This is a genomic window from Pedobacter sp. Leaf194 (assembly GCF_001423945.1).
GTDB lineage: Bacteria > Bacteroidota > Bacteroidia > Sphingobacteriales > Sphingobacteriaceae > Pedobacter.
The window spans coordinates 1-115,343 of sequence record NZ_LMPU01000014.1 but is presented as its reverse complement, the minus strand read 5'-3'; the positions used below and the strand labels follow the sequence as shown (position 1 = coordinate 115,343).

Genomic DNA, 115,343 nt, shown 5'->3' with positions numbered 1-115,343 from the left:
TTTCAAAGATTTCTCCATTTGGTTATGTTAAGTCGAAATGGCTGTAAATTCTGCTAAAAAATATACTTTGTACTTAAAAAATTCGAATCATTGTCGCCAACAATTTCATTTAACAACTTTTTGTTGTTATCGGTAAGCTTGGTAGCAACCAGCGAACGTATGGAGAATGAACGCAATGCATCAACAACCGAGAGTGTGCCTTCTGCACTATCTTTTCTGCCTGTAAATGGAAAAACATCCGGGCCACGCTGGCATTGGCAATTAATATTAACGCGACTAACCTGATTAACCAAGGGATCAATTAGCGATGATATTACTGCAGCATTGTTACTAAAAATACTAACCTGCTGGCCGTGTGGCGAACCAATCAGGTACTCAATAGGTTCTTCGAGGTCATCAAATGGAACAACCGGAATAACAGGGCCGAATTGCTCTTCACGATATAACTTCATATTAGCATTTACCGGGTACATAATTGCTGGATAAACAAATGTTTCAAGCGTTTCGCCTCCGTTTTTATTCACCACTTTAGCCCCGTGAGCAATTGCATCGTCGATGCATTCTTTCAGATATTCGGGTTTATTTAGTTCAGGTAGCGGCGTTAAAGCCACACCTTTTTCCCAGGGCATACCAAATTTCAGTTTTTCCACTTCTGCCGACAAGCGTTTTAAAAATTCCTGCGCCAAACTACGGTGAACGTAAACGATCTTAATCGCGGTACAACGTTGCCCATTGAAAGAAAGCGAGCCTAAAACCGTTTCAGAAACTGCTAAATCTAAGTCTGCGTCTTTAGTTATAATGGCTGCATTTTTGGCGTCTAAACCCAAAATGGCTCGCAGGCGATTTACTTTCGGGTGCAATTTTTTAAGCTCATTAGCAACTTTACTCGAACCTATTAGCGTTAGCACATTAATTTTTCCCGATTTCATTAAACCCGGAACAATGATGTTTCCACGGCCGTAAATTGTATTTACAACCCCTTTCGGAAAGCTTGAACGAAATGCCTCTAAAAGCGGATAATGCAATAAAGTGCCGTGTTTAGGTGGTTTGAAAAGGAGCGTGTTGCCCATTATCAAAGCCGGAATTAACGTTGTAAATGTTTCGTTCAATGGATAGTTGAAAGGGCCCATGCAAAGTACCACGCCAAGCGGAGAACGGCGAACCTGAGCAACAATTCCCTGCTCAATTTCGAATCGTGATGATTGCCTGTCTATGTCTTTCAAAGCATCAATTGTTGCGTAAATGTATTCAACTGTGCGATCAAATTCTTTGATGGAATCGGTATAAGACTTACCTATTTCCCACATAATTAATTTAGCAACAATATCTTTTTGCGCTATCATTTTATGCGTAAAATTCTCCACGCAGCTAATGCGGTCGGCCACACTCATGGTTGGCCATTGTCCGCGGCCGTTATCATAAGCTTCAACGGCTGCATCGAGTGCTTCAGTAGATTCTTTTTCGGTGCACACCGGAAAACTCCCAATGCGTTTTCGTTTCAATCCATCAGCGGTTTTAACGCATACCGGAGAAAATACTTCATTAAAAGGACCGCTCCAGGTTTTCATTTCGCCGTTAGAAAGAAATTCTTTTTGATTAATTTCTTCCTTGAGCCTGAATTCATCCGGAATCTGGCTTTCATCAACGAAAATATTTTCGAGATTTAAAGTTTTGCTCAATTTGGTTTGTTTTTAGGGTTTATAATAATTTAATCTATAGTTTAAGTATAGATTTTAGTTGCTTCTTAAACGGAACCTTTGTGTTCCGTTTGGGTAATTATTTTAGTTCGATAACTTTATATTTGGGTACAAGTGTTTTCATCACGCTCCACCCAATGAGATAACAAACGGCACAAATCGAAAAGATGATGAAATAGCCCGCCTCTTCGCCTTTGAAACCCATGAAAACTATTTTGTTTTTACCGGTATAATCAAATAACAATCCTGAACCTTTGTTGATGATGAAAGAGCCTAAGCCGCCCGCCATACCGCCTATTCCGGTAATGGTGGCAATTGCCTTTTTAGGAAACATATCGCCAACCGTTGAAAATATATTTGCCGACCAGGCTTGGTGTGCTGCGCCGGCAATGCCGATGATAATCACAGGAATCCAATATGTTATGTGGCCCAGGGGTTGAGCCGCTAAAGCCAGCAGCGGGAAAAAAGCAAAAATAAGCATTGCCCGCATCCGGCCCTCATAAGGGTTCATGCCTCTCTTTTCAACAAAATATGTTGGTAGCCAGCCGCCTATAATGGATAACAAAGTAATCATGTAAAGCACAAACAGTGGGAATGCACTTTGGGTAGAATCCATCCCATAAACTGATTTTAGGTAAGCTGGTGTCCAAAATAAAAAGAACCACCAAACACCATCAGTCATAAATTTACCGAAAGCAAAAGCCCAGGTTTGTTTGTATTTAAAGCAATCGATAAACGATACTTTTTCTTTCGTTTCTTCTACATAGTCAACAAGTTTTCTGTCATTAATTACATCTTGCTGAATGTAAGCTAACTCTTCGGCGCTAACTCGTTTGTGTAACTCGGGCTTGTTGTAAACGAATATCCAAAGGCCCATCCAAACAAAACCTAATGCGCCAATAATTATGAAAGACATTTCCCAGCCATACGCTTTTGCGATAAATGGAATTGTGATGGGTGCCGCCAGTGCACCAACGGTTGCGCCGGCGTTGAAAATACTGGTGGCAAATGCCCTATCTTTTTTAGGGAAATATTCTGCAGTTGCTTTTATAGCTGCCGGGAAATTTCCTGCCTCGCCAACGGCTAAAACAAAACGTGCAAAGATGAATAAGGTTACACTTACCGAAACAACCATTCCGGTATCATTTATTCCGGCAATTATTTCTTTTGCGCCTTCGAAACTAACAAGCCAGTGGCCAGAGATTACACCAGATGTGGCAATGCCGCAAAATGCATGTAAACAAGCACCAACAGACCATACCCCAATTGCCCAAAGGAAACCTTTTTTTGTATCCAGCTTATCTACAAGTCTGCCGGCGAAAAGCATAGAAATCGCGTAGAAAATAGAAAATAAGGCTGTAATATTTCCGTAGTCGTTATTATCCCAGTGGAATTCAGGTTTGATAAAATCTGTCCAGGTTAATGAAAGAACTTGTCTGTCCAGGTAATTAATTGTGGTAGCAAGAAACAGCAGTAAACATATTGTCCATCTGTATTTGCCTATCTTTGGTTGGTTCATTTGGTTAGGTGTTTTTCTTTTACTTATTCTGCTGAATTAACTCAAGCGCCAGTTTTGTATTCTCGTGCAGTTCATCGTAAAGGCCTTTCGCCATAACATCTTTGCTGATGAGTTTGCTACCCATTCCAACCGCACAAACGCCCGCTTTAAACCAGGTTTTAAGGTTATCAGCATTTATTTCTACACCACCGGTCGGCATAAAAAGTTGTCCGGCAAACAAATCTTTAATAGAAGAAATAAATTCCGGACCTAAAATATTAGCCGGAAATATTTTAATCAGCATTGCTTTATGTTCCTGGGCAACACTAATTTCTGTTGGCGTCATACAGCCTGGAATCCACAGCATACCAATTTTATTGGCAATTTCTGCTACCGCAGGATTTACAATTGGCGCAACGATAAAATCTGTTCCGGCTTCGATAAATGCATTTGCATCTGCAGGCGTTTTTATCGTGCCAATGCCCAAGTATAAATCTGGCATTTCCGCATCGCGAATTTCTTTCAGCTTTTTAAAATTGGGCAAAGCAGATTTTCCTCTGTTTGTGTATTCGAAAACGCGAATGCCGGCCTTATACAACGTACGAAGAATTTCGACACTGCCTGCTTCGCTATCCTGATAGAAAAGAGGCAACATGCCCTGTTCCAAAATCGCGTCTAAAATTTTATGCTTATTGGTTATCATCTTATTATTCTATTTTCTATATCGGCAACTGTGCTTGTTGTTGCATCACTTGGAATATACAGTTTGTCGTAAGCGGCTGCGGTTGCAAAGTTCAAGGTATCTGCCTCACTTAAATCGTTATAAAAGCCATAAATTAAACCGGCCATAAAACAATCTCCGCTTCCAACTTTATCTAAAATCTCATCAGATACATATTCTGGCGAAACTGTTAATTGCTCACTTGTGTAAAGCGCCGTATAATATCTTATGCCTTTGCCATTGTCGAACCTGAATGTATTTGCAACAGCTTTGCAGGCGCTAAACAAACTTAATATTTCTTTGGATGTATCTTCTGCCTGTTGCAGTAACCTTTCCTTTGCATAACCTTCAGCAGGTTTTAAATCGTCGTGTAGTGCGGTTCCTAACATTTTGTTAGCTGCCCATACGTTACCCATAATCAGCGTACAATATTTGGCGAGTTCAGGCAAAATTTCATTCGGCTCTTTACCATATTTCCAAAGCTTTGCCCGATAATTTAAATCCAGGGAAATTGTAATGTTTTTTGCGCTCGCAACTTTTAATGCTTCCAAACAAACATCAGCAACCGCCTGGTTAATTGCAGGACAAATGGCGCTGAAATGAAACCAGCTTACACCTTCAAATAACTCATCCCAGTTTATCTGGCCAACTTTTAAACTGGCGAATGATGAATTTGCCCTATCGTAAATTACACCGGCGTTTTTTAAATCTTTTCCTTTCGGCAAATAGTATAGCCCCAAACGTTCGCCACCATAAACCATCGGTTTAGTGTCTACGTTTTTTTTATTCAGGTAGTCGGCAATTTCTTCGGTAACCGAATTTTGCGGCATGGCCGATAAATATGCAGAAGGAACGTTCCACAGCGCTAAAGCTGTAGCAACATTTAACTCGGCACCGCCAACATAAAATGGCAACTTATTTTCTTTTAACCAATGGCCATCCATATCCGGACAAATACGCAAAAGAATTTCTCCGAAGCTTAAAACTTTTTTTCCTTTTTTTAATGAAGATGATATTTGGTTGCTCATTTATTGTGATTACCCGGCCGGTTTTTAATGTTTTTTTAGCTTTCCCAAAATATTAAGGAAAACGATTGAAATGAATTGAATCCTCTTTTTTAAGCTGAAAAGCCTGTTTTCAGCTAGAATTTAAAGTAATTTTTTGCGTTAAAATACGAAATATCCTGCACTATTTTGCCAATCCACTCTAAGTCGTTTGGTAATTCGCCCCGCTCAACATCTTCGCCAAAAAGGTTACAAACTATTCTTCTGAAATACTCATGTCGCGGAAATGAAAGAAAACTTCTCGAATCGGTAAGCATGCCAACAAGTCGGCTCAAAAGTCCCATATTCGATAATGCGTTCAGTTGTTTTATCATGCCATCTTTTTGATCCAAAAACCACCAGGCAGAACCAAACTGAACTTTCCCTGCGATGGAACCATCGTTGAAGTTTCCAATCATGGTTGCAATTAATTCATTATCTGCCGGATTTAAATTGTAGATAATTGTTTTCGCAAGTTTATCCTGATTGTCCAACCTGTTCAAAAACTTAGAAAGCATTCTCGCCTGACTAAAATCGCCAATAGAATCCCAGCCTGTATCGGGGCCTAATTGCCTTAGCATGCGGGCGTTGTTATTGCGTAACGCACCTAAATGATATTGTTGTACCCAACCTTTTTCGTGGTCCCACTCGGCAAAATAGATTAGCATTGCCGATTTAAACTTTAAGTTCTCCTGGTAAGAAATACCTTTTTTACTACGAATTTTATCAAAGATTGAGGTAATTTCAGCATCTGTGTAATCTTCTGCATAGATTTGTTCCAAACCATGGTCGGATACTGAACATCCGTTTTCGGCAAAGTAATCGTGCCGGCTTTTCAGCGCATCAAGATAATCCTGAAAACCTGTGATCGTTTTATCAGCAACGGTTTCCAGTTTATCAATGTATTCATTTAAACCTTCAAGGTCATCGCTGTTCATTGCTTTATCAGGACGGAAGGCGGGCAACATTTTAAGGTTTGCACCTTCCCTTGCAAGTTGTTGATGGAAGTTTAAGCTATCCAACGGATCATCGGTCGTACAAACCGCCTCAACGTTCATTTTTGCCAGAAGGCCACGAACTGAATATTCTGCAGTTTGCAATTTTGAAGAACACTCATCATAAATCTTTTGCGCCGTTTTACCGGAAAGCAAATCAGTTATTCCGAAATATCTTTGTAACTCTAAATGTGTCCAATGGTATAAGGGGTTGCGTAAAGTGTAAGGAACCGTTTCAGCCCACTTTTCAAACTTTTCATAATCAGAACCAATTCCGGTAATAAATTTCTCGTCGACACCGTTTGCCCGCATTGCCCTCCATTTGTAATGGTCGCCGTATAACCAAACCTGACTGATGTTTGAAAACTGAACGTTGTTTGCAATTTGTTCAGGAATCAGATGATTATGGTAATCAATAATCGGCATCGACTTTGCAAAGTTATGGTAAAGCTTTTGCGCTGTTTTAGTTTCCAGAAGGAAGTTCTCGTCTAAAAAAGGTTTCATTTAAAGGAATGTTATTCAAGATATTGCGTCGTAATTGCAACCAATTATCTTTTTGCTCTGTTAAATATTATTTTATTTATTAACCATTTGTTTCATCATATTTAATAACGAAACGGCTATAAACTTACACCACGTTTCCATGGAATAAAGTCATCTTGATTTAGCAGTACTGCTTTCGGAATTACTTCTCCGCTCGCAGCTTTAATGCAATATTCAAGAATATCTTCACCCATTTGTTCAATCGTTTTTAAGCCTTCGATAACCGGTCCGCAGTTGATATCGATAATGTCGCCCATACGTTTTGTAAGCGCATTATTTGTTGATACCTTTATTGTTGGGCAAACCGGATTGCCGGTGGGGGTACCTAAACCGGTAGTGAATAAGATTAAAGTTGCTCCTGATGCTGCTTTCCCGGTTGTTGCTTCAACATCGTTTCCTGGTGTACAAACCAGGTTCAGGCCGGGTTTAGTTGCCGGTTCTGTATAGTCCAAAACATCTTCAACCGGCGATGTACCACCTTTTTTTGCCGCACCGGTACTTTTAATCGCATCGGTAATCAAGCCATCTTTTATGTTTCCCGGCGATGGATTCATGAAAAAACCAGAGCCGACATTTTCTGCAGCCTGATTATAAGCGGTCATGAGTTGAATAAACTTACGAGCCGCTGTTTCATCTTTGGTTCTGTCGATTAGCTGTTGCTCCGCTCCACAAAGTTCCGGGAATTCGGCAAGTAAAACCGTTCCGCCGAGGGCAACCAGTAAATCGGAAGTGTAACCAACAGCCGGATTTGCACTGATGCCACTAAAGCCATCGCTACCACCACATTTAACACCTAAAACCAGTTTGCTAAGTGGTGCAGGCTGGCGCTCAATCTCATTAATTTCGGTTAAACCGATAAAAGTTTTTCTTATCGCTTCCTTAACCAATTGTTCTTCGCTTTGCGACTGCTGTTGTTCGAAAATGAATAGTGGTTTATCGAAGTTCGGGCTGCGCTGTTTCAAGTCATTCACAAAATCCTGAACCTGTAAATTCTGGCAACCTAAACTTAAAACCGTAACGCCGGCAACATTTGGATGATCGGCATAAGCGGCCAGCAGTTTACTTAATACAGCCGCATCCTGACGTGTGCCACCGCAACCGCCCTGGTGATTCAAAAATTTTATGCCGTCTACATTTTTGAAAACGCGGTTTGCAGCAGGGTTTGGCAGGCCAAGAGAACCTGTATCTGCTTCCTGCAAGCTTTCGCCGTTCTTGTAAGCATCAACTAACTGATGCGTGTAAGATTTGTATTTATCGGTAACGGCGTAACCCAATTCGTTGTGTAAAGCCTCCCGAATTACATCAAGATTGCGGTTTTCGCAAAAAACAGTTGGGATAAATAACCAGTAATTAGCTGTTCCTACGCGGCCATCGCTGCGGTGGTAGCCATTAAAAGTCCGGCCCTCAAATTTTGAAACATCCGGAGCATGCCATTCGTAGTGATATGGGCGAAACTCAAAGGGATCTGAGGCATGTTTAGTATTTTCAGTGTCCATTAAACCACCTTTTAAGATGAAGTGCTGTGCTTTTCCAACCAAAACACCATACATCATAATCGGGTCACCAGGATTCATATCCTGCATAAAAAACTTATGCTTTGCGTGAATGTCATCCTGCAAGGTATATTCGTGTCCATCGTAAATCACCGTTTCGCCCTTTGCTAAATCTTGCAGGGCAACCAAAACGTTATCATTAGGATGAATTTTTAAGATTCTTGTTACCATTTTTAAATTGTTCTTTCTAAATGCAAGTTACTCAATGTTTCGATTGCACCTGTATTTTGTAATAAATCAACGTAATTTTTTATTGCTTGGTTAAAGCCGGGATAGTTGTTCAAGTTCTTATCCCATAAACGTCGGTCTCCTAAAATATTATCGATTGCAGTTTCCGGGTTTTGCCAGTAATTGTACAAAATCTCTGCAAATTCATCCTGAACGGGATAGGTTTTTCCACTTACATTGGCAACGTATTCTTCACCATCTTTTGTGGTATTCATAAAGATGATGTATGCTGCCAAACCTAATGCAATAAGTGGTGGTACCTCATTCTTCTGACTATAATATTTCCTGATTAAAGGCATATTACGCATTTGCATTTTCGAGGTGAAATTTAATGTTATAGCCTGCCACTGGTGCTCGAGGAAGGGATTACTGAAACGATCTATCACGCTAGAGGCAAACTCAACAGCATCCTGATAAGTGATGTCGTCGTTTTCTAACGAATGGGCAATCTCCTGGCGCATTAAGTTAGAAACATAGGTGGCAAAAACCTCGTTCGCCATGGCCTCTTTTACGGTATTAAACCCCGATAATATTGCCAAACCGCAACTTAAAGTATGCGTTCCATTAAGTAGACGAAGTTTAAGTTCTTTAAATTTATTTATCGAAGGCACAATGAAGATTCCTTTATCAGCCTGCTCAAAAGACAAAATATCTTTAACTTTCGGGTTAGCAGATTCAATTGCCCATAGCCTGAAAGGTTCGGCCATAATCATTAATTCATCTGTATAGCCCAAATCAGATTCTATTTTTTTCTGTTCATCAGCAGGAAGCTTTCCCGGAACAATTCTATCTACCAAGGTTTTACAGAAATGATTTGCGGTTTTTAGCCACTGCTCGAAATCCCAGCTTAGTTTGTTTTGTACAGAAAGCTTTAACAAAATTTCTTTTAATTTATCGGCATTGTCACTAATCAACTCTGTTGGCACGATAACCATTCCACTTTCTTCAGAACCATTAAAAGCCTGATATCTTTCGTGTAAAAAAGCAAGTAATTTACCCGGATAGGATTGAGGAGGTGCGTCAGTTATTTTGTCTTCGCTCATAACAATACCAACTTCAGTGGTATTGGAAATTACAACCTTCATCTCCGGGTTGTGCGCTGCCTTTAAAATTTCGTCCCAATCCTGCGAAGCAGATAAAACGCGGCTTATTGAGGAGTTAATTGTGTTTTCTTCTACGTTTGCGCCATCTTCTATTCCTTTTACGCAAAGGGTGTAAAGGTTGTCTTGTTTAGAAAAGGCATCTGCGCCACCTCTTGAAGTTGATTTTACCACCAAAACACGACCGTTGAAAATACCTTTTCTATTGGCTTTATCGATGAAATAATCTGGTAAACCCCGAAGTAAAACGCCTGTACCAAACTGAATTACTTTTTCTGGCAATTCTAAAAGGTCTGCCGAAGGAATATTTACATTTTTCCCGTTGATGTTTTTTAAATTTTCTTTGCTTAAAATCATGTTCTTAAGATTTCGCCGATGGCGAGTTAAACCTATTTCATTCCGTTGGATGCCAACCACTTCGGATAGTCTTTTTCTATTAATTTTTGTGCCCAGTTGCCGTACCAGCCATAACCATTTCTGCGTTCAGGGCTCAATTCTTCGAGTTTCAACTTTACTGTATTATCGCGGTCGCCGAAAATTGGTATGTTTTTATTTAGATCATAAAAACGGGACCAAACTACTGCACCATTATCCGCAATTAAGCCCGAGCCTGTTTTTTCTCTATCGAAACGATACCCAACAATTTTATATTCCGTAAACCATTTTAAAGCGCTGGTAATAGAATTTTGAATTTCCGTTGATGGGTTTTTGAATCGCATTAAGAAACGCACAATGCTTACCGATTCGCTGGTACTCAAAGATGCTGGTTCAAAGGCTCTTGCTTTTGCAGGTAACATAGTTTCTTTGTCATACTGGGCCGCCCAAATAGTTGGGTTTCCATTTTGCTTCACCTGCGTTTTTAAAATGCAACTCAGCCCTTTACTTACCGCAGTTTTAGCCTTTTCGATGTAAGCAGGGTTTACATTTTCAAAATCATTACTCTGCGTTACAATGTCTTGCAAAATGTTTAAAACGTTAATCATTGCATCATCGTTGTAGGTAATTTCCGAGCGATAAAGTGCTTTATCAGGATAATATTGTGGCCAGCCGCCATTCGCATATTGTGCCTCGAGAATAAAATCCAACCCTTTTTCGGCAGCCTTCAGATAATTTTTATTTTGTGTTTTTTTGTACGCTTTTACCAGGTAAACCACTTCTCTACTGGTTGCTTTATTATCAAAAGTGGCATGTAAAACTGTTGTGTTTTTTATCTTCTCTTTAAGTTCTGGCGTTAAAGGCGAATCGTAATTTACCACACTTTTATCTTCGAGCTGTTTAGGCCAGCCACCATTGTTTAACTGGTAAACCAGCATTTTATCGGCGGTAGAATCAGCAGGTAATTGCGCTCGGCAAGACATCAGCAACATGTGGCACGCCACGCATAAGAAAAGCTTTAAGTTCTTCATTCTATTTCTTTGTTGCCGGTACTTGTTTAACTAACCAGTTCACCAAATCGTTGGTAGCTTTAAAGTTTTCGAGGTCTTTTGGTAATTTTCTGCCATCGATGTACTCGTTGTAAAACCAAGGGTCGCCTACTGCGAAAACAGTTCCTTTTCCGTATTTTGCCGTCGCGATAATGACATCGCCTTTATCTGTCAGCGCAGAAACTGCCGGCGTTTTGGCTACGATTGTGGAAATCTCTTTGATGTATACTTTCCTGGCCGTTTTAAAAATTCCATTGCCCGAAGGAATATTAACAGCGCCCTGTTCGAAGTTTGAGCCCTGAACTTTATTGCGGCTATCTTCGTTAAAATGAATCCCAAAAGTTTCAGGCAGCACATTAAATTTTGCGATTTCACAGTTGCCAACATCATTCAGCAAAAGCACTAAAACGCCCCCGGCTTTTACCCATTCGCTAATTTGCTTTGCATGGGCAGCATCCATATAGTTCGGTTTTGCAGTCTCCTTTTCAGTATCCGGATCAACAATAATATAAATGTTTGTTCCCTTTAAATTCGCAGTTGTTGGTGCAGATGCAAGGGTTGTAGTTTTAACACCGGCATCATTAAATACCTTACCAAAAAGTGAAAATCCGTTGTTATCGTCCTCGTTCCACAGGTAGTGAAATGGAATTTTCTCGCCTGTTGGCCCGGTCATGTATTCGTTATTGAAAAAATTATCTACCGTTACGGTGTAACCTTTGCCGGGTTTAGGTAGTGCGGCGATTTCCATTTCGCTCGCAGCACAGATAAATGCTCCAACACCTTTTGGGTCGTTAGTAATCACTTTTTCGCTTATGTAATACTCAAAACTACCATCGCGATATTTCGGTTTACCGCCCAGGCCCGAAACTGATACTGTTTTCGTTAGGTTTACCCTATCAGCGCCTGCAGATTCTATAAACTCTTTTTTCAAACCCGCATAACCCTTATTCGCTGCGGTGGAGAAGGACTGTGGCAAATAGCCTTTGCGAACTCCTTTGGCAAAGCCATAAACAAACATGCTCGATGCAGAGGATTCAAGGTAGTTGCCTTTTCTGGCGGGCATGTCTAAAATGTCGTACCAAACACCGGATTTTGCATCCTGATACTTTAACGCCGCGGTAGCGGTACGGTTTAAAATGGCAACCAATTCTTTATATTTTGGGTGTGTCTTTGGAAAATTGTCGAGCACATCAACTAAAGCCATTATATACCAACCCATTGCCCTGCCCCAAAAATTAGGAGATTTTCCGCTTGTTTTATCAGCCCACTTTTCCAGTCTGCTTTCATCATATCCGTGATAAAGTAAACCTGTTTTCGCATCTCGCGAATTTTTTTCCATCAGGATAAACTGGTTTGCAATGTCAACAAATGAAGCGTCTTTTTTCATGAGTGCAGCATATTCCGCATAAAAGGGTTCGGCCATGTACAAGCCATCCAGCCACATCTGGTTTGGATAGATTTTCTTATGCCAGAAGCCGCCTTCTTTTGTTCGTGGCTGGTTTTGAAGCTGATTGTATAATGTTGTTGCCGCTGTTAAATATTTCTGTTGTCCGGTAACTTTATAGAGCAATAATAAAGAACGTCCGTTCTTAACATTGTCGATATTAAAATCTTCAGCCTTGTACGTTCTTATCGCTCCCGCCTTATCAACATAGGCATCCATCGAGCTTTGAATGTACTTAAAGTAATCACCATTACCGGTGTTGCGCCATACCTGTGCTGCGCCTTCCAGAACCACTCCCATATCGTAGCTCCATTTTGGCCCTTTAGCATCTTTTAGTACCGTGGTATCCTGAAACAAGGTTTCCATGGCAGTTAAAGTAAGCTGCTCTGATAATTTTTTTTGCGCAAAAGTGCTATTTGCTAATAACGCTAAAACCGCGATGATAAGTAAATTATTTAAGCTTAATTTTTTCATTTTATTTAGAAATTTCTAATGCTGTCTTATTTGCTTCTTCGCCAAAAGCTGATGTTTTTTTGGCCTTTGAAACATCGGTGCCGCTAACTTTTACACCCTTCGTTTTTTCTCCGGTGATGTTAAATAAAAGTTCAGTGCCATTTTTATATTGAAGCCCGTTAATATTAATATTTGCGCCGTTCTGTATCCGAACAATTGGATTAGTATTTTCGGTAATAACATTAACATTTTTAAGGAAAATATCAGATGCTTCAATAATTTCAATTCCCTTTTTAGCCTTGATGGTTACGTTTTCCAAATGAATGTTTTTGATGTTCATTTCCGGGAGCCCTCTTACAAAAATTGCTTTTTCAGCGCCGTTTGCTACCACATCTTTTATGTAGAAATTTTTAAATTGTGGCGTTGCTTCGGTAACAGGAACCATTACCGTTTTAATGGCTTCGCGTTTCTCACCTGCCAAAGGAACCGGATCTTGCGCCGCATAATACATGTCGAACAAGATTGCTTCACCAGGAATATCAATCATATTTATATTGTTTACATAAATATTTTCTACTACGCCACCCCGGCCGCGGGTTGTTTTAAAACGTAGGCCGATATCCGTTCCAATGAAAGAGCAATCGTAAACCCAGATATTTTTTGCGCCACCACTCATTTCGCTGCCAATTACAAAGCCCCCGTGTGCATGGTAAACTACGTTATTTCTTATGATCACGTTTTCAGTCGGCATTCCACGCTTTCTACCAGATTCATCTCTGCCCGACTTGATGCAAATGCCATCATCGCCAACATCAAAAGTACTGCCTTCAATTAGCACATTCCTGCAGGATTCAACATCAACTCCGTCGCCATTTTGGGCGAACCAGGGATTTTTTACCTGAAGGTTTCTCAGTGTTAAATCTTCGCACATTAATGGGTGCAGGTTCCAAGCGGGCGAATTTTGAAAAGTAACACCTTCCAGAAGAATTCTTTTGCAACTTGTTAGTACGAGCAGGTTGGGACGTAGAAAATCTTTAATATCTTCATAATCTGCAGCGGTTTTACCGGGAACAATTACACCTGCATTTTTTGTTTTAGAACCTTTAACAGTTTTTTGAGATGGGTACCAGAGCTTCCCATCCTCGCTAACCGAACCGCCAGAAGCAACTAATTTCTGCCACTGTGTTTCTGTTAGTTTATCTTTTTTAACCATGCGCCATGCGCCGCCATTACCATCAATTATGCCGGTGCCCGTAATTGCGATATTAACTAGATTTGTTCCTGATATAGGGCTTTGATTACGCCAGGCTGGCTGGCCTTCCCAATTGCCTTCAACCAATTTATATTGATTAAAATCATCAGTAAATTGGAGAATTGCATCGCGTTTTAAGTGCAGGTTTACATTACTTTTTAATTCGATTGGGCCCGTTAACCATAAACCTGAAGGAATTAAAACAACGCCGCCCCCTTTTTGGCTTACCGTAGCGATTGCCTTATTAATGTTTGTCGTATTTAACGTTAAGCCGTCGCCTTTGGCTCCGAATGCAGTAATGCTGGTTGTATCTTTTTTAAATTTAACTTGCTGAATAACCGGGATTGCTTGTTTCTGGGCAAAAACAACAGGCGTAGCCATTAAATTTAAGCCAACTAAAACTGAAAATACAAAATAGATTTTTTCTTTAAAAAGATTCATGTTTTGCTTCGTTAAATTATACTTGGTTATTATTAAAACAAGTGTACGGTCTTTAACCTGAAAACAGAAGAGAAATCTATGCAATCGTTGCCAAAGAAAATTGCAGGTATTTCAAGCTTAAAGCTGTTAAGTATTTTACTATCAAATATTTAACTTTTTATTTTACTTGCGGAACCCACCCTTGGAAAACGTTTTCCAAAGTGTAGGCTTTATATTCGCTTTCTGTTAACTGATGCGACCAGGGAACCCTTTGGTTAGCATTTGCGCCTTTGCCTGTATTTTTATATTCTGCGTAATAGGCCGTCTGTTCGTTCGTTTCCTTACCCCAGTTATTCCATCCCAAAGGGTTTATGAGCGCCGGTAACTCGCAATTTAAATAAACAACTTTTGCGAAAGGCCGCCAAGGTCTACCCAAATAAAAGCTGCTTTCGGCGGCGTCGCCGGTTATTTTGCAATTGTTAAAAACGTATCCGAATTTCGTTGTGTCTGCTGTGGAGGCGGCAGTAATGTAGCCCGCTTTTTTGCAAAAAACGGTACATTTTTCAAACCACGCGGTAGAGGCGCCGAAGATGAAATCAACCGTGCCTTCGATGTAGCAATTGTAATAGTATTGCCGGTTATTTGCGCCATAGGTGTAAAGCGTATCCTGAAAGCCGATGAATCTGCAGTTGTTGAAAATTAGCTTATCCCCGCCGGCCCAAACGGCTACAGCTTGCCCCACAGGGCCCGACGAGTTTTCGAACGTGATGTTTTCTGCACTGAATCCTTCGCCATAAATATAGAAACTTGATGAGCCAGACGTTCCTTTTTCTTCTCCGAAAATGTTTTTCTTCTGGTTATAATCATCATAGGTTAAAATGGTTTCTAGCAGACTTTCGCCGATAAATTTTACGTTTTTTTTAGATGCAGCTAAAACAAGTTTCTCTTTATACTTACCTTTTTTAATGAAGATTATGGTGGTTTTGTTCCTGAAATCGGGTACAGCGTTTATCGCTTCCTGCACTGTCCTGAAGTTTCCTGAGCCGTCAACCGCGACAACGAAATCGGGTTTAACCTCGGTTGCATTTCCGCAAAGCGAAAACGATAAAAGCATAAGAAAGACGAGATTTTTCATATGATAGATAGATAAAATTAAATCGGCCACGTTTGCGGTAAACCTTAAACGCGGCCGCAGATAATTAATATATGATGGACAATTTTACTCATTAAACTCATTTGCAGAGCAGGTTCGCCTAAAATAAACATCGCAAACGATAACGGGAACGATTGCACAATAAAGATTGGATTAAAATCAAAAATCACTTAATCTTGTTAAACCAAATATAACCAATCGGTTTTCAAAAATCATTGTATGAAACTGTTGTTAAGCATACCTTTTCTTTTATTAACCTATTTAACTTCTTTTGCACAACTCGGAAAAACAAATTACGTTTCTAAAGTTTGGGTGTCTGATTTAGGAAACGGCAGCTATAAAAATCCTGTGCTACATGCCGATTATTCGGATCCTGATGCTATTCGTGTTGGTGATGACTTTTATATGGTTTCTTCGAGTTTCGATGCGGTTCCGGGTTTGCCAATTCTTCACTCGAAAGATTTGGTAAACTGGAAAATTATAGGTCATGCGATGTTGCGCCAGCCACCCTTTGAACATTTTGAAAAAACACAGCACGGAAACGGTGTTTGGGCACCAGCAATACGTTACCGAAATGGCGAATTCTACATTTATTACCCCGACCCGGATTTCGGAATCTACCTTGTTAAAACAAAAAATATAAACAGTAGCTGGTCTGCACCTCAATTGGTGGTTGCCGGCAAAGGCCTTATAGATCCTTGCCCGCTTTGGGATGAAGATGGAAAAGTTTACCTCGCGTACGCCTATGCAGGCAGCCGTGCGGGTATAAAAAGTGTACTCGCTGTATTGCCGTTAAACGCCGGTGGAGATAAAGCAACAGCTGCCGGAACAATTGTATACGACGGACATGAGTTAGACCCAACCATAGAAGGGCCAAAGTTTTATAAAAGAAATGCTTATTACTATCTTTTTGCACCGGCTGGTGGTGTTTCTACTGGCTGGCAAGTTGTGCTGAGAAGTGAAAATATTTATGGGCCGTACGAGCGCAAAGTAGTTATGGACCAGGGTTCCTCTGGCATAAATGGTCCGCACCAGGGTGCCTGGGTAAATACCCAAACTGGCGAAGATTGGTTCCTTCATTTTCAGGATAAGGATGCTTATGGACGAGTAGTTCATCTGCAGCCTATGAAATGGATTAAAGACTGGCCGGTTATTGGATTCGATAAAGATTCTGATGGTAAGGGTGAGCCAGTTTCAATTTTCAAAAAGCCAAATGTGGGCACAGTTTATCTGCCGGAGACGCCGGCAGAGAGTGATGAATTTAACTCGCAAAAATTAGGTTTACAGTGGCAATGGCAGGCAAATCCTCAGGCTACCTGGGCCTTTAACGATGCTGCAGAAGGTGTGCTTAAATTGTATACCGCAAAAATTCCTGATGAAGCTAAAAATCTTTGGGATGTACCTAATTTATTACTGCAAAAGTTTCCGGCTGAAGCATTTATGGTAACCACAAAGCTTGAATTTAAACCAAATCCTAAGCTCGATAACGAGCAGACCGGGCTGGTAATTATCGGAAGAAATTATGCCACGCTCAAGCTAAAAAATAAAAAAGACGGCATCCATCTGGTTTACGGTAATTGCAATGATGCAGATAAAGGAAATATCGAAAACGAGAAAGAAATCGCCAAGCTTAAATTTTCAACCATTTATTTAAGGGTTGAAGTAAAGCCTGGCGCAAAATGCCAGTTTAGCTATAGCGAAGACGGGCTAGCATTTACGTCGGTTTCTGATGAATTTAAGGCGGTTGCGGGCCAGTGGATTGGCGCAAAAATTGGGTTGTATGCAATAAGAGCTTCCCAAACTAATGATTCTGGTGTAGCTGAATTTGACTGGTTTCGTGTTGATAAACTTAAATAGATATGAAAAACAGACTGCTTTTTGCCTCGTTATCTTTAGTTGCCTTTTCTTTTTCTTTTACAATAAAACCAGCGCCAGTTAAGGTTTTTTTAATTGGCGACTCTACAGTTGCAGATTATAGTCTTGAAAGTAATTATAAACAAAAAAAGTACCCTATAACTGGGTGGGGGCAGGTTTTTCAACGATTCTTAGTTAGGGACAGCCTAAAGAAAGTCAACCATTTAATTAAAAGCGACAGCGCTATAGTTGTTGATAAGGCGGTAGGCGGCAGAAGCACAAGAAGCTTTTTTGAAGAAGGTAGGTGGAAAGATGTTTTTCAGTCTTTGGAAAAAAACGATTTGGTTTTAATTCAATTCGGGCACAACGATGCTGCAAAAGATAAACCTGAAAGATATACACCAGTTGAAGCGTATAAAGATTTTTTAAGGATGTATGTAAACGAAACCAGGAAAAAGAAAGCCGTTCCAGTTTTGATTACGCCTGTTAGCAGAAATTACCCCTGGAAAGATGGCAAATTGGGCAACGCTCACGGTGATTATCCGCAGGCGGTTAGAGACGTTGCTGCGGAGCTAAAGGTGCCGCTGGTCGACTTAACCATCCGATCGGCAGAATATTTTACCAGCAAAGGGAAGGATTTTGTATCAGCGAAATATTTTATGAACCTGGATTCTGGTCGATATGAGGCTTATCCAAAAGGCCAGAAGGACAATACGCACTTTCAGCCAGCAGGTGCAGCCGAAGTAGCGCGGTTAGTCTTTAATGAGCTCAAAAGAATTAACATCAGGAAATAATTTTATCTGGCGGCTAGGCCAGACAAAATTTCCTTTTTAGCCAACCATCGTTCTGGAAGTTATCGCAATCCTGTTCCATGCATTAATGGTTGCAATTGCGATAATAATTTGGGCTAAATAATGCTCGTCGAAAAGGCTTGCTGCTTTGTTATAGGTTTTATCAGAAACATGACTGGTAATCAAAGTTACCTCTTCGGTTAGTGCTAAAATTGCCTGTTCTTCTTCTGTAAATAAATTTGTTTCTCTCCAGGCATTAAGCAGATAAATCCTTTGTTCCGTTTCCCCTAACTTTCTTGCATCGGTACTGTGCATGTTGATGCAAAATGCGCAGCCATTTATTTGCGACGCCCGCAGCTTAATCAATTCTTTGTGGGTGGGCGTTAAAGCACTTGATGCTAAATATTTTTCTAAAGCATACATAGCCTGATAGGCTGCCGGCTCTGTTTTCTGAATGTCTATTCTACTTTCCATTTTTATTTTGTTTAAATTAAGTTGTAAAAATCGGCATTGGTTTTCTCAGAAAACTTAATCTAGTTTAAGAAATAATCGAAGCCTCGGAAAATACTTATAGTTATAATTTATATATTTGATATTATAAATCAATTTTAGCTATATGACTTTAGTTCAGCTCGAATACATTGTTGCCGTTGATACTTACAGGAGTTTTGTAACTGCTGCTGATAAGTGTTTTGTTACACAACCTACATTAAGTATGCAGGTGCAAAAGCTTGAGGAGTTGCTGAGCGTAAAAATATTCGACAGAAGTAAGCAACCTGTAAGTCCGACGGAGATTGGATCCCAGATTGTTGCTCAGGCAAGAATTATTTTGCAGGAAAGTGGTAAGATAAAAGAACTAATCAGCAGTCAGCAACAGGATGTTTTGGGAGAGCTTCGAATCGGTGTTATTCCTACGGTTGCACCATATCTGCTACCTGAAGTTATATCATCAATGTTAGAAAAATATCCGGAATTAAAATTGATGATCTGGGAATATACAACTGAAGACATTATCCATCACTTAAAAACCGGCGTTTTGGATTGTGGTATTTTAGCAACACCTTTAACGGATGTAAACATTGTAGAAATGCCGCTTTACTATGAAAATTTTGTGAGTTACATTAGCAAAAACAGTAAACTTTATAAAAAGAAAGCGGTTGATGCTGAGGATTTAAACGATGAGAATATCTGGTTGTTAAATGAAGGTCATTGTATGCGAAATCAGGTCTTAAATATTTGCCGCTCTACAAAAAATAATCGTTTGCAAGGCTTAGAATATAATACGGGAAGCGTTGAAACCCTTGTGAGAATGGTCGACTTAAATGGTGGTGCTACCTTACTTCCCGAGCTTGCCATTGCGGAGTTAAACACCAAACAAATTAATAAAATAAGACATTTCAAGTCGCCGGAACCTGTAAGAGAAATCAGTTTGGTAACGCATAAAAATTTCATAAAAAAGCGCATGTTGAACGCGTTGAAAGATGAAATTTTAGAGATTATCCCTAAAGCAATGAAGCAGAAAAAGAAAAAGGATATTGTTGGAATTTAACGCCGTTCTAATAAATCAATACTGTTAAAATCTTTTTTATTGGAAACATGATCGGCCAGTTTGTAACCTTTAGTATGGGGGTTTTTATCATCCAGAAAAATTAAAATTATTAACGAGATTATCGGTATAATAAAGGATATGAAAAACCAGAACCAAAAGTTTCTACCGGTTCTCTTTGCCAGGAAACCGGCCAGAAGCTGAGGAGAAAGCAGCAGGCAAAGTACAAGAGACCCGACTAAGATTTCAGGCATTGTAATGTTAATGGATGTTAATTTACTTTTTCTGGTTTAAGTAAAAGGCCGTTTATATCACCTTCAACCTCTTCTTCTTCGCCTTTTTTCTTTTTCTTGTTGGCTTTACCACTCAAACGGTCTTCAATTATTTTATCGTATTTCGCTTGCTGTTCGCCTTTTAAAACATTTCGAATGCTTTTTGAAGTTTCATTTTGCATTTTGTAATACTTGTCAACATCGTCTTCTTTGGTATGGCCGGCCTGTTGTCTCTTAACTAAATCTGATTGTTCTTTAGCCTGATTATAGGTGAGGCTGTAGATTATACTTTTTTGGGTGTCGTTAAGTTTTAGCTTTTTATCCAAATCTTCCACATTTTTCTTCGCAATCTCAGTTGGCGTTGGCGCTTTCTGTTGCGCCATAGATAACATAGCAAAGCCAACAACCATTAAAAATAAAACTATAACGTTTTTCATTTTGGTAAAATATTATATGCGAAGGTATTAATTAATAAGAAAGCCTGCAAATTGTGTTTGCAGGCTTTTCAAAATCTATTTAGATAATGCTGGTTACAACGCTTTTTTATAAAGTTCTGCAACAGCATCCCAATTAACAACATTCCAGATAGCCGCTAAGTAATCCGGACGTTTGTTCTGATATTTTAAATAATAGGCATGTTCCCAAACATCAATACCCAAAATTGGCGTACCTTTTACTTCGGCAACATCCATCAAAGGATTATCTTGGTTAGGCGTAGAAGAAACCTGAAGTTTTTTATCAGCACCAACTGATAACCAAGCCCAGCCAGAACCGAAACGTGTAGCGCCAGCTTCCTGCATTTTAGTTTTTAAATCAGCAAAAGATCCAAAAGTATCTTTTATTGCTTTTGCTAAATCGCCGGTTGGTTCGCCACCTTTATTCGGACCTAAAATGTTCCAGAATAAAGAGTGATTATAATGTCCGCCACCGTTATTTCTAACTGCAGCAGGGTATTTAGAAATATTTTTTACGATATCCTCGATACTTGAGTTCGCTTCAGGCTTACCTTCTAACGCTTTATTAAGGTTAGTAACATAAGCTTGGTGATGTTTGTCATGGTGGATTTCCATGGTCATTTTATCAATATGCGGTTCTAATGCATCGGTTGCGTAGTGTAACGCAGGTAATTCAAAAGCCATAATATTTATATGTTTAAAGTTTAAAAAATGTTTCTTGAAGCAAATATAACATTCGAAGGTTAAGTTTTGTTCACGTTATTATCATCAATTGGTTTTGTAGCGATTACTTATCTCCTTTTGGCAAAGAAACTTTTCATTAACATGGCGCACTCTTCTGCCAATACGCCACCTTTTAGCACAGTTTTTGGATGTAGCAAATTTGTTCCTTTAGATAAAAATCCGCGTTTTTCTTCACGGGCGCCGTAAACTATCCTGCTTATCTGCGTCCAGTAGCTAGCGCCTGCACACATTACGCAAGGCTCTATGGTTACGTATAATGTACAATCGGTTAAATACTTTCCGCCGATGGTTTGGCTTGCCGACGTAAAAGCCTGCATTTCTGCATGGGCAGTAACATCATTAAAACGTTCGGTTAAATTGTATCCACGGCCAATTACACGGTTTTTGGCAACTACAATGGCTCCGATTGGAATTTCATCTTCTGCCAGGGCTTTCTGCGCTTCTGCCAACGCCAGCTTCATGTAATGAACATCTTCTGCTTCCAGATCGTTACCCTCGAAATTATAAAAACTCATGTTCAAATATACCTTATATCATTTTACTTCCGTTAGGAACTTTCCCATTGAGCGTTGTTAAAACGATATCGCCATTTTCATCGGCAAAACCTGTAACCAAAAACTCCGACATAAATTTTCCAATTTGTTTTTTTGGGAAATTAACCACACCGATAATCTGTTTGCCTGGCAACTCCTCTTTTTTGTAAAGTTTAGTTATCTGGGCACTACTCGTTTTGATTCCAAATTCACCAAAATCTACCTTGAGTTTGTACGCAGGTTTACGTGCTTCAGGAAAATCAAAAGCCTCCAGAATTGTTCCGGCCCGTAGTTCTACTTTTTCAAAATCGTTCCACGTTATTTCTTCCATAACTTTAATTTTCGCCTAAATTAATGATCTTGCATGTGATTAGGCGGCTTGATAAAATTTTAATTTAACACAGATTTTATTTTTTGAATTACTACATTTAAAATACAAAACCGAATTATATTTTAATTTAATGAAAAATTCCCTGCTCGATTCGAAAGATTACATTGTTTTTCTTGTCTACTTTGTTATTGTTTCAGCCTACGGCTTGTACATTTATAAAAGGAAAAAATCTGCAGAGGGTGGTTCTAAAGACTATTTTTTAGCCGAAGGTTCATTAACCTGGTGGGCAATTGGTGCATCGCTGATTGCATCAAACATCTCTGCAGAGCAGATGATTGGCATGAGCGGTTCGGGCTTTAAACTGGGCCTTGCAATATCCGCTTACGAATGGATGGCTGCCGCTACGCTGATTGTTGTAGCAGTGTTTTTTATGCCCGTTTATTTAAAGAACAAAATTTTTACAATGCCTCAGTTCCTGCATCAACGCTACAATTCTACCGTAGCTATGATTATGGCCGTATTCTGGTTGATGCTTTATATTGTGGTAAATTTAATGTCGATCCTATATCTTGGTGCGCTTGCCATTAGTGGGATTTCGGGTTTCGACATCTCCATTTGCATTTGGGCACTTGCAATTTTCGCTATTATAATTACACTTGGAGGCATGAAAGTGATTGGTTATACTGATGTAATCCAGGTGTTCTTCCTTGTACTTGGCGGATTGGTGGCAACCTACATTGCATTAAACTTAATTTCTGATGGAAAGGGAATTGGTGCCGGATTTACAATGCTGAAAGAAGGTGCTTCTGAACATTTTCACTTAATCTTTAAAAAAGATAATCCCAACTATATCGATTTGCCGGGCTTAAGCGTGCTGATTGGCGGTATGTGGATTGCAAATCTAAGCTACTGGGGTTGTAACCAATACATTACTCAAAGAGCTTTAGGTGCATCACTACCGACTGCAAGGGGTGGTTTGCTCTTTGCCGCATTCTTGAAAATGTTAATGCCGGTAATTGTTGTTGTTCCCGGAATTGCCGTTTATTACATCATAAAGAATAACGTTGGTGGTATAAATGCGTCGCAATTGTTAACTTCAACAGGAGTTTCCGACCCCAATAAGGCTTACCCGGCCTTGTTAACTTTACTTCCTGCCGGGTTAAAGGGACTATCTTTCGCGGCATTAACAGCGGCGATTGTCGCGTCTTTAGCGGGTAAAGCAAATAGTATTGCCACCATTTTTACGCTCGATATTTATAAAAAAGCCTTTAATACCGGAGCTTCTGAAACCAATCTTGTTAACGTTGGTAAAATCGCCGTAATTGTTTCAATGTTTTTGGCTGTAATTCTGTCATTCGGCTTTGGCGAAGGTTTAATGGGTGAAGGCAAGCAAGGTTTTCAATACATTCAGGAATATACAGGCTTTGTTTCTCCGGGTATTTTTGCCATGTTTATTTTTGGCTTTTTCTGGAAAAAGACCACTTCCAACGCAGCGCTTTTTGCCACGATAGGTGGATTTATCTTCTCTGTAATTTTAAAATTCCTGCCCAAATGGACAGACTTATCCGGCCTTCATCAGTTTGGCTGGTCGGTAGATAATGGTAAAGGTGTTTTTGAAATACCTTTTATGGATAGAATGCTTATCGTATTTGCCTGCTGCGCAATTGGTATGTACATTATTAGTATCGTAGAGAATAAGAAGGGCGTTGTTCCAAATGGCTTGGAGATTGATACAAAGATGTTCAAAACAACCACTGGGTTTGCAATTGGAGCACTCTTGATTATCGGTCTTATTGTTGCACTTTACACCATTTACTGGTAGAAAGCATTCTACAAAACGGCTTTTCCTGAAAAGAAATGCTTTTTATTTGTATGAGATGACCTAAACGAAAGTTAATGTTCGCAGCTACTGTGCGCAAGGTCCATCGGGTATCTCCTTACTAATTTTTACCACTTTGGTAACCACTAAAGTCGAATCAAAATCGGCGGCGACGGTAGCGGTGTCTGATTTCGCGAAATAACCTTCCAGTTCTACATAAACGGGCTCGTATGGCTTTTCAAAATTTAAGTTGCTATAAGAAAGTTCAAGATTTTTAACACTATCGGTAACCCAGTATTCGCGGCCGTCTTCGCAAAGCGTAAATGATTTCATTTCCGGACCAAAGCTATACAATCCCTTCACCGTTTTAATTTTACTCGCCTCTACTTGTTTCTCCGACCTGTTACAAGCGGTAAGGGCCACGCCGAAAAGCATAACAAATACTGTTGCTTGTTTAAATAAATTCATTTTTATAGTGCTTGATTAATTTGATCTATCTTCTTTACGCTAAATTTAGATGACAAAGCAGATGCCAAAAATGAGAAAATCCCGACGGTTACAAAAACTAATATGAAATCTTTCCACTTTAGCCCTATTGGATAGGAACTTATAACCGTTTTATTTTCTTCACCCATTTTAATTAGGCCATAATTATGTTGTAAGAAGTAAAAAATAAGGCCGATTATGAGTCCAAGGACACAGCCAGACATCGTAATCATCATCCCTTCCAACAAAAATATGCGTTTAATTAACTTTTTGCTAGCGCCCAAACTGCTTAAAATGGCAATGTCTTTCACCTTATCAATAACGAGCATTGTTAAAGAACCAATGATATTAAATATAGCGATTATCAGGATAAAAGTTAAAATGATGTAAACCGCCCACTTTTCGGTGTTAAGAAGGTGGTATATCGATTTGTTTTGTTCCATCCTGTTTTTAATCGAGTAACCCGGGCCAGCATGTTCCTCAAGTTCTTTCTTAAAATCATCAACATTTACGTTTGGTTGTAAATTAATTTCGATGGAGGAAACATTTTTTTCTTCGCCCAAAAGTTCTCTGGCAAAATCTAAAGGAACAACAATTCCATTATCAAACTCTTGCTGCACTTCAAAAACCCCGCTCACTCTTATGCTTTTATTCACAAAATCGTCAGCCGGATTTATATTGTTTACAGCAATGTTCTTCTTTGGTGAGAATATCTCAAGTTCTGTAAACGGATCGACGGTGTTTACTGTTAAATAACTTTGTAGTGCAGATCCTATTACTGCACTATAACCACTTTTGTTGTTTAAAACGAAGCGGCCCTCTCTAATGGTACTATCTAGCTTAGGGTTTTTCAAATAATCGTAGCTTACGCCCTTAACCATGCCAACCGCTTGCTTATTGTTGTACTTTAACAAGGCATTTTCTTGCAGCACCTCAGTGTAAGAGTAAACCTTAGTATTGTTTTTTAAGTCGTTAAAATACCTGGTGTCAGGATTAAAGGTTTTTCCTTTTGCAGGAAGAATTGCTAATTCCGGCGTCATGGTATTAAACATGTTTAGGATGGTAACCTCGAGGCCGTTGAATATAGAAAGGATAATAATTAAGGCTGCACTGCCAACCATAACGCCAACCATAGAAATGCCCGAAATAAGGTTAATGGCATTTGTAGATTTCTTAGCAAATAAATACCTTTTGGCAATATACAGAGGTGTGTTCACGGGTTAAAGATAAGGGAAAATATGAGATGGAAAACCGATGATTTAATAGCGCAACTAAGTTAAAAATGCCTCAGCTTGTTACCCACCTTATATTAACATTAAAAGAAGGGATTATGTTCTCGTTCAAAGCCGATTGTAGTTGCAGGGCCATGTCCGGGATAAACCTTTACGCCATCGGGCAATGGGAAAAGTTTGGTTTTAATGTTCTCAATTAACTGTTGATGATTGCCCCCCGGCAAATCTGTACGGCCAATACTTCCATAAAACAGCACGTCGCCGCCAATTAAAATACCATCTGCCTTGCTATAAAAACATAAATGAGCCGGAGAATGGCCTGGCGCAAAAATTAGTTCCAGCTCGCTGTTCCCAAATTGAATGGTGCCTGTTTCGGGCAAAAAGGTTTCCGGCTCCGGAGAAAGCTCGTAATGTGTCAAGCCCATTTGAGGCGCATAACCTGGCACAGCCTGAAGTACCTGTAATTCCCCCTGATGAAACTGAGGTTTTAAACCCCAGGTATCGAAAACAAATTTATTCCCAAAAACATGGTCGAGGTGACAGTGGGTATTTAAAAGTAAAACCGGTTTAAGTTCATTTTCCTTAACAAAAGCTACAATTTCGTTCTGTTCTGCTCCCTCATACATACCCGGATCTATGATTACACATTCTTTTGTTTCATCGGATAAAATGTAAGTGTTTTCGCTATAAGCGTTGAACGTAAATTTTTTTATGCTAATCATTTGTAGTTAAATTCAAGATATTATTTTTTCCATTTAAAAGTCGATATCATCCTGTCAATATCTTTTTTGATGAATTTTAGAACAGGCTCAATCGAATCGTATTGTGGCCGCTCGTTAAAGTAAAGTGCTCCTCTAAAGTAATGCTTCGTGCTGTCGGTTAAAAAAAACTGAACGGATGAGGCCGTATTACCTTCAATAGCATAATATATGCCATAAACTTTCCTATCAGGATAGTTAATTAATTTCTGGTCGATAGCACTTGCTTTTATAGTATGCTTAAATGCAAGTTTTCTGGCGTCTTCAACCATTTCATCGTAGGCCGCTTTATCGGCAACATCGTAATAAGTTAAATGCAAATATCCGTTAAACTGAGTAAAGTGCAGATTATACCAGTTTTCTTCAGCGTTTTTACTCTTATCGGCTTCCATTTTAGCATAAACCGGATATTGGAAACTAAATGGCGCTGAAGAGCTAAATTCCCGGTATTTCTTTTCAGGGTAAACAATGCGGAAATACCCTCGTGGTTTCGGACTATAATCGTTATTTTGGCAAGCAGCTACACACAAGAGAAGCAGCACAGGTAGAAAAAACAGATACTTCATTTTCATTTCGCTTCTTTGTTAGTTTTATAGTTAAACGCCGGTGAAACTTTTACGGCAATTAGCCGATATTATTCCAGATACACCATGCCTTTTCAGCTTGTTTGTAAAGCATTTCCAAGCCATTTTTAACATCAGCGCCCTGCAATTTCGCCTTGGTTAAGAAAGCTGTTTCCAATGGGTTATAAACCAAATCATACGCCAGATATTCATCATTTAAAATGGAATAATCTATTTCTGGGTGCGTATTCACATTCGGCAACATTCCAAGTGGCGTTGTATTAATCAGTAGCTTGTGGCGCTTTAATATTTCGCTCGAAATTTCGCTGTATAAAATGGCTTTTGGCGTTGGTTTACGTACCACAACCAAATATTCTATACCCAACTTTTCCAAAACATATTTCACAGCTTTCGCGGCACCACCATCACCAAAAACCAGCGCTTTAGTGTGTTGCGATTTAAGCAAAGGTTTCAAAGAAGCCTCAAACCCATAAGCATCCGTATTATATCCTTTCAAATAGGTTTCGCCATCGAAATTTTTAATTGATATGCAGTTTACGGCGCCAATCTTTTCTGCCGCTTCTTCAATTTCATTTAAATAGCACAGAACGTTTACTTTATGCGGAATGGTTACATTTAGTCCGCAAAGCGATGGAGTTGCCACTAATAAATCGGGCAGCGACTTAATATTTTCGATGGGGAAAAGCTCATATTGATGGTCTTTAATGCCTTCGCTTATAAACTTTTCGGTAAAATATTTTTTGGAAAAGGAGTGAGAAAGCGGATAACCAATTAAGCCGTAAGTTTTCATTTTGCTGTTTTACGATAAAACGAGGCACAAGGAAATCTTTTCAAAGAGATTTAGAGATTGCTTTGTGCTTCGCGATAACGAGTTTTTGATTATTTTGCTAAGTTCAGGAAATGATCAAATGTGTCTCCACGTAATCCTAAACGAATTGTTTCCAAAGGAATAACTTCTGCGGGGGCAATGTTACCCAGGTTAACATTTGTGCCGATTAATTTAATAAACCAAACCTGCTGTTCTTTTTGTGGCGCTTCCCAGATAATACTTTCTTCGGGAATTTGCGTTAAAATTTCATCAACCAAGCCTTCTCTAACTTCTCCGCTGCCTCGGTAAATTCCAACATTTCCACCCTCTCGAGCTTCGGCAATAACCTTCCACGAGCCAGCTTCCATTTCAGCTTTCATTAATTTAATCCATTTGTATGGGGCAAAAATTTTAGCTGCATCTTTACTTCCAACCTCCGAAATTACGGTTACCTGCTTCGAAAGTTTACTGATAAACTCGCATTTTAAATCGTGTTCAATTTCAATGGAGCCATCAGATACTTCTGCATACTCCATTCCATATTGGTCTAAAACACGCTGGTAATCGTCAAACTGATTGCGGATAATGAATGCTTCGAACAATGTTCCGCCAAAATATGTTGGAATGCCCGCACTTTTATATAAAGCTAATTTTTCTTTAAGGTTTGGTGTAACATGTGATGTTGCCCAACCTAATTTTACGATGTCTGTGTATACGCCGGCAACTTCAATAAAATCTTCCACCTGGCGAAGGCTTAATCCCTTATCCATAACCATTGTATAGCCTTTTTGGCGTGGTTTAGCCGGACGTTCGGGAACGTTTAATAATGGGTAATTCATATGGGTACAAAAGTGAAAAAAAATTTGAGATTTATTTGTTAAATTTTTCTCACAAGGCTTTTACCTGATATATCGGTTTATGACATTAATAATGGCGCTGTTATCCTGCAATTGTGGAAGGTATTCAAACAAGATATAATGTTTATCAGGGTCGGTTGTTAAAGCCGTTTCCAAATACCCAAGGGCATCTGCGTAGCTGCCAAGGGCAAATAAATAAGCAACCATTCTGTAATAAAGCTCTGCAGCTTCCGGATTATTTTTTATTGCTTCGGCCATCGTTTCCGATGCCTCCAAAAGTTTTCCTTGCTCGTAAAGAACAGTGCTAAAATCCAGCCAGGCTTCTATATCAAGCGGGTTATACTCCAAAACTTTCTCATAAGCAATTATAGATTCTTCTATTTGATTGAGCTTATAATGCGCATCGGCCATTGCAAACCAAAAATCAGGATTCTCTCCTTCTAAATCGATTGCCTTTTTATAAAAATGTAACGATTCGAAGTAACGTTCTTCATGGTTTAAGGTAACACCAATTCCGAACCAGGCATCGGCCATTTTCGGATCCATCTTTACCGATTTTTTGTAATAAGAACGGGCCTCATCCATTTTTTCTAACTTTTCGTAGCACTCGCCAATTGCACAATAAGTATCGGCATTAGGCTGTTCGTACTCAAAAGTCTGTTTATAAACCTCTATCGCCTCGTCATATTTATCTAACTGAACCAGGGCATTACCTTTGTTAAAATAGGCAGAGCTAAAATCTTCCTTAATTAAGATGGCGTAATCATAAGCATCAATTGCTTTTTCAAATAAATTAAGCTTATGGAAACTGTTGCCTAAGTTGTACCATGCAGCGTAAGAATATGGATCGGTATCAATGTATTGTTGATAAAATTTGATGCTTTCTTCCTGCTTATCTAAAACATCATAACAAAAAGCCAGTTCGTATAGCCCGTCCTGGTTTTCCATGTTTTGCTCCAAACTCATTTTTATATAAGTAATGGCACTTTCGTAGTCAGACATGCTTTGGTAAACGTATGCTATCTGCAAAAGAATTTCATCGGTACTCTCTGCCAGGCCCAGGGCTTTCTCATAATTCTCCAAAGCTTCACTAAACCGTTCGGTATTTTGATAAATGTTGCCACGAAGCAGGTAAATATCAGGCTCTGATGGTTCTAAAAGTTCGGCCTTTTGCAGCGCTAAAAATGCAAGCTCATTGTTATTTGTTAAAATAAATAAATGCGCTTGTTTAATTAAAAAAACGGTGGCATAAGGGTGTTGACTAACTGCATAATCAACTACCTGTAAGGCTTTTACCGGGTCATTTTTTTCGATGTAAAAATCAACAATGTATTCAAAAGCGCCTGCATCGAAAAAATACTGGTCCTTATTCCGGATCATTTCTTCGTAACGTTCTACTGAGCGTTGAGCATCTTCATTGGATTCAAAAAAGAATTCTTCTTCCATATCGTTATACTATTAAAGAACCGTGCCATTTAGCAGAAAAACACATTATAAGTTTACAATATTTACCAATGTGGTTAAAAAATAATTATTAACATTGATTGTTTATTTCGATGTAAATCGTTGAAAATAAACGCTATCGATTAAGTATCTATGTGTGAATAATCAAAAATATTACGCTTCGGCGCAGTTCCTTTTCCCTTCTTCTACAAAAATAACATAAATTTATATTAACAACCGTAATACATGAGTCATGAAAAAAGTAGTCATTTTGGCGCTGGTATGTGCATTTTTTAGTAAAACAGTTATGGCGCAAAACAGGGATGAAGATGCTGTTAAACAGGCTGTAAATAATCTTTTTCTGGGGATGAAAAATGGCGACAGCACATTAGCTGCTTCGGCATTTGCAACAAAAAGTATTTTGCAAACCATTGTTAGTAAAGAAGGTAAAAACTTAGTGAAAGCGGAGCCCGTTAGCGAATTTCTAAAGTTTATTGGTACGCCGCACAGCCAGAAATATGATGAAAGGATTGTTTTTACAAAGATATTGATAGATGGACCGCTGGCGAGCGTATGGACGGATTACAAATTTTATGTCGATGAAAAATTTAGTCACTGCGGCGTGAATTCTTTTCAGCTTGTTAAGGGCGATAAAGGTTGGCAAATCGTTTATATTATCGATACCAGAAGAAAAGACCAATGTAAATCATAGCTTTGAAATTAAAGTAGATGAAAATTTAACGTGTAAATAGAGTATGAAAACAGATATTCAATCGATATTAAATACATTAGGAATTGACCGTATTAACCCGGCTTTTAGCACCGGAAGTGAATGGGGTGGCACTGCAAATGGCGAGGTTATCGATAGCTTTTCTCCAGTTGATGGAAGCAAGATAGCAACGGTGAAAGTTACAACTGCGGCCGATTATAATTCTGTTGTTGAAAAAGCACATGACGCTTTTATTTTCTGGAGAACGGTACCATCACCGAAGAGAGGCGAAATTGTTAGGCAGCTGGGCGATGCGCTGCGTAGTGATAAGGAAGCATTGGGCACATTGGTTTCGTATGAAATGGGTAAGAGTCTGCAGGAAGGTTTTGGTGAAGTACAGGAGATGATCGACATCTGTGATTTCGCTGTTGGCTTATCCCGGCAACTGTACGGGCTAACCATGCACAGCGAGCGCCCAAGTCACCGCATGTACGAACAATGGCACCCGCTCGGAATTGTTGGCATTATATCGGCTTTCAATTTTCCCGTTGCCGTTTGGAGTTGGAATGCAGCATTGGCATTGGTTTGCGGAAATGTGTGCATCTGGAAACCATCAGAAAAAACGCCTTTAACCGGAATCGCCTGTCAAAAAATTATAGCCGGAGTTTTAGCAACAAATGATATCCCTGAGGGTGTATCTAACCTGATAATCGGAAACAGCACTATTGGCGAACTAATGACTAATGATAGCCGGATACCGCTAATATCTGCAACAGGATCTACGAGAATGGGCAAAGCTGTTGGTGCAGCTGTTGGTGCACGGTTAGGCAAAAGCTTACTGGAATTGGGAGGCAACAATGCAATCATAATCTCAGAACATGCAGATTTAGACATGAGCTTAATAGGCGCAGTTTTTGGCGCCGTTGGTACCGCCGGACAGCGATGTACTTCTACCCGCAGATTAATTATTCACGAAAGTGTATATGATTCTTTTCAGGCTAAACTGATTAAAGCTTACGGGCAGTTGAGAATCGGCGACCCGCTGGATCAGAATAATCATGTTGGTCCTTTGATAGACAAAGACGCAGTTGCTGCTTACCTTAGTTCGATTGAAAAGTGTAAAGCCGAAGGTGGAAATTTTGTTGTTGAGGGCGGTGTTTTACAAGGTGAAAATTATGAAAGTGGTTGCTATGTTAAACCGTGTATTGCCGAAGTAGAAAATAATTTCAAAATCGTTCAGCATGAAACATTTGCACCGATTTTATACTTGATAAAATATAAAACCCTTGATGAAGCAATCGCTTTACAAAACGGCGTTCCTCAAGGACTATCTTCCGCAATTATGACACTAAATCTGCGTGAGGCAGAACAGTTTTTATCAAATCAGGGTTCTGATTGCGGCATAGCAAACGTTAACATTGGCACGTCTGGTGCAGAAATTGGTGGCGCTTTTGGTGGTGAAAAGGAAACGGGTGGTGGCAGAGAAAGTGGTTCTGATGCCTGGAGAGCTTATATGCGCAGACAAACCAACACCATCAACTATTCGCATACATTGCCACTGGCTCAAGGTATAAAGTTCGATTTGTAGGTGCACCTGTAATTATTCTTGAACTAATAACGAATTGTTTACCATGCAAAAAACGGTGAAGGAATCGCTCCTTCACCGTCATCATTAACTAAAACTAAACTATGTATGTAGATTATTAGAAAAGTTTTTCTAATAAGTCGATTTTTAAATCTTCGTAGCGAGATAAGTTACGGGCATAATCTGCTGTTCTTGCAATGCTTATGTTCGCATTTTCTGAAGCAAACTCATCCATTTTCAACTTAGCTTCGTTACCCAAAACCGCAACATGGTTTTCTGTCGTTCCTTCTAAATTCAAATTTGTTCCATCGTTAATTGTTGTGATTAAATTAACTGTATTTGCATTAATACTTGCCGATGCGCTATCTCTTAAAACGACTTTAAGGTCTAATAAATTGAATTTTCCAGCGGTCGCAACTGACGATGTGTTCGAGGCTTCTATGGATGAAATATTGTTAACATGCGCAATTATAGTTAAAACATCTTTGCTGAAAGAACTGATGCGTAACTCTGTACCTTGTTGCTGTACCAATGCATTGTGCTCATAATATTTATCGAAAACTTCGATACTTTCTTTCTCATCCTGAATGAGAATCAATTTTACGTTTCCACTCACTGCAATTTTTGTGATGTTTTTTACTTGTGTCAAAGCGGTATAGCTTACATTATTTTCTGTAGCTGATGCTGATGTTGTTGCGCTGCTTAAAGCAACTATTGTTAAAGCGGCAACGAATAAGTTTTTGATAGAATTTTTCATGATTTTAATATTTTTATGTTGTGAATCTTTTTTCTTTAACCCTGCTAATTAGGTTGTTTTGAATATAAGACGACAACATTTACAAAACGTTTCAGCCAATACCGCTGTATTATACCATTAACCAGAAATTATAGACGAACGCCCGTAATATCTATACCAAACAGCACCTGTCTGCCTGGTTAATTAGCAAAGGGATTATGTAGATGTTAAACCAACATAACAAATCTGTTAAATTTTGTTAATGCGTGTTTAAACTAAAATATTAGTTTTATCTTAGTCAGATAAACTAACATCTATGAAACGATTATTACTCTCGATGTGCTTTCTGGTTTTTTATATTTTATCTGCTGAAGCACAAAGTTTACACACAATTAAAGGTCGCGTTATCGATACGGCCTCAACAACAATTTTAGGGAATACCTCTGTTTCCCTGCTAAACGCAAAAGACTCTACCATGGTAAAGTTTACAAGGGCGTTGGAAAATGGCTCATTCGAGCTGGGCAATATCCGAAACGGGAAATACATCTTGTTAGTGTCTTATCCGAAATACGCTGATTTCGTTGATCACTTTACGCTCGATTCATCTAAAAAAGACATCGATTATGGAAAAATCAACCTCACAGGAAAGGCCCAAATTTTAGCAGATGTGTTAATTAAAGGTAACCGCTCTGCAATAAAAATTAAAGGCGATACAACCGAATTCGATCCGCAGGCCTATAATATAGAACCGAACTCAAAGGTAGAAGATTTGATTAAGCAGTTTCCGGGGATAGAGGTTGATAAAGACGGAAAAATTACAGCCCAAGGCCAAAAAAATGTGAAGGTTTTGGTTGATGGCGAAGAGTTTTTTGGCGATGACCCAACCCTTGTTACGAAGAATATCAGGGCAGATATGGTAGATAAGGTTCAACTTTATGACAAAAAGAGCGACCAGGCGACTTTTACCGGAGTAGATGACGGAGAAAAAACCAAAACCCTGAACATAAAGCTGAAAGAAAATGCTAAAAATGGTTATTTCGGTAAGGTTCTGGCCGGCGTAGGTACCGACGATTTTTATCAGGGCCAGGTTATGTTTAATAAGTTTGCGGGTAAAAAGAAATTCTCTGCCTACGGCATTTTAGGCAACAACGGCCAGGTTGGTTTAGGTTGGGAAGATAGTCAGAAATATGGCTCATCTGGTGGCGCAACCGTTAGCGATGATGGGGGAATTTATTTCACCAGCGGTGGAGACGACTTCGATTCGTGGGGCGGGCAATACAGCGGACAGGGTATTCCGGTTGCCAGAACTGGTGGCCTACACTTCGATAATAAATGGAATAACGATAAGGAAACCTTAAATACGAATTATAAAATCGGCTCTTTAAGGGTATCTGGTGATAGAAATACCATTAGCCAAAATAACCTCTCTACTGGCATCATCAACAATACCTCCAATCAAAATTTTGACAATGACGCGTTCAGGCAGAAATTAGATGCCATGTATGAAATTAAACTTGATTCGACCTTAACTTTGAAGGTAAACGTTGATGGAACCTTAAAGCACAGTACAACTTTTCAGGATTATTCGACATTAAGCACCCGTGGAGATAACAGTTTACTAAACACCAGCGCCAGAACGTTGACAAATGATGGCGACGATAAGATTTTCAATATTAATGCTTTCTTAACCAAAAGGTTAAAGAAAAAAGGTCGCACATTGTCACTTAATTTAAGTCAATCGGTTACCGACAGCAAAACGGAAGGGTACCTTAATTCTAAGAATAGTTTTTTCAATACTACAGGAAGTGCCGATAGTACGGTAAATGTAGATCAGTATAAGGTTAACAACATTACCAATAATGTTTTTAAATCGAATCTGGCTTACACAGAACCTATTTCTAAAACGTTAACGCTTGTGTTAAATTACGGACTTAATTTAATTAATGGCCGGTCAGACAGACAATCTTTTAATCAATCGGTACCCGGCAGATACGATATTTTCGATACGCAGTTTAGTAATGACTATCAGTTAGATCAGGTTATTAACCAGGGAGGCGCAACTTTTAACTATAAAAAAGGTAAAACGGTTGTTAATATTGGCTCTAAATTTAGCGATGTAGACTTTAAGCAGGAAGATTTGTACAACAATAAAACCTACAACCGCAATTTTGTAAATTACATGCCACAAGCCATGTATCAGTATAATTTTTCTCAGCAAAAATCTTTTAGGTTTAATTATAACGGAAGTACAAACCAACCATCATTAGATCAGATTCAACCCATAAGAGTAAATACAGATCCTTTAAATATTACGCTTGGTAATCCGGATTTGAGACCATCGTTTAGAAGCAACTTTAATGCGAGTTATAATTCTTACAAAGTGCTAAGCAGTCAATCCATTTACGTTAGTGGCTTCTACAGTTTTACATCAAATCCAATAGTGAGCGATGTTAACACCGATGCTGCGGGTAAAAGCACTTACAGGGCTGTAAACTTGTCTGGCAAAACGCCGTCAAACTTCAGTGTTTATTCAAGCATCAGCAGAAAGATTAAAGGCATTGATTTACAAACCGGACTCGGCTTTAATATGAATGGCAACACTTCTTATAATTACATAAATAGTGTTTTAAATGAAACAAAAAATATGACTTATAACCCAACGTTGAACATCTCAAAATATAAAGAAAAGCAGTATAACTTTTACGCATACTTTGGGCCAAGTTATACCACTACAGAAGCATCTGTACAGCGGGCATTTAACAGCAACGGCTGGGGCGCTATGGGTTATTTTTCGGGCAATGTTCAATTACCAGGCAAGTTCGAAATATCTACAGACGGCCAGTATACTTACAGGGGCAAAACTCAGGCCTTTAATGAATCTTTTACCCAGTTTTTATGGAATGCAACGGTTAGTAAAAAGTTCTTCAAATCTCAAAATTTAAAAACATCCATTACAGGATTTGATTTACTTAATCAAAACCAGGGCTTCAATCGCTCAGCCTCTAACGGTAACATTACTCAAAGCACGTACACAACTATCAGACGATATTTTATGTTCTCAGTTAGCTGGGATTTCAGTAAAATGGGCGGCGGCGTTAAACCTCAAAACTAAAAACCATGAAAAAGACGTTAAAACTTATAATCATTTGTACAATAATTTTTATAACTAATCATTGTTTCGCACAAAATGTACATTTCGTAAAAAATGGCATTATCGAATTCGAAAAAAGATCGAACATGTATGCGCTTATCAAGAAGCGGATAAATACCCGCAACGAAACTTACATGCAGCAAGCTTTTGATGCTTATAAAAAAAATAACCCTCAGTTTAAATCTGCAAAAAGCACTTTAAAATTTAATAGCGATAAGGGCTTGTATAAATTCGAAGAAGAAGCTGTTCCTGCAAATAACAACTGGCTAAACAGCAATCCGATTGCCGATTTAAAAAACATTATCGCAACCGATTTTAAAACTGAAACGAGTACAACACAGAAAAGCGTTTATGAGGCAACTTATTTAGTTAAGGATAGTATCCGAAAAATTAACTGGAAAATTACCGATGAAACCAGAGATATTGCCGGCTACGAATGCCGCAGGGCAAATGCGATTATAATGGATTCTGTTTATGTTGTGGCTTATTATAGCAATCAAATCGCAGTTTCAGGCGGGCCAGAATCTTTTGCAGGTTTGCCGGGCATGATACTAGGTTTGGCTTTACCACATGAAAACATTACCTGGTTCGCTACAAAGGTAACAGAGGTAACCGTGCCTGAAAAGGAACTGCTGCCACCTACAAAAGGCAAACCTGTTGATAACGCTGGTTTGAAAAAGGTTTTAACTGCGGCCATGAAAGATTGGGGTGAATATGCTCAGCCAGATTTGAAAGCTTTTTCGCTCTAAATTGCCTTGTTGAAATTATGTTTAATTTCGCGTAATTTCACAGTGCAATGTATCAGCCACTTTTTAATCATATTGAAAGATTTATAGATTTAAGTAATGATGACCATGAAATACTGGAACCATTACTTAAATCTTTTTCAGTAAAAAAGAAGACTTTGCTATTAGAACAAGGGCAAATCTGCCGGGCAAATTACTTTGTTGTTAAAGGCTGTTTGAGGTTGTATTTTATTGATATCAAAGGTGTTGAGCAAACCACTCAGTTTGCTATCGAAAATTGGTGGATTACCGATTTGACCAGTTTTTTGTTTCAAAATGCCTCTGATTTTTTTATACAGGCGGCAGAAAATACCGAAATAATTGCGATTGAACAGCAAGATTATGAACGCATTTTTAGTCGGTTGCCGAAAATGGAAAGGTATTTCAGATTGGTCTTGCAGAAAAACCATCAGGCATCTCAAAGAAGGATAATGTTTTTGTACAGCTTTACAGCCGAAGAAAGATACCACCATTTTAATGGCTTGTTTCCTGAATTTGTACAAAGGATTCCACAATATATGCTTGCTTCTTATTTGGGCTTTACGCCAGAATTTTTAAGTAAAATACGAGCTAAGCGATAATTCCTGCCAAGAAAATTAACCGGAAGCCAATTAAATCTTACTTTTGCTGAAAAAAAACTTTTGGGTAAAGATAAACTTAGACGATTTGCAGAGATAGAAACATTTGCAAACGTGTATCAATTAGAAGAAGGAAAGCCATTGCAGGGTAAATGGGCTGAAGAAAACTTTAAAAACAACAATCCTGTTGTGCTCGAACTTGCTTGCGGAAAGGGCGAGTATTCGGTTAATTTAGCCAGCTTGTTTCCGGAAAAAAACTTTATTGGTGTAGATTATAAAGGCAATAGAATTTGGCGTGGTGCAAAAACGGCTATTGAAGATGGCATAAACAATGTTGCTTTTTTAAGAATTCAGATAGAGAATTTGCTGGATTATTTTGGGGAAGGTGAAATAGATGAAATCTGGATTACGTTTCCTGATCCGCAACCGCAAATTAGCAGGGAGAAAAAGCGCTTAACTTTTCCAGCTTTTTTAAATAAGTACAAACACATTTTAAAGCCGGGCGGATGCGTAAACTTAAAAACAGATAACGACCAGCTCTACAGTTACACCTGTGAAAAAGTGGAAGAATTAGGTTTAAAAGTTCATAAAAATACCGACCATTTATACACGTCGGCGCTTGTAGATGATGTCCTCTCTATAAAAACGTATTACGAAAAAAAATATTTACTCAACGATAAAAACATAAACTACATCCAATTTTCATTCGAGTAATGAATACCACTTTTTACGAACAGGTTTATGAAATTGCCAGGCTTATTCCATTAGGAAGGGTAACTTCTTATGGTGCTATTGCCAAAAGCTTAGGCGCAGCCAAATCATCACGCATGGTTGGTCATGCGATGCTTTATGCTGGTATGGCACACCCTAAGGTGCCTGCGCACCGGGTTGTAAATAGTAGCGGACTATTAACTGGCAAATTTCATTTTAATCCGCCAGAACGTATGGAAAACTTACTAGCTAAGGAAGGTGTGGAAGTAAAAAATGATAAGGTTGTAAATTTTAAGAAAGTATTCTGGAATCCGATGGAGCTTGAAATTTAAGTTGCAGCACTTTATATGCTGCCTTCACAAATCATTCGGAATCGTAAATTCATGCTTTCAAATTCAGTAAAAAAATCATTCAACAATTAGTATTATGGGCAAATTAGTAGAAGAATTTAATGGCTATCGCGAAAAAATGAACGATAGGATAATGGAAACCGCCAACACAAACATTAAGCGGTTTTTTGCTTTAGATACCACATCCTATGCAGACGGGGCTTTAAATGTTAAAACAAAAGAGATGCTTGGTCTTGTTGCATCAATGGTTTTGCGTTGCGATGATTGCATAAAATATCACCTCGGCAAATGCCATGAAGCTGGCGTTGACACAAACGAAATGAACGAAATTTTTATGATAGCCAACCTGGTTGGTGGCAGCATTGTAATTCCGCATTATCGCAGAGCGGTAGAATATTGGGATGAATTGAACGAAACGACCGGTCTGTAAATTTAAATTTTTAGCAGGTTGATGTTCGTGTCAATCTTGCTAAATCTAAAATAATGGCTTGTTGTAGGCGTCTACCAGCTCGGTTACTTCTTTTGTATTAAGCGAGGTAGTTGCTTCAACCTGTTCTTTTACACTTGGCTTATCTCCAAGTTTTTGTAATAATATCGTTTTAACCTCTGCTTTTTTAGATTCGTCGGTTATTGCTTTAATCGGAATTTCCTGCAGCGGACCAGCGCCTGGTTTCTCAATAAAATACCGGATAACCGGCGCACCCGCCGGGCGCTCGGGCATGTTGCGGCCGCCGCCAATGCTAACGCCGCCGCCTAAGCCCATACCGCTGTATCCGCCAGTGCCTGCGCCAATCCCTATTGATGGACTAAACCTTACTCGTTTTTGCTTTTGAACGGGCATAAGTTTTTCGCCACCAAATGCGTATAAATTCACCTTACCAAGCGCCAGAACTTTCACAAACCGGTACTCCAGATTTTTCCCTGTTGCGAAACCTTTGCTCAAATAGGTGTTGCCATTCCAGAAGAAATTTTTAATGTCTTTTGCCGGTAAAACCATGTCAGTTTCATCGTTTGCACTAATTAAGACGGAAAAATAATCTGTCCCTTTTATTGTGCCGCGAAGTACCTCATCGTTATTTTTTACAATAAAATCCTGACACGAAGCGGTTTCGATACCGAATATAATTGCAATGAAGACCAGCAGGTAAACTCTCATGATAAACTTAATATTTAGGATAACGCAATTTTAATGCTTTTGGCACATCATTCCTAAAATTTCATGCGTTTTAGTTTCTTCAGATTAGTAACTTTGGTAAATTACAATGCTAGCAAATCTATTTGCTGGCTTTATAAATTTGCGGAATCAAATGAATAACAATAATAAAAAACTCTTTCTTTTAGATGGAATGGCGCTGATGTACCGGGCGCATTTTGCGCTGAGCAAAAATCCTCGGTTTACTTCCTCAGGCATTAATACATCAGCTGTAATGGGCTTTACCAACACATTACTTGATGTTTTGAAGAAAGAAAAACCAACACATATTGCAGTAGTTTTTGATACTGAAGCACCGACGGAACGTCACACCTCTTTCGAAGCATACAAAGCGCACCGGCAGGCAATGCCCGAAGATTTAGCTGCAGCCATGCCTTATGTGATTAAGTTGATAACAGGCTTTAATATTCCCGTAATTACTTCTGATGGTTACGAAGCCGACGACATTATTGGAACGTTGGCCAAGAAAGCCGAAGCAAAAGGCTATCAGGTTTACTGCATGACGCCAGATAAAGATTTTGCCCAGCTGGTTTCTGAAAACATATTTATTTACAAACCTGCACGCATGGGTAACGACATGGAAATTCTGGGCGTGAAGGAAGTTTTAGCCAAATGGGAAATTGAAAATGTATTGCAGGTTATAGATATTTTAGGCTTATGGGGTGATGCTGTAGACAACATTCCCGGCATTCCCGGCATCGGCGAAAAAACTGCGAAGCTTTTAATAAAGCAGTATGGTTCGATGGAAAATATCATTGCGAATGCCCACGAGTTAAAAGGAAAGCAACGTGAAAACGTGGAAAACTTTGCCGAGCAAGGCTTGCTTTCTAAAAAACTGGCAACAATTCTTCTTGATGTTCCGGTTGAATTGGATGAAGCCAGCCTCGAACTTTGCGATCCAAGTAAAGATTTATTAGAACCGCTCTTTACGGAATTAGAGTTTAGAACATTAGGCAGGCGGGTTTTTGGCGACGAGTTTTCGGTTACCACGGCCAAATTCCAGGAAGGTACACAAACTGATCTATTTGGCAATCATCCTGGCGAAACCATTCAGTATACAAATACGCTGGAGGAAGAGGAGCCTGCGGAAAAACTACCGCCAAAAACAATCGAAAATACCGAACATAATTATCAACTGATAGAAACTGCTCCGCAACGTGCAGAACTTATTAAATTATTACTAACTCAGAAAAGAATTTCGTTCGATACGGAAACTACCGGCACGGACGCAAACATGGCCGACCTGGTCGGCTTGTCATTTTCGATAAAACCTGGCGAAGGCTATTACATTCCGGTTCCCGAAAATAGGGATGAGGCGCAGGCAATTGTTGATGAATTTAGGCCGGTACTTGAAAATGAAGAAATTGAGAAAATAGGGCAGAATACCAAATACGACATTTTAGTTTTTAAATGGTATGGTCTACAAGTTAAAGGTAAACTATTTGATACCATGCTGGCGCACTACCTTATCGACCCCGATACCCGCCATGGAATGGATATTTTATCAGAAAATTACCTCGGTTACTCGCCAATTTCTATCACAAAACTGATTGGTCCGAAAGGTAAAAACCAAGGCACCATGCGTGATGTTCCTGTTATTGACGTGGTTGATTATGCGGCCGAAGATGCGGATGTTACTTTGCAGTTGGCGCATATATTTGAGCCAAAACTGAAAGAATTGAACGCTGCTAAACTTGCTCAAGAAATTGAAAACCCGCTGGTTTATGTTTTGGCCGATATTGAAAAAGAAGGCGTACGCATTGATATCGAAACCTTGAAGGCTTACTCCAAAGAGCTTGAAACCGATATCATTAAGTTCGAACAAAACGTTTATGATAAAGCCGGAATCAAGTTTAACCTGGCCTCGCCGAAGCAGCTTGGAGAGGTTTTATTTGATAAGTTGCAATTAGACCCAAAAGCAAAAAAAACCAAAACCGGCCAATATCAAACCGGCGAAGATGTGCTCCTGGCTTTAGCCAGCAAAAGTGATATCGTCCAGGATATATTAGATTTCCGCCAGCTGCAAAAGCTAAAGTCTACCTATGTTGATGCACTCCCGTTGATGGTAAATCCTAAAACCGGAAGAGTACATACCTCTTACAATCAGGCAGTTGCCGCAACCGGAAGGTTAAGTTCCAATAATCCGAACCTGCAAAATATTCCGATAAGAACAGAAAGAGGACGGGAAGTGCGAAAAGCATTTATCGCCAGAGATGAAAATCATATTCTTCTATCGGCCGATTATTCGCAGATAGAACTCCGGATCATTGCAGAAATTAGCAAAGAAGAAAATATGCTTGATGCTTTTAGTAAGGGAATTGACATACACACCGCCACGGCAGCAAAAGTTTATGGAATTGGTATTGACGAGGTTGACGGTACGCAGCGGAGAAATGCCAAGGCAGTGAACTTTGGTATTATTTATGGGCAGTCTGCATTCGGGTTGTCGCAGAATTTAGGCATTCCGCGTAAAGAAGCTGCGGAAATTATCGAACAATATTTTGCGCAGTACCCGGGAATAAAACGATACATGAGCGACACTATGAATTTTGCCCGTGAAAACGGATTTGTAGAAACCATTATGGGTAGGCGAAGGTATTTGCGAGACATTAATTCTGCGAACCAGACCGTAAGGGGTTTTGCTGAACGAAATGCCATCAATGCGCCAATACAAGGTTCTGCTGCCGATATGATAAAAATTGCCATGATAAACATTCATCAGGAAATGAAAGCGCAGGGACTAAAATCTACCATGACCATGCAGGTGCATGATGAGTTGGTTTTTGATGTTTTAAAGCCGGAGAAAGACATTATGAAAGCTATTATTCAAGACAAAATGGCTAATGCTATTAAATTAACTGTGCCGATTGTAGTCGAAATTGGCGAAGGCGATAACTGGTTGGCGGCACATTAATATGAAAAGAATTCTGTTTTTAGTTTTGAATCTGATTTCGCTGGTGGCTTTAGCACAACAGAGTGATACCTTGTACAGTTACACTAATATTGGTGGTAAAGAAGTAAAAAAGGAAAAAGCGGTGAACGTTTATAAAGTTTTTCGCAGAGATAGTACAAGCTGGGTAAAAACCACTTCCGATCATAATTTAATTATGCTCAAAAAGGAAACGTTTAAAGATTCCACCCTCAGCGTTTTAAATGGAAGTTACACAGAATATGCCAGCGGAAAAGTTAAGTTAAAAGGTTATTACATTAAAGGGAATAAAACCGGAGCCTGGCTTAGCTACGATACCGCCGGACGGGCAACGGAATCTGAAGTTTACATTATGGGTAAGCTGAACGGGCCTTACACCTCATATTGGCCTGCGGGAAATACCAAAGAAGAAGGTCGCTATGAAAATAGTAAACGTGCTGGTAATTGGAAATTTTATTACAAAGATGGTTCTATTGCTTCTGATGAAACGTACAATGATAGTTATAACTTGGTTGATAGCAGTTATTTCGATCCGAATCATAACCCAACCAGTAAAATTAAAATCATCAATCCACCGATGTTTCCGGGAGGGATGCCTGCATTTTATCAATTTTTAGGACGATCAATCAGGTATCCTACAGAGGCTGTCAAAAATCAAATTTCTGGTACGGTGTATTGTTCATTTGTAGTAGACACGGCTGGCAAACTTCAGGAAATTAAGGTTATTTCTTCTCCTCACTATAGTTTATCCGATGAAGCAATGCGGATACTTCGGTATTCACCGAAATGGATTCCAGCCTCTGTATTGGGTGATCCGGTAAGGGTGAGGTATAATGTTGCTATAAATTTTAAACTTTAGCATACTCACACCAATTTTTCTTATCTTCATTAAATCTTCATCCCGATTAATCAATTTTATATCAAATAAACGAGTAAAACAAAAAATTAAAAACATGAAAAAATTATTGAGTTTAATCGCAATCGCAGCATTTGGTTTAACTACAGCATTTGCTCAAACACCTGCAACTATGGCTCCGGCTAAAAAAGTTGTTAAAAAAGAAGTAAAAACCACAACTGCTCCAGTAAAAGCTGGTGCTAAACAAGAGGCTAAAAAGGTTGCGACTAAAACAACTACTACGGCATCAAAGGTAAAAGCAGATGGAACGCCCGATATGCGTTTTAAGGATAATAAAATGAAGGCAGTTACTAAGGTTGCTGGTCCGACTAAGAAAGACGGAACTGCAGATATGAGGTACAAAGCAAATAAAGCTGCCGCTAAAAAGAACTAGGTTTAGGTTTAATAATTGAAAGGGTTCCAGATGAAAATCGGAACCCTTTTTTTATATACCTATCGTTTCGCCAATTTTTGGCAGTAATAGTGTTTTGTTTTCACGTTTAAACTTTGCAACGGCATCGTCTGAATCAATGCTTATTGGCGGGAAGGTGTTGTAGTGTACGCCAATAACCTTATTGCAATCGATATATTTGGCCGCAATAACGGCATCATCTACGCCCATTGTGTAATGGCCGCCGATTGGTAAGATTGCATAATCTAAGTTGTACAATTCGGCTAATAATTTCATTTCGAGTGTTAAGGCAGTATCTCCGGCAAAATAAACTTGCTTACCCGCCAATGTGAGCACAAAACCAGCTGGATTTCCTCCATAACTACCATCCGGATTTGAGCTGCTGTGTACGGCCCACACGGTACGTAATTTTCCAAACGAAAGTTCCTGGGTTCCAAAATTGATATCGGTAACTTTTTCTACACCCTGTTCCTTAATCCATTTTGCAACTTCTACCATCGCAATTACTTCGGCGTTTGTTTGCTTGGCCAGTTCAACCAGGTCCGCAACGTGGTCGCCATGGCCGTGACTAATTAAAATATAATCAGCTTCTATTTTAGAAGTATCGATGTCTTTGGCTAAAGGGTTTTGCTTTATAAAGGGGTCAAAAAGAAATTTCTTGCCATCAGCTTCAATTAAAAAGCACGATTGGCCGTAGTAGGTAAATTTCATATCCAGTTGATTTATTTTTATGAGTGATGATTCTTGATTAATTTTTTATGGTGAAAGTTGCCTTATTGGCCAAACATACCACCGAGCCCACCAAGCATATCTTTTGCTGAGGCCTGCATCTCTGTTGAACTAACTTCTTCAGCATTGGCAAGTGCCTTATTAATCGCTGTTAGCAGTAATTCTTCCAGTTCTTCTTTATCTGCATTTTTCAAGAAATCCTCATCAATTGCAACACCCGTAATGGCCTTGTTTGCCGTCGCAGTTATTTTAATGGCGCCGTTTTCTACCTCGCCAAAAACCGAAATGGTATCTAAACGTTTCTTAATCTCTTCGGCCTTCTGCTGTGCCGCGAATAATTTATCGAACATACTTTTGTATTTATTATAAAAACGAATTTAAGCTAAATTGTTTTTCAGAATGCCGTTTTTGTGTAAATGAAATGCAAGGAAAAAATAAAAAAAAAGCCTCGAGCATAGTTCGAGGCTTTCATTTAATCTTCGTCACTGCCAGGCAAGCTGCCATTTCCATGGTATGCGCCTTTTCTTATTATCGGCATATTTAAATGTTTGTACAAATCATCAAGATGCATCAAGCTTCCGTTTGTTAAATTTCCAAGGAAAATAACAACTATGTTTTTATCTAAATCCCGGACATAAATATGGCGAAAACCGTGCCACCAGCCTGTATGATAAACGACTTTGTCCATCTTTTCGCCGTCGAACATTCTCCAGCCATAACCATAGTTAAAGTGACCGTTAACGGGTTTGTTCCGGCCAACATAAGATGAATCGGTACTTTGTTTATTTATAAAACGATTGCTTTTGAGGTATTTGTCGTATAAAACCAAATCGTGTACGGTGCTATAAATTCCTTTGTCGCCAACCGGTCCATCCAAAAAGTTTTGCGCTACCGAGTATTTCCACGTCCGGTCATGACCAACAACATCAACCGGGACTTTTTCATATTCTGTAGTGCTGTAAACATGCGTATGTTTCATTCCTGCAGGTTTGAAAATGTGTTCCATCATGTATTGTGAGTAACGCTGGCCGGTAACTTTCTCAATGATTGCTCCCAATACCATAAAGTTAGAGTTATTGTAGTGAAAACGGTTATCTGGTTTTACATAAGGATTCGGCTTGCGCTCGGCGATTATATCCATTACCTCCTGGTTGGTAACTCCTTTTTTCATGTTGCGCTTTTCTTTGCGCCAAATATCATCTATAAAATAAACATAATTCATCATCCCGCTGCGGTGCGTTAAAAGCAATTTCACAGTAATTCCATCATAAGGAAAATTAGGGAAGAATTTTTTTACATCATCATTTAAAGATAGCTTTTTCGCTTCAACCAGTTGCATAATTGCTGTTCCGGTGAATGTTTTGGTGATAGAAGCAAGCTCAAATTCTGAATTAATTTTTAAGCTGTCGCGATGCAGATAATCTGCCCAACCAATTGCTTTTTCGTACAGAATTTTACCATCTTTCGCAACCAGCATATTGCCATTAAAGCCATATTTTTTGTGCAGATTATCTACAAAATCGGCTATCCATTTATCGCCCTTAGTCGGATTGTAAACCAGTAAAAGGCTGTCGGCTTTGTCATCATCTTTAGTTCTGATTTTTGCATCGGCGGCTTTTTTTTCTTCGGATTTTTTACTGTTACAAGCGGTTAAAAGAGTTAAGGAGATGGCAATTGCCGGAATTATATATTTAAAATTCATTTATTCAGGTAGACTAAATTTAAAACCTGAAAATTAAAGAATTTTGAAGCCAAAAAAACAAAGAGTTTTAAACATTCTTACAATTTTTGTTGTACCAGCACTCAAATAAGTGGCCGTCGTTTCCATAAACCGGGTCGTTATCGGGCCGCTCCACTTTTGCAATATCTTCATCAGCTTCAGGCCGCTCTTCAGGCTTTCCATACCTCATGTTGTAATCCGAACCTTTGGGGTAGGCACCTAACACGGTAAAATCATCGCTGGCTCTTAGTCTTTTATGAGCAACACCAGCCGGAATCACAACCACATCACCCTTATCTAATTCAATACAAACACCATGTTCGCCGCCAAACTGCACATCGGCAGTGCCACAAAAAACCCCCATAACTTCATGCGTATTGCTGTGGTAATGATGGTAGTCGAAAATCCCGTCTACCCAGGTGTTCGAGTAGCCATTCTGTGCAAAAACAGTTTTAATCACCTCGATTTTATCATCAGGATGCAGCCTGAACGCTCCTTTGTAAATCATTAACGGGTAAACCGGGTTGTTTGGAAAGTTTCCGTTTTCTTCGATTGTATGGGAAACCAGGTATGCTTCCTGAATTAGTTTTTCTTTATCCATGATTAATGTGTTTCCTAATTAACAAAGTTATAAAGAAACAGTTTAAATTTAGTTTGATACCAGGTACGCACACCCGAGCAGAATTTAGCATGGGGCCCGCCAGCTATTTTAACCGGCAGGCTTATACTTATTTTTGATATAACTTACTTTTGGGTATCTGCCCAAGCATTCATTTTGGCTTCAAAAACAGATAAAGGCAACGAGCCGTCTCTCAGTACTTCGGTATGAAAAGCAGCTAATTTAAATTTCTGGCCTAACGCTTTTTCATATTTTGCTCTTAGTTCCCGTATTTTCATAGCACCGGTTTTATAGCCTAAAGCCTGTGCTGGAATGCCCATGTAGCGTTCTATTTCGGCTGTGGCACCTTCGGTACTTATGGCTTCATTATCGGTCATATATTTTATTGCGTCTTCTCTTGTCATGTTTTTAGCATGGATGGCAACATCGACCACCAATCGAACTGCCCGGTGCATTTCATCTCCTAGAGCGCCCATGTGCTGATAGGGATCTTGGTAAAGACCTAATTCTTTACCTAAGGATTCGCAGTATAATGCCCAACCCTCTACATATGCATTATGGCCCCCAAAGCGGCGAAAGTTAGGAAGAGGGGTATTTTCCTGTGTCAGGGAGATTTGGTAATGATGTCCGGGAATGGCTTCATGCAAAAACAGGGATTCCATTCCTGATGTCGTGTTGAAAGTTTTTGCATCTAAAATCGGAACGTAGAAAATGCCTGGTCGCTTTCCATCTGCCGATCCCTGATTGTACTCTGCACTCGCCGACGCCGCCCGGAATGCTTCCGTTTGTCGGATTTCAAAAGGTGTTTTAGGCTCTTTTTCAAACATCTTTTTCAAATTTGGTTTCATTCGCTGATGAATATCTTCAAAGGCTGCCAATATCTCTTGAGGTGTTTTGTAAGGCATAAACTTTTTATCCGTTTTCATGTATTCGAAAAAAGCTTTCAAATCGCCTTTAAATCCGACCAGATTTTTAATGCTATCCATTTCGCCTTTTATCCTGGCAACCTCTTTCAAGCCTGTCTGGTAAATTTCTTCTGGGGTCTTGTTTGTTGTGGTTTGTTGCCTAACCAAATAAGCATACCATTCGGCGCCGCCTGGTAAAGCCGAATAACCAGATGTCGACCTTGCTTTTGGCAAATATTCATCTTTTAAGTAGTCGCCAAGTTTTTTATAAGTCGGAATAATTACCTCCATTATCGCTTTGCGGTAATCTGCTGTTATTTTCTGTTTCTCTGTTGGCGAGAATGAAGCGGGAATCAGTTTAACAGGGCCGTAGAAAAGGCTTTGCTCGGGCTTAGCAACAACCATGCTTTGCATTTGTGGAATCATTTTCGACACTAAAGCCTTTGGCAGTACATAGCCTGCACTGGCGCCTTTTTTAAAATTGCCGATGGCGGTATCCGCCCAAACAGCAAATGCGTTGGCACGTTTTAGCCAATCATCATAGTTTTTAATTGTTTTAAATGGCTGTGCACCAGTTCCGGAACCTAGCTGGCCAAAAGTTAAGGGCAAAGCAAACATCTGATTGAATGGGAAATATTCAGTATGATATTTGAATCCTTCGAGATTCATATCAATCTGGTCTTTCATGTAATCGAAAGAAAGTTTGTTGTTTCGGTCAAGACTTTCTCTGTCGTACAGCTTCAAGCTATCTAAATACCGCTCATTGAAGCTTTTATTGGAAGCGATATAAGCTTGGGAGCCATCATTCGGAAGCAAATCATTATAGCGTTCATCACCAATGTAGGTGGCAGAAATTGGACTCAGTTTTAATCCATCTTGGTAATAGGTTTCGCACATTGAAGCGAATTTTTTATCTGCATCTGTGCCATTAGCTTTATCGCTTTGTTTACAAGCTGCAAATGCAGTTGCGGCTATTGCCAAAAAAAATAGTTTCTTCATCTGGTTTGGTTTAGGTTCTAATCAAAAATAGTAAAATTTGATGGATTGCTGTTATCCCGGCAGATGAAGGAGATTCACACAGATTTTAAACAAAAATATACTCTTAGGATATCGGTTCAAATTTATCTGATATCTGCGTAAATCAGCGGGAATTTTAAGCTTAGTGTTACGCGAACAGTTTTTATTTTCCCGCAGATAAAAAAGATTCACGCGAATTTTTTGTTAATAATTTAGTTTAGGGATCTGGACATCAATTCTTATCTGCGATATCTGCGTAAATCAGCGGGAGTTTTTTAGGCTTAGTACGATGCGAACAGTTTTAATTTTTCCGCAGAAAAAAAAGATTCACGCGAATTTTTTGTTGATAATCTAGTTTATGGATTTGGGCATCAATTCTTGTCTGCAATATCTGCGTAAATCAGCGGGAGTTTTTTAGGCTTAGTACGATGCGAACAGTTTTTATTTTTCCGCAGATAACAAAGATTCACACGAATTTTTTGTTAATAATCTAGTTTAGGGATTTGGACCTCAATTCTTGTCTGCGATAGCTGCGTAAATCAGCGGGAGTTTTTTAGGCTTAGTGTATGCGAACAGTTTTTTATTTTCCCGCAGATCAATAAGATTCACTTGAACTTTAGATTATTAATGCCGAAACCAAAAGCTTTAAGCAACCAATTATTTGCTTATCTTAGAATATTCATCCCATTAACTTAAAGAAATTTAATATGGATGAAAACGATCTTTCTTATCAAATAAGAGGTGCAATATTTACAACATATAATGCACTTGGGCCAGGCCTTCTAGAATCTGCCTACGAAGTAGTGTTGGCTTATGTGTTAACGGAAAGCGGCTTGCATGTTAAACGGCAAGTCCAGATGCCAATACTGTTTGACGATAATGAATTAGATGCCGGATATAGAATTGACCTGTTGATAAACAGCCTGGTAATCGTTGAAATAAAATCTGTTGAAATTTTATCTCCGGTTCACCACAAGCAAGTTTTAACTTATTTAAAGCTATCCGGTCTAAAATTAGGGCTGCTCGTAAATTTCAATACAGTAGATATCAAAGGCTCGATTTTTCGCAAAGTTAATGGCCTCTAAACATCGGCAAGAGCTATTTAAACAAAAAAGCCACTCCTTAAACGGAATGGCTTTAGTATAACTGTAATCTTTCGCAAAGCGAAAATTAGAATCGATTAAGCTAACAATCGTATTGGCTCTTCTAGTAAACCTTTCAACGTTTGTAAGAATTGTGCTCCTGTTGCGCCATCAACCACACGGTGATCGCATCCTAAAGTTAATTTCATTACATTACCAGGAACAACAGCGCCATTTTTTACAACAGGCACTTGTTGAATGGCACCCACTGATAAAATTGCTCCATCAGGGGAGTTGATGATTGATGTAAACTCATCAATACCAAACATACCTAAGTTAGATACTGTGAAAGTGCTTCCTTCCCAATCAGATGGTTGTAGTTTTTTCGCTTTTGCTTTTCCTCCAAAATCCTTTACTTCCGCAGAAATGTGCGATAATGATTTGCCATCAGCAAAACGAACTACTGGCACTAATAAACCGTCTTCAACAGCCATAGCAACACCAATATTCGTATGCTCATTGAAACGGATTTTATCTCCACCCCATGATGAATTAACTGCCGGGTGTTTTTTCAACGCAACCGCAACAGCTTTGATAACGATATCATTGAAAGAAACTTTAACAGGCGCAACTGCATTAATTGCGGTACGGGCTGCCATTGCATTATCCATATCAATACTTACAGTTAAGTAGAAATGTGGGGCAGTGAACAAGCTTTCTGCTAAACGTTTAGCAATCACTTTACGCATTTGCGAAACCGGTTGCTCGGTAAATTTAACCTCACCAACAAAAGTTGGGATAACTGGTGCAGCAGCTGTAGCTTTTTCAGCAGCAGCCGGAGCTGATTCTGATTTCGCTGGAGCAGCAGCAGGTTTATAGTTTTCGATATCTTTTTTGATAATACGTCCGCCTTCTGCACTACCAGAAACCTGCGATAAATCAATCCCTTTATCTTTGGCGATTTTTTTAGCTAATGGAGAAGCTTTAACGCGACTATCAGACGATGAACTTTCTGCAACTGGAGTAGAAGAGTTTGCATCAGCAGTTGATGCTTGTTTTTCTTCTTTCGGAGCTTCTTCTTTGCTTTCAGCTTTTGCAGCCGGAGCAGAACCGCCCGCTAAAATTCCGCTAACATCTGTTCCTTCAGGCCCAACGATAGCGATAATTCCGTTTACTTTAGCCGCCTCACCTTTTTCTACACCAATGTGTAGTAAAGTTCCGGTTGCATAACCCATAACCTCCATAGTAGCCTTATCGGTTTCTACATCAGCTAAAACATCATCATCCTTAACCTGGTCGCCAACTTTTTTATGCCATTCGGCAATAACGCCTTCAGTCATGGTATCACTTAACAAAGGCATACGAATTACCGTAACACCTTTCGCTGCTAATTCTTCTTCAGTTAAACCACCACCCTGAGCAGGAGCCTCCTCATTTTCTGCTTTTGATTTTTCACTTTCTGCTGCCGGTGCCTTATCTTCAGTTTTGGCGCTTGTTGCCCCATCACTGCCAGATTCAGCATCCAAAGCTGCTTGAAAGTCTTCACCTTCTTTACCGATAACGGCCATAACAGCATCAACCGGAACAGCTTCACCCTCTTTTACACCAATGTATAAAAGTGTTCCATCCCAATAAGATTCCATGTCCATTGTTGCCTTGTCAGTTTCTACCTCTGCCAAAACATCGCCGCTTTTCACTTTATCGCCCACTTTTTTGTGCCACTTAGCCAAAACCCCTTCGGTCATGGTGTCGCTCATTTTGGGCATTTTAATTACATCAGCCATTATATCTAATTAATTGAAATCTTAATAATTTTAGTCCATTACGTAAGGGTAGTTCTCAGTCATGTATACATCTTTGTATAATTCAGATGCATCTGGCCAAGGAGACTCTTCTGCAAATTTCACAGCCTGGTCTACAGTAGCTTTAACTTTAGCTTCTACTTCTTCGATCCAGGCCTGGTCTGCATACTTTTCTTTAAGAATTGTTTCTCTTGCATGCTCCACCGGATCTTTCGCTTTATAATCCTCTAATTCTTCTTTAGTACGATATTTTGCAGGGTCAGACATGGAATGACCGCGGTAACGATAAGTTCTCATTTCTAAGAACGTTGGCCCCTCACCTTTACGGGCACGCTGAATCGCCTCATCCATTGCATTGTGTACAGCAACCGGATCCATTCCGTCAACCGGAGCGCATGGCATATCGAAACCCAAACCAATTTTGTAAATATCAGTCATGTTGGTGGTACGTTGTACCGAAGTACCCATTGCATAACCATTGTTTTCGCAAACAAAAATTACCGGCAATTTCCACAACATGGCCATGTTAAACGTTTCGTTTAATGCACCCTGGCGTACAGCGCCATCGCCCATATAACAAATGTTAACATTATCTGTTCCTTTATATTTTTCTGCAAAAGCAACACCAGCACCTAGCGGAATCTGACCTCCAACAATTGCATGGCCACCATAAAAGTTGTGTTCTTTGCTAAACATGTGCATAGAACCACCTTTACCCTTCGAGCAGCCGGTAGCTTTACCATACATTTCTGCCATAATGCTATCGGCACTAACTCCTAAAGCTAAAGCATGAGCATGATCACGGTAAGTAGTAATCATCGAATCGCCTTTTTGCATTGCAGATATTGCGCCTGCAACCACAGCTTCTTGCCCAATGTATAAATGACAAAAGCCACGAATTTTTTGTTGTCCGTATAACTGGCCGGTTTTCTCTTCGAATTTGCGCATAAGCAACATCGATTCGAACCATTTCAACCAAGTATCTTTATTTATTTCTACTGCACTCATTTTAGGATATTTGTTTTTTTGCGACAGCAAATCTAATTTTTTTATTGTAATTTTTGGCACTTTCTAATGTAAAAACATCATGCACTTACCTACAATCGTAGATTTAACAGTTGTTTTATGTTTAATTCTCTATCATCCCGCCTATTTCGCTCAAAACAACGATTTTACAGATTTTAAATTGACAGTTAATCAACCATTTCGTTTTAATTAATGGTAAAATATAATTCTGTTAAACGCCTGATTACCGTAATTTATTAATTTTTATTAGAAAGGCAATAACAATGGTTTTTGGGTTAGGGCAGCCCCGCCATTCGCATTATCTTTTTTGTAAATTTCACGAAAAATTTCAATGTACCTGCTACAAAAAAGTATAATCGCTGCTGTCGGGCTTAAGTAACAAACTGGTTTGCGCATTTTTTTAAGGATTTTAAACCCATCATGCCCATCCCTAAAAACGAAAAAAGGAATGTAGGTAGTGCTGGGAATCTCTTATCCCGCGTGGTAAGCTGCTTCGTGCTTCGCTTCCAATTTAAACTGGCAAATTAATGCATTTAGCCTCTCACAAAAAAGGTATAGATGGTTATTTTGAAGGTGTAAATTATTGTGACAGGAAAACAAGCCAATGATGATAAACCTGATAGAGCGGAAATACTTTTTGTTGCAAACCGTTGAAGTAATCTGCTAACAATCGCAAAAAGATTGAAGTGATAGCAGGACTTTCGGACTGAAAGAAATACAGGCTGTGCTTTCCAGATTATTTTAAGTTTTAGGACGTCAATTTTTGTGTAAAAACCGTGAAAATGTTAATAACTTTTTATTTTAAACGTAAAACATTTGGATGACATTTAGATTATTGATATTTTTGGACACCAACAATAAGCCCATGTGGTGTACGTTAATGTGTAAGTGAGTTACCCAAACATAACTGTATAACATGATTAAAAAATTTTTGTTTTCATCCCTAATCGCTATTTGCACGCTCTCAGCCGCATTTGCGCAAACAAAAACAAAAGAATCCGGTAAAGAATTAACAGACCCAGACAATCTTGCATCACAGTATTTCTCGCAGGTTATGGGTGTTGCAGTAGATGCGACTTCAAACTTGAAATTGTACAAATTTGTTTACGAATGGATTGGAACCCCTTATAGTTTCGGCGGAAACACAAAAAAAGGCATTGATTGTTCAGCTTTTACGAAAGCGATTTACGACAAAGTTTTCAACACTACAATTAGAAGAAATTCGAGAGATATTTTTAGCATGGTAGACCCGCTTTCTAAAGAAGATTTAAAAGAAGGCGATTTGGTTTTCTTCAAAATAAAAAGCAGAAGCATTTCTCATATTGGTATTTACCTTGGCGATAACAGGTTTGCACATGCATCAAGCTCTCGCGGTGTGGTCATTAGTAATTTGAACGAGCCGTATTACAGCCGTTATTTTTACAAGGGTGGAAGAATTCTTGAATCATTTAAGAAAGATTTTACGGTAGAATAACCCGATTGACGATTTTCGATTTAAAAAATATAATCCTTTCCATTATTTTGGGAAGGATTTTTTTATAACATAACACGACTAAATGAAGTTAACCAATAGCATAATTTTATCATTCCTTATTGTAATCATATTTCTTAGCTGCACCGGTAATAGTGCTCAGGTAACTGTTTCAAAGCCAAAAGCCGATACTATTATCACAAAAATTAAGGGCACAATTTCGATAACAGCTGTAGGTGATATTATGCTGGGTTCGGCTTTTCCGTCAACCGTAAACCTTCCGCCCGATGATGCGGTGAACAGTTTCCAGGCAGTGGATAGCTTGCTTAAAGGTGATATTGTCTTTGGAAACCTGGAGGGCTGTTTCTTAAACGCTGGAAATTCGACCAAGTGTAATGGCATAAATCCGAACAATTGTTATGCTTTTCGCATGCCCGAACGTTACGCCGGGATTTATAAAAAAGCAGGATTTAATGTGTTAAGCATTGCAAATAACCATGTTGGCGATTTCGATGCAAAAGGAAGAAAAAATACGGCGAAGATTTTAGATTCTTTAAAAATACATTACGCGGGACAGGTTAATAAACCATTCGAAATTTTCGAAAAGGATAGTGTTAAATATGGTTTCTGTGCATTTGCACCTAACGAAAACACCGTTTCTATCAATAAAATTGATAGTGCTAAAGCATTAGTTGCCCGGTTAAAAAAGCAAGTTGATGTTGTAATTGTGTCTTTTCACGGCGGCGGTGAAGGGGCAAGGTTTGAACATGTAACGCGAAAAAATGAGATTTTTTATAAAGAAAACCGTGGTAATGTTTATGCATTTGCGCATGCAGTTATCGATGCAGGTGCGGATGTGGTTCTTGGTCATGGGCCGCATGTAACCAGAGCGGTAGAAGTTTATAAAAATAAATTTATTGCTTACAGTTTGGGTAATTTTTGCACTTACGGCATGTTTAGCTTAAAAGGAAACAATGGCATTGCCCCTTTACTTCAACTAAAAATTAACTCGAAAGGCGATTTCCTGTATGCCGATGTGGTTTCTGTACAGCAAGACAAAATTAATCGATTAACGGTAGACGAAAATGAAAGGGCTTTTAAACGAATTAAGCAATTGACTGACGAAGATTTTACAGGCCATAAGCTTTCCTTTGAAAATAGCAGAATCACTTTAGCAAAAGAATAAGTTAGAATCGTTTGTTCAGCCGGTCGGAAGTTTTAATATTACCAACCACAAATAAATTTTACAATGAAAAAAGGATTAATTCTTCATTATATCGTAGGTGTAGCAGCGGCAATTTTAGTTTTAGCTGCCGCGTTTTACATTAACAAGAATCCAAAAAATTTATTATCTGCGGGCATTATTATTTTAGCCGGGTCATTGGTTGCTTATAGCCAGTTTCTAATTATTAAAGGCAAAAGGAAATAACCAACTAATTGTCCTACGTTTTCAAAAAAAACCTACAAATTTTTAAGGACGGTTCATACCTAGGTTTAGAAATTCGAGAGCGGCAGGCTTTTTTGGCCCTAAGCCTCGTCCTTAGTATTTTTCACTAATCCAATTCCCGAAACAAAAAATATTAATCCAATTACACCGTAAACGAGTAATCCACGGGTTTGCTGGCTATGTTGTACAAAACCCCAACCTGCATAAATTAATCCAATTATTCCTAAAATGGTTAGGACTGTTCCAAAAGTGCGTTTTACGTTCATAGTTTTAAAATTATCAGAGTAAAGACAAAAAAAATTGATTTTTGTTTGCGCTTAGAAAAAAAGATGAGATAATCCAAAAAACAAGCCACAGATAAGCAGATAAAATCTGAGCATCTGTGGCTATAAATGCAACGGTCATTTTATAACTAAACTGGAACTACCAAACGCCTAACCTGTTTGCAGGTGCTACGTACATTTTGGCCGTTGCGGGTATGTTAAATGCTTTATAGAAAGCTTCCATATTGTAAACCGGGCCATTAACACGGAACATTTCGGGGCTATGTGGGTCAGTTTTTAAACGAACACGCATGCTTTCATCGCGGTTCTTCATTCTCCAAACCTGTGCAAAGCCTAAAAAGAAGCGTTGGTCTGGTGTAAAGCCGTCAATCTTGTCGCTGCTTTTGCCTTGTTTGGTTAATTTGAATGCATCGTAAGCAATGTTTAGCCCGCCAATATCTGCCAGGTTTTCGCCAAGGGTTAGGGCACCGTTCACATGCTGGTTATCTAACAACGAGAAATTGTTATAAAATGCTACTACTTTATCTGCTTTAGCTTTAAATTTAGCAGCATCGTCTTTTGTCCACCATTCTTTTAAGTTACCGGCAGCATCATACTGGCGCCCCTGGTCGTCAAAACCATGGGTCATTTCATGGCCTATCACCGCACCAATTGCTCCGTAGTTGATCGCATCATCGGCATTAAATGCAAAAAATGGAAATTGCAAAATTCCGGCCGGGAAAACAATTTCATTAAATGATGGATTATAGTATGCATTTACAGTTGGCGGCGTCATTCCCCACTCTGTTTTATCTACAGCTTTGCCTAACTTATCTATCATCTCTTTGTAGTCGTGCTTCTTAGCCGACTGTAGATTTGCGTAATAAGTGTTTTTTGAAATTTCGACATCATCATATTTTTTCCACTTATCCGGATAGCCGATTTTTTTAACAAAAGCGTTCAATTTCTCTAAAGCTTTTTTCTTAGTTTCAGGAGTCATCCAGTCTACTTTTTTAATCCTGTCTTCGTAAACTTTTTGCAGGTTATTCACCAGTTCGAGCATGCGTTTTTTAGCCTCTGGTTTAAAATATTGTTCGGCATAAAGCTGTCCTAAGAGTTCGCCAAGGTTTCTGTCGGTGTTGCTTACCATAGTTTTCCACCTTTCAGTTTGTGATGGCTGGCCATATAAAGTTTTACCGAAGAAATCGAATTTAGCCGTTCTGAATGATTTGGTAAGCGCATTGGCCGAGGCATTTAACGCGTCGAATTTCAATTTCTCTTTCCAGATTGCAATAGGCTGGCTCTTTATCAACCCGGAAAGTGCCTGATAGTATTTTGGCTGGCGAACAATTACCGTATCGGTAGTAGCGCCAAGTTTATTTAAAACCAGTTTGAAATCGATATTTGGCATCTGTTTCTGGAAATCTGCCACAGCAAATTTATTGTAGTTTTTCTGCGGGTCACGAAGTTCAACAGGTGTAGAATGTGAAGTTGCAAGCGCTGTTTCAAGTTTCAAAATGTCATCGGCGTATTTTGCTGCATTAGCCGAATCGCCCGATAAGGTGAATATCTTATTGATGTATTTTACATATTCCGTCCTGATTTTCTTTGCCTTATCATCTTGATCCAAATAGTAACTACGCTCTGGTAAATTAATACCAGACTGCACGAAAACAAGCGCATTTTTTGAACTCATTTTATCATCCGGTTCGATACCAAAACCCAACAAATCTCCCTCGCCTTCTTTAAATCCCTCGGAAATAAAATTGATTAAATCTTTATCATTTTTTATAGCATCTATTTTTGATAGCAATGGTTTAACCGGCTCTGTACCTAATTTTTCGATGGTTAGGGAATCCATTCCGCTTGCATAAAAATCTCCAACTTTTTGTTCGGCGGTGCCGGCAGCGGCACTACTCTTTGCGGCGTGTTCTAATATGCTTTTTAAGTTTTTCAGGTTGTCGTTATAAAGCGTGTAGAATGAACCCCAGCCGGTTTCAGTTTTAGGAATCTGAGCATTTTTCATCCATTTTCCGTTGGCGTAAAGAAAAAAGTTATCGCCCGGCTTTACGGTAGTGTCCATTCCGGCGGTATCAAAAAATACAGTTCTTTGGTCTGCTTCAGTAGCCTGATGATTTTTATCGTTCTGGCAGGCTGCCAGTAATAACAAGGCAGCTGCAGGCAGAAATAAATTCTTTTTCATTTGAATATAATTTAGTTAGGAAAAAATAAAGCTACAAAAACCATCATGTAGTTTGTATGAATTTTTTATAACTTCATAAAAAAATCTAATTATGCAATACGCAATTTACATTCTTATATTCTTCGGAATCATTATCCTGCTGAGCTCGTTTGTAACAGTTAAACAGGGTACAATTGCCGTTATAACTGTTTTCGGTAAGTATCAAAGGCAATTAAGACCAGGCCTGAACTTTAAAATTCCGCTCATTGAGCAGATTTACTCCCGCATTTCCATTCAAAACAGATCTGTAGAGTTGTCTTTCCAGGCGGTAACGCAGGATCAGGCAAATGTTTATTTTAAAGCTATGCTTTTGTATTCTGTTGTAAATCAGGATGAAGAAACCATTAAAAATGTAGCCTTTAAATTTGTTGATGCAACCAATTTGATGCAGGCATTAATCAGAACGATTGAAGGTTCTATTCGTGCCTATGTGGCTACACAAAAACAAGCTAACGTTCTGGCTCAGCGTAATGAAATCGTTTTGCATGTGAAGGAGCAAATAGACCAGGTTTTAGATGGTTGGGGCTATCATTTACAAGATCTGCAGCTCAACGACATTACCTTCGATGAAGAGATTATGCGCTCAATGAGCAGGGTTGTGGCTTCCAATAATTTAAAGGCGGCTGCAGAAAATGAAGGTCAGGCTTTGCTGATTACCAAAACAAAAGGTGCTGAAGCTGATGGTAATGCAATTAAAATTGCAGCTATGGCTGAACGTGAAGCTGCTCAGCTACGCGGACAGGGTATTGCGCTGTTTAGAGAGGAAGTTGCAAAGGGTATGACAAATGCCGCACATGAAATGCAACAGGCAAATCTTGATACTTCGGTTATTCTATTTACCATGTGGACTGAAGCCATTAAGCAGTTTGCTGAATACGGTGAAGGGAACATTATTTTCTTGGATGGCAGCACAGAGGGGATGAATAAAACCATGAAGGAGATGATGGCCATGCAGTTGAACAGACAAAATCAGCCTGGACAGCAAGGAAAATAAGATTAAAAGAAGCCAAGTTTCAAAGCAAAAAAAAACCCGCTAAAATTTAAATTTTAGCGGGTTTTTTTTACAAACTATAATTTAATTATTCTTAGGCATTAACCCAAGGTTCATAACGTAATTGCCAGATTGTTGCATAAAATCGCCCATTACATGTAATGACTCATCTTCGATAAAATCAAACGAATCTTGCTTAGTGTTTTTTTCACCCTTTTTTATCGGTGGCAAACCTCTGGCGGTTCTCAATTCGTTTACTCTTGCCAGGGTTTTGGTCTCCTGAGCATCGCGTTCTGCCTTTAATTTTGCTTCGTTTAGTGTTACTGAAACCTCAGCATCACGTTTTTTAAGCTCAGCGATGTCCTGTTTAAGGTATTTAAAATCCAATGAATTAGCAATACGTTGCTCGCTGTTTTTGATTAAACTCGGTTTTACCGCAGTTAAATTTGCAACGGCCTTAAAGTTCGAGCTTGGAATTACATCCCAAGGTAATGCAGATGGCTCTGTATCTTCACCAATCTTATCCATTGGGTATAGAGATGGAAATACGACATCCGGAGTTACACCTTTGTGTTGCGTACTACTGCCCGCTACACGGTAAAATTTAGCCATCGTAAGGTTAATTTGGCCAAGGTTAATATCTGCCGCATTAGTAGATGATGGCGCTGTTCCAGTTGTCTTATTCTTTGTAATTAAACCTGCCACCCTTTGCAACATACTTGGGTTAACTAATTTGTTTAAATCGATAGAAGACTGAACAGTTCCTTTACCATAAGTCTGGCTTCCCATAATAATACCGCGACCATAATCCTGAATTGCACCAGCAAAAATTTCAGAGGCAGAAGCGCTTAACCTGTCTACCATTACACCAAAAGGTCCATCCCAGGCCACACCTGTATTTTCATCTTCATCAACCTCAATCTTGCCACGTAAATCTTTAACCTGTACAACAGGGCCTTTATCGATGAACAAACCCGTTAATGAAATGGCTTCAACTAACGAGCCACCACCATTGCCGCGTAAATCCATTACAATGGCATCAACCTTGTCGAACGTTTTTAACGAATCAATAAGCTTTCTTACATCGCGGGTAGTACTTTTATAATTTTTATCACCAGCATTTGCAGCTTTAAAATCGGCGTAAAAGGCAGGTAGGGTAATGATACCCATTTTATATTCCTTACCATTCTGCGTTACGGTTTTTACTTTTTTCTTGGCTGATGTTTCTTCTAAAACCACTTTATCTCTAACAAGTGAAATAATAACAGGTTTAGATGACATTTCTTTACCAACAGGAATCACTTTTAAGCGAACTTTTGTGCCCTTAGCGCCTTTAATTTTAGAAACGGTTGCATCTAATCTCCAGCCAACAACATCTTCAAATTCTCCGTTATCACCTTGGGCAACCGCGATAATTCTATCGCCAGGACTTAATTGTTTATCCTTGAAGGCGGGTCCGCCGGCAATGATTTCCGAAATTTTAACCACTTCATTTTCCAGTTGTAACCTTGCGCCAATGCCTTCGAATGAGCGAGACATATCTTCATTAAAAGCAACTGCATTTACCGGATTAAAATAATTTGTGTGCGGATCAATAGATTCTGTAAAAGCATCCATCAAAATTTGGAACACATCCTGATTATTAGTTTTAGAGGTTTGCGATTGAAGATTCTGATAACGCTTGGTTAAAGTTTCTACGTTTTTAGCCTGCGCAGTGCCCGCCAGGTTTAAATTAATGAGTTCATATTTGATACGTTTTTTCCAGGTATCGTTTAAGGCCGTTGTAGAAGTTGCCCAAGGCATTTTTTCTCGGTCGTAAACATAAGTATCTGTCTGGTTGAAGTCGTATTTGTTTTTAATCTGCGCAAGTGAATAACTGAAATATTCATTTAAACGCTTCGCGTAAACATTATAGATAAAGAATGGGCCACTTAAATCTCCGTTTTTGAAATCATCATCGAGCGTAAACCTGTATTTTTCAAACTCTTTAATATCAGATGCCAGAAAGTAATTTTTGCCCTGATCCAGTGCTTTTATGTATTTATCCAAAATCAGCGAAGAGATGGAGTCATTAATCTCAAGCTTTTTATAATTGTAGCTTTCAATAAGATTTACCACTTCCTTAATAACCAACTGTTGCTGTTCGTCTGGCTTCACATTAGTTACACCCTCTACTACTGGTTGGGTTTTCGGGGCCGCGTGGCAGGCGATAACCGCGGCAGTAAAAAGTACAAAAAATATTCTCTTCAACATCTCTTTAAATAATTTAAAATCCATTTCTATATTCTATATAGCCAATATGATACCATTTTATCAAATAAACAAACAAGAGACAGCATTATTACCGTCTCTTGTTAAATGTATCAAATTTAGCCAAAAGGTTTTTATTTAGCAATTGTCTTAAAATAACGTTGGAGGCCACTTTTTGTTTTAAAATCAGGCGATTACGCCTTCATTATTTTAACAAAAATTAACAATTACAAATTCAGGATTCTGAAATGCCTGTCTGGCAGAAAACTTAGCGTAAGTCTTTGTTGGAATGGAATAAGGAGTGCCCGAAAACATACTTAACAACACTCATGCGTGCTATTTAACACAAAACCTCTCGGTTAATCAACAAAAACCTATTTTTTAGGAGAGACTTTGTTTGCAATCAATTCGCGTGATTCTTTAATCTGTGTTTTATATTGATTACTCTTTAAAGATTTGGCGAGCAGTTCAGCTTGATTTAAATCTTTAATGGCTAAAGTAAAATCTTTCTTCCTGATTTTAACCTGAGCAAGGCCTAAAACCGACTCTATATAAGCGTTGCTACTTCTAAGCTGTTTCGCAAGGATGCCTTGTTGTGTATAAAACCACATCGATTGTGTATACTTATTATCAGCCAGGTAAACTTTGCCCAAAATGTTGTAGGTATTCATTTGCCCAACTCTACTACCCATCTTTGAGTAATTCTTCAATACAACATTCAACAATATCTGTTCAGCATCTGTAAAACGGCCTAACTGGTAGTGCATATTGCTCATTTTAATCAATGCCTGGCAATATAAACCAAAGTTTTTTACCGCATTAAATTCAAAGGCAGCTTTGCCAAAAAGGGTTAAGGCTTCATTAAAATCGCCTTTTTTTTCCAAACCTTCTGCATCTTCAAAATAATTTGTGCCTTCCGCGAGGTCATATCTAGAAACCGCAATATTTATGGCGCTTCCTCCTATTCCAGGTTCCTGGTCAGACTTATCGATATTCTGTGCTTGAATTTGTAGGGAGGCAAAAAGGCTTAAAAAAGCGATAACCATTTTAGTCATGCAACAAAAATAATACTTTAAATCAATTTTTAGCTAAATACCTGTAAATTAACATCAAAAGCCGCCCATACCATGTAAGGGTGCAAATCGCAATGGTAAATTTCGCCTGCCGACGTAATTCCGATTACACCAGCGAAACCATCAAAAGCCTTAAGTTCATTGAAAGATTTATCGCATGCATCTTTTAAAAGAAAACCATCAGTAACACGGGTAACAATTTTTGCCGCCAGCGCCCCACTTACAATGTCTTCACCAACTCCAGTGCACGAAATACCGGCAAATTGATTGGCATAGTTTCCGGCAACTGTTGCAGAATCGCTTACACGACAAGGAATTTCGAAACCTTTACCGCCAGTTGAAGTACCCGCGGCTAAATTTCCCTCACCATCCAAGGCAACACAGCCAACAGTACCTTTGTTATTTTGTTGGTTTACTTTCGCTTCGTATTCTGATTTTCGCTGAGCTGTTATGGGGTCGAAATAGGTAAAACCGTTGTCCCGGGCAAATTTTTGTGCGCCTTCGCCACTTAACACTTTATCGTCATAAACGAGGAGGCTTTGGGCAATTTCAATTGGATTTTTAACATCCTCGATATTAATTACGCCACTAAATTTTTCGGTTTTCCCATCCATTAACGATGCACTTAAACGAACTTTTCCGTCGCTCTGGATTTGAGAGCCAATGCCGGCGTTAAACAATTCATTGTCTTCAAGTAAGGCAATTGTGTAAACAACCGTTTCCAATGCGGTGTGCGTTTTTAAGTATTCGTGACCCAAAGTTGCGATGTGACCCAGTGCATCTTGTTTCGCCTTTTTGGTTTCCTGATTTGTAGAAGATTCGCTAAAAAAACCGCCGTGTATAATTAATTTCATTGTTAGTATCGAGATTTAGCATCAATTATCGAGATGTCATTTTCAAAAATGATGGCTGTTAACTGAAAACTGAATTAGCCTATCGGAACCACTTTCGGATGGTGGATAACCAAACTATGGTCCGTTAGATCATAAACGTCGCCATCGCACATAACGTGTACAACCATATTTTTTATCGAAACAGGTTGTCCCATTTCAACATCGGTCAGGTTTGTATCAGCCATTTGGCGGCCATCTACTAAAATAACCATGCCCGAACCAATAGCTTCCATAACATGACCATCAGAAACAAATAAACCGGTGTCTTCGCCCAGGCCAATGCCTAAAATACCAGGATTGCTGGCCGCGGCATAGAGCAAACGTCCAATCCGACCACGTTGTACAAAATGGGTATCCACAATTACATCATCTATAAAACCTAAACCGCCGGTAATTTTCACCTCTCCTTTAAGTAAGGCGTCTTTACTGCTTCCCTGGTAAATCATATTCTTAGAACTCGCCGCTGCCCCGGCCGAAGTTCCGGCAATAACCACCGCCTCATTTTTATATTTCTCTAAAAGAATCTGGTGAATTTTCGTTCCGCCGAAAATTGATGAAAGGCGCAACTGATCTCCGCCGGTAAAAATAATTACTTCAGCTGCTTTTATGCGTTCGCAGTTTTCTTCTGCGTTTGCTTCCTCGCGGTTAGTCACATTTAAAACACCAACATTATGAACGTCCAGCTGAGCGTAGGCTTTAATATATTCTTCGCCAACTTTCTCGGGCATTAACGATGCTGTTGTAATAATTTCAAAGCGTGATTCGGTGTCTTTAATTGACTCTGTTGTAATTCTTTTTAAAATTCCACGTTCAAAAAAATTCATGTTCTCTGGCAATCCAAATTGCGTTTCTGCAAAACTGCCAGTATTTATCGCGCCACCAATGATGATGAGTTTACCTTTCGGAACCATTCTTTGTGTATTATTATAGTATCAAAAAACCCAAATATATCAGGATAAGATAAAAAACACGACTTTTTTTGTCAATAATATTCATTTTATTAACAAAAGTTGAAATAATCGCAAGGAAAACCAGCTGCATTCCTGCTGAAAATAAAACAATTGTGCACAAAATTTGATTTAGCTAATTGCTGTACCTACTTTCAAAATAAATGCATAATTTACAATCATCAATTACCTCCTTAAAAATTGAATTAAATAGGCCGTAGCTAACGCTTGTTTAACAAAAAACGACAAAATATTACATGAAGATATCAAACATACAAGTATTAAGAGGGCCGAATATCTGGTCTATAAGTCGCAAGAAACTAATACAAATGCGACTGGATTTGGAAGAATTAGAGCAAAGGCCAACTAACACCATTGAAGGATTTAGTGAACGTATAGAGAAATTATTGCCGAGCATGTTTAGCCACAGATGCTCGAAAGGCGTTGAAGGCGGTTTTTTTGCCCGCGTTAAAGAAGGCACCTGGATGGGGCATGTTATCGAACATATTGCGCTCGAAATTCAAACCATTGCCGGTATGGAAACTGGTTTTGGCAGAACACGCCAAACCAAAACCGAAGGTATTTACAATGTTGTTTTCAGTTATCTGGAGGAAAAAGTTGGCGTTTATGCAGCAGAAGCTTCGGTAAAAATTGCACAGGCTTTAATTGATAATGTTGAGTACGACCTAGAACCTGATATCCGCAGGATGAAAGAAATCCGTGAACTTGAAGCACTAGGTCCAAGCACCGGCTCCATTGTTCAGGAAGCGGTAAGCAGGAGTATTCCATGGATACGACTGAACAAAAGTTCTCTGGTACAATTAGGTTATGGTAAAAATCAGGTTCGCTTTAGGGCAACTATGACAGAAAAAACCAGCAGCATTGCCGTAGATATTGCCAGCAACAAAGAAGAAACAAAACGATTGTTAACCGAAGCCGCAATTCCGGTGGCATCGGGTGTTACCATTTCCAACCCCGATGATTTGGAAGCCTCAGTAAAAAAAGTTGGTTTTCCATTGGTTTTTAAGCCTTTGGATGGAAACCATGGCAAAGGCGCTACCATTAATGTTAAAACACTTGAAGCCGCCAGAGCTGCGTTTGAGTATGCCAAAACATATTCCAGAAGAGTTATTATAGAAAAATTTATTACCGGATTCGATTTTCGAGTACTGGTTATAGACCATAAAGTTGTTGCGGCTGCGCAACGCGATCCGGCGCACATAAAGGGTAATGGCATACACACCATACAACAATTAATTGATAAGGAAAATGAAGATCCTCGTCGCGGGTATGGGCACGAAAACGTGCTTACAGAAATCGCTGTCGACCGTGATACACTTGATTTGCTTGCAAAAAAGGAATACACCCTGGAAACCATTCCGGAAAAAGGTGAAGTTGTTTACTTAAAATCGACCGCGAACCTAAGCACGGGAGGTACATCAATTGATGTTACAGATATCGTTCACCCGCAAAATATCTTTATCTGCGAGCGCATTTCCCGCGTAATCGGTTTAGATATTTGTGGCATTGATATTATGGCCCAAAACCTGACGCAACCGCTAACTGAAAATGGTGGTGTTGTTTTAGAAGTTAATGCAGCTCCGGGTTTTAGAATGCACCTTGCGCCTAGCGAGGGCTTGCCAAGAAACGTTGCAGCCTCTGTTATAGATATGCTTTATCCTCAAGGTAAACTATCGCAAATTCCAATCATTGCCGTAACTGGTACCAATGGAAAAACCACAACAACCCGTTTGATTGCACATATTATTCGCAGTAATGGCAAAAGAGTCGGCTATACCACTTCCGATGGCGTGTATGTACACAATACGATGTTGATGAAGGGCGATACCACCGGACCAGTAAGTGCAGAGTTTATTTTGAAAGACCCCACTGTAGAGTTTGCAGTTTTGGAAACCGCCAGAGGGGGTATTTTAAGAGCCGGCCTGGGCTTTAATCAATGCGATATTGGTGTGGTAACCAACATTCAGGAAGACCATTTGGGCATTGCAGACATCCATAACCTCGATGATTTAACCAGGGTTAAGGCTGTCGTAATCGGTGCCGTTCGCCGCAAAGGCTGGGCAGTTCTAAATGCCGACAATGGTTACTGTGTGAAAATTGCAAGAGATGCCCGGTGTAACGTTGCCTATTTTAGTATGGATGAGAACAATCCGGTTATTAAAGAGCATTGCCGTAAAGGCGGTGTGGCAGCAATTTATGAAAACGGCTACATCACCATAAAAACCGGCGATTGGAAGCTACGCGTTGATAAAGCCACTCACATTCCATTAACTTTTGGTGGCTCTGTTAATTTTATGATTCAGAATGTTTTGGCGGCAACACTTGCTGCCTACTTATGGGGCTATAAAACTGACGATATTCGTTTATCACTGGAAACTTTTATTCCATCGGCAGCCCACACGCCAGGCAGGATGAATGTTTTCAGGTTTAAAGACTTTAAAGTTTTGGTAGATTTTGCCCACAATCCTGATGGTTTTAACGGCGTTAAAGCTTATCTGCAAAGTGTAGAATCAACCGAACATGTAGGCATTATTTCAGGTACCGGTGATAGGCGGGATGAAGATATTATTGAAACCGCACGCATTGCAGCGCAAATGTTTGATAAAATTTACATCTGCCAGGAGAAATATTTACGTGGCCGTACTCAGGAAGGGTTAATTGATTTACTTATAAAGGGCATTCATGAAGTTGATCCCAATAAGGAAATTATAATTAATAACAAAAGTACCGAGTGCTTGCAAGAGGCTATTAACAATGCCAAGAAAGGATCTTACTTAACAATTTTGAGTAATACGATAGATAACACCATTCAGAGAGTTACCGAGCATTTGGATAAGGAACTGGAAGCTTAACTAAAGTTATTATAACCAAAAAAGCCCTTTTCGATATTATCGGAAAGGGCTTTATATTTGATTAAGGCAAAGGTTTATGCCTGCGAATCGCGTAATCTTTTAATTTCATCGTGCGACTGTCTTAAAGCAGCTTTCTGATCTGAAATCAAAGCTCTGATGTTTGAAGGTAAATCTTCTTCTTCCAAAGCCATTTTATATGCGTTTTGAGCAGCGTCTTCGCCAAACTCACAATTATTTAAAACAGTCTGACGATCATGACCCGTAAATAAAGCTTTTACGTCCATCCATCCTCTGTAGATTTTGCCAGAAGTTGTTGTTCCGGTTTCGATATCTTCTCCAAAAGCAGAAACCTCTGTAGCAAGCGCCATTTTGTATTTTTGGCTCTCCTCAATCATATTTAAAAATAAAGATTTTAAGTCGGCATCGCCATCTTTTAATTCCTGACGTGCTTTTTCATAACCTTCTATACGGTCGTTGTTAATTTGAATAAGGTCGTTTAAAACCTCTGCAGTTGCTGATGTTGTTTTCATGTTTTTTTAAGATTTGATGTTACTATTCCAACAGGATGCAAAGGGAAAGGTTTGTCATTTTTATCAAAACTTTATTCTTAATAGCTATATTCAGGTTTTACCGGCTAACAAAGTTGTGATGTTAGCTTTTTGTTACGCGTAAGTCGCAACTTTTTTACGATGCATTTCTGGTTTACTAAAGCAAAATAGCCAATTTGCCATTGACAAAAGCAGAATAGTATGGTCACTAAATGTTATAAATCATGAGCGCTTTTAATCAGAATCCGCCCGATGGTGGTACAGTTTACACCGAAACAAACCTAAGCCAATTATTTCCTGAGCCATTGAATGCAATTACAAGCTGTTTTTTTCTGGCAATTGCAGTTTACTGGACTTTTAAGCTTTGGGGCAATTTTAAACAACACACGTTTTTAAGCGGTGCGCTGGTTTTGCTTTACATCGGCGGCATCGGTGGAACCACCTACCATACCTTTAGGCGCTGGCCAATCTTTATTATGATGGACTGGATGCCGATTATGTTGCTGTGCCTTGCAGCCGGAACTTATTTTTTAGGAAAGATTACCAAATGGTATTTTGCCGCCCTGATTGTTTTAATCTACTCCTTTTTTCAATTTTTTCTTCGGAAGCAATTTAAGGGTGGAGATTTTCAAATTTTCATAAACATAAATTATGCTTTTATGGCAGCTTTGGTACTGTTTCCTGTATTCGGTTACCTGCTAAAAACCGAATGGAAAAATGGTAAATGGGTCGGTTTCGCCCTGCTGTCGTTCATATTTGCACTTACTTTTCGCATCGCTGATAAATGGGAAATTCTAACTATCGGCACTCATTTTCTATGGCACACCTTCGGTGCAGTTGCATCGTTCTGTATGCTTAACTACATTTATTTAATGAACAAGAAAGAAATTAAACTCACTTAATATTCTTAAAAGGAGTAAAAATATTACCTTAGCTAAAATTATTTGAAAATGAAGAAATTATTAATTTTAGCGGCTCTTGTTTTGGGTATAAATCTCAGCTCGAACGCACAAGGTATTTTAAGTAAAGCAAGTGCTGTCGCCTCATCAGCAGGCTTAGATGTTGGCAGTTTAACATCAGGCATCATGGGAAAATTAACACCGTCTTTAAACTTGAGCGCTGCTCAACAGCCCACCGTTACCTCAATGATAAAAGACTTTTTAGTTCAAAAGGCAACGGCGTTGGCTGCAAGGAAAACGGAGCCAGCTGCGGCTGCAAATAAAGTAAAAAATCTTGCTTCTGGTTTACGGTCTAAGTTGGCTACGGTTTTGACTGTGGCCCAATTGGCCAAATTTACGTCACTAAAACCAGCAGCGCCATCTGCTTCGAATGTGCTTTCGCAATTGTTCTATTAGTATCTTATTAGAAACAGTGTGAGTTTAGCTAATTCTTTTGGCTTAGAAGTTTATCACAGTAATTTTGAATGTGCCTTTGTGTAATCTAGCTTTTTCTGGTTACCGATGGCATACTCAATTCCGCCATACAGATGTTTCAAAAACATATCATCTACCCAAGATTCATCTGTATGACCCATTGATGTATAGAAAGCCCTTCCTCCATCATAGCTATGGTACCAGCTAAATGGATGGAAATTTCCATTTGTGCCGCCTTTGTAAGACGATTCATCAATGGTAACCAAAACTTTAATGTCAGCATTGATATCTTTGAAATTATATAATTCATCTCTGTGCATCCAAACGGAATCAGTCATGAATTTTGTAGATGGATGCTTCCTATCTTTAATTACAAAACGAGCATTTTGTTGTTGCGGGTGACTTGTAAAGTAAGCACCAGCCAATTTTCCGTACCAGGGCCAGCCATATTCAGTATCGGTTGCTGCATGCACGCCTACATAACCGCCCCCAGCCTGGATATACCTTTCGAATGCAGATTGCTGCGCATCATCCAACACATCGCCGGTTGTGCTCAGAAAAATAACGGCAGCATAATTTTTAAGGTTTGCTTCTGTAAATAGCGACGCGTTTTCAGTGGTATCTACCGTGAAATTATGCGCTGCGCCAAGCTTCATTATTGCTATTTTTCCTTTCTCGATGGATGCGTGCCTGAAACCTTTTGTTTTTGAAAAAACCAAAACCTTTGGCGTCTTTTTCGAGGTATGGCTTTGAAATAAAATAAGAGCGGCGAGAAGGAGGCAAATGGAAAATAATCTTTTCATAATTTTTGGTTAGCGATGTTTCCACTAAATTAAGAAAGTTGTTTGATAATTTCTCTACATCTTTCTTCTACCTGCCTGCAAACTGGCTCAAAGAGGCTATTATCCCAGTATGGGTCTGTAACTTCATCGTTATCAAGAAATAGTTTCACCTTTTCTTGCTCAGCGGTATTTCTTGCAAGGCTTTGAACATCGCTTAGGTTGTTTCGGTCCATAACAAGAATCAAATCATAGATTTCGAACATGTTCTGATTAAATTGCCGGGCTTTCTGTTTGCTAATGTCATATCCCAGCTTTTTGGCAGCAAAAATACTACGATGATCTGGTGCCTTTCCAACGTGCCAGTTTCCGGTTCCGGCTGAGGCAATTTCCCAGTTCAGATTTTTTTCTTCGGATAAATGACGCATTATGCCTTCTGCCAGAGGCGAACGACAGATGTTGCCAAGGCAAACCATGAGTACTTTCAAATTATTTGGATTGAGCCTTATAAACGTAAACGATAGTATAAATTACGCCGCCAGGCGCATTACTCGTGGTTTGGGTTAGCTTATTGCCTTTCAGCAGCATCGGAGAAGTTCCGTTAGCCGATAAAATAACTTTTTCGCCATCTCTTTTCCAGGTTTTTATATCGGTTGATACATACATGTCACAAAGCGCCCCGTTCGAGCTCATTGAATAGGTGCCGTCTGTCGAAAAGTTTATCATCATATTGGCAACGCAACTATTTGGCCCCATCAACTCAATATAATTTGTTGTTGTTTTAGCACCGAGGGTCATGGCGGGGCTTACCGTTGCCGATTCGATAACCCACGTTTTTGCGGTAAGCGTCTTGTCAGTATCTTTTTTGCAGGCCGCTGCAACACAAATAAAAAGTACTATAATTATTTTTCTCATAGTTGATTTAAAATCAGTTTGGCCAATTTACCCATTATTTAGGGCTTTCTTTTTACACGTTAAGGTTATTATAACGAAGAAATAAGGCTTAGCTTTTCTTTCCAGTCGGTTTGAACCTTAAACGTAAGGACCCAAGAAAATGCTACACAAAAAAACGCCTCAATTTTGTGGCGTTTAACTTTCTTAAACTTTTAAGCGTAGATGTCGTTTAACATTTTAGCAAGCCGAATACCACCTTTCAGTAATTGCTGGTTCAATGTTTCGGCCCAGTCAAAATTATAGCGATAACTTAGCTTCGAATCGGGTTTTGTGTTTTCATATATTTTGCCACAAACCAGATACGATTCATAAATGCAATCTTTTAAACTTGTATTTCTCCAGTTGTAAAGTTGAACCGCGGATGGATGATTAATTGCTTTGGCATATTCGGTGTAACTCAATTGTTGGTATTCGATGAGCTGTTCGTCCCAAACGCGGTGCAAATTCGATTTCTCGTTGAACCATAACACTGAAACACGATTTCCGCCGAGGTCTTCTTTGTGTGCCACATGCATTGGCTGACATAAATCGCCGGCAATATGAATAAGCATTCTCAAAGCCAGTTTTTTCTCATCTGCAGTGCTGCTTGCTTTTTTCAAAACTGCAATTAACTCCGGAATTTTAGTATACAAACTTGGCGACTTTTCCGCTTCCAGAATATTGTAAACACCCTGCTTATCTAAGCCACCCGGAAGGTTTACGAAATGCCAGTTGTACATGTAATTGTAAGTTGAGTCTGATTTAATAAAATCGCCCCAATTGGCAGACATGGCAATACTTTCCGGTCCCAGAATTGCCTGAATAGCTTTACGCGTTTTTGCGTTAATGTAACTATCTGCAATTTCACCTACAACCCGGTGCCCAATCATGCCCCAGGCATTTGCATGAATTGGTAAATATGCCATTGAGCAAATCAGCGCCGCTGTTGCCAGTTTCTTTTTAATCAATTCTGAAATCATTTTTATAATTCTTTTTGTACGCAGGTAACTTTTTCTTTTAGTGATAATTTGATTTCCCGTTGGTCGCTTAAGCTTTCTAAAACCAATGTATCAGCAGATTTTTTCTTAATAAGGAAGTTTTTATCGTAGCGGCCAATGCGGTAACAACCAGAGATTTTTTGTTTGTAATTGGCATGCGTAAATGTAGCCCCAACAAACAGCGTATCGCCTTTTACGGCATAAACACCTTTAGCATACTCTTTCCAAATGCCATTGTTATAGCAAGAATCTTCGTATAAATTCAATTTGCTCCGCGTAACCAGGTCGATGTAGATAGAATCGCAGGTTATTTTAAAATGGTGCTGAGTGTAGTTACTCAGTTTGTTGCTGAAAGCAACAGAATCTTCATTCCAAATACCCTGCATAAATTCTTCGCCTTTACCCTGGATATTAGGGCGGGGAGAACAAGAAAGCTGGAGAATGGAAAAGGTAAAAAGTATAATGTACAAATGCCTTAACCCTATAGAAGTTTTTATTGTTTTTAAACTGAAATGTTTGCTTTTTGATTGTGGCATTTTTCGCAAGGCGATTATTTTTTAAGCAATGTTTTGAGTTAAATAAACCCGATTGATGCGGAAAGCGTTTGATAAACCTGCATGGTCTTAAAGACCTGCAGGTTTGAAAAACTTGAAGCAAAAAGCGGGGCTTTCGAATCCGAAGAACGAATTGCCCTGCTTTTCAAAAACTCCTACTCTTTAAAAACCATCTCTTTCTAACGCCTGAATACAACTACAGAAAGAAATTTCTCGCTTAGAGTGCGGCCAGGAGGTGCTGATTATTTTAAGCTGCCAACCATATCTTCCGGACGAACCCATTCATCGAATTGTTCGTTTGTTAATAAACCCAGTTCAACAGCTGCTGCTTTTAAGGTTTTATTTTCTTTATGTGCTTTCTTTGCAATCTTGGCTGCATTTTCGTAACCAACATGAGGATTCAAGGCGGTAACCAGCATCAACGAATTTTGTAAATGTTTTTCAATTTCAGGTAGGTTGGCTGTGATGCCTTCCGCACATTTATCAGTGAAAGAAACACAGGCATCGCCAATTAAGCGAGCCGATTGCAATACATTAGCTGCAATTAGCGGTTTGAAAACGTTAAGCTCGAAATGACCGGACATCCCTCCAACCGAAACAGCAACATCGTTACCAATTACCTGAGCGCAAACCATAGTTAAAGCTTCCGGTTGGGTTGGATTAACTTTCCCGGGCATAATTGATGAACCCGGTTCATTGTCTGGAATGACAATTTCGCCAATGCCACAACGCGGACCAGAGCTAAGCATACGAACATCGTTTGCAATCTTCATTAAAGCAACAGCGGTACGTTTTAGTGCGCCGGAAAGTTCTACCATTGCATCGTGCGCCGCCAATGCTTCAAATTTGTTTGAAGCCGTAACGAATGGTAAACCGGTTAATTCGGCAATTTTTTGAGCTACTAAAACATCGTAACCCTTGGGTGTATTTAGTCCGGTACCCACAGCGGTTCCGCCTAAAGCAAGCTCAGCAACCATAACCAATGCGTTTTTAATTGCCCTGATGCTGTTATCGATTTGCTGCACGTACCCTGAAAACTCTTGTCCTAAGGTAAGCGGTGTTGCATCCATAAAATGTGTGCGACCGGTTTTAACAATTGAAGCAAATTCTGCAACCTTTTTCGCCAAAGTGTTGCGCAGTTTTTCTAAACCCGGAATCGTATTTTCAACTGTTAACTTATAGGCAGCAATATGCATTGCAGTGGGGTAGGTATCATTCGATGATTGCGATTTGTTCACATCATCGTTTGGATGAAGTACTTTTTTATCATCAGCTAATGCGCCACCATTTATTACATGGGCACGGTTTGCAATTACTTCGTTTCCATTCATGTTGCTTTGAGTTCCAGAACCAGTCTGCCAAATTACCAGTGGAAACTGATCGTCTAAATCGCCAGCGATAATTTCATCGCAAGCCTTAGCAATTAAATCGGCTTTATCTGCAGAAAGTACACCAAGTTCGGTATTTGCCAATGCAGCTGCTTTTTTAAGGTAACCAAAAGCATGGATAATTTCTTTGGGCATCGATCCTTCAGGGCCAATTTTAAAGTTATTGCGTGAGCGTTCGGTTTGTGCACCCCAGTATTTATCGGCAGGCACCTGCACCTCGCCCATGGTATCGTGTTCTATTCTGAAACTCATTATATTTTTGATTTTTGTTGGCGCAAATTTAAGTTTTTTGCCTAGAAAGCAAGGTATTATATTCGATATTTATGAAGGTAGGATTTGAAGGGTGATTAGGTATCTTATGTTTTATTTTGGAAAGTTGCTGTACAGTTTTTGGGGTTGAATGGTGGATTATCAAAGTTCATCGCCGTTCGGCAAGGTGGTTTGAAAGCAAGAGCAGGATTACAAAATGACATTTATTGTTTTTATAACATTGGTTGATAGAAAGGGCAAGGATACGAATTAAATTTATTGCCGTTCGGCAACAAACTCTTATTGGCCATCCAATTGAGGGGAGTGCTTTATCGCTTGCAAAATTCTTCGTTGTCGTTATGATAATAAAATGCATCCTCATTTCTCAGAACCTTTCCAATCTTGCTGTAAAACATCTCTATGGTTATTAAACCTTTTTGTACTTTTGCGGCTATGTCAGTTATTAAACCTTCTTTAGCAAAAGGAACACGCGATTTTTCACCTGTAGAAATGGTTAAGCGTAATTTTATTTACGATACCATCAAATCGGTTTTTAAAAAATATGGCTATGCAGAGATTCAAACACCAAGCTTCGAAAACCTTTCTACCCTTACCGGAAAATATGGCGATGAAGGGGATAAACTGATTTTTAAAATTCTGAACAGCGGGGAGTATTTAAAAGATGCAAAGAAGAAATCATTCGACTTCTCCGAAGAAGAGAATAGCAATAAGCTAATCCCTCTAATTTCAGAAAAAGCACTTCGTTATGATTTGACTGTGCCATTTGCCCGTTACGTGGTGATGCATCAGCATGAAATCACGCTACCTTTTAAACGTTTCCAGGTGCAGCCAGTTTGGCGGGCCGACAGGCCGCAAAAAGGTAGGTACAGGGAATTTTATCAGTGCGATGTTGATGTTGTTGGTTCAGAAAGTTTATTAAACGAAGCCGAATTTATACTGATTTACAACGAAGCTTTAGCCAAATTAGGTTTGAAAGACTTCACGATAAAAATTAATAATAGAAAAATTCTATCAGGCATTGCTGAAATTATAGGTAAACCCGATCTAATCATCGACATGACGGTTGCCATAGATAAGTTAGATAAAATTGGCTTGGATGGCGTCAGCAAAGAGCTGTTAGAACGTGGTTTTACTGAAGATGATTTAGACAAACTCCGCCCGGTGATTTTGCTGCAAGGAACTAACGAAGAGAAAATAATCAGTTTAAAAGAGGTTCTGGCAGAATCTGAAACAGGTTTGAAAGGCATTGCCGAAATTGAACAGGTTTTCGACTATGTAGAAAGTTTAATTTCTTATGCGCTGCCACTAACAGCAAAAATTGATTTAGACATTACCCTGGCTCGTGGGTTAAATTATTACACCGGTTGTATTTTCGAGGTTAAAACCAATGAAGTTGCCATGGGCAGCATTGGTGGTGGTGGCCGTTATGATGATTTAACAGGCATGTTTGGCTTAAAAGATTTAACAGGTGTTGGCGTTTCTTTTGGTGCCGACAGAATTTATGACGTGCTTGAAGAACTCGATCTTTTCCCGGCATCAGCAGAAGTTGGTACAAAAGTTTTAATCAGCAATTTCGATACTGAGGCAGAAAAATATGCTTTGCCAATTTTACAACAATTCAGGAATGCTGGCATACCTGCCGAACTTTATCCATCATCAGCGAAGCTGAAAAAACAAATGGCTTATGCAGATGCAAAAAATATCCCTTATGTTATTTTAATCGGTGGCGATGAAATTGCCAGCGGCGAGTTAACATTGAAAGATATGCAAAGTGGCGAGCAGAATAAACTGACTGTTTTGGGTATTATGGATTTGCTAAAATGAAAGGTTAAGCACAATCACTAAGGCATTCGCCCGCAAAAGCGAAGCACATAAAAGTGAAGAAAACCAAGCCAGCTTTGCCTGGCCCTGGTTTTTTAATGATAAACATTATCTGCCAACCCTTAATAAAATTGGGAAATGTACATCTTTGGTTGCGTCGCTACCCCAGGCCTCTTTTAGTTCGGTAAACATGTATTCGAGTGGATTTCGCTCATTTGCTTTCTTGTAATGTTGCAAGGCTGACCAGGTATTCAGATAACCTATCATCTGATTAAAATTCCACGAAGTTTTTATCTGAAAATGTGGCGCAACGATTTCTTCAAATGGAAACGGAATCGTTTTATAACCTTCTTCTATATACCTGCGTTCACTATCCCAGTATTTTCCAAGAATGTCTTCATACAATTTATGAATTGCCCTGTCTACCTTTTTATCGATAAACATTAAACCGTAACCAATAACGGCCAAAACTCCATGGGGCTTAAGCGTTCGTTTCACCTCGGCATAAAAAGCCTCAAAATTAAACCAGTGTATGGCCTGTGCAACGGTTATTAAATCGAAACTGTTGTCGGTCACATCGGCCTTATCCGATGATTCTACCCGGTAGACAATGTTCGGTAATTTTCGTGCCTCGTTCAATTGTTTTTCGCTAATGTCAGTAGCGTAAACCGCCTTAAAATGCTGCGCTAAAACGCTGGCAACTTGTCCGTTACCAGTTGCGCAATCCCAAGCGGAATCTCTGTTATTAACCAGGCCGAAGAGGTAATCATAAAGCTCTTTTGGGTAGGTTGGGCGGTAAATTGCATATTCGGCTGCCTGTGTAGAGAAGTTATCTTTCATGTTGTAAAGATTTGATTTTAAACCAACGACTTAGTGATTTTTTAAATACGTTCTTGCAAGTAAATTATTCTGAGGCTATATTACGATATAATAAACAAAAGATGGCGACTTGTGTTTAACATCTCTTTTTAAAATGAAGTTATTTTTACGTTATGAGTCAGGCATTAAACGAATTGGGAGAAGTAGGCGAAGTTAAGTACCGGTTAAAATCTATTTTTGGCGGTTCGGTAGGGAATTTGGTCGAATGGTATGATTGGTACACTTATTCTGCCTTTGCTTTGTATTTTTCGCCGGCATTTTTTCCGAACAGCAATCCAACGGCTCAGCTTTTAAATACGGCCGGTATATTCGCTGTTGGTTTTTTAATGCGCCCTATTGGTGGCTGGCTTTTCGGCAGCATTGCTGATAGAATGGGCCGTAAAAAATCCATGACCCTTTCTGTTTTAATCATGGCCATTGGCTCGTTAATTATCGGTTTAACGCCAGGGTACAAACAAATTGGTGTTGCAGCGCCACTTCTGCTTGTATTTGCGAGGTTAATCCAGGGGCTAAGCACAGGTGGTGAATACGGAACTTCAGCAACTTACCTGAGCGAAATGGCAGCTAAAAAACATCGTGGATTTTATTCGAGTTTTCAATATGTTACCTTAATCGGCGGACAATTATTAGCCCTTGGTATTCAACTGGTTTTACAAAACTGGCTTTTAACACCAGCCGAACTCCATGATTGGGGCTGGCGAATTCCCTTTTTTATCGGGGCCATTCTTTCGTTTATTGCCCTTTACTTACGAAGACATATCGACGAAACTGCAGCATTTAAAATCAAAAATAAAGAAGAAAAAAAAGGCGGTATCGCAGTGCTGATGAAATATCCAAAAGAGATTTTTACTGTTGTAGGTTTAACCCTGGGCGGCACCATTGCCTTTTATACTTTCAGTACCTACATGCAAAAGTTTCTTGTAAATACCGTACACTTAAGCAAAGAAACATCAACAACATTATCGTTTGTTTCACTTCTTGTATTTGCGATTATGCAACCCTTATTTGGGCTTTTATCTGATAAAATCGGGCGGAAACCATTACTAATCGGATTCGGAATTTTAGGCACGCTATGTACAGTTCCAATTTTAACAGGCTTATCCAATGCAAGCAATACAACATTTATTTTTCTATTGATGATTGCCGCCCTGATTATTGTAAGTGGTTACACGAGCATTAATGCGGTGGTAAAAGCAGAACTTTTTCCTGCAGAAATAAGGGCTTTAGGGGTAGGTTTGCCCTATGCGTTAACAGTCGCCATTTTTGGCGGAACGGCAGAATATTTTGCATTATGGTTTAAAAATATTGGCCACGAGAACTATTTCTATTGGTATGTAACGGGCTGCATATTAATTTCACTAATCTTATACACCACAATGAAGGATACCAAACATCATTCTAAAATAGAAGATTAAGCAAAGCTTATTTTTGCGTTTCAAAGCTTTTTTCTATCCTAACCAATTGCTTTAAGTGGTGTTTAAGATGGATTTCTATAAAACGTAGCCATTGCTGCGCATTCAAATAGCCCATTCTTGGATGTTTTGTTTTGGAGTATTTGCTTGCATTTGATATGGTGGGGAAAGTATTTTCTAAGGCTTTTTCAAATTCCAGGATAAAATCCAGCGCCTCCGTTTTACTGATTTTTTTAACCCGGTCCGCCAGTCTTTTCGGCACCTTATATTTCTTCGCAGGCGGCAGAGAACCTAAAAGTAAAATCAGTTTTACAACGAAATGTGTTGGTCGGTTTTCGCCTTTACCTGTGGCGCTGTGTTCGAGGGCAATTAAAGAAAGCAGGCTCGAATCGAATATGTGAGCATAAACCTCGCTAAAGCTCCAGCCCCCAATAGGCGGAGTTGTTTCAAAGCGCTCATCCGAATAAGAAGAAAGCTTTGCTTTGTAAGCATCGATGATGAGGTGGAGCGAAATCTTAACTTTGCTTGTATTCATGGGTAAATGGTTAGGCGGTTTACAGTAAAGTCAACAATTCTCCGAGTTGAATAATTTCTTTGTCTACATCTTTTGGTTTCTCTTTCTGGGTTGGATTGAAAAAGATAGCTTCCATACCGAAATTTAATGCGCCGTAAACATCTGCTTCCAAACTGTCGCCAATCATAATACTCTCTTCTTTGTTGGCATTCGCTTTTTCAAGTGCATATTCAAAAATCATAGGGTTAGGCTTGTTAACGCCAACATCTTCAGAAATAATAACATTTTCGAAATATGGGTTTAAGCCAGACAAATTCATTTTTGTTAGCGTAGTTTCTTTAAAGCCATTGGATATGATGTGTAAAGTGTATTTCTCCTGCAAATAGGCAAGTACATTTTCGGCACCGGTAAACAAATTTGTTTTGGTAGGCGAAATGCTCACATAATCATTTTCAAATTGATTTGGCACTGCATCGGGATGAATTCCTAGCTGAATAAAAGTTTTGCTGAATCTTTCTGCCCTTAAAAAATCCTTGGTTATTTTTCCCAAATGATAATCAGCCCAAAGCTGGTGGTTATTTTCGGTATAGGTCGCAATAAAATCAGCACACGATTTTAGTCCAAGTTCGCCCAATTTATAAGTGTCATAAAGCTCGTTTAGTGTCTCTTCTGCATTGCGGTCAAAATCCCAAATAGTGTGGTCTAAATCGAAGAAAATGTGTTTTTTGTTGAAGTATTGCAATTGGTTGGCGTGGGTTAAAATGTAAAATTTATTGTCTCCAAAGCGCTGAATGCTGTTGCGTTAAATCGCTCGATTGATAAATTGTAAAACTGTTAGAAATGCTCAGGCTCTGAGTTCCTCTAAAATCAGCAAATCATAACTAAACCTTTTCTCCGTAGGCCAAATCACCGGCATCGCCTAAACCAGGAACAATGTAAGATTTGCTGGTCATTTCTTCATCAATGGCACCGAACCAAAGTTTTGCCTTTGGCAAATTGGCTTTTACATGTGCAACACCTTCGGTGCTTGCAATTGCAGCTACGATATGCAGCTCCGCAATTTTATACCTGTTAATAAGTTCTTTACAGCACATCACCATACTTTGACCTGTAGCCAGCATTGGGTCGGCCATAATTAAAATCCGGCCATCTAAATCGGGCGTGGAAATGTAATCCATCTGAATAATGAAATCTCCGTTTTTTTTAACTTTACGGTAGGCAGAAATAAAACAACACTCGGCCTTGTCGAAAATATTAAGCAGGCCTTGCTGCAGCGGCAGGCCGGCACGTAAAATGGTTGCCAAAACGGGTTGTGTTTCCAAAAACTCGCATTGCGAAGTTCCCAGTGGAGTAACCACTTCTTTTGAAGTGAATTTTAGTGTTTTGCTAATCTCATAAGCAAAAAATTCCCCCAATCGTTCCAGGTTTTTGCGGAAACGCATCGAATCTTTTTGAATGTTTTCATCACGCAACTCCGCAATGAAGGTGTTTGCGATGGATTTTGTTTTGCTTAGGTCGAAGGTCATAACATTCATTTAGCCGGCATATTTTAGCATTTCGTTAAAAAGAGCCTTCCATTTTTTAAATTTAACATTTTCTGATAGATTTTTCAGTTGCCAGCTGCTATAAAATTGTCCATCTACAAGTTTTACAGCGTCAATAAGGTCTTTTATCGTGTTTATTGCGTCGGCAACAGACTGATAATGAATTGCTGCGTCGGAAATTGCATATGAATTTACTTGAATTGGCGTTACTTTCTCAAGTTGTAAGTCATACCAGTTGAAAGAAGTACATGTTCCCGCTCTGAAGCCAGTTTTGTCTGGATAGCCCATAGAATAATCTGCACTAATGCCCGATGAAAGCAGGCTTAGGTAACAGGCCGGAAGTTTTAGCAGATCTAATTGCTGGCTTTTATAATTGATGTTATTCGACTGCATTTTAGCGAGGTGTAATAAACCACTCTTCAAGGCGGCAGATTTTTCCTTATCTGTTGAACAGGGTTGGAGTAAACCGAGTTGTTTATCGCTTAAAAATGTAGCGCTGTTGTTAAAAGTTAGCCTGTTTTTTTCATCCTCAGGAAAGCTGATAAAATAAATAGCTTTTCCTTTTAGGGTGTCAAAAGTTAAGTCGTGGATTATTTGCTGCGGATTAACACCTAAGCCCGTCACTTCATCGAAGACAGTGCTCAAAAACTTCTGTTTTTTATCAAACAGCGTCCTAAACATAAACTTTGTTTTTGGCAAAAAACCTGTTGGCACATCTGGCTTTAGGGTAAAGTTTATGGTCGGGTAATGTTGAAATTTTTTCTCTGGAAATTTAAAAGAAGGATATTTCTTCTTCACCATATTCTTCAACAACAGGGCCCATTCATCAATTATTGGCCTCGGCAAAAGCTTCCACTTATGCTGCAAGCTGTCTTTTGCCGTAAAATCCTGGTCCGAGTTAAAGTGGTGAACATACTCCTCGTATCTGCTTAAAATAAAAAAAGATGCTGCGAAAACATCAAAAGGCAATGCGGCATCTTCAACGGGGAAAGGAACCTGGTAATCTCCAAACGGAATCGTTTTTAGCTTAATTATCTCAACTTTGTTCGATAACAGTAGACCTACATGCTTGAAAAAAAGTTCATCACCAAGAGGCTTGTCGCCATAACTTATTTTCACGTGTCCGCTTTGCAGAAAATGTTCTTTATTTCCGGTAAATTCTGTTTCAACTTTTAAAACAGCATTGAAAATAAAGTTAAAAATGTACTTTATCCTTGGCGTTAAAAGTTGGGAATAGACAATTATATGCATAATTACTTACCAGATGGGATGTACAAACCAAAGTAAAATAAAATCATTCTCCTGCCGGTTACTGCCGCTTGAAAATGTAAATAACACCTTTGGGTATGCTAAAATTAAAGGAAATAAGCTGCTTTTTAATTAGTTAATACAAAAATTACATTTAAAAGTTTGCGGTGAAACTCCTATCCGGATACAGCACTTTGCTACTTTTTCTATTGGCACCTTTTACAACATGAATTATACTCATCTGGTCGTCAAACATATCGTATAGTACTGTGCTATTTACTTCAACCGCTTTTGGCGGTGTAACTTTTTCAGCTTCCAAATAGATGTTTGTCGCCTCATGGTCTATTTCAAAACCAATATAATTCAATGCAACAACCTTTCCGTTTGCCTTAATCTGTAAATGCGACAACAAATATTTTTTCACCAAAGCGTCCATTTGAGCTTTTAGGTTAGGATTACTCAAGTCGGTTTTTTGCTTGTAGAGTTTCACTAGGATCGCCTCAAAATCATCGCTAAATATCCTTGTACTAACTTCAAGCGTTTTGTCCTTCGCATTTATGTTCACTTCCGTTGTGCTTACATGTAGCGGATGTTTGCTTTCTTTATACATGCCACCCAGCGCAAAAACCAATAATAAAGTAACAAATTTGGTATTTAAGAAATGCATTTTAATGATTTTATCGTTTTTATAATTAAAACTCTAATTTTAAGGCTTCAAAAGTACTAAAGCTTCGCTCACAAAGCTAATTTATTATAAATGCCGTTACAAGATTTCATCTTTTACTTCAAATTGGGGTGGGAACATATTATAAGTGCCGATGCCTTGGATCATCAGTTATTTATTTTAGCACTTGTTGCAATTTATAGTTATAAAAATATTAAACAGGTTTTAATTTTGGTAACCGCCTTCACAATCGGGCATTCGTTAACTTTATTTTTAAGTGTAACGGATGTAATCCGCTTTGAAAGCAAATGGGTTGAGTTTTTGATTCCGTGTACAATTGTATTTACTGCGGTAAGTAATTTATTTAGAAGGGATTTTTCATTACAATCTATAAAGATAAATTACTATCTGGCATTAATTTTTGGTTTGATACACGGTATGGGCTTTGCAAATTCGATACGGATTATGCTGGCAAAAGACCAAAACATTGGCTGGGGCCTTTTTGGATTTAATGTTGGCTTGGAAGCCGGGCAGATTTTCATGGTAATTATTATCTTAGGCCTTACCTTTATGCTGTTTAATTACAGTAAAATTAAGCGCCCGAGTTGGGTGTTATTTGTATCAGCAGCCGTATTTAGCCTGGCTTTAAAAATGGCTTTAGAAAGAATTCCATTTTAACAGAACATAAACGATGAATAAACTATTTACTTTAACCGGCCTGATGCTTTTTGCCGGCAGTTTGGTAATGGCCCAGAACATTCAAAACAATCCTGGTAGTAACCACGGCAACAAATTTGAACAATTGGGAACCATTTTGCCAACGCCGAACGAGCAGCGTACAGCAAGTGGTGCCCCCGGTGTAAAATACTGGCAACAACGTGCAGATTACAACATTAAATGCTCGCTCGATGAGAAAAACTTGCTCTTAACAGGGAGTGAAACCGTAACCTACACCAACAACTCGCCAGATCCTTTAACCTACATCTGGTTACAGCTCGATGAGAATGAGCACAGCACCGATAAGAGTTCAAACTACCAGGATGCTACCAAGATGCCAACGGTTGGCACCACACAAAGCATCGATAATTTAGCTTCGAAAGCCAATAACGGCTTCGGTATTAATGTATTGAAACTCACCGATGCTACAGGAAAAAAATTAAGCTACACCGTTAACAAAACGATGATGCGAATTGATTTGCCTGTTGCATTGAAAACGGGGCAGAAGTATATTTTCAACATCGACTGGAATTACAAAATTACCGATAGGATGACTGTTGGCGGTAGAGGTGGTTATGAGTTTTTCCCGGCAGATGGAAATTATCTTTTTACCATGACGCAGTGGTACCCACGTTTGTGCGTTTACAGCGACTTTCAAGGCTGGCAGAATCACCAGTTTACGGGCAGGGGCGAATTCGCACTAACTTTTGGCGATTTCAAAGTGCAAATGACGGTTCCAGCCGATCACCTTGTGGGATCTACAGGTGAGTGCATCAATTATAGTGCAGTGCTAAACCCTGCGCAGTTAAGCAGATACAATTCTGCAAAAACGGCAACTGCTCCTGTAGAAATACAAACCCTTGCAGAAGCCAAAACGGCCGAAGGTAAAAAAGCTTCCGGTACCAAAACCTGGGTTTTTCAGGCTAATAACGTTCGCGATTTTGCCTGGACTTCTTCCCGTAAGTTTATTTGGGATGCGATGCCACAAAAAATTGCTGCAAATAATAATACTGTAATGTGTATGAGTTTTTATGGTAAAGAAGCCTACAATTTGTACAGCAAATTCTCTACCCGGGCCGTAGCACACACCATCAAAACCTATTCCGATTTTACAATTCCTTACCCTTACCCGGTTGCCCAAAGTATTGAGGCGGCAAATGGAATGGAATACCCGATGATTTGTTTTAACTATGGCCGTACAGATGCTGACGGAACTTATAGCGAAAGCACTAAAAATGGTATGTTGGGTGTAATTATTCACGAGGTTGGACACAACTTCTTCCCGATGATTGTTAACAGCGATGAGCGCCAGTGGACCTGGATGGACGAAGGTTTAAATTCTTTCGTTGAGTACCTTACGGAAGAACTCTGGGATAATACCTTTCCAAGTAAGAAGGGCCCGGCTTATACCATTGTAGATTACATGAAGCTCCCAAAAGATGAACTGGAACCAATTATGACCAATTCTGAAAACATAACCCGTTTCGGTCCGAATGCCTACTCGAAGCCTGCTACAGGTTTAAATATTCTCCGTGAAACCATTATGGGAAGAGACCTTTTCGATTATGCTTTTAAAGAATACTCCAGAAGATGGGCATTTAAACATCCACAACCAGCCGATCTTTTCCGCACTATGGAAGATGCCAGCGGCGAAGATTTAGATTGGTTTTGGAGAGGCTGGTTTTATGGAACCGAGCCATGTGATATTTCTTTGGATACCGTGAAATTTGCCAAAGCAGATTTTCCTACAACCATACCCGAGGCAAGGGCACGAATGGTTAAGGTTGATAAGCCTGCCGTAAATGCATTCCAGGACATTTCTAAAATTAGAAATCGTGAAGATAAAAAAATCAGTTTTTATACAGATAAAAATCCCGCAACTCAGGATTTCTATTACAAATACGATAGAGGTTTAGTTGCTGTTGATACGGCAACTGCTGTAAAAACGCAGGGCACAATGCCGTTTGAACCTGTGCCAAGCGCAGAGCAGACCAAATATGAAAACAAGTTTTTCTACGAACTTAATTTCAGTAATAAAGGTGGCTTGGTGATGCCAATCATTGTGGAGTTTACTTATAAAGATGGTACAAAAGAAATTGATAGAATTCCGGCTCAGATTTGGAGACATAATGAATTAAAAACCTCTAAATTCTATGTAAAGGATAAAGAGGTTGAATCCATTTTAGTTGATCCGTTAAGAGAAACAGCTGATATTGATACTTCAAATAACAGCTGGGGCGGGAAAGCGAAGGAAAGCAAATTCAGGGTTTTCAAAGCGAAAGCTGCTTCATCCGTTCGTGGCCAATCTCTTGGTGTAAATCCAATGCAGAAAGCTGCAGGTAAATAAACAACCTTTGGTAAACGATGCTATAAAGGCCTTGCCAGTTTCTGGCAAGGCCTTTATTTTTGGGGGAAGATTTTTTTGATGACAGTATTGGAACATTAAAGCAGGCATAAAAATTCCGAACACTTACTGCGTCCTGTTCCAAATCAAATTACCCGGCTGATGTTCGCTGAATAATCTCGCAGAATACAACATTCCTGACTTTTGGCTGTTTAGTTCTTGCACGCAAAATCGTATATTTGATACACAGATGAAATTCAAAATTACTTCAGCATATAAACCAACCGGAGACCAACCCAGCGCCATAAAGCAACTTGTAGATGGTGTAAACGCAAATGAGCATTATCAGACTTTGCTCGGCGTTACCGGTTCCGGAAAAACATTTACCGTAGCAAACGTTATTGAGCAAACGCAGAAACCAACACTCATATTAAGCCATAATAAAACGCTGGCCGCCCAGCTCTACGGCGAGTTTAAAAATTTCTTTCCGGAAAACTCCGTAAACTATTTTGTTTCTTACTACGATTATTACCAGCCCGAAGCCTTCATCGCTTCGAGCAATACATACATTGAAAAGGATTTAAGCATAAATGAAGAAATTGAAAAGCTTCGCCTGCGAACCACTTCTTCTTTAATGAGTGGCCGCCGCGATATTATTGTCGTGTCCTCCATTTCTTGTATTTATGGTATGGGGAACCCCGAAGACTTTTCACGAATGGTTTTTCGATTTGGTGTTGGGTTAAGAATTTCGCGAAACGCATTCTTACACAGCCTGGTAGAAATCTTATACTCAAGAACGACAACAGAATTTAAACGTGGAACCTTTAGAGTAAAAGGCGATACAGTTGATATCTTTCCGGCATACTTAGATTATGCTTACCGCATTTCTTTTTTTGGAGATGATATAGAAGAGCTTTCAGCAATCGATCCGGTTTCCGGGAAAACACTCGAAAAACTTGAAGATATGGCCATTTATCCGGCTAATCTTTTCGTAACCCCGAAAGATAGGTTCAATCAATCGATTTGGGGGATTCAGGAAGAGCTCGAAATTCGTAAAAATCAACTCATTGCCGACAGGCATTTGTTGGAAGCGAAACGACTGGAAGAACGTACAAACTTTGATATCGAAATGATGAAGGAGCTGGGATATTGTTCCGGTATCGAAAACTATTCCCGCTTTTTTGATGGCCGCTCTCCAGGTATGCGCCCCTTCTGCTTACTTGATTATTTTCCGGATGATTACCTGATGGTGATAGATGAAAGTCATGTTACGGTTCCGCAAATACGTGCAATGTATGGTGGCGACCGCTCCCGTAAGCTCTCACTGGTAGAATACGGCTTCCGTTTACCTGCGGCCTTAGATAACAGACCTTTGAATTTTACGGAGTTTGAAGCGTTGGCGCCGCAAACCATTTATGTAAGCGCAACACCTGCCGAATATGAACTTGAAAAATCTGAAGGGGTTGTTGTAGAGCAGGTAATTCGACCAACAGGGTTGTTGGATCCGGTTATCGAAATCAGGCCGGCCATTAACCAGGTTGATGATTTGCTTGATGAAATTGACATCACCATTAAGCAGGGTGGACGAATTCTGGTCACCACCTTAACCAAACGAATGGCCGAAGAATTAACCAAATATTTAGATAGGTTAAACATCAAGACCCGTTACATCCATTCGGAGATTAAAACATTAGAGCGTGTTGAAATTTTGAGGGGTTTGCGTTTGGGAGAGTTCGATGTTTTAGTTGGCATAAACCTGCTGCGTGAAGGGTTAGATTTACCTGAAGTGACGTTGGTTGCCATTTTAGATGCGGATAAGGAAGGTTTTCTTCGTTCGGAGAAATCACTAATCCAAACAATAGGCCGGGCTGCCAGAAATGATAAGGGTAGGGTAATTATGTATGCCGATAGCATTACTGATAGTATGGAGAAAACAATTTCGGAAACCAATCGTCGTAGGGATATTCAAATTGCTTATAATCTGGAACACGGCATAACGCCATTAACGGTTGGAAAATCCCGCGAAGCGATCCTGGAACAAACTTCTGTGCTCGATTTCTCGCAGAAAGCGAGCGATAACAAGGCGAGAGCTTATGTAGAAAATGCCGAAATTAGCATTGCCGCAGACCCAATTGTTCAATACATGGGTAAAGCTGAACTACAAAAAGCCATCGATAATACCCGCAAGGATATGCAGAAGGCCGCTAAGGACATGGATTTCTTGCAGGCAGCCAAACTCCGCGATGAAATGTTTGCGCTGGAAAAAATGTTTAATGAAAAGTTTGCAAAATAGACGCTACTTTTGTGCCTCAAAATATTATGGACGGACAAAATAGAAAAGATATATTTCCCGGTTTGGAAGTTGGGATAATCCTGAAAAAGGATCAAAGAAGTGGAAATGTTACTTACGGAATCGTTAAAGATTTATTAACTTCATCATCATTCCACTCAAGAGGGATAAAAGTAAGGCTAGATGATGGCCAGATTGGAAGAGTTTGTGAAATTGTTGAAGATTAACTATTTGTAATCAAATTGCAATTAATCGGTTAAAAAGTAACAAAATAAATCTCGCTACGTCTATATTTGTAACAAACAGTAAAAAGAATGCCATTAATTAAATTCCTTTTCATAGCAGTTTTAGTACTTTGGGTAATCAGAATTCTGATACGCCTTTTGTTGCCAATGCTTTTTGGTAGCCTTGCAAGTAAAATGCAACAGCAGGCTAGTGGGCAAGCACAACAACCTAAAAGAAAACCAGAAGGGTCTATTTCTATCGACTATATGCCGCCAAAACCAAATCAGGGTAAAACGGATAAACTTGGCGATTTTGTAGATTACGAAGAAGTTAAATAATTTAAAGTCCTGATAAAGTCAGGACTTTTTTGTTTCTGCAGCTTGTTTAATTGTCAGATTTCTTTTCGCCAATAAGTTTGTTAGATAAGTTTTTAAAATTAGTTTTTCCACGATTGAACCAACAAGACCGAAAGGTGCTTCAAATTCGAAAATATCTGTCATCTCTGTTAAATCACCAACTTTCTTAAAAAAATGCTGGTGTTTCATGTACTTAAAAGGACCTTTACTCATTTCATCAGTGAAGCGACACGGAGCTTCCATATCAGTTATTCGCGATGTAAGTTTAAATTTTATCCCGAAGTGCCTGGCTTCCCACGTAACAGACTCTCCCAAATTGATTAATCCGGTTATCTTTCCTGTAACTGCCTTTTCATTTGAATCTATCATTGATTTAACGTGTAGGTCAATGTTTCGTGATAAATCAAAACAAATTTCGGTAGAGGCATCTATCAGTGTTTTCAATCTTATTCTTTGCATCTTGCTTAAACACGTAAACTCAAAATATCGTGGAAGGCTTCTTCCATTGTAGCATATTGAAATTTAAATCCTGAATTCAAAAGTATGGTTGGTTTTACCCATCTGCTTTTTAAAATTAATTCAGTTTCCGTACCTATAATTTTGGCGCCAATTTCCAATAACCAGGCTGGTGCAGGTAATCCAAATGGCACTCCATATGCTTTTCTTAAAATCCTCATCATTTCAACATTTTTAACGGCATTCGGTGCGGTACAGTTTACCGCACCGCTAATTTCGCTATGGTCAGTTAACCATTCTATGCTTTGTGCAACATCCTGTTCGTGTACCCAGCTTACATATTGCACGCCATCGCCTTGCTTGCCGCCCATTCCCAGTTTGACTAAATTTAAAAGTCGTGGGAAAGCGCCGTCCGTTCTGCCCATAACAATGCCCATGCGCAATGCTATCTTCCTGGTTTTAGGATTGCTTGTTTCAAAAAACACTTGTTCCCAGGTTTTGCAAACGTCAATCGAAAATCCGTAGCCGATGGTACCGGTCAGGTCATCCTGAGGACTGTCTTCAGCGTGGCGGTAAATTGTAGCTGATGTTATATTGATAAAGAGCTTTGGCGGTGTTGCTAACTTTTCCAAAACTTTATTTAAAAGCTTAGTTGGTAAAACGCGGGAACTAATAATTTCCTCCCGGTTTTTTGCCGTGTAGCGGCAGTTTACGTTTTTGCCACAAAGGTTAACCAGCAAATCTGCGCCTTCCAGGTTTTCAATCCAGTGGCCTTCAGTTTTTCCATCCCAAACGAGGGTTTTGATATTACCTTCATCTGTTTTTGCTTTTCTGGCGAGCATTATAACTTCATCAGCTATGCTGCTAAAATGTTTCGCCAAAATGCCTCCGAGATAACCATTGCCTCCCGCGAGGATTATTTTTCTGTATTTCATCTTTATAAACTGAAGATTAAACCTAATACAATTAATCTGTATAAAATCCAGGTAATGCTCATTGCAACACCAATTTTCAAAATTTTACTTCTACGTAAGTGTTCGAGCAACATCAATCCGGCTGTAATTAAGAAATAAAAAAGAAAAGCAGTTGGGGGAATCTCCAGCCATTGGTTTAGCATGAGCGGAACAAGCAGTAATATTGACCCTGCAAAAGAGATCGTCATCATGTTTCCCAGATAATGCCACAACTTTTCTTTTTGATGGAAACTAATAATTAGTCCTTGAAAAAAAATCTGTCCGCCACAAATGATGTATTCGCGGTAGCTGTTTCCAAGTGGTACAAAGTCAGTTAACAGTTTCGCATACAACGTTAAAATGTAAGCCGTAATTAACCAGGTAAATAATAGATAAGCCACCCGGTATTTGATTTTAAAATTTGGTTGCAAGCTGTTTGCCTTAACTGTGGCAGGAATGATAACCTTTCTGTTATAGGATACAAAGGCATAAAATTTAGTCATTAACCAATGGAAAGGAGCGAAACTAAAGAGCGGTTTAAAAACTGGTAAGGCATTTCCTAAAATTTTAAACAAGCTGTTTATCCCATAAGTTACTTCGCCGGTTTCGGTATTAACCAGAGCAATTTCATTGGCAGCTCTTTGTTTATCAATAAGCCGGCAAACAGATTCAGGTGGATTTTGATAGGCTTCACGGCCATTCTTTGGCAACATATCCAGCTTAATGAATGCTTTAGTGTAGGCGAAACACATTGGACATTCCTCGTCGTATAAAATAATGTGGTTTGCTAATGTTTTCATAATTTATATTTTAGAAGTTTCAGTAAAAAATGAAAGTATGTTCGGAAAAAATAAGACTCTTGCGAAGTCTCTATATTTTCTGCTTTAAAACGCTGCGGAGTTTATTTGAAAACCTTCAAAATCGAACTCCAAAACCAGCTTTCTTCTGCTTTCAGCATGGTTTCTATTGTTTTGTCGGCATTTTTAGCAAGTTTATTGATATCTGTAACTGATTTTTTGAAAGTTTTAAACTCCGGGTCTTTTTCATCACCTGTAACGGATGATAACTCACCAAGAATTTTTAAAATAGGTTCCAGTTCGCGTTTTTTCCGCTCTTTGGCAACCTGCCTGGCAATGTTCCACACATCCTTATCCGCAAAGAAATACTCTTTCCGCTCTCCCGCTTTGTGTTGCTTTTCAATCAAGCCCCAGCCTATCAGGTCGCGAAGTGTCATATTCGCATTCCCGCGAGAAATGCTTAACTGCTCCATAATGTCTTCCGTAGTAAGTGCCTCAACAGAAATTAAAAGCAGTGCATGCACTTGTGCCATGGTACGGTTTATGCCCCATTCAGAACCCAATTTGCCCCATGCCTCGATAAATTTTAGTTTTCCTTCTGCTAATTCCATGAACAAATATAATTATTTTTCTAAACTTTCAAAAATTATTGAAACTTTATTTATTTTGTTTAATTTCATCGATTAACATTTGCCAATCTTTACCTTTCTCGTTTAGTGTATAAAGTAAATTTGCCCGGGCCGGATCAAAATACACTGATAATTTTAGCACAGGCAAGGCAAGGGAGGGTTTAAACATAGTTCCCGGTGCGAAGCCAGGTTCATTATTTTTTGCCCGGTCTCTGTCAAATTTTACGGTTGTGTTAACGTATTCCTCATGCTGTTTTTCTCCTTTGATGTACGGTATTAACCAATCAACAGATTTTTTTATTGATGAACCTTTTGGCGATTCATAAGTGTAAAAGTTTCCGCCGCCGGCGCTTCTTATTAGTAGAGCAAGCCTAAGCATTGGTTCCAAATCGTAAATGTGGTAATGCATGGCATCCCGCTCCTTAAAATCGTGACTTGTACCATCTTCGTTGAGGTTAATTTCGATGTGTTTTTTAAGGCGGTCTATGGTCCAGCTGATAAATTCCTGGTTATTTAAAGCATATCCGATTTCGCCAACTACTTTTAACCGATGTGCATTCCAGTTGTTAATTCCTGTGCCCTGGTTTCGGTTCATTCTTTTGCTGTTAATCTCTGCCAAAGCCGTAGCCTTCAACCAATCAGCAATTAAAGTTTTGTCTTTTGGATTAACATCATCTTTTATCAAATCGTAAGCTTCTATCGCTTTATCTAAATTGGTATCATCAATCGGGTCGCCATTTGGTTGATTTTTATTTGCCCAGGCCAGCAGAAATTCGTCTGCCTTTTTGAGGTATTTCTCCTCGCCTGTAATTTTATACTGCAGGGCTAGCGTATACATTTTATTCATATCGCGAAGCGCTACGGCTGTGCGCTCCTTTTTCGGGTTTCCACGAAGCAACCCCTCAGTACGGATGGTGTCTACCGGATTTGGCGTCTGTGCTAAAAAATCCTCTGCAGCTGCTTTGAAATTCGTGTATAAGGATTTTGCCTCCGGGTCATCTTTAATTTTCCGTTTTAAAACCGCGATTTGTTCATTGCTTAAGCCAACGATTTGCGCATTAGATGTGCATATGAATAGCGAAAATAATAGTGTGATTACCGTACTTTTCATGATAAATATTTTTGCTTAGAGTTGTCGTTTTTGCAAATCTAAATTTTTAATGTAAAGGCATTCAATTTATTCCTTTAATATACCGTTCAAATTTTTATTTTTGACGTTCGTTTAAACTTAAACAAACCTTAATGAATAACTGGTTTAAAAACAATGGCACCCATATAGCCATTATTGCAATTTTTGTAGTCATTTGTTTTGCCTACTTCAGTCCTGTTTTGCAGGGCAAAGCACCATCTCAAAGCGATGTAATCCAGTCGCAGGCGATGCAAAAAGAGATTATGGACGTGAAAGCGCAAACCGGCACTGCTCCATTGTGGACCAACCAAATGTTTGGCGGCATGCCTGCTTTTCAAATCTGGGTTCCTTATGCCTATAATGGCGCAACCTATGGCATTGCATTAATTACGAAGGCATTACCGAATCCGGTTGGGACTGTGCTTTTGCTGCTTATAGGTGCTTATTTTCTTTTTATTGTATTAAAAGTAAACCCATGGCTTGCCGCGGCAGGTGCAATTGCTTTTACTTTTACAACATATAATTTTGTGCTTATATCAAGCGGCCACAGTAGTAAGGCCTTGGCAATTGGCTTCTTTGCGCCAATAATCGCAGGCATCATTCTAACCATGCGGGGCCGTTATTGGTATGGAGCCAGCTTAACTGCTTTATTTCTGGCGCTGGAAATCCGAACCAATCACGTGCAGATGACGTATTACCTGATGCTATCGATTATTATTTTTGTTGGCGTTGAGTTGTATAAAGCGGTTAAGGCGAAAACATTACCCGCACTCGGAAAGTCGCTTGGTTTTTTAGCGCTTTCGGTTATCCTTGCGGTCATGATAAATGCTGGCCTGTTGTGGTCTACAGCAGAATATGCAAAAGAGACCAACCGTGGCAAATCTAACCTAACGGCAACTGCTGCTGCGGGTAAAGATACGGGCATGTCTAAAGAATATGCTTATCAGTGGAGCCAGGGTATAGGTGAAAGTTTTACCTTTTTAATACCTGATTTATATGGCGGTGCAACCGGTGTTGATGAATTGGTAAAGCCCGAGAGCAATATGTACAAAGCAGTTTCGGAAGTTACCGGAGGCGATCCTGGACAAACCGATAATGCAATCCGCTCATTGGCGCAAAACTTTAACATGCAGGAATATTGGGGCGATAAACCATTTACTCAAGGCGGCTATTACTTCGGTGCAATAATCTGCTTCTTGTTTGTTTTTGGATTGTTTATCGTTAAAAGTCAGCTTAAATGGTGGATTTTAATTACGACAATCCTTTTTATGCTACTTTCATTTGGCAGGCACCTGCCGTTTGTAAGTGATTTATTCTTCGATTATTTCCCGCTTTACAATAAGTTCAGGGCGGTCGAATCTATCCTTGCTGTTGTGGGTTTGGTTGTTCCTATTCTGGCAATTCTTGCCGTTAAAGAGATTCAAGAAGAAAAAATTGATCAAAAAGTGCTGGTTAAAAAATTGACATGGTCGGCAGGTATTGTAGGTGGCATTTCACTTATCATCGCGATTATGCCAACCCTCTTTTTCAGCTTTAAAACCGCCAACCATGCTGATGCCGTTCAGGCGCTTACGCAAGCCTTACAAAACAATGCTGCAATTGCTCAAAAAATTGCAAACGGTTTAGTAGAGGATAGGATTTCCATTGCACGTTCTGATGCATTTCGCTCGTTCATTTTCGTTGCCATTGGCTTTGGAATTGTTTGGGCATTTATCACCAAAAAACTGAACATGCAACTGGCTTTCGGTTTATTAACCTTTGCAGTTTTAATTGATATGTGGCAGGTTGATAAAAGATACCTAAACAATAAAAACTTCGAAGCAAAGCGAGATCTTTCAGATTATTTTCAGCCACGTGATGTGGATACTTTTATTGCGGCAGATAAAGATCCTAATTTCAGGGTGTTCGATTTATCCATCAATACTTTCTCTGATGCCAGTACATCTGCTTTCCACAAAACAGTTGGTGGTTATCACGCAGCCAAGCTGAAACGTTTTGATGAGTTGATTCAAAATCAGTTTTCGAAAAGCATCAATCAGGATGTTTTAGATATGTTGAACACTAAATACATCATCACGCAGGACCAGAAAACAGGCTCGTACAAAATGCAACGCAACCAAACTGCTGCCGGAAACGCGTGGTTTGTAGCGAGCGTTCAATATGTTAAAAATTCTGATGAAGAGATGAAAGCCATAAGCAGTTTCGATGCGAAAAAAGAGGCAATTGTTGATGAAAGCTATAAAAACCTGATGAACAGCAAACTGCTAGGTACCGGACAGGAAGGTTTTATCAAACTGACCAATTACAATCCTGACCACCTTACTTACGAATACTCTACCGCTAAAGATGTTATTGCAGTTTTCTCAGAAATTTACTACAATAAGGGTTGGAAAATGTATATCGATGGCGTAGAGAAACCATATTTCAGAGCAGATTACGTTTTACGGGCAGCTCAGTTAGAGGCAGGAAATCACAAGCTCGAGTTCATTTTTCATCCTAATTCTTATTATACTGGTGAAAAAATTTCGTTGGCGGGTTCAATCATTTTAGTACTTGGATTAGGTTTCGGTATTTACTCAGAAAACAGGAAAAAGACAGTAGCTAATGCTTAATTAGGTCGGTTTCGACTTAATATTTCAAAATAACCTTCAGCATAATCGACTGGAGGTATTTTTTTTTATGAGTCATCTCAAAATACTTATTAATCAAACGATTAAATTTAACAATACCGTAACATTTGTTTGATATTCAGAGTCTTACCTTTGTTTATAAATCAGATGATATGTTAGAATCATTCTTTGCGATTTGTCTTTTAATCGTTGTACTTTATTTCTTTAGTCCTTTTGAGGTAAAACTCGATGAGGAAGAAGAGTGGTAAAATAGCCTTCCAGTATTTAAACTGCTTTTCTGAAGCGGTGATACAATTCCTAGCCCCTAAAATTTTCATTTATGGATAAAAGAAATGTCGATTTAGTCGTAATCTCCGATGTACATCTGGGTACCTATGGCTGCCATGCAAAAGAGCTTTTAAAGTATCTCAAAAGCATTAAACCAAAAACGCTTATCCTCAACGGCGATATTATCGATATCTGGCAATTTAGCAAAAGCTACTGGCCCGAATCGCATATGAAAGTAATTCGTAAGCTGATGAAATTCGTATCTGAAGGGGTTGAAGTTCATTACCTCACCGGAAACCATGATGAAATGCTGAGAAAGTTTGATGGTATGGAAATGGGTTCCTTTCATTTGGCAAATAAGCTTATTTTAGAACTTAACGGTAAAAAGGCCTGGTTTTTCCATGGCGATGTTTTCGATGTAACGATGCAACACTCCAAGTGGCTCGCAAAAATGGGTGCTGTAGGTTACGATACACTGATTTTAATAAACAGTTTTGTTAACTGGGTTTTAAATGCTTTCGGCAGAGAGAAAATGAGTTTCTCGAAAAAAATAAAAGCCAAATTTAAAGACGCGGTAAAATTTATAAACAGCTTTGAACTTGTTGCTGCAGAATTAGCAGTAGAAAAAGGATACGACTATGTGGTTTGCGGCCATATACACCAGCCAGAAAAGCGGGAAATAGCTTTAGATAATGGTAAAGTGACGTATTTAAACAGCGGTGATTGGGTAGAAAGTTTAACGGCACTTGAATACGATGAGCAATCCTGGTCGGTGTTTAAGTACGACCATAAAGATTTTATTAAAGACGAAATGGACGACGGCATCCTTTCGGATGCTGAAGATTTAAAAAGCAAACTGGATATAAATATTCTTTTGCAAAATATAAAATATGAAATTGCCTGATAATTTTAGATATTCGGCCTTTATCAGATGAAAATACTTTACGCAATTCAAGGTACGGGCAACGGGCACATCAGCAGGGCGAGAGAAATTATCCCTTTGCTTCAGAAATATGGCGAGCTAGATATTTTAGTAAGTGGAACCCAGGCCGATGTTAAACTCAGTCAGCCGGTGAAATACCAGTTGCATGGCTTCAGCTTTATCTTCGGTAAAAAAGGCGGTGTAGATCATTTTAAAACCTGGCTGAGCATGAATCTTTTTCGTTTCAGGAAAGACATGAAGCAACTTCAGCTTAAGGATTACAACCTGATTGTTAACGATTTTGAGCCGGTAAGTGCCTGGGCCTGCAAATTGCAGGGTATAGAATGCGTTTCACTCAGCCATCAGGCTGCTTTTAAATCTAAAAAGGTGCCCAGGCCTAGAACCATAGATTGGGGCAAGGTTATTCTCAGTCATTATGCGCCAACGAAATACCACATCGGCTTTCATTTCGACAGGTACGATAATTTTATTTACACGCCAGTAATCCGTTCCGAAATCAGGCAGCTGGAAAGTAAAAATCTGGGTCACTATACCGTTTACTTACCCGCTGTAGACGACCGCCGGCTGGTAAAATTGCTGGTGCAAATTCCAGGCGTAAACTGGCAGGTGTTCTCCAAACACAGTAAAGAAAGTTATCAGGAGCAAAATGTTTCCGTTTCACCTGTAAACAACGAAATGTTTAACAAAAGCCTTGCAACTTGTGAAGGTCTTTTTACCGGTGGCGGCTTTGAGGGCCCTGCCGAAGCGCTATTTTTAGGCAAAAAGCTTTTGGTTGCGCCTATGCGGTTTCAGTTCGAACAACAATGTAACGCGTATGCGCTAAAACAATTTGGTTTGCCGGTAATTTGGGGAAGTACCAGAAACTGGTTGCCAATTGTAAAGCAATGGGTAGAAAATCCGCAAAGACATGAGTTTGATTTCCCTGATGAAACCGCAAAAATTATAGATGACATGGTTAAAAAGTACGCAAGAATATAAGCTACGGCGTTGAAAACTTTTGCCAAAAGAATTACTACTCAATCCCATCCTACACCACACCGACAAAAAATTCTGTGTTAATCTGTGTTTCTGTGGCAAAAGGAAATCTTTATAAGAAAAGAATTACCATCCTAAAACAACACTGACAAAAATTCTGTGTCAATCTGTGTTTCTGTGGCAAAAGGAAATCTCTATCAGAAAAGAATTACCATCCTAAAACAACACCGACAGAAAAATTCTGTGTCAATCCGTGTTTCCGTGGCAAAAGTAAATCTCTATAAGAAAAAAATTACCATCCCCAAACAACACCGACAAAAAATTCTGTGTTAATCCGTGTTTCTGTTGCAAAAGTAAATCTGCATTTCTGCGGCAAACAGAGTACGGATCCAAAGAAAAAACCCGTGGAACATTCAACATGATACTTGGTGTTTCTTCCTCAATCCTTAAAATAATTTCTTTACTTTGCCAATTCTACAAAAGGCATGATTAATCAGTTTAAAAAGTTAAATCCAGTTAACCTCATTTTGCTGTTAGCATATACGTTTTTTATGCGTATTGTTATCTTTTATGAATTGCCTGCCCAGTTAAATTTCGATTTTCTGGAACCTTTTGCAAGACTGTTGATTAACATCAATTTCGAAAAGGCTTTTTCTCCTTCAACAAATGTTTTTTTTGCAACGGTGTTAGTCTTTATTCAGGCGCTTATTTTCAACAGGGTTATTAACAATCATAACCTGCTGGCAAAACCCAGTTTCCTGCCTGCGCTTATGTACATAACCGGGGCAAGCTTGTTTCTGCCATTTATGATTTTAAGTCCGGCGCTAATCTGTAACTTTCTTTTAATCTGGTTAATAGATAAATTTCTCAAGCTCAACAAAAGTTTAAACTCTATAACAACCGTATTCGATATCGGGATGATAATTGCCATTGGCACCTTAATTTATTTCCCGTTTATGGCTATGTTATTGATGATTTTTTTGTCATTACTTCTTTTTCGATCTTTCAACTGGAGGGAATGGGTTGCAGGCCTGGTAGGCTTTTTAACCGTGTTCTTCTTTCTTGCGGTATTTTATTTCTGGAAAGATAACCTAACCTCATTTTATCAAATCTGGAAACCATTGGGAAACAAGTTTCCATCTGTTTTTAAAATCAATTATAACGACTACCTGGTGTTAATTCCGGTTGTTGTGATAATCATACTTGCCTCCCTGCAGCTAAGGGAAAACTTTTTTAGGAGTTTTATCAGCACCAGAAAGGGTTTCCAAATGTTGTTTTTTATGTTTCTGGTATCGGCGGCGAGTTTTTATTTAAAGCCCGATTTTAGAACATGGCATTTTCTACTCTGTGTACCCCCAGGAGCGGTACTTTTGGCTTATTATTTTAGCAACGCGAAGAAAAGGTGGTTTTACGAAACACTCTTTCTTCTGTTTGTACTTTCTGTGCAGTACTTTCTCTTTGTTTAACCTTTTTTAACAAAATGATTCCTCAAAACTTGTTAAAGATTAATAGCTTTGTGGCACGATTGCAGAGTTTTTGTGCTTTTCGATGGTGGGAATATGAAGATGGGGTTATTGATTCTTATTCAGATAGATGCATAATTTAAGTATTGATATCGGTAATACTTCAACCAAGATTGCAGTTTTTGCAGGTAAGGAAATTATACATTATCAGCGTTTCGAGGCCTTAACGGTGGATGAACTGCTCCTGTTGATTGAAAAGTATAGCATCAACAAATCGATAATAAGTACTGTAGATGAAGAAATTGATGCACTTGAGCATTATTTGAAGCGTAGTACAGCATACATTCGTTTCTCTGCGATGCTTACAAATGGCGTGCAAAATAAGTATCAAACGCCGGCAACGCTTGGTTTAGATAGGTGGGCGGCTATGTTGGGTGCAAATGGGGCGTTTCCGGGCAATTCCTGTCTGGTGATTGATGCCGGAACGTGCATAACCTATGATTTGCTTGCTGCAGATAGTACCTATTTCGGCGGTAGTATAAGTCCGGGGATAGCCATGCGCTTTAACGCTGTACACCAGTTTACGGGTCGGTTGCCTTTGGTAAGCTGGAATGCGGAGATGGAAATTCCGGAGGGTAGAGATACAAAAACGGCGCTACAAAATGGTATTTTGCAGGGCGTAATAAATGAAATTTCAGGGTTTATAGCCCTCAACAATAAAAAAGAAAGTGCCTTAAAGGTTATTTTAACGGGTGGCGATGCAGATTTTTTGTTTAACCAATTACAAAACAGCATCTTTGCGCCTCAAATAATAAAAGATCCCTATTTGGTTTTAAAAGGATTAAATGAAGCTATTGCAGATTAAAATGTACAAAAGAATAAATTATATTGCAGCCATACTCGTTCTAGTTTGTGGTTTAAGTGCTCAGGCACAGGTTACCACGTCATCACCGTATTCCAGATATGGACTTGGAAATGTTAAAGGTTCTTTACTGCCACAACTTCGGGCAATGGGTGGAATATCTACTGCAGTGGGTGCAATAAACGGGTTTAACTACATCAATATGCAAAACCCGGCTTCATATTCCAGCATCAATTTAACCACAATTGATATTGGTATGAGTGCGAGTATTACCGATTTGTCTAGGAGCAACTTAAGTGAATCAAGCTTTAACGCTACTTTTAGTCACATTGCTTTCGCGGTGCCGGTAACTAAAAAATCTGCATTGAGTTTTGGTATCCTGCCATATTCCGATTTAGGTTACAGTTATAAAAATTCGGTAAAAGTTGATACGCTTTCCGTTGCACAGCTTTATGAAGGAGAAGGCGGCTTATCAAAAGCGTACCTAGGTTATGGTTACAAATTCGGAGACCACTTAAGCATTGGCGGTAACGTTGAATATATTTTTGGCAATTTGTTAACCACAAGAGCTACCGAATACTCTACCACAGGCGCAGTAAATGCAAAGCTTCAGAATAAAAAAAGTGTAGGTGGTTTAAATTATTCTTACGGTGTGCAGTACAATTTTGATTTGGCACCGAAGGTATCTATGACTTTGGGCTATTCGGGCAGCAGTTCGGGTAACGTAAGCTCTAAACAATCTTTTTATGCAACACATTACACCCGCGACGCTAATGGGAATGAAAACACCGCACTCGATACATTAAGTGCTGTTGTAAATACAAAATCGAACCTGAGTTTACCGCTTACGCATAATTTCGGTATTTCGATACAGGAAACTGATAAATGGTTAATTGGTGCAGATTTTAGAATGAGTAAATGGGCTGATGTAAGCATAAACAACGTTAACCAGGGTTTGCAAAACAGTTGGGGCGCATCTTTGGGTAGTCAGTTTACGCCAGATATCACTTCATACAACAGTTATTTCAAACGCGTTGATTACCGTTTAGGCGTTAATTTTGATAAAACCTACATTAAAATAGGCAATCAGGACATTAAGCAAATGGGTGCTTCGATAGGTTTCGGTTTTCCATTGCCTTCTGCAAACGGCTTATCATTCTATAAAATCAATTTCACCACAGAAATTGGCCAGCGTGGAACTTTAACAGATAATCTTGTAAAAGAAAAATACATTAACTTTCATTTAGGCTTTACTTTGAATGATAAGTGGTTCCGTAAGTATAAGGTAGACTAATTGATGCATAAGGCATTTTTATATGGCTTAATTTTCCTGATACCAGTTATTTTGGTGTCCTGTGGAGATGATGACCTGAAAAAAGCCAATCCGGTTACCAGTCAGAAAATACTGCTCAACAGAGATAGAACCATTGGTGTCGAAATCATTTACAGTGATTCGGCAAGGGTAAAGGCCAAAGGCAATGCGCCGATTATGGATAAGGTGACCACCCAAACTGGCAGCACGTATCAGGAAATGATCAAAGGCGTAAAAATTGATTTTTTCAATGTTAATGAGCCGGGCGTAATAGATGGCACGTTAATTTGCGATTATGCCATCCGAAAAGAACAGGAACAGAAAACTTTCTTTAGAAAGAACGTGATTGTAAAAAATGCCAAGGGCGATACGTTTTCATCAGAAGAACTCATCTGGGATGAAGCCAAGAAGATTTTTTACTCAAAACAGCGGGTGGTGGTTAAAGGCATAGACGGCAGCATTCTCGAAGGGATAGATTTCGAAGCGCCGCAGGATTTCAGCACATATACGTTCAATCAGGGAACGGGTCAGACCATAATGAAGGATGCAATAGCGCCTTAAAATCATCGTTTTCCGGGGCTCTATTTGCTTAAAAATTAAACAGTTGATAAATAAAATTTTGTGTTTTCTTTTTTGAGGCAAATTTGTATCTTGCGCCCTCTTAAAAAAAACTAAATAATATAAAGTACAATATGGGATTAATGACATTTTTGCGTAACCGTGCAGGCTATATACTGGTGTTTGCTATAGGTTTTGCAATTGTTGCATTTTTAGTAGGTGATGCAATTAACGTGGGTAAGCCTTTCTGGGCCGCAAACCAAAAAACAGTTGGTTCTGTTGATGGAAAAGACATCAGTATCGATGATTTCGGGCCGAAGGTAGAGCAAAATTTAAATCAGTTTAAACAACAATACGGTGGTAGTGCTAACGCACAAATGACTGCAATGGCTGTAGATCAGGCATGGAACGCAGAACTAGCCGGCGTTTTACTAAATAAAGAATACGATCGTTTAGGCTTAACCGTTTCTGAAGATGAACTGGTTGATTTATTGGTTGGCCAGAATCCAAGTCCATTAATCAAACAATATTTCACAAATCCACAAACTGGTCAGTTGGACCGCATGCAGTTAAACAGCTTTTTAAAGTCGAAAGATCCACAGGCTCAAAACCAATCTGCCATGTTGCAAACTGAAGTTAAAAATCAAACGTTACAACAAAAATATTCTAACTTAATTCGCAACTCCGTTTATGTAACTTCATTGGAAGCGACTGATGAATACACCAACCGTAATAAGCTGGCGAATTTCAAGTATGTAAATTTAGATTACACAACAATTCCGGATGCATCTGTTAAATTGACTGATGCGGATTATTCTGAATATTACGATGCAAACAAAGCACGTTTCAATAATCCACAGGAAACGCGTTCATTTGAATATGTTGCCTTCAGCATCAAACCTACAAAAGCAGATTCGTTAGCGGTTAAAACGCAGATTGATAAGCTTGCTGCAGACTTCAAAGTAGCAAAAAACGATTCGCTTTTTGCAGCAATTAATTCTGATGTTAAAGTACCTTTTACCTACATTACTAAAGGCAAATTGGATCCTGCTGTTGATTCGGCTGTATTTTCTTTGCCAGCAGGTAGCTATTATGGTCCGGCTTTATCTGGTAACTCTTATAAAGTTATCAAAGTGGTGTCAACCCGTACTTCTCCCGATTCGGTAAAAGTAAGCCACATCTTAATAGACCCGGCTAAAGTTGGCGGCGAAGATAAAGCTGTTAAACTAGCCGATTCGTTAAAAGGCGTAATTGCAAAAGGTGGCAGTTTCGCTGAACTGGCAAAAACATTTAGTGTAGATGGTTCGAAAGATCAAGGTGGTTCTATGCCTGCATTCGCACGTGGTGCCATGGTTCCGGAATTTGAAAACGCGGCATTCGATGGAAGCGTTGGGGAGCTGAAAGTTGTTAAATCTCAATTCGGTTACCACATCATGAAAATCGAAAAACAAATTGGTTCATCTAAAGTTGCTAAACTTGCTTATGTAGAGAAATCTTTAACCGCAAGCAGCAAAACTCAGGCTTCAGCATATAAAGCAGCTAGTAATTTCCTTGCCGATGTTAAAGGCAGCGACTTTGCTAAACTTGCAGAAAAAGATAAATTAAAAGTTGCGGTAGCTGATAAAATCACTGCGACACAAGGCTTCGCACCAGGCTTAGATAGCCCGCGTAAATTAATTCAGGATGCTTATGCTGCCGATAAAGGCGACGTTTTGCCTGAAATTTACACCATGGGTGATGCTTATGTTGTTGCCCGTTTAACTGATGTTAAACCTAAAGGTACTTTGCCATTAGATGCGGTTAAGAAAGAAATTCAGCCAATGGTGCTAAATGCCGCAAAAGCTAAAATGCTGAAAGCAAAATTCGAAGGTGCTGGAAAGGCTGGTTTGGCGCAAATTGCTTCTAAAGTTGCCCGCCCGATAATGCCGGTTCAAAACATTGTGTTTGCAAACCCGATTATTCCAGGCATTGCACAGGAAAACAAATTGGTAGGTAGTGTATTTGGTGCTGAGCCAGGTAAAGTTTCTGCTCCAATAGATGGCGAACGTGGCGTTTATGTGTTCTCGGTAGATGGATTTACAAATCCTGCTCCGATTGCAAACATGTTTAAGCAAAAAGAAACTATGATGTTGACTTTAGGCCAGCGTTCATTAGGCGCAGCTTTCCAGGCTTTACAAGATAATGCGAAGATAAAAGACAATCGCGTGAAATTCTATTAATTAGAAATTGCGTAATTTTGTAACCGTTCCAAGTCATATTGGAACGGTTTTTTTATTTCAAGCATATGGAAATCCAGGAAAATTTCGTCAACAAAGTTGCAAATAGTGGTTTAATTACTTTAAATCTCGAAGACTATTACCATTCGGGAGAACGGGTTGTTTATGACATTAAAGAAAACCTTTTCCATGGTTTAATGCTTAGGGAGAAAGATTTTAGGGAGTTTATCAAAACCCACGACTGGTCGCAATACCAGGGTAAAAACGTTTCTATTATTTGTTCTGCCGATGCAATTGTGCCAACATGGGCCTATATGCTTTTAGCGAACAAATTAAAACCTTATGCAAACGAAGTTGTGTTTGGTGGTTTAGATACGCTTGAAGCGGTTATGTTTTCGAAGGCACTTGGTAAAATTAACCCACAGGATTTCGCAAATGAACGGGTTGTCGTAAAAGGCTGTGGCGATATTGACATTCCGGTTTCTGCCTATGTGGAAATTACCAACTTGCTTACGCCCGTAGTGAAAAGCATTATGTTCGGCGAACCATGCTCTACTGTTCCGGTATTTAAAAGGAAAGATTAATTTTTGGTTTGCTTTTTGCATATCTTGTAAAGATAACTGCACTATTTGTTTATTTTGCAGGCATTAACACACAATTGAGACACCAAGCAAATGAAAAGATTATCCGTCATTTTCACCTGTATCCTGTTTACTTTAATTGCTGCTGCGCAGGAATTGCCGCTCAAAAAGGAGGCTGTTTTTCAGGAGGGAGAGATTCTAAGTTATAAACTGCGGTACGGTTTTATCACAGCTGCGGAAGCTACTATAAAGGTTCAGAATTCAGATTTAAAGTTTGATAACAAGCCAACCTGGAAACTAACTGTCGATGCGCAAACCTCTGGAACCTTCGATGTTTTTTATAAAATCCGCGACCATTACGATTCCTATATTGATAAGAAAGATTTACTGCCTTATTTCTATCAGGAAAATATTAGGGAGGCTAGTTATAAAAGGCAAGATAAGGCCCGCTTTTCGCAGGATGCAAAAAAAGTGGTTTCTAACAGGGGCACTTTTACAACACCAACAACGCAAACTTTCGATTTAGTTTCTGCTTATTATTTTGCCAGGAGTTTAGACATTTCCAAACTTAAAATGGGCGATAAGTTTAAACTTAATTATTTTCTTGGCGATGAAATTTCGGCTCTGGAAGTTGAATATGTTGGCAAAGAAACAGTAAAAAATAAGTTAGGAAACATTCGTTGTTTAAAATTTAGTCCTTCAATTAAACCTGGAAGAATCTTTAAAAAAGACAGTCGTTTGTATCTTTGGGTTACCGATGATGGAAACCGTGTTCCGGTAAAAGCACAGGTTGAAATCCTGGTTGGCGCAGTAACCATGGAATTGAAATCTGCACAGGGTTTAAAGTATGCGTTAGCAAAAGATTAATGATGATAGAAGTAGAACAGGTGCTCGTGCACGAAGATGTTTTAAAGGAGAACTTTGTTTGTAATTTGAGTAAATGCAAAGGCATTTGCTGTGTTGAAGGCGATTCTGGTGCACCGTTAGATAACGATGAAAAGGCCGTACTGGAAGAAATTTACCCGAAGATTAAGCATCTTTTGAATGAAAAAGGCATCAAGGCGATTGAGGAGCAAGGTGTTTATGTTGTAGATGAAGATGGCGATTTGACCACACCCTGTGTTGATAAAAATAAGGAATGCGCCTACGTGCTTTTCGAAAGTGGTATTACGAAATGTGCCATCGAGAAAGCTTACGAGCAGGGCATTGTAGATTGGCAAAAACCTATTTCCTGTCACTTATACCCAATCCGGATTACTAAATACCCCGAGTTTGAAGTGTTGAATTATGATCGCTGGCACATCTGCCATGACGCATGTACTTTCGGCCGCGAATTAAAAGTGCCTGTGTACAGTTTTTTAAAAGGACCACTTATCCGCAAGTATGGCGAAGCCTGGTACACCGCACTCGAAGAATCCGTAGCTGCAATGTAGTCTGCCATCGAAATTGTTCGGGAACGCATCAGCATTTGTTCGGGCGCTGTTCGGGAGAGCTTCGGGAAACGTTCGGAAAGAAATTTACTCAACCTCGTATCAACTTTGTGAAATCTTTGCCTGCAAGCGGATAAAGAGACGAGCAAGTGACGATGAAATTAATTGCTTGTTAGAATTTTTAGCTAAAACTTGTGCCAGTAATCAGCAAAGAAAGGAAAATAACACGCTTAGCCAATATAACTTGATGAGCACGGGTGTTGGGCTTCTGGCATGCGGGCATCGTCATTTGTTTGTTCAATAGCCGCCTGGTAGTCCATAAATCAAATTATCTCGCTTAGATGTTCAACAACAATTGGTTATTTGTAATAACTATGTTATTTTAGCCGTTTGAAAAATCATTTATACCCGATTATTTAATTATAACGTGAAGAAAATTCTAATTACCGGTGGTGCCGGCTTTATCGGCTCTCATGTAGTACGCCGTTTTGTAAATAACTACCCTGAGTACGAAATTGTAAATTTAGATAAGTTAACTTACGCGGGTAACCTGGCTAATTTGACTGATATCGAGAACAAGCCTAATTACAAGTTTGTAAAGGAAGATATTACAGATGCGACAGCAATGTTTGAGTTGTTCAAGGCTGAGAACTTTGATGCGGTAATTCATTTGGCTGCTGAAAGCCACGTCGATCGTTCAATTTCTGATCCAACCGCTTTCGTTATCACAAACGTAATCGGAACGGTTAATCTATTAAATGCGGCCAGGGAATATTGGAAAGGCGATTACGATAAAAAAAGATTTTACCACGTCAGTACTGATGAGGTTTATGGTGCGCTGGGCGATGAAGGTATGTTTACTGAAACGACTGCTTACGATCCACACAGCCCTTATTCGGCTTCAAAAGCAAGTTCTGATCATTTTGTTCGTGCTTATCACGACACTTATGGCATGGACTGCGTGATTTCAAACTGCTCAAATAATTATGGCTCACATCATTTTCCGGAGAAACTGATTCCTTTGGCCATCAATAATATTAAAAATAATAAGCCGGTACCCGTTTATGGTAAAGGGGAAAATGTTCGCGACTGGTTATGGGTTGAAGATCATGCCCGTGCAATAGATGTTATCTTCCACAATTCAAAAACTGGTGATACATACAATATCGGCGGCCATAATGAGTGGAAAAACATTGATTTGATTAACCTCCTTTGTACAATTATGGATCAAAAACTTGGTCGTGAAGAAGGAACATCGGCAAAACTCATTACCTATGTAACCGATAGGGCCGGCCATGATTTGCGTTATGCAATTGATTCGAGCAAATTACAGAATCAGCTGGATTGGGTACCAAGCTTGCAGTTTGAAGAAGGATTGGCCAAAACAGTTGATTGGTACCTGCAAAATGAAGACTGGTTAACGAATGTAACATCGGGAAACTATCAATCATACTACGAAAAACAATACAATCATAAATAATGGAAATTCAGGAAACAGGCTTAAAAGATTGTATCATCATCAAACCGAGAATTTTTGAGGATCCCCGGGGTTATCTTTTCGAGAGTTTTAATAAGAAGACTTTTGAAGAAAAGACAGGTTTATCAGGTAACTTTGTTCAGGATAACCAATCTTTCTCCTCTTACGGTGTAATCAGAGGCCTGCATGCGCAATCGGGCGAATTTGCCCAGGCTAAACTGGTTCGTGTACTTAAAGGTGAAGTTTTAGATGTGGCCGTTGATGTTCGTCCCGGCTCTCCTACCTTTGGTAAACACATCTCTGTGCGTTTAAGTGCTGAGAACAAGCTGCAACTATATATTCCAAGGGGCTTTCTGCATGGCTTTTCTGTTTTAAGTGAAACGGCAGAGTTTTTTTATAAGTGTGATAATTTTTATCAGAAATCTGCAGAAGTAGGCATCATGTACAACGATGCAGATTTAAACATTGATTGGATGGTGCCGGCCGATAAGGCGTCGGTATCAGAAAAAGATTTAATCCTCCAACCCTTCTCTTCGTTAAAATAATATGGCTAAAATATTGGTAATTGGTGCGGGTGGGCAGTTAGGGCAATGCCTTAAAACCGTGGCAGAGCGAAGAGGTATCAATGATATCGTTTTTCCCTCAGAAAAAGAAGCAAATATTTTGGATGCTGAAGGATTAAATACCTTACTTCAAAATGAAAAGCCATCTTTCGTAATCAATTGTGCTGCATATACGGCAGTTGACAAGGCCGAGGATGAAGTAGAATTATCAAAAGCAATTAACGAAACCGGTGCCGCTTACCTGGCGAATGCCTGCAAAGCCAACCAGGCAACCTTAATACACGTTTCTACAGATTTCGTTTTTGAAGGAAATGAAGTAAAGCTTCTTAAGGAAGATGATGTGGCCAATCCAATTAACGTTTATGGCCTTACCAAATTAGATGGCGAGAAAGCGGTTGAGGCAAACCTTGCTGAGCATTTTATCATTCGTACCAGCTGGCTGTATTCAGAATATGCAAATAACTTTGTTAAAACCATGCTTAAACTTGGTGCAGAGCGGGACGAACTGGGTATTATTGCTGATCAGGTTGGAACACCAACCTATGCCATCGATTTAGCCAATGCAATTTTCGACATTATCGCAGCAGGAAATAACAGCTATGGCGTTTACCACTACAGCAATGAAGGCGTAACCTCGTGGTTTGATTTCGCCAGGGCGATATTCGATATCAGCGGAACAGCTGTTAAGGCGAATCCCATTCCGGGCTCCGCCTACCCAACCAAGGCCAGGCGCCCTGCTTTTTCCGTAATGGATAAATCTAAAATTAAAGAAACATTTGGGCTAAATATTCCTTATTGGAGAGATAGCTTAGCTATTTGTATAAATGCAATAAATAGTAATAAATTTAATGAAACATATAGATAGTGGATTTTGCAGGCATTTGTATAAAATCTAAAATCTAAAATCTAAAATCCAATGAAAGGTATAATCTTAGCCGGCGGTAGCGGAACCCGTTTACATCCTTTAACTTTAGCTTGCAGTAAACAAATGATGCCGGTTTACGATAAGCCGATGATTTATTACCCGCTGTCTACACTAATGCTTGCGGGTATTAAGGAAATTCTAATTATTTCGACCCCTCACGATTTGCCAAACTTTGAGAAATTGCTCGGCGACGGTGCGACACTTGGTTGTAAATTCAGTTACGCTGTTCAGGCAGAACCAAATGGTTTAGCACAGGCTTTTGTTATCGGTGAAGAGTTTATCGGTAAAGATAAGGTTGCCTTAGTGTTGGGCGACAATATTTTTCACGGCGATGGAATGGCCAAATTATTACAGGCAAGTTCTAACCCTGAAGGTGGGGTTGTATTCGCCTACCAGGTTTCCGATCCGGAACGTTATGGTGTGGTAGAATTTGATGCTCATAAAAATGCGATTTCAATTGAAGAGAAACCAGTGCAACCTAAATCTGATTATGCAGTTCCCGGATTGTATTTTTACGATAACGAGGTTGTGGAAATTGCAAAGAACATCAAACCTTCTCCAAGAGGTGAGTACGAAATTACCGATATTAACAAAGTTTACCTGGAAAGAGGAACACTAAAAGTAGGCGTTTTAAGTCGTGGGACCGCCTGGTTAGATACCGGAACGTTCACATCACTGATGCAGGCAGGTCAGTTTGTTCAGATTATTGAAGAACGTCAGGGTTTAAAAATAGGGTGCATCGAGGAAATTGCCTATAGAATGGGATTTATTGATGCAGATCAGCTTAAAGCGATAGCTACCCCACTGGTTAAAAGTGGTTACGGCGCATACTTGTTGAAACAAATTAAATAATTTCTTTAGAGGTTATTCAAAGCGACCCGGGCTTTAAGCTAGGGTCGCTTTGATTTAGTTCAGCTTCGAAATACATCAGTTGTACGCATCCGGGTAAATCTTTCAGGCCGTTATAACAGCGCCATAAAAATCTTCCTTTATCCTATTAGGCTGCCGTGGGGATGAAATCAGATTACTTAGTCTTTTCGTAGCGCCTATACATCATGCGCCGGTTTTTAAACAAGTCTTTTTTTTATCTTTACCGCATAAACGAATAAATGGACAACAAAACGCGGATTGCAGTTATTGGGTTAGGTTACGTAGGCTTGCCATTGGCAATTGAGTTTGCTAAAAAATATCCGGTTATCGGCTTTGACACGAATGAAAGCAGGATAGCGGAATTGAAGCAATGCGCCGACGCCACCCGTGAGGCCAATTTAGACGAACTGCGGGAAGTTTTAAATCTTCAGGGTGAAACTGGTTTGCAACTTAGCGCCCATCTCCCGGAGATTAGTTCATGTTCTGTTTACATTGTTACCGTTCCAACGCCGATTGATCATTTAAAAAGACCTGATTTACAACCCCTACTTGCCGCTTCAAAAATGCTTGGCATCGTATTAAAAAAGGGCGACATTGTAATCTATGAATCGACGGTTTACCCCGGCTGCACAGAAGAAGATTGTGTGCCTGTGCTCGAGAAAATTTCAGGACTGGCATTTAATGAAGATTTTTTCTGCGGTTATTCCCCTGAGCGAATCAATCCAGGCGACAAAGTAAATACGCTTACAAAAATCAAAAAAGTTACCTCCGGTTCAACGCCCGAAATTGCAGCTCAAATCGATGCGCTTTACGCCAGCATCATTACCGCAGGCACGCACCTGGCACCGAGCATTAAAGTTGCCGAAGCATCTAAAGCGATAGAAAACGCACAGCGGGATGTGAACATATCTTTCGTAAATGAGCTGGCATTGATTTTCGACCGAATGGAAATTGATACTTCAGATGTATTGGCCGCCGCCTCCACGAAGTGGAATTTTTTAAATTATAAGCCAGGCCTGGTTGGCGGGCATTGTATTGGTGTCGACCCTTATTACCTTGCGCACAAATCTGAATCTCTCGGCTACAAACCCGAAGTAATCTTATCTGGCCGCCGGGTAAACGATAATATGGGTATGTTCGTTGCCAATAAAGTAATTAAAATGATGGTGGCCGCAGACAAAACCATCAAAAATTCACGGGTACTCATTTTAGGCTTCGCATTTAAGGAAAACTGCCCTGATGTGAGAAACACAAGGGTTATCGATATCTACAAAGAACTAAAATCATTCTCTATCAACGTTGACGTTTACGACCCCTGGGCAGATGTTCAGGTTGTAAAAAACGATTATGATATTGACTTATTAAAGGTGGAACCTACACAACCTTACGACGCAATTATTTTAGCTGTTGCACACCAAAAGTTTCTCAGTTTTGATTTCCGGTCTTTCAAGAATCAAGGGTGCATCATCTTCGATACCAAATCCTTAATCGACAGGAATTTAGCAGATGCGAGGTTGTAGGTTCAAGCTTGAAAACATTTAAGCCATTAGCTCCGGTAGAATACTGCCGGGTTGTTTCTTTTCTTATATACTTTAATCGAATAACTGTGCTCATTACTATCACATTACGGTTCGAGGAAATTGCCTTAAATCTCATGAAACTAAAGCGACTGGTTTTTTTTATAAGCCACTCGCTTTAGGTTAATTATCTACGATTTCTCATCCAGAAATAGACAAAACCAAGGCCTATTAACAACAATACAGCTATTGAGTAGATACGCTTTCCACCGGTTTTATTGGTTTTAGCTTCTGTTTTTTTCGCTATCGCCTTAGCATTTATATGCGAGTTTGAAGAAGTGATAGATTGATCGTGAATGCTATTACTTAAATGCATATGCTTTTTAATCTTGGCCCCGATTTTAATGTAAGTTGCTTGGCCACTGAAACCCTCTGCATTCGAATAACGAAATGCGCCAACAGGCCTGATTTCTGTAATCACATCCTTTTCAATACTGTCCCGAATTAATAGCACGCTTCTCAAATTTATTTCTTTTTCTTCCTTGTTTTCCAGGGATAGTTCCTGGTTGACATGCATTGATTTATTTGACTTAGAAATTGAACCGCAACTGGAACAAACGAAAAATATGCAGAAACAAAGCATGATTAGTTTATTCATTGTGAACTCCTTTCTTTTTTGGTTGCCAGCGGGCATATGTATATATGGTTTTCTGATGTCGCCATTTTCGGTAAACGCCATCACCCTCTCGACTACCGGCTACGTTCGTATTGCCTTCTATGCTAATTATCCAGTCGTGCTTTACCTGTTCTACCAAGCCGCAGTGGGCAACCCTGTTGAGCGCTGGGAAAAACAGTCCAAAGACATCACCAGCCGCAGGCGCACGCACGAGCCTGGAAGCTGGAAATAGTGCCAGGCTCCAGGCGGTCCGAGGAAGTGAAAATCCCGCCTGACCATAGACCCAGCTAACAAAAGCAGCGCACCATGCCCGTCCTTCAGGCTGATTGACATATCTCAGGTATTCAGCTACTTGTTTGCCGTGATTGTTTAACGGCCTTTCACGTACGCCAACTTGTGAGCGAGCAATGGCCAGTAGCTTGTTCTGTTCCTCACTTAGCAGATTGCGATCAGGCAACCTGTAGCCGAGCATAGCAGTAAAGCATAGCATGCCCAGTAGAATGCGAATTGTTGCCATGGCAGAAGTACATTAAACTGTGTAACAAAGTTCCAGCCTGCCGCCGGATGAAGCTTGTGATAAATAACCCTAAACAGCCAGGCGGTAACAACCAGGAGCAGTGCCCATGTTAGTATCGCCAGACCGATTACCTGAAATATAGCAGGGTCGATTAGAGCGGCTGTCGAACTGAAGCCTTGCCTGAAAGATGAGGCGGCCAGCCAGAAGAGTAATGCGAAAGTGGATAATTTTAAGAGCGTCTCAACATTCGGAATTACTTTTTGAATATCTGATGTTAAAGTTTTCATATTTTTTAAATTTAAATTGTTAATCACGATGAGCCGGACCCGCCTAGCTACTTTATGCACTACGCACAATCCGGCCCTCATGCCGCGGGCCTTCTTAGGCCATGCTAATTGCAGTTACACTTAATGAATTAAAAGCCCCGTTGTTCAGTGAATAGTAAACCGAGTTAACCTCCTGATAAAAGCTCACGCCGAACACCAATAAAATAGGTGCGAGTGCGTTTGCAGCCAGTGTGTTGCTCAACGTAAAACCTGGGGTGGTACTTTTGATAGGAAATGCATCAGATTCACTGATTTCCATTGTCCCCATTTCGACTGCATCATCAAAACTAACTAACGCAGCGCCTGCAGTAATTTTGTAATGGGTAGCGCCTTTTGGCTTATTCAGGTGCACGTCCGGGCGGATTTCGGGGATCACCACCTCAACCAGCCCGGTTGCCCGGTCTATGGATGGAACCGCAACCACAAACAAGGTGTTGTTCAGTGGCGCTGCTTCATTGAAGTTGAAATCCTTTAGAACGTTAAAGTTTTCATACAATACTTTTCGCTCACCCCTGATGTTGACAATGTCTGCTTTCATCATTTTAAAAACCCTGCTGGTTAATCTGACAGCCATCTTCGGGTCGTGTGTGAGCAGGATCATACTGCGAAGGATATCCCTGATTTTTTTTGATGCACGTGCAACCTCCGCAAATTCAGCGTTGTTTTCGCGTGTTCGCTGATATCCAGGGTCGTTCGCAATACGTTCGGCGCTGACGCCACCTCTTGTACGGGCCTGATAGCCATTTTTCGTTTTGAAGAAGGATAAGTCGCCGACTTTCCCGCTTAGCTTAATGATACTTTCTTGTTGTGCCATAATTTTTCTTTTTTAATTATGACCCAAAGGTGTGGTGTGACGAAAAAGGGCCAGTCGCGTTTGGCTCCTTTTGTCGCATTCGACCGCATTTATACCTTTTTGTCGTGTAAACCGGGCGCCGCTGCGCATATTGCTTCACAGTAAAGACGAGCTTCCGCCGTGGTTCCGTGCATCGCTATTGCGTCACTATCCGGTAATGATCCGATGATACCTGCCTGAAATTGCGTTTTAATGGAAGTGTAAGGATACGCAAGGGGAAAACAATAGATGAGGAGAAGGGAAAGGCGCTGGAAGGATGATGGTACAGCTGGCAGTGGGCTGGCACACGAAACACAATGTGGGGATTTGAAAAATAGGGATGACTTTTGTTCTTACCTGCATAATGAATTAAGCAGATTCAAATCGATACCGGTATAATCAGCAAACTCTTTGATGGTAACAAACTGGTGTTCCTCTTTTTTTAAGGCGAACCTGATGTTTTTTAAAAGTCTCTGAGCATAGCGCTGACCTTTTCCCGTAACGGCCGAAATGTCTTTCGGATAGATACAAAGTCTGTTCATAGCGGTTAATTTAACAGTCATCAATAAACAAATACGCTGACGTAACAATCCGAATGGTCATTGTAGAGCGGTTGTCCGAATCTAAAGGGTATTGGAACCCAGGAAGATGGTGCTTACGGCAACCTTGAACCAAATATAAGTAAAGGTTAAACGACAAACAAGGTACTTTGAGGTACATTGAGGTCTTTTCGCGACAAGCACTGACCATCAAAGATTAGAACCAGATTTTAAAGTCGCCAGATTTTGCCTGGCTTACGATCCGCTGCCTCTCGTGAACTAAATGGTTGAAGGGGTGTCTGATGATAAGCCGTATGCGCCTTGAAGGTATGGGAACCGCCTGAAAAATAAGCGCCCTATGGAGAATACAAAACGCATTGATTTGAAAATAGTCTGTGGCAGATACCAGTTTGCCATTCATTTTTATAGATTTCTTCGTTGTTGCTGTTGTCTTATCAAAATACTGAATCGTTATAACTCCATCAATTTTGCACAGACAGGCTATCTGGCCTTTTTCAATCCCAAATTGCTCAAGGTCAGTTTCGGTTAGTTGTACTGGTACATCCTTTATCATCTTTACCCGATGTATTTTTCGCAGCTGGCCCAATTCTTCCAAAACCGGCGCTATCTCGTTTTCATGTTCGAATGAAATTTTGGTTTTAAATTTGTAAACATCGAGGGCATAGACATAGAAGCCATTAAGCAGAACAATGAAGGTAACAACCAGGATAAAATCAATGGCAAAGAAGTGATTGCTTACTAAGTTGCCGCCATTTTTAATAAAAAAATAGATGGAGGCCAGGCCTAATTCGAAACCTATGGGCGCTGCCATCCCAATCAGTATTTGTGATATTAAGCGTTTGTAAATGTATTTTCTGTAAGGGTATCTTGTTTCCAGAAATTCATTGGCAACGTGAATGTAAAAAGCCAAAAACATAGCGATAACAAAGGTCGATAGCATTGCTAGCGGGAAGTCAGGCGCTAACAGCACGCCTATGTACCCCCAGCCCGAATTGATGGACAAGAGCAGGTAACTGCTTACTATCATTACAGATATAATTTGCCACCTACGGTGTAAAGGGCTCCCCAGGAAGCGCTTAAGAGCGTTCATAATCATTAAAATAAACGGTTAATTGGGATTTATTTGCCTGGGATGGTAAACCTAATGTACAAAAACATTCATGAATTCAAAACGGGCAGCAAGGTTTCAGCACTTTAAGCCCGTTGAAGGTAGCGGACTACTTAGATGAGAATAGCAGAACGTTTTGGCCTAGGCTTATAACCCATACACCATGTATGGGTTTTGCATTTTTTAGTATTCAAACGTTAACAAACAACATTAAAATAGATCATAACCACCAAAAAAACTTGTTCCATATTGCTTGGAAAGGGTTTCGGCGATAAATTCATGGTAATAAAAAATTATAATTATGAACAATGCATTAACTTCGATTTGAAACATTCGCAGACATTATCAAAAAAGGGTGGATTTTTGATAGGTTGAGGGATTTGCAATTATATCTTTCGTCTCAAAAAACGAAGCGTTAAAAATAAGTTGCGTATATTTAGAATCAGGCAAGTTGCGTATATTTAGAATCAGGC

At 39.4% G+C, this 115,343-nt stretch carries 109 protein-coding genes; 47 read left to right on the top strand and 62 right to left on the bottom strand.

Going from position 1 to position 115,343, the window contains the following annotated elements; all coding sequences use genetic code 11:
• Nucleotides 1–53 precede the first annotated feature (53 nt).
• From ASG14_RS19310 to ASG14_RS19260, 11 genes are all read right to left on the bottom strand, one after another.
• On the bottom strand, nt 54–1,679 hold the full coding sequence (locus ASG14_RS19310; protein ID WP_056872718.1) for an NADP-dependent glyceraldehyde-3-phosphate dehydrogenase: 1,626 nt from the start codon (nt 1,677–1,679) through the stop codon (nt 54–56).
• A gap of 97 nt (nt 1,680–1,776) precedes the next feature.
• Nucleotides 1,777–3,216, bottom strand: a complete 1,440-nt coding sequence (locus ASG14_RS19305) for an MFS transporter (protein ID WP_056872717.1) — start codon at nt 3,214–3,216, stop codon at nt 1,777–1,779.
• 19 nt (nt 3,217–3,235) lie between these two features.
• On the bottom strand, nt 3,236–3,898 hold the full coding sequence (locus tag ASG14_RS19300) for a bifunctional 4-hydroxy-2-oxoglutarate aldolase/2-dehydro-3-deoxy-phosphogluconate aldolase (RefSeq protein WP_200940375.1): 663 nt from the start codon (nt 3,896–3,898) through the stop codon (nt 3,236–3,238).
• Nucleotides 3,895–4,944 (bottom strand): sugar kinase, encoded by a 1,050-nt coding sequence (locus ASG14_RS19295; RefSeq protein WP_056872716.1) that lies wholly within the window; start codon nt 4,942–4,944, stop codon nt 3,895–3,897. Before ASG14_RS19295 ends, ASG14_RS19300 begins: the two co-directional genes overlap by 4 nt.
• Nucleotides 4,945–5,057: 113 nt before the next feature.
• Nucleotides 5,058–6,458, bottom strand: coding sequence for a glucuronate isomerase (gene uxaC, locus ASG14_RS19290; protein ID WP_056872715.1), 1,401 nt, complete (start codon nt 6,456–6,458; stop codon nt 5,058–5,060).
• A 116-nt stretch (nt 6,459–6,574) separates the two neighbouring features.
• Complete coding sequence (locus ASG14_RS19285) at nt 6,575–8,221, bottom strand: UxaA family hydrolase (RefSeq protein ID WP_056872714.1); 1,647 nt, start codon at nt 8,219–8,221, stop codon at nt 6,575–6,577.
• A gap of 2 nt (nt 8,222–8,223) precedes the next feature.
• The gene (locus tag ASG14_RS19280) at nt 8,224–9,735 is read right to left on the bottom strand and encodes a tagaturonate reductase (protein WP_056872713.1); all 1,512 of its coding nucleotides are present in this window, start codon (nt 9,733–9,735) and stop codon (nt 8,224–8,226) included.
• Between the two features lie 32 nt (nt 9,736–9,767).
• Complete coding sequence (gene pelA / locus ASG14_RS19275; protein WP_082491723.1) at nt 9,768–10,784, bottom strand: pectate lyase; 1,017 nt, start codon at nt 10,782–10,784, stop codon at nt 9,768–9,770.
• A 1-nt stretch (nt 10,785) separates the two neighbouring features.
• Nucleotides 10,786–12,720 carry a DUF4350 domain-containing protein gene (locus tag ASG14_RS19270; RefSeq protein WP_056872711.1) on the bottom strand — a complete coding sequence of 645 codons (1,935 nt, stop codon included), beginning with the start codon at nt 12,718–12,720 and terminating at the stop codon, nt 10,786–10,788.
• 1 nt (nt 12,721) lies between these two features.
• Nucleotides 12,722–14,332, bottom strand: a complete 1,611-nt coding sequence (locus ASG14_RS19265; RefSeq protein WP_056872749.1) for a glycoside hydrolase family 28 protein — start codon at nt 14,330–14,332, stop codon at nt 12,722–12,724.
• A gap of 217 nt (nt 14,333–14,549) precedes the next feature.
• A complete protein-coding gene (locus ASG14_RS19260; protein ID WP_056872710.1) occupies nt 14,550–15,506 on the bottom strand; it encodes a pectinesterase family protein in 957 nt (318 codons plus the stop codon).
• Between the two features lie 237 nt (nt 15,507–15,743).
• Here ASG14_RS19260 and ASG14_RS19255 point away from each other — a divergent pair, with 237 nt between their 5' ends.
• Together ASG14_RS19255 and ASG14_RS19250 are read left to right on the top strand one after the other, a co-directional pair.
• The gene (locus ASG14_RS19255) at nt 15,744–17,381 is read left to right on the top strand and encodes a glycoside hydrolase 43 family protein (protein ID WP_056872709.1); all 1,638 of its coding nucleotides are present in this window, start codon (nt 15,744–15,746) and stop codon (nt 17,379–17,381) included.
• A 2-nt stretch (nt 17,382–17,383) separates the two neighbouring features.
• Complete coding sequence (locus ASG14_RS19250) at nt 17,384–18,172, top strand: rhamnogalacturonan acetylesterase (protein ID WP_056872708.1); 789 nt, start codon at nt 17,384–17,386, stop codon at nt 18,170–18,172.
• A 36-nt stretch (nt 18,173–18,208) separates the two neighbouring features.
• Here the strand turns inward: ASG14_RS19250 and ASG14_RS19245 are convergent, their stop codons facing one another.
• The gene (locus tag ASG14_RS19245; protein ID WP_056872707.1) at nt 18,209–18,643 is read right to left on the bottom strand and encodes a carboxymuconolactone decarboxylase family protein; all 435 of its coding nucleotides are present in this window, start codon (nt 18,641–18,643) and stop codon (nt 18,209–18,211) included.
• Between the two features lie 142 nt (nt 18,644–18,785).
• Here ASG14_RS19245 and ASG14_RS19240 point away from each other — a divergent pair, with 142 nt between their 5' ends.
• Complete coding sequence (locus tag ASG14_RS19240) at nt 18,786–19,718, top strand: hydrogen peroxide-inducible genes activator (RefSeq protein ID WP_056872706.1); 933 nt, start codon at nt 18,786–18,788, stop codon at nt 19,716–19,718.
• Here the strand turns inward: ASG14_RS19240 and ASG14_RS19235 are convergent.
• From ASG14_RS19235 to ASG14_RS19215, 5 genes are all read right to left on the bottom strand, one after another.
• Nucleotides 19,715–19,969, bottom strand: coding sequence for a hypothetical protein (locus tag ASG14_RS19235; RefSeq protein WP_056872705.1), 255 nt, complete (start codon nt 19,967–19,969; stop codon nt 19,715–19,717). The genes ASG14_RS19240 and ASG14_RS19235 overlap by 4 nt on opposite strands.
• 17 nt (nt 19,970–19,986) lie before the next feature.
• Nucleotides 19,987–20,424: a hypothetical protein gene (locus ASG14_RS19230; protein ID WP_056872704.1), complete on the bottom strand. Its 438-nt coding sequence runs from the start codon at nt 20,422–20,424 to the stop codon at nt 19,987–19,989.
• 93 nt (nt 20,425–20,517) lie between these two features.
• Nucleotides 20,518–21,126: a superoxide dismutase gene (locus tag ASG14_RS19225; RefSeq protein WP_056872703.1), complete on the bottom strand. Its 609-nt coding sequence runs from the start codon at nt 21,124–21,126 to the stop codon at nt 20,518–20,520.
• Nucleotides 21,127–21,233: 107 nt separating this feature from the next.
• Nucleotides 21,234–21,701, bottom strand: coding sequence for a nucleoside deaminase (locus ASG14_RS19220; protein ID WP_056872702.1), 468 nt, complete (start codon nt 21,699–21,701; stop codon nt 21,234–21,236).
• Nucleotides 21,702–21,714: 13 nt separating this feature from the next.
• Complete coding sequence (locus ASG14_RS19215; protein WP_056872701.1) at nt 21,715–22,050, bottom strand: tRNA-binding protein; 336 nt, start codon at nt 22,048–22,050, stop codon at nt 21,715–21,717.
• Between the two features lie 130 nt (nt 22,051–22,180).
• Between ASG14_RS19215 and ASG14_RS19210 the strand changes: the two genes are divergently transcribed.
• The gene (locus ASG14_RS19210; RefSeq protein WP_056872700.1) at nt 22,181–23,872 is read left to right on the top strand and encodes a sodium/sugar symporter; all 1,692 of its coding nucleotides are present in this window, start codon (nt 22,181–22,183) and stop codon (nt 23,870–23,872) included.
• 84 nt (nt 23,873–23,956) lie between these two features.
• Here the strand turns inward: ASG14_RS19210 and ASG14_RS19205 are convergent, their stop codons facing one another.
• From ASG14_RS19205 to ASG14_RS19175, 7 genes are all read right to left on the bottom strand, one after another.
• Nucleotides 23,957–24,337, bottom strand: coding sequence for a hypothetical protein (locus ASG14_RS19205; RefSeq protein ID WP_056872699.1), 381 nt, complete (start codon nt 24,335–24,337; stop codon nt 23,957–23,959).
• Nucleotides 24,338–24,339: 2 nt separating this feature from the next.
• The gene (locus ASG14_RS19200; protein ID WP_056872698.1) at nt 24,340–25,572 is read right to left on the bottom strand and encodes an ABC transporter permease; all 1,233 of its coding nucleotides are present in this window, start codon (nt 25,570–25,572) and stop codon (nt 24,340–24,342) included.
• A 98-nt stretch (nt 25,573–25,670) separates the two neighbouring features.
• Entirely contained in the window at nt 25,671–26,309 is a 639-nt protein-coding gene (locus tag ASG14_RS19195; RefSeq protein ID WP_056872697.1) for an MBL fold metallo-hydrolase, read from the bottom strand.
• A 20-nt stretch (nt 26,310–26,329) separates the two neighbouring features.
• Nucleotides 26,330–26,917: a gliding motility lipoprotein GldD gene (gldD, locus tag ASG14_RS19190; RefSeq protein WP_056872696.1), complete on the bottom strand. Its 588-nt coding sequence runs from the start codon at nt 26,915–26,917 to the stop codon at nt 26,330–26,332.
• 52 nt (nt 26,918–26,969) lie between these two features.
• A complete protein-coding gene (locus tag ASG14_RS19185; protein WP_056872695.1) occupies nt 26,970–27,719 on the bottom strand; it encodes a shikimate dehydrogenase in 750 nt (249 codons plus the stop codon).
• Nucleotides 27,720–27,808: 89 nt separating this feature from the next.
• Nucleotides 27,809–28,576 carry a phosphosulfolactate synthase gene (locus ASG14_RS19180; RefSeq protein WP_056872694.1) on the bottom strand — a complete coding sequence of 256 codons (768 nt, stop codon included), beginning with the start codon at nt 28,574–28,576 and terminating at the stop codon, nt 27,809–27,811.
• 60 nt (nt 28,577–28,636) lie between these two features.
• Nucleotides 28,637–30,040 (bottom strand): tetratricopeptide repeat protein, encoded by a 1,404-nt coding sequence (locus tag ASG14_RS19175; RefSeq protein ID WP_056872693.1) that lies wholly within the window; start codon nt 30,038–30,040, stop codon nt 28,637–28,639.
• A gap of 250 nt (nt 30,041–30,290) precedes the next feature.
• On the opposite strand from ASG14_RS19175, the gene ASG14_RS19170 reads away from it, so the two are divergent.
• Both ASG14_RS19170 and ASG14_RS19165 read left to right on the top strand, forming a co-directional pair.
• Nucleotides 30,291–30,749 carry a nuclear transport factor 2 family protein gene (locus ASG14_RS19170; protein WP_056872692.1) on the top strand — a complete coding sequence of 153 codons (459 nt, stop codon included), beginning with the start codon at nt 30,291–30,293 and terminating at the stop codon, nt 30,747–30,749.
• Nucleotides 30,750–30,792: 43 nt separating this feature from the next.
• The gene (locus ASG14_RS19165) at nt 30,793–32,334 is read left to right on the top strand and encodes an aldehyde dehydrogenase family protein (protein ID WP_056872691.1); all 1,542 of its coding nucleotides are present in this window, start codon (nt 30,793–30,795) and stop codon (nt 32,332–32,334) included.
• 115 nt (nt 32,335–32,449) lie between these two features.
• Here ASG14_RS19165 and ASG14_RS19160 read toward each other — a convergent pair whose 3' ends face one another.
• Nucleotides 32,450–33,088: a GIN domain-containing protein gene (locus ASG14_RS19160; RefSeq protein WP_056872690.1), complete on the bottom strand. Its 639-nt coding sequence runs from the start codon at nt 33,086–33,088 to the stop codon at nt 32,450–32,452.
• A 295-nt stretch (nt 33,089–33,383) separates the two neighbouring features.
• On the opposite strand from ASG14_RS19160, the gene ASG14_RS19155 reads away from it, so the two are divergent.
• The 6 genes from ASG14_RS19155 to ASG14_RS19130 all read left to right on the top strand — a co-directional run bounded on the left by ASG14_RS19155 (nt 33,384) and on the right by ASG14_RS19130 (nt 39,072).
• Nucleotides 33,384–36,179 (top strand): outer membrane beta-barrel family protein, encoded by a 2,796-nt coding sequence (locus tag ASG14_RS19155; RefSeq protein WP_056872689.1) that lies wholly within the window; start codon nt 33,384–33,386, stop codon nt 36,177–36,179.
• Nucleotides 36,180–36,184: 5 nt separating this feature from the next.
• A complete protein-coding gene (locus ASG14_RS19150) occupies nt 36,185–36,967 on the top strand; it encodes a GLPGLI family protein (protein ID WP_056872688.1) in 783 nt (260 codons plus the stop codon).
• 47 nt (nt 36,968–37,014) lie between these two features.
• Nucleotides 37,015–37,584, top strand: coding sequence for a Crp/Fnr family transcriptional regulator (locus tag ASG14_RS19145; protein WP_056872687.1), 570 nt, complete (start codon nt 37,015–37,017; stop codon nt 37,582–37,584).
• 60 nt (nt 37,585–37,644) lie between these two features.
• Complete coding sequence (trmB, locus tag ASG14_RS19140; RefSeq protein WP_056872686.1) at nt 37,645–38,295, top strand: tRNA (guanosine(46)-N7)-methyltransferase TrmB; 651 nt, start codon at nt 37,645–37,647, stop codon at nt 38,293–38,295.
• The gene (locus ASG14_RS19135) at nt 38,295–38,624 is read left to right on the top strand and encodes an MGMT family protein (protein WP_056872685.1); all 330 of its coding nucleotides are present in this window, start codon (nt 38,295–38,297) and stop codon (nt 38,622–38,624) included. Before trmB ends, ASG14_RS19135 begins: the two co-directional genes overlap by 1 nt.
• Before the next feature lie 94 nt (nt 38,625–38,718).
• On the top strand, nt 38,719–39,072 hold the full coding sequence (locus tag ASG14_RS19130; RefSeq protein WP_056872684.1) for a carboxymuconolactone decarboxylase family protein: 354 nt from the start codon (nt 38,719–38,721) through the stop codon (nt 39,070–39,072).
• Between the two features lie 45 nt (nt 39,073–39,117).
• On the opposite strand, the gene ASG14_RS19125 is transcribed toward ASG14_RS19130, so the two are convergent.
• Complete coding sequence (locus ASG14_RS19125; protein ID WP_056872683.1) at nt 39,118–39,798, bottom strand: hypothetical protein; 681 nt, start codon at nt 39,796–39,798, stop codon at nt 39,118–39,120.
• Nucleotides 39,799–39,949: 151 nt separating this feature from the next.
• Between ASG14_RS19125 and polA the strand changes: the two genes are divergently transcribed.
• The 3 genes from polA (at nt 39,950) to ASG14_RS19110 (ending at nt 44,073) form a co-directional block, all read left to right on the top strand.
• Entirely contained in the window at nt 39,950–42,769 is a 2,820-nt protein-coding gene (polA, locus tag ASG14_RS19120; protein ID WP_056872682.1) for a DNA polymerase I, read from the top strand.
• A gap of 1 nt (nt 42,770) precedes the next feature.
• Nucleotides 42,771–43,643, top strand: a complete 873-nt coding sequence (locus ASG14_RS19115) for an energy transducer TonB (protein WP_056872681.1) — start codon at nt 42,771–42,773, stop codon at nt 43,641–43,643.
• Nucleotides 43,644–43,737: 94 nt separating this feature from the next.
• The gene (locus ASG14_RS19110; RefSeq protein WP_056872680.1) at nt 43,738–44,073 is read left to right on the top strand and encodes a hypothetical protein; all 336 of its coding nucleotides are present in this window, start codon (nt 43,738–43,740) and stop codon (nt 44,071–44,073) included.
• Between the two features lie 51 nt (nt 44,074–44,124).
• Here ASG14_RS19110 and ASG14_RS19105 read toward each other — a convergent pair whose 3' ends face one another.
• The 5 genes from ASG14_RS19105 to ASG14_RS19085 all read right to left on the bottom strand — a co-directional run bounded on the left by ASG14_RS19105 (nt 44,125) and on the right by ASG14_RS19085 (nt 49,063).
• On the bottom strand, nt 44,125–44,802 hold the full coding sequence (locus tag ASG14_RS19105; protein ID WP_056872679.1) for a metal-dependent hydrolase: 678 nt from the start codon (nt 44,800–44,802) through the stop codon (nt 44,125–44,127).
• 62 nt (nt 44,803–44,864) lie between these two features.
• On the bottom strand, nt 44,865–45,170 hold the full coding sequence (locus ASG14_RS19100; RefSeq protein WP_056872678.1) for a YbaB/EbfC family nucleoid-associated protein: 306 nt from the start codon (nt 45,168–45,170) through the stop codon (nt 44,865–44,867).
• A 122-nt stretch (nt 45,171–45,292) separates the two neighbouring features.
• Nucleotides 45,293–46,522 carry a serine hydrolase gene (locus ASG14_RS19095; protein WP_056872677.1) on the bottom strand — a complete coding sequence of 410 codons (1,230 nt, stop codon included), beginning with the start codon at nt 46,520–46,522 and terminating at the stop codon, nt 45,293–45,295.
• Between the two features lie 67 nt (nt 46,523–46,589).
• A complete protein-coding gene (locus ASG14_RS19090) occupies nt 46,590–47,141 on the bottom strand; it encodes a cupin domain-containing protein (RefSeq protein ID WP_056872676.1) in 552 nt (183 codons plus the stop codon).
• 143 nt (nt 47,142–47,284) lie between these two features.
• Nucleotides 47,285–49,063 (bottom strand): DUF885 family protein, encoded by a 1,779-nt coding sequence (locus tag ASG14_RS19085; protein ID WP_056872675.1) that lies wholly within the window; start codon nt 49,061–49,063, stop codon nt 47,285–47,287.
• 725 nt (nt 49,064–49,788) lie between these two features.
• Here ASG14_RS19085 and ASG14_RS19080 point away from each other — a divergent pair.
• Nucleotides 49,789–50,166 (top strand): GxxExxY protein, encoded by a 378-nt coding sequence (locus tag ASG14_RS19080; protein WP_056872674.1) that lies wholly within the window; start codon nt 49,789–49,791, stop codon nt 50,164–50,166.
• Between the two features lie 95 nt (nt 50,167–50,261).
• On the opposite strand, the gene ASG14_RS19075 is transcribed toward ASG14_RS19080, so the two are convergent.
• Complete coding sequence (locus ASG14_RS19075; protein WP_056872673.1) at nt 50,262–51,947, bottom strand: pyruvate dehydrogenase complex dihydrolipoamide acetyltransferase; 1,686 nt, start codon at nt 51,945–51,947, stop codon at nt 50,262–50,264.
• A 30-nt stretch (nt 51,948–51,977) separates the two neighbouring features.
• Nucleotides 51,978–52,973, bottom strand: coding sequence for a pyruvate dehydrogenase (acetyl-transferring) E1 component subunit alpha (pdhA, locus tag ASG14_RS19070; RefSeq protein WP_056088996.1), 996 nt, complete (start codon nt 52,971–52,973; stop codon nt 51,978–51,980).
• 934 nt (nt 52,974–53,907) lie between these two features.
• Here pdhA and ASG14_RS19065 point away from each other — a divergent pair.
• From ASG14_RS19065 to ASG14_RS19055, 3 genes are all read left to right on the top strand, one after another.
• Nucleotides 53,908–54,465 (top strand): C40 family peptidase, encoded by a 558-nt coding sequence (locus ASG14_RS19065; protein ID WP_056872672.1) that lies wholly within the window; start codon nt 53,908–53,910, stop codon nt 54,463–54,465.
• Between the two features lie 82 nt (nt 54,466–54,547).
• The gene (locus ASG14_RS19060; RefSeq protein ID WP_056872671.1) at nt 54,548–55,648 is read left to right on the top strand and encodes a CapA family protein; all 1,101 of its coding nucleotides are present in this window, start codon (nt 54,548–54,550) and stop codon (nt 55,646–55,648) included.
• Nucleotides 55,649–55,711: 63 nt separating this feature from the next.
• Complete coding sequence (locus tag ASG14_RS19055; protein ID WP_056872670.1) at nt 55,712–55,891, top strand: hypothetical protein; 180 nt, start codon at nt 55,712–55,714, stop codon at nt 55,889–55,891.
• 98 nt (nt 55,892–55,989) lie between these two features.
• Here the strand turns inward: ASG14_RS19055 and ASG14_RS19050 are convergent, their stop codons facing one another.
• The gene (locus ASG14_RS19050; RefSeq protein ID WP_056872669.1) at nt 55,990–56,175 is read right to left on the bottom strand and encodes a hypothetical protein; all 186 of its coding nucleotides are present in this window, start codon (nt 56,173–56,175) and stop codon (nt 55,990–55,992) included.
• Between the two features lie 157 nt (nt 56,176–56,332).
• Nucleotides 56,333–58,375 carry a M13 family metallopeptidase gene (locus ASG14_RS19045; protein ID WP_056872668.1) on the bottom strand — a complete coding sequence of 681 codons (2,043 nt, stop codon included), beginning with the start codon at nt 58,373–58,375 and terminating at the stop codon, nt 56,333–56,335.
• Between the two features lie 91 nt (nt 58,376–58,466).
• On the opposite strand from ASG14_RS19045, the gene ASG14_RS19040 reads away from it, so the two are divergent.
• Nucleotides 58,467–59,408, top strand: coding sequence for an SPFH domain-containing protein (locus ASG14_RS19040; protein WP_056872667.1), 942 nt, complete (start codon nt 58,467–58,469; stop codon nt 59,406–59,408).
• Nucleotides 59,409–59,489: 81 nt separating this feature from the next.
• Here ASG14_RS19040 and ASG14_RS19035 read toward each other — a convergent pair whose 3' ends face one another.
• The 4 genes from ASG14_RS19035 to ASG14_RS19020 form a co-directional block, all read right to left on the bottom strand.
• A complete protein-coding gene (locus tag ASG14_RS19035; RefSeq protein WP_235528625.1) occupies nt 59,490–61,658 on the bottom strand; it encodes a carboxy terminal-processing peptidase in 2,169 nt (722 codons plus the stop codon).
• A gap of 371 nt (nt 61,659–62,029) precedes the next feature.
• A complete protein-coding gene (locus ASG14_RS19030) occupies nt 62,030–62,710 on the bottom strand; it encodes a hypothetical protein (RefSeq protein WP_056872665.1) in 681 nt (226 codons plus the stop codon).
• Between the two features lie 29 nt (nt 62,711–62,739).
• Nucleotides 62,740–63,582, bottom strand: a complete 843-nt coding sequence (locus tag ASG14_RS19025) for an isoaspartyl peptidase/L-asparaginase (protein ID WP_056872664.1) — start codon at nt 63,580–63,582, stop codon at nt 62,740–62,742.
• A 74-nt stretch (nt 63,583–63,656) separates the two neighbouring features.
• Nucleotides 63,657–64,532 (bottom strand): cyanophycinase, encoded by an 876-nt coding sequence (locus tag ASG14_RS19020; protein ID WP_056872663.1) that lies wholly within the window; start codon nt 64,530–64,532, stop codon nt 63,657–63,659.
• A gap of 293 nt (nt 64,533–64,825) precedes the next feature.
• On the opposite strand from ASG14_RS19020, the gene cphA reads away from it, so the two are divergent.
• Nucleotides 64,826–67,441: a cyanophycin synthetase gene (gene cphA / locus ASG14_RS19015; protein WP_056872662.1), complete on the top strand. Its 2,616-nt coding sequence runs from the start codon at nt 64,826–64,828 to the stop codon at nt 67,439–67,441.
• Nucleotides 67,442–67,515: 74 nt separating this feature from the next.
• On the opposite strand, the gene ASG14_RS19010 is transcribed toward cphA, so the two are convergent.
• The gene (locus tag ASG14_RS19010; protein ID WP_056872661.1) at nt 67,516–67,971 is read right to left on the bottom strand and encodes a PA2169 family four-helix-bundle protein; all 456 of its coding nucleotides are present in this window, start codon (nt 67,969–67,971) and stop codon (nt 67,516–67,518) included.
• 242 nt (nt 67,972–68,213) lie between these two features.
• On the opposite strand from ASG14_RS19010, the gene ASG14_RS19005 reads away from it, so the two are divergent.
• Together ASG14_RS19005 and ASG14_RS19000 are read left to right on the top strand one after the other, a co-directional pair.
• Nucleotides 68,214–68,891, top strand: coding sequence for a hypothetical protein (locus ASG14_RS19005; protein ID WP_056872660.1), 678 nt, complete (start codon nt 68,214–68,216; stop codon nt 68,889–68,891).
• Nucleotides 68,892–68,939: 48 nt separating this feature from the next.
• Nucleotides 68,940–69,344: a hypothetical protein gene (locus tag ASG14_RS19000; RefSeq protein WP_056872659.1), complete on the top strand. Its 405-nt coding sequence runs from the start codon at nt 68,940–68,942 to the stop codon at nt 69,342–69,344.
• Nucleotides 69,345–69,397: 53 nt separating this feature from the next.
• Here ASG14_RS19000 and ASG14_RS18995 read toward each other — a convergent pair whose 3' ends face one another.
• The 6 genes from ASG14_RS18995 to fumC all read right to left on the bottom strand — a co-directional run bounded on the left by ASG14_RS18995 (nt 69,398) and on the right by fumC (nt 74,266).
• The gene (locus tag ASG14_RS18995) at nt 69,398–70,165 is read right to left on the bottom strand and encodes a ThuA domain-containing protein (protein WP_056872658.1); all 768 of its coding nucleotides are present in this window, start codon (nt 70,163–70,165) and stop codon (nt 69,398–69,400) included.
• A 29-nt stretch (nt 70,166–70,194) separates the two neighbouring features.
• Nucleotides 70,195–70,629, bottom strand: a complete 435-nt coding sequence (locus ASG14_RS18990; RefSeq protein ID WP_056872657.1) for a low molecular weight protein-tyrosine-phosphatase — start codon at nt 70,627–70,629, stop codon at nt 70,195–70,197.
• A gap of 1 nt (nt 70,630) precedes the next feature.
• Nucleotides 70,631–71,056 (bottom strand): hypothetical protein, encoded by a 426-nt coding sequence (locus ASG14_RS18985; RefSeq protein ID WP_056872656.1) that lies wholly within the window; start codon nt 71,054–71,056, stop codon nt 70,631–70,633.
• Between the two features lie 191 nt (nt 71,057–71,247).
• Entirely contained in the window at nt 71,248–72,054 is an 807-nt protein-coding gene (locus tag ASG14_RS18980; RefSeq protein WP_056872655.1) for a S1/P1 nuclease, read from the bottom strand.
• Nucleotides 72,055–72,056: 2 nt separating this feature from the next.
• On the bottom strand, nt 72,057–72,608 hold the full coding sequence (locus tag ASG14_RS18975) for a fumarate hydratase (protein WP_082491719.1): 552 nt from the start codon (nt 72,606–72,608) through the stop codon (nt 72,057–72,059).
• A gap of 260 nt (nt 72,609–72,868) precedes the next feature.
• Complete coding sequence (gene fumC / locus ASG14_RS18970) at nt 72,869–74,266, bottom strand: class II fumarate hydratase (RefSeq protein WP_056872654.1); 1,398 nt, start codon at nt 74,264–74,266, stop codon at nt 72,869–72,871.
• Between the two features lie 450 nt (nt 74,267–74,716).
• Here fumC and hisS point away from each other — a divergent pair, with 450 nt between their 5' ends.
• Nucleotides 74,717–76,108: a histidine--tRNA ligase gene (gene hisS, locus ASG14_RS18965; RefSeq protein WP_056872653.1), complete on the top strand. Its 1,392-nt coding sequence runs from the start codon at nt 74,717–74,719 to the stop codon at nt 76,106–76,108.
• A 105-nt stretch (nt 76,109–76,213) separates the two neighbouring features.
• Here the strand turns inward: hisS and ASG14_RS18960 are convergent, their stop codons facing one another.
• The gene (locus ASG14_RS18960) at nt 76,214–76,945 is read right to left on the bottom strand and encodes a class I SAM-dependent methyltransferase (protein ID WP_056872652.1); all 732 of its coding nucleotides are present in this window, start codon (nt 76,943–76,945) and stop codon (nt 76,214–76,216) included.
• 152 nt (nt 76,946–77,097) lie between these two features.
• On the opposite strand from ASG14_RS18960, the gene ASG14_RS18955 reads away from it, so the two are divergent.
• Nucleotides 77,098–78,399, top strand: a complete 1,302-nt coding sequence (locus ASG14_RS18955; RefSeq protein ID WP_056872651.1) for an MFS transporter — start codon at nt 77,098–77,100, stop codon at nt 78,397–78,399.
• Between the two features lie 7 nt (nt 78,400–78,406).
• On the opposite strand, the gene ASG14_RS18950 is transcribed toward ASG14_RS18955, so the two are convergent.
• From ASG14_RS18950 to ASG14_RS18930, 5 genes are all read right to left on the bottom strand, one after another.
• Nucleotides 78,407–78,931 (bottom strand): DinB family protein, encoded by a 525-nt coding sequence (locus tag ASG14_RS18950; RefSeq protein WP_056872650.1) that lies wholly within the window; start codon nt 78,929–78,931, stop codon nt 78,407–78,409.
• Nucleotides 78,932–78,950: 19 nt separating this feature from the next.
• On the bottom strand, nt 78,951–79,652 hold the full coding sequence (locus ASG14_RS18945; protein ID WP_056872649.1) for a YjjG family noncanonical pyrimidine nucleotidase: 702 nt from the start codon (nt 79,650–79,652) through the stop codon (nt 78,951–78,953).
• 139 nt (nt 79,653–79,791) lie between these two features.
• Entirely contained in the window at nt 79,792–80,436 is a 645-nt protein-coding gene (gene upp / locus ASG14_RS18940; RefSeq protein ID WP_056872747.1) for a uracil phosphoribosyltransferase, read from the bottom strand.
• Between the two features lie 9 nt (nt 80,437–80,445).
• Nucleotides 80,446–81,705, bottom strand: a complete 1,260-nt coding sequence (locus tag ASG14_RS18935; RefSeq protein ID WP_056872648.1) for a hypothetical protein — start codon at nt 81,703–81,705, stop codon at nt 80,446–80,448.
• A gap of 151 nt (nt 81,706–81,856) precedes the next feature.
• Nucleotides 81,857–82,369: a DUF6702 family protein gene (locus tag ASG14_RS18930; protein ID WP_056872647.1), complete on the bottom strand. Its 513-nt coding sequence runs from the start codon at nt 82,367–82,369 to the stop codon at nt 81,857–81,859.
• Between the two features lie 90 nt (nt 82,370–82,459).
• On the opposite strand from ASG14_RS18930, the gene ASG14_RS18925 reads away from it, so the two are divergent.
• From ASG14_RS18925 to ASG14_RS18905, 5 genes are all read left to right on the top strand, one after another.
• A complete protein-coding gene (locus tag ASG14_RS18925) occupies nt 82,460–83,044 on the top strand; it encodes a HupE/UreJ family protein (RefSeq protein ID WP_056872646.1) in 585 nt (194 codons plus the stop codon).
• Between the two features lie 13 nt (nt 83,045–83,057).
• Nucleotides 83,058–85,430: a M1 family metallopeptidase gene (locus tag ASG14_RS18920; protein ID WP_056872645.1), complete on the top strand. Its 2,373-nt coding sequence runs from the start codon at nt 83,058–83,060 to the stop codon at nt 85,428–85,430.
• A gap of 247 nt (nt 85,431–85,677) precedes the next feature.
• A complete protein-coding gene (uvrB, locus tag ASG14_RS18915) occupies nt 85,678–87,720 on the top strand; it encodes an excinuclease ABC subunit UvrB (RefSeq protein ID WP_056872644.1) in 2,043 nt (680 codons plus the stop codon).
• A 26-nt stretch (nt 87,721–87,746) separates the two neighbouring features.
• Complete coding sequence (locus ASG14_RS18910; RefSeq protein ID WP_056872643.1) at nt 87,747–87,944, top strand: YwbE family protein; 198 nt, start codon at nt 87,747–87,749, stop codon at nt 87,942–87,944.
• 87 nt (nt 87,945–88,031) lie between these two features.
• On the top strand, nt 88,032–88,280 hold the full coding sequence (locus ASG14_RS18905; protein ID WP_056872642.1) for a DUF4834 family protein: 249 nt from the start codon (nt 88,032–88,034) through the stop codon (nt 88,278–88,280).
• Nucleotides 88,281–88,298: 18 nt separating this feature from the next.
• On the opposite strand, the gene ASG14_RS18900 is transcribed toward ASG14_RS18905, so the two are convergent.
• From ASG14_RS18900 to ASG14_RS18880, 5 genes are all read right to left on the bottom strand, one after another.
• Nucleotides 88,299–88,757 (bottom strand): SRPBCC family protein, encoded by a 459-nt coding sequence (locus ASG14_RS18900; protein ID WP_056872641.1) that lies wholly within the window; start codon nt 88,755–88,757, stop codon nt 88,299–88,301.
• Between the two features lie 5 nt (nt 88,758–88,762).
• Nucleotides 88,763–89,689 (bottom strand): TIGR01777 family oxidoreductase, encoded by a 927-nt coding sequence (locus tag ASG14_RS18895; RefSeq protein ID WP_056872640.1) that lies wholly within the window; start codon nt 89,687–89,689, stop codon nt 88,763–88,765.
• 2 nt (nt 89,690–89,691) lie between these two features.
• Complete coding sequence (locus ASG14_RS18890; RefSeq protein WP_056872639.1) at nt 89,692–90,507, bottom strand: DCC1-like thiol-disulfide oxidoreductase family protein; 816 nt, start codon at nt 90,505–90,507, stop codon at nt 89,692–89,694.
• Between the two features lie 101 nt (nt 90,508–90,608).
• Nucleotides 90,609–91,115, bottom strand: coding sequence for a GbsR/MarR family transcriptional regulator (locus tag ASG14_RS18885; protein ID WP_056872638.1), 507 nt, complete (start codon nt 91,113–91,115; stop codon nt 90,609–90,611).
• 46 nt (nt 91,116–91,161) lie between these two features.
• A complete protein-coding gene (locus ASG14_RS18880) occupies nt 91,162–92,244 on the bottom strand; it encodes an alginate lyase family protein (protein WP_056872637.1) in 1,083 nt (360 codons plus the stop codon).
• A gap of 131 nt (nt 92,245–92,375) precedes the next feature.
• Here ASG14_RS18880 and ASG14_RS18875 point away from each other — a divergent pair, with 131 nt between their 5' ends.
• The 16 genes from ASG14_RS18875 (at nt 92,376) to ASG14_RS18800 (ending at nt 110,854) form a co-directional block, all read left to right on the top strand.
• On the top strand, nt 92,376–94,874 hold the full coding sequence (locus ASG14_RS18875; protein ID WP_056872636.1) for a YfhO family protein: 2,499 nt from the start codon (nt 92,376–92,378) through the stop codon (nt 94,872–94,874).
• Between the two features lie 337 nt (nt 94,875–95,211).
• Nucleotides 95,212–96,063, top strand: a complete 852-nt coding sequence (locus ASG14_RS18870) for a UDP-2,3-diacylglucosamine diphosphatase (protein WP_056872635.1) — start codon at nt 95,212–95,214, stop codon at nt 96,061–96,063.
• A gap of 27 nt (nt 96,064–96,090) precedes the next feature.
• Nucleotides 96,091–97,080 (top strand): glycosyltransferase family protein, encoded by a 990-nt coding sequence (locus ASG14_RS18865; RefSeq protein ID WP_056872634.1) that lies wholly within the window; start codon nt 96,091–96,093, stop codon nt 97,078–97,080.
• 482 nt (nt 97,081–97,562) lie between these two features.
• The gene (locus ASG14_RS18860) at nt 97,563–98,543 is read left to right on the top strand and encodes a DUF6427 family protein (RefSeq protein ID WP_056872633.1); all 981 of its coding nucleotides are present in this window, start codon (nt 97,563–97,565) and stop codon (nt 98,541–98,543) included.
• A 127-nt stretch (nt 98,544–98,670) separates the two neighbouring features.
• Nucleotides 98,671–99,405, top strand: coding sequence for a type III pantothenate kinase (locus ASG14_RS18855; protein WP_056872632.1), 735 nt, complete (start codon nt 98,671–98,673; stop codon nt 99,403–99,405).
• Nucleotides 99,386–100,696, top strand: a complete 1,311-nt coding sequence (locus ASG14_RS18850; protein ID WP_082491717.1) for a hypothetical protein — start codon at nt 99,386–99,388, stop codon at nt 100,694–100,696. Before ASG14_RS18855 ends, ASG14_RS18850 begins: the two co-directional genes overlap by 20 nt.
• 3 nt (nt 100,697–100,699) lie before the next feature.
• Complete coding sequence (locus ASG14_RS18845; RefSeq protein WP_056872745.1) at nt 100,700–101,275, top strand: hypothetical protein; 576 nt, start codon at nt 100,700–100,702, stop codon at nt 101,273–101,275.
• Nucleotides 101,276–101,415: 140 nt separating this feature from the next.
• Nucleotides 101,416–103,491, top strand: coding sequence for a SurA N-terminal domain-containing protein (locus ASG14_RS18840; protein WP_369817236.1), 2,076 nt, complete (start codon nt 101,416–101,418; stop codon nt 103,489–103,491).
• 65 nt (nt 103,492–103,556) lie between these two features.
• Nucleotides 103,557–104,072: a DUF2480 family protein gene (locus ASG14_RS18835; protein WP_056872630.1), complete on the top strand. Its 516-nt coding sequence runs from the start codon at nt 103,557–103,559 to the stop codon at nt 104,070–104,072.
• Between the two features lie 90 nt (nt 104,073–104,162).
• Entirely contained in the window at nt 104,163–104,936 is a 774-nt protein-coding gene (locus ASG14_RS18830) for a DUF3108 domain-containing protein (protein ID WP_056872629.1), read from the top strand.
• A 2-nt stretch (nt 104,937–104,938) separates the two neighbouring features.
• A complete protein-coding gene (locus ASG14_RS18825) occupies nt 104,939–105,502 on the top strand; it encodes a DUF3109 family protein (RefSeq protein ID WP_056872744.1) in 564 nt (187 codons plus the stop codon).
• Between the two features lie 424 nt (nt 105,503–105,926).
• Nucleotides 105,927–106,979: a dTDP-glucose 4,6-dehydratase gene (gene rfbB, locus ASG14_RS18820; protein ID WP_056872628.1), complete on the top strand. Its 1,053-nt coding sequence runs from the start codon at nt 105,927–105,929 to the stop codon at nt 106,977–106,979.
• Nucleotides 106,979–107,521, top strand: coding sequence for a dTDP-4-dehydrorhamnose 3,5-epimerase (gene rfbC, locus ASG14_RS18815; RefSeq protein ID WP_056872627.1), 543 nt, complete (start codon nt 106,979–106,981; stop codon nt 107,519–107,521). Before rfbB ends, rfbC begins: the two co-directional genes overlap by 1 nt.
• Nucleotide 107,522: 1 nt before the next feature.
• Nucleotides 107,523–108,404 (top strand): dTDP-4-dehydrorhamnose reductase, encoded by an 882-nt coding sequence (rfbD, locus tag ASG14_RS18810; protein ID WP_056872626.1) that lies wholly within the window; start codon nt 107,523–107,525, stop codon nt 108,402–108,404.
• A 51-nt stretch (nt 108,405–108,455) separates the two neighbouring features.
• Nucleotides 108,456–109,316 (top strand): glucose-1-phosphate thymidylyltransferase RfbA, encoded by an 861-nt coding sequence (rfbA, locus tag ASG14_RS18805; protein ID WP_056872625.1) that lies wholly within the window; start codon nt 108,456–108,458, stop codon nt 109,314–109,316.
• 257 nt (nt 109,317–109,573) lie between these two features.
• Entirely contained in the window at nt 109,574–110,854 is a 1,281-nt protein-coding gene (locus ASG14_RS18800) for a nucleotide sugar dehydrogenase (protein ID WP_056872624.1), read from the top strand.
• A gap of 184 nt (nt 110,855–111,038) precedes the next feature.
• On the opposite strand, the gene ASG14_RS18795 is transcribed toward ASG14_RS18800, so the two are convergent.
• The gene (locus tag ASG14_RS18795; protein ID WP_056872623.1) at nt 111,039–111,428 is read right to left on the bottom strand and encodes a hypothetical protein; all 390 of its coding nucleotides are present in this window, start codon (nt 111,426–111,428) and stop codon (nt 111,039–111,041) included.
• 49 nt (nt 111,429–111,477) lie between these two features.
• Between ASG14_RS18795 and ASG14_RS20740 the strand changes: the two genes are divergently transcribed.
• Complete coding sequence (locus ASG14_RS20740) at nt 111,478–111,759, top strand: hypothetical protein (protein WP_162238754.1); 282 nt, start codon at nt 111,478–111,480, stop codon at nt 111,757–111,759.
• 203 nt (nt 111,760–111,962) lie between these two features.
• Here the strand turns inward: ASG14_RS20740 and ASG14_RS20345 are convergent, their stop codons facing one another.
• From ASG14_RS20345 to ASG14_RS18770, 4 genes are all read right to left on the bottom strand, one after another.
• Nucleotides 111,963–112,331, bottom strand: coding sequence for a hypothetical protein (locus tag ASG14_RS20345; protein WP_056872621.1), 369 nt, complete (start codon nt 112,329–112,331; stop codon nt 111,963–111,965).
• 94 nt (nt 112,332–112,425) lie between these two features.
• The gene (locus ASG14_RS18780; protein WP_056872620.1) at nt 112,426–113,184 is read right to left on the bottom strand and encodes a hypothetical protein; all 759 of its coding nucleotides are present in this window, start codon (nt 113,182–113,184) and stop codon (nt 112,426–112,428) included.
• Between the two features lie 371 nt (nt 113,185–113,555).
• A complete protein-coding gene (locus ASG14_RS18775) occupies nt 113,556–113,744 on the bottom strand; it encodes a hypothetical protein (RefSeq protein ID WP_056872743.1) in 189 nt (62 codons plus the stop codon).
• Between the two features lie 214 nt (nt 113,745–113,958).
• Nucleotides 113,959–114,789 carry a hypothetical protein gene (locus ASG14_RS18770; protein WP_056872619.1) on the bottom strand — a complete coding sequence of 277 codons (831 nt, stop codon included), beginning with the start codon at nt 114,787–114,789 and terminating at the stop codon, nt 113,959–113,961.
• Nucleotides 114,790–115,343: the final 554 nt, after the last annotated feature.

Coding starts and splice junctions, on each gene's coding strand:
- ASG14_RS19305 (WP_056872717.1), bottom strand. CDS start 3,216: ATGAACCAACCAAAGATAGGCAAATACAGATGGACAATATGTTTACTG.
- ASG14_RS19300 (WP_200940375.1), bottom strand. CDS start 3,898: ATGATAACCAATAAGCATAAAATTTTAGACGCGATTTTGGAACAGGGC.
- ASG14_RS19295 (WP_056872716.1), bottom strand. CDS start 4,944: ATGAGCAACCAAATATCATCTTCATTAAAAAAAGGAAAAAAAGTTTTA.
- uxaC (WP_056872715.1), bottom strand. CDS start 6,458: ATGAAACCTTTTTTAGACGAGAACTTCCTTCTGGAAACTAAAACAGCG.
- ASG14_RS19285 (WP_056872714.1), bottom strand. CDS start 8,221: ATGGTAACAAGAATCTTAAAAATTCATCCTAATGATAACGTTTTGGTT.
- ASG14_RS19280 (WP_056872713.1), bottom strand. CDS start 9,735: ATGATTTTAAGCAAAGAAAATTTAAAAAACATCAACGGGAAAAATGTA.
- pelA (WP_082491723.1), bottom strand. CDS start 10,784: ATGAAGAACTTAAAGCTTTTCTTATGCGTGGCGTGCCACATGTTGCTG.
- ASG14_RS19270 (WP_056872711.1), bottom strand. CDS start 12,720: ATGAAAAAATTAAGCTTAAATAATTTACTTATCATCGCGGTTTTAGCG.
- ASG14_RS19265 (WP_056872749.1), bottom strand. CDS start 14,332: ATGGCTACGCCTGTTGTTTTTGCCCAGAAACAAGCAATCCCGGTTATT.
- ASG14_RS19260 (WP_056872710.1), bottom strand. CDS start 15,506: ATGAAAAATCTCGTCTTTCTTATGCTTTTATCGTTTTCGCTTTGCGGA.
- ASG14_RS19255 (WP_056872709.1), top strand. CDS start 15,744: ATGAAACTGTTGTTAAGCATACCTTTTCTTTTATTAACCTATTTAACT.
- ASG14_RS19250 (WP_056872708.1), top strand. CDS start 17,384: ATGAAAAACAGACTGCTTTTTGCCTCGTTATCTTTAGTTGCCTTTTCT.
- ASG14_RS19245 (WP_056872707.1), bottom strand. CDS start 18,643: ATGGAAAGTAGAATAGACATTCAGAAAACAGAGCCGGCAGCCTATCAG.
- ASG14_RS19240 (WP_056872706.1), top strand. CDS start 18,786: ATGACTTTAGTTCAGCTCGAATACATTGTTGCCGTTGATACTTACAGG.
- ASG14_RS19235 (WP_056872705.1), bottom strand. CDS start 19,969: ATGCCTGAAATCTTAGTCGGGTCTCTTGTACTTTGCCTGCTGCTTTCT.
- ASG14_RS19230 (WP_056872704.1), bottom strand. CDS start 20,424: ATGAAAAACGTTATAGTTTTATTTTTAATGGTTGTTGGCTTTGCTATG.
- ASG14_RS19225 (WP_056872703.1), bottom strand. CDS start 21,126: ATGGCTTTTGAATTACCTGCGTTACACTACGCAACCGATGCATTAGAA.
- ASG14_RS19220 (WP_056872702.1), bottom strand. CDS start 21,701: ATGAGTTTTTATAATTTCGAGGGTAACGATCTGGAAGCAGAAGATGTT.
- ASG14_RS19215 (WP_056872701.1), bottom strand. CDS start 22,050: ATGGAAGAAATAACGTGGAACGATTTTGAAAAAGTAGAACTACGGGCC.
- ASG14_RS19210 (WP_056872700.1), top strand. CDS start 22,181: ATGAAAAATTCCCTGCTCGATTCGAAAGATTACATTGTTTTTCTTGTC.
- ASG14_RS19205 (WP_056872699.1), bottom strand. CDS start 24,337: ATGAATTTATTTAAACAAGCAACAGTATTTGTTATGCTTTTCGGCGTG.
- ASG14_RS19195 (WP_056872697.1), bottom strand. CDS start 26,309: ATGATTAGCATAAAAAAATTTACGTTCAACGCTTATAGCGAAAACACT.
- gldD (WP_056872696.1), bottom strand. CDS start 26,917: ATGAAAATGAAGTATCTGTTTTTTCTACCTGTGCTGCTTCTCTTGTGT.
- ASG14_RS19185 (WP_056872695.1), bottom strand. CDS start 27,719: ATGAAAACTTACGGCTTAATTGGTTATCCGCTTTCTCACTCCTTTTCC.
- ASG14_RS19180 (WP_056872694.1), bottom strand. CDS start 28,576: ATGAATTACCCATTATTAAACGTTCCCGAACGTCCGGCTAAACCACGC.
- ASG14_RS19175 (WP_056872693.1), bottom strand. CDS start 30,040: ATGGAAGAAGAATTCTTTTTTGAATCCAATGAAGATGCTCAACGCTCA.
- ASG14_RS19170 (WP_056872692.1), top strand. CDS start 30,291: ATGAAAAAAGTAGTCATTTTGGCGCTGGTATGTGCATTTTTTAGTAAA.
- ASG14_RS19165 (WP_056872691.1), top strand. CDS start 30,793: ATGAAAACAGATATTCAATCGATATTAAATACATTAGGAATTGACCGT.
- ASG14_RS19160 (WP_056872690.1), bottom strand. CDS start 33,088: ATGAAAAATTCTATCAAAAACTTATTCGTTGCCGCTTTAACAATAGTT.
- ASG14_RS19155 (WP_056872689.1), top strand. CDS start 33,384: ATGAAACGATTATTACTCTCGATGTGCTTTCTGGTTTTTTATATTTTA.
- ASG14_RS19150 (WP_056872688.1), top strand. CDS start 36,185: ATGAAAAAGACGTTAAAACTTATAATCATTTGTACAATAATTTTTATA.
- ASG14_RS19145 (WP_056872687.1), top strand. CDS start 37,015: ATGTATCAGCCACTTTTTAATCATATTGAAAGATTTATAGATTTAAGT.
- ASG14_RS19135 (WP_056872685.1), top strand. CDS start 38,295: ATGAATACCACTTTTTACGAACAGGTTTATGAAATTGCCAGGCTTATT.
- ASG14_RS19130 (WP_056872684.1), top strand. CDS start 38,719: ATGGGCAAATTAGTAGAAGAATTTAATGGCTATCGCGAAAAAATGAAC.
- ASG14_RS19125 (WP_056872683.1), bottom strand. CDS start 39,798: ATGAGAGTTTACCTGCTGGTCTTCATTGCAATTATATTCGGTATCGAA.
- polA (WP_056872682.1), top strand. CDS start 39,950: ATGAATAACAATAATAAAAAACTCTTTCTTTTAGATGGAATGGCGCTG.
- ASG14_RS19115 (WP_056872681.1), top strand. CDS start 42,771: ATGAAAAGAATTCTGTTTTTAGTTTTGAATCTGATTTCGCTGGTGGCT.
- ASG14_RS19110 (WP_056872680.1), top strand. CDS start 43,738: ATGAAAAAATTATTGAGTTTAATCGCAATCGCAGCATTTGGTTTAACT.
- ASG14_RS19105 (WP_056872679.1), bottom strand. CDS start 44,802: ATGAAATTTACCTACTACGGCCAATCGTGCTTTTTAATTGAAGCTGAT.
- ASG14_RS19100 (WP_056872678.1), bottom strand. CDS start 45,170: ATGTTCGATAAATTATTCGCGGCACAGCAGAAGGCCGAAGAGATTAAG.
- ASG14_RS19095 (WP_056872677.1), bottom strand. CDS start 46,522: ATGAATTTTAAATATATAATTCCGGCAATTGCCATCTCCTTAACTCTT.
- ASG14_RS19090 (WP_056872676.1), bottom strand. CDS start 47,141: ATGGATAAAGAAAAACTAATTCAGGAAGCATACCTGGTTTCCCATACA.
- ASG14_RS19085 (WP_056872675.1), bottom strand. CDS start 49,063: ATGAAGAAACTATTTTTTTTGGCAATAGCCGCAACTGCATTTGCAGCT.
- ASG14_RS19080 (WP_056872674.1), top strand. CDS start 49,789: ATGGATGAAAACGATCTTTCTTATCAAATAAGAGGTGCAATATTTACA.
- ASG14_RS19075 (WP_056872673.1), bottom strand. CDS start 51,947: ATGGCTGATGTAATTAAAATGCCCAAAATGAGCGACACCATGACCGAA.
- pdhA (WP_056088996.1), bottom strand. CDS start 52,973: ATGAGTGCAGTAGAAATAAATAAAGATACTTGGTTGAAATGGTTCGAA.
- ASG14_RS19065 (WP_056872672.1), top strand. CDS start 53,908: ATGATTAAAAAATTTTTGTTTTCATCCCTAATCGCTATTTGCACGCTC.
- ASG14_RS19060 (WP_056872671.1), top strand. CDS start 54,548: ATGAAGTTAACCAATAGCATAATTTTATCATTCCTTATTGTAATCATA.
- ASG14_RS19055 (WP_056872670.1), top strand. CDS start 55,712: ATGAAAAAAGGATTAATTCTTCATTATATCGTAGGTGTAGCAGCGGCA.
- ASG14_RS19050 (WP_056872669.1), bottom strand. CDS start 56,175: ATGAACGTAAAACGCACTTTTGGAACAGTCCTAACCATTTTAGGAATA.
- ASG14_RS19045 (WP_056872668.1), bottom strand. CDS start 58,375: ATGAAAAAGAATTTATTTCTGCCTGCAGCTGCCTTGTTATTACTGGCA.
- ASG14_RS19040 (WP_056872667.1), top strand. CDS start 58,467: ATGCAATACGCAATTTACATTCTTATATTCTTCGGAATCATTATCCTG.
- ASG14_RS19035 (WP_235528625.1), bottom strand. CDS start 61,658: ATGTTGAAGAGAATATTTTTTGTACTTTTTACTGCCGCGGTTATCGCC.
- ASG14_RS19030 (WP_056872665.1), bottom strand. CDS start 62,710: ATGACTAAAATGGTTATCGCTTTTTTAAGCCTTTTTGCCTCCCTACAA.
- ASG14_RS19025 (WP_056872664.1), bottom strand. CDS start 63,582: ATGAAATTAATTATACACGGCGGTTTTTTTAGCGAATCTTCTACAAAT.
- ASG14_RS19020 (WP_056872663.1), bottom strand. CDS start 64,532: ATGGTTCCGAAAGGTAAACTCATCATCATTGGTGGCGCGATAAATACT.
- cphA (WP_056872662.1), top strand. CDS start 64,826: ATGAAGATATCAAACATACAAGTATTAAGAGGGCCGAATATCTGGTCT.
- ASG14_RS19010 (WP_056872661.1), bottom strand. CDS start 67,971: ATGAAAACAACATCAGCAACTGCAGAGGTTTTAAACGACCTTATTCAA.
- ASG14_RS19005 (WP_056872660.1), top strand. CDS start 68,214: ATGAGCGCTTTTAATCAGAATCCGCCCGATGGTGGTACAGTTTACACC.
- ASG14_RS19000 (WP_056872659.1), top strand. CDS start 68,940: ATGAAGAAATTATTAATTTTAGCGGCTCTTGTTTTGGGTATAAATCTC.
- ASG14_RS18995 (WP_056872658.1), bottom strand. CDS start 70,165: ATGAAAAGATTATTTTCCATTTGCCTCCTTCTCGCCGCTCTTATTTTA.
- ASG14_RS18985 (WP_056872656.1), bottom strand. CDS start 71,056: ATGAGAAAAATAATTATAGTACTTTTTATTTGTGTTGCAGCGGCCTGC.
- ASG14_RS18980 (WP_056872655.1), bottom strand. CDS start 72,054: ATGATTTCAGAATTGATTAAAAAGAAACTGGCAACAGCGGCGCTGATT.
- ASG14_RS18975 (WP_082491719.1), bottom strand. CDS start 72,608: ATGCCACAATCAAAAAGCAAACATTTCAGTTTAAAAACAATAAAAACT.
- fumC (WP_056872654.1), bottom strand. CDS start 74,266: ATGAGTTTCAGAATAGAACACGATACCATGGGCGAGGTGCAGGTGCCT.
- hisS (WP_056872653.1), top strand. CDS start 74,717: ATGTCAGTTATTAAACCTTCTTTAGCAAAAGGAACACGCGATTTTTCA.
- ASG14_RS18960 (WP_056872652.1), bottom strand. CDS start 76,945: ATGAAAGATAACTTCTCTACACAGGCAGCCGAATATGCAATTTACCGC.
- ASG14_RS18955 (WP_056872651.1), top strand. CDS start 77,098: ATGAGTCAGGCATTAAACGAATTGGGAGAAGTAGGCGAAGTTAAGTAC.
- ASG14_RS18950 (WP_056872650.1), bottom strand. CDS start 78,931: ATGAATACAAGCAAAGTTAAGATTTCGCTCCACCTCATCATCGATGCT.
- upp (WP_056872747.1), bottom strand. CDS start 80,436: ATGACCTTCGACCTAAGCAAAACAAAATCCATCGCAAACACCTTCATT.
- ASG14_RS18935 (WP_056872648.1), bottom strand. CDS start 81,705: ATGCATATAATTGTCTATTCCCAACTTTTAACGCCAAGGATAAAGTAC.
- ASG14_RS18930 (WP_056872647.1), bottom strand. CDS start 82,369: ATGCATTTCTTAAATACCAAATTTGTTACTTTATTATTGGTTTTTGCG.
- ASG14_RS18925 (WP_056872646.1), top strand. CDS start 82,460: ATGCCGTTACAAGATTTCATCTTTTACTTCAAATTGGGGTGGGAACAT.
- ASG14_RS18920 (WP_056872645.1), top strand. CDS start 83,058: ATGAATAAACTATTTACTTTAACCGGCCTGATGCTTTTTGCCGGCAGT.
- uvrB (WP_056872644.1), top strand. CDS start 85,678: ATGAAATTCAAAATTACTTCAGCATATAAACCAACCGGAGACCAACCC.
- ASG14_RS18910 (WP_056872643.1), top strand. CDS start 87,747: ATGGACGGACAAAATAGAAAAGATATATTTCCCGGTTTGGAAGTTGGG.
- ASG14_RS18905 (WP_056872642.1), top strand. CDS start 88,032: ATGCCATTAATTAAATTCCTTTTCATAGCAGTTTTAGTACTTTGGGTA.
- ASG14_RS18900 (WP_056872641.1), bottom strand. CDS start 88,757: ATGCAAAGAATAAGATTGAAAACACTGATAGATGCCTCTACCGAAATT.
- ASG14_RS18895 (WP_056872640.1), bottom strand. CDS start 89,689: ATGAAATACAGAAAAATAATCCTCGCGGGAGGCAATGGTTATCTCGGA.
- ASG14_RS18890 (WP_056872639.1), bottom strand. CDS start 90,507: ATGAAAACATTAGCAAACCACATTATTTTATACGACGAGGAATGTCCA.
- ASG14_RS18885 (WP_056872638.1), bottom strand. CDS start 91,115: ATGGAATTAGCAGAAGGAAAACTAAAATTTATCGAGGCATGGGGCAAA.
- ASG14_RS18880 (WP_056872637.1), bottom strand. CDS start 92,244: ATGAAAAGTACGGTAATCACACTATTATTTTCGCTATTCATATGCACA.
- ASG14_RS18875 (WP_056872636.1), top strand. CDS start 92,376: ATGAATAACTGGTTTAAAAACAATGGCACCCATATAGCCATTATTGCA.
- ASG14_RS18870 (WP_056872635.1), top strand. CDS start 95,212: ATGGATAAAAGAAATGTCGATTTAGTCGTAATCTCCGATGTACATCTG.
- ASG14_RS18865 (WP_056872634.1), top strand. CDS start 96,091: ATGAAAATACTTTACGCAATTCAAGGTACGGGCAACGGGCACATCAGC.
- ASG14_RS18860 (WP_056872633.1), top strand. CDS start 97,563: ATGATTAATCAGTTTAAAAAGTTAAATCCAGTTAACCTCATTTTGCTG.
- ASG14_RS18855 (WP_056872632.1), top strand. CDS start 98,671: ATGCATAATTTAAGTATTGATATCGGTAATACTTCAACCAAGATTGCA.
- ASG14_RS18850 (WP_082491717.1), top strand. CDS start 99,386: ATGAAGCTATTGCAGATTAAAATGTACAAAAGAATAAATTATATTGCA.
- ASG14_RS18845 (WP_056872745.1), top strand. CDS start 100,700: ATGCATAAGGCATTTTTATATGGCTTAATTTTCCTGATACCAGTTATT.
- ASG14_RS18840 (WP_369817236.1), top strand. CDS start 101,416: ATGACATTTTTGCGTAACCGTGCAGGCTATATACTGGTGTTTGCTATA.
- ASG14_RS18835 (WP_056872630.1), top strand. CDS start 103,557: ATGGAAATCCAGGAAAATTTCGTCAACAAAGTTGCAAATAGTGGTTTA.
- ASG14_RS18830 (WP_056872629.1), top strand. CDS start 104,163: ATGAAAAGATTATCCGTCATTTTCACCTGTATCCTGTTTACTTTAATT.
- ASG14_RS18825 (WP_056872744.1), top strand. CDS start 104,939: ATGATAGAAGTAGAACAGGTGCTCGTGCACGAAGATGTTTTAAAGGAG.
- rfbC (WP_056872627.1), top strand. CDS start 106,979: ATGGAAATTCAGGAAACAGGCTTAAAAGATTGTATCATCATCAAACCG.
- rfbD (WP_056872626.1), top strand. CDS start 107,523: ATGGCTAAAATATTGGTAATTGGTGCGGGTGGGCAGTTAGGGCAATGC.
- rfbA (WP_056872625.1), top strand. CDS start 108,456: ATGAAAGGTATAATCTTAGCCGGCGGTAGCGGAACCCGTTTACATCCT.
- ASG14_RS18800 (WP_056872624.1), top strand. CDS start 109,574: ATGGACAACAAAACGCGGATTGCAGTTATTGGGTTAGGTTACGTAGGC.
- ASG14_RS18795 (WP_056872623.1), bottom strand. CDS start 111,428: ATGCATGTCAACCAGGAACTATCCCTGGAAAACAAGGAAGAAAAAGAA.
- ASG14_RS20740 (WP_162238754.1), top strand. CDS start 111,478: ATGCAGAAACAAAGCATGATTAGTTTATTCATTGTGAACTCCTTTCTT.
- ASG14_RS20345 (WP_056872621.1), bottom strand. CDS start 112,331: ATGAAAACTTTAACATCAGATATTCAAAAAGTAATTCCGAATGTTGAG.
- ASG14_RS18780 (WP_056872620.1), bottom strand. CDS start 113,184: ATGGCACAACAAGAAAGTATCATTAAGCTAAGCGGGAAAGTCGGCGAC.
- ASG14_RS18775 (WP_056872743.1), bottom strand. CDS start 113,744: ATGAACAGACTTTGTATCTATCCGAAAGACATTTCGGCCGTTACGGGA.
- ASG14_RS18770 (WP_056872619.1), bottom strand. CDS start 114,789: ATGATAGTAAGCAGTTACCTGCTCTTGTCCATCAATTCGGGCTGGGGG.